This is a genomic window from Methanothermobacter sp. (genome assembly GCF_030055425.1).
GTDB lineage: Archaea > Methanobacteriota > Methanobacteria > Methanobacteriales > Methanothermobacteraceae > Methanothermobacter.
The window spans coordinates 33591-138951 of sequence record NZ_JASFYE010000004.1 but is presented as its reverse complement, the minus strand read 5'-3'; the positions used below and the strand labels follow the sequence as shown (position 1 = coordinate 138951).

Here is a 105361-nt window from a genome sequence, read left to right as displayed (position 1 = left end):
TTCTCGTTTCTCTTTTAATCAAAACTTATAGATTAAATACACGCTGGTGAGATGGGGATGTCCACATGGCCCCCACTTTTAATCAAGACTTATAGGTTAAATACACACTATATAAATAAGAGTATTGGATCGTCATAAAACAGGGTGTTATCATGGAGGTTCCACTAATCAGGGAGATAGTCATCATATTCAGCCTCGCGCTGATTGTCCTCATTGTGCTGAACCGGGCTAAACTTCCAACCATACTTGGCTTCTTTGTAACAGGGGTCATAGCCGGCCCTTCGGTCCTTGGCCTCATATCCTCTGGCAGCATAGAGAGCCTCGCAGAACTCGGTGTCATACTCCTCCTATTCACCATCGGACTCGAAATGTCCCCTGAGAGGTTCGGTGAATTCAGGAAGACCGCCCTCATTGGGGGTACACTCCAGATAGGACTCACAGTGCTGATGGTGGCATTCCTCACACTGATACTTGGATTGAACCCTGGAAAGGCCGTCTTCATGGGTTTTCTCATCGCCCTGAGCAGTACAGCAGTTGTACTGAAGGTCCTCCAGGACCTCCATGAGACAGAGACACCCCACGGCCAGGCCTCCCTGGCCATCCTAATATTCCAGGACGTGGCGGCGGTGCCCATGATACTCACCATACCCTTCCTTGCAGGGGCCGGTGGTTCGACACCCCTTCACACCCTGCTTACAGGTGGCGCTGTGCTCCTTGGAACCCTCCTCTCTGCCAGGTGGATCGTCCCAAGGCTCTTTGATGTTGTTGCAGCCACAAGGAGCAGGGAGATATTCCTCCTCACCGTGATACTCGTATGTGCATCTGTAACCTGGCTCACCGGAAGTGCGGGACTATCACCGGCACTGGGCGCCTTCCTCGCAGGCCTCATCGTTGCAAATACAGATTACGCCCACAGGGCGCAGGGGACCATACTGCCATTCCAGGAGGTCTTTCTGAGTTTCTTCTTCGTATCCCTGGGGATGCTCCTTGATGTCGGGTTCTTTATCGGGCACCTGCCCCTCATCATCCTTGCACTCATTGGTGTTATGATGATAAAGCTCGCCCTCAACAGCTTCGTGAGCTTCATCATGGGGTTCTCAGCAAGGGTAGTGGTGCTAACAGGGGTTGTCCTGGCACAGATAGGTGAGTTCTCATTCATACTCTCTGAGTCAGGTCTCAGGTACGGGCTGATGGACCGCTTCACATTCCAGGCCTTCCTGTCGGTTTCACTCATAACCATGGCCCTAACACCCTTCCTCATATCCCTCTCACCCAGGATCTCAGAGAGGATCATCCAGGCGGATATCCACCCCCGGATAAAGAACGGGAGGAGGTACCGTAAACCTGAGGTCAACCTCGAGGACCACCTGATCATCATTGGCATGGGCATAACCGGGAGGAGGCTTGCAGAAACCTGTGAGGACCACGGCATACCCTACATAGGCATAGACGTTAACCCTGAAACTGTCAGGAGGGCCCGGGATGAGGGCCTCAACGTATACTATGGGGACGGGACCCACGTGGGTGTCCTCAGGCACTTCAATGTCCCGGAAGCCGCGGTTATGGTGGTGGCCATTGCAGACTACCGTTCAACTGTCCACGCGATCCATGAGGCCAGGGCACTGAATGATAGGATGAAGATAATCGCCCGTATAAGGGGATTTGAGAATACAGAGAATTTATACACTGCAGGGGCAGATGTTGTCATCTCAGAGAAACGTGAAGCAACAGAGAGGATATCCGGGGAGATATTCAGCTGCTACAGTGGTGTCTGTGAACTTGAGGATTGAGCATCCATTTGAAGGTACCCGGATCAATCCATGCACCCGCTGGAGGCTCCACAGCGGCTTCCTGTGGAATTTACGGACAGTTCCATGGGGATCATGGGTTCATGAACCTGAAAACACGCCCTATTTAGGGCTCTAAAGCTGAATAGGGGCCTTCATATCTGTCCTTCAGTTAATTATGTCGTGCTCAGACCACAACAGTGGATGGTCAAGAAAAAAAGACCTCATAATGTTTATTTTGATTTAAAAGGCTCTAATATTGTCTTTTTCCTGATTTTAAACCACAATATTTATATACAATGCACCTTTTAAGAGTGTATGTGGGGTTTTCGAAACCCCCATGGAGGCGGTAAAATTTCGGGAAAACTGAATCTACTAATAGCCCTAGTTATGGTGCTATTTCTGGGCTCAAATGTGGCAGGTGCCGTTGAGATATCCGATAATGGAACACTCAATGGGACAGAAATCAGCGGTAACCAGACATTAACGGAAGGTGACAACCAGACATCAAATGATACATGTAACCAGACATCCACCCAGACAGAGGAAACAGACACACCCCATGGGGCCATCTGGGTTAAGGCCTACGATATGGGGAAAGTGAACCTCACAGAACTCAAAAAGATGGGTATAAAGGATGTCTTCCTTGAGCAGCTGGCCTTCAATGACGCCAGGTTCAGCAGGAACCTCACCTCGTTCCTCGGCAATGCATCAGAGCAGGGGATAAGGGTGAGCGTGTGGGTGATCTGCCTCAAGGATTCCAGCGGAAATTGGGTTGACCCAACCGGAAGATACGCCTACAACGTTACAAAGACACAGAAGGTCACAGTAAAGGAGCCATACAGGTACTACTACACCGTAACAGTGAAGAAGGCCTACACCAGGTACGTGAAACAGAAGTACAAGGCGTGGTACAGGTATAATGGTAAACTGAAATACACCTGGAAGTACCGCTACGTTAAAAAGACATACTACAGGTACGTTAAGGAGACAAGGTACACCATAAAGTACCGTACAGTTACAAAAACCATCAAGACCACCGAAACAGTGTACAGCTACAACCGTACCTACGCAGAGAACTTCATAGATAACCTGACAAAGCGCGCCCTCTCCTACATTACCGTACCTGGCGTTGGCGGGGTGCACCTGGACTACATCAGATATCCGGGAAACGCCTACCAGGTCCCCAACTCCACAGAGACCATAACAGGAATAGTTAAGAGGATAAGTGAAGCCATAAAATCAGTGAACCCCAACCTGCTCCTATCAGCGGCGGTGATGCCAGAGAAGGCCTCAAACGCCTACTACTATGGACAGGACTATACAAAGCTTGCAGAGTACCTGGATGTACTGGTGCCCATGGCCTACAGGGGTAACTACAATACAGGAACATCATGGATAAGGAATGTGACGGCCTACATCAAGAGCAAAAGCCTCAGCGCCCAGGTCTGGACCGGAATTCAGACCTACAGGTCAGACAATGATGTGACACCACTGCCTGCAGATGAACTCAGGGCCGACATAAACGCGGTTCTGAGTGGAGGTGCAGACGGATATGCCCTCTTCAGGTACGGCCTGATAGACAGGGAGTTTCTGGGTGTAACACCATCCGCAATCGCAATACCATCTGCCGCCAATTCAGTAACTGCAGAGATGTTAAGGGATGCCGCCAGCAGGTTCAAGAGTTTTGTGGAGTCAAACTACAGGCTCCCCACCTATGTGAGTATAAATGGAGTTCAGGTCAAAAACTCAGAGTTCCTCTACCTGCTGGCAGGGTTTCTCACAGGCGCCGACCTGGAAATCAGGTCATTCAGTGAGGGATCAAACACAACCCTGGTGGCAGCAGGGACAATTCAGAGGGACGGCTACCTTAGAATTGCATCGGACGTCTGGAACTACATGTTAGCAAATGGCAGGGCTCCCTCAAGCATATCATCCAGTGCCGGGAGTCTGAGCTTCAATACACTGGTTTATCTGCTATCGAAGGTCGTTGCATTTGAGGGTGCAAACGGAAGGCTACCAGACCATGTGACCATCGACAGTTCAATTTTCATGGGAAAGTACCTTGCATCATCAGCCAACTGTCCCGTTTACAACCCGGAGATAAGGTCACTTGCAGCGAGCATAACAGAGGGTCTTTCATCGACACTGCAGAAGGCAACAGCCATATTCAACTGGGTGCGTGACCATATAGACTACAGCTTCTACTACAATACAAGGTACGGTGCCACCGGCACGCTGAAAACCAGGACCGGAAACTGTGTGGACATAACACACCTCCTTGTGGCCCTCTCAAGGGCTGCGGGTATACAGGCAAGGTATGTTCATGCAAAATGCACATTCCTCTCAGGTAACACCTATGGACATGTATGGGCCCAGTTATACGTGAACGGAAACTGGGTAAACGCCGACGCATCAAGCAACATGAACTCCCTTGGAGTCATAAAGAACTGGAAGACTGCAACCATAAAGGGCTACTATGCAGAACTGCCATTCTAAGGAAATCAACTTTTTTCTTTTTTTTATTTATCAGTTACATTATCTCTACCAACAACTATACCTCAAAGCTAGATTCTCCGAACATACTCAAGTTCCCTGAACCTCAGGGATACAGCTGTGCCGCCATCAGAGATTATCTCAAATTCGCCCTCAAGCTGATCAGCAAGGGCCCTCATGAGGGATAAACCCACTGTACCCTCAGGGACCTCACCCATACCCCTACCATCATCCTCAACAGTGAGGTGCATCACATCACCTGGATCAATACTTACACGTATCATGCCCCTACCATCAGGGAACGCATGCCTTATGGAGTTGGTGACGGCCTCATTGATGAACAGGCCCAGGGGTATTGCGGTCTCCAGGTTCAGCCTCACATCGGCATCCACCTCAAAGTCCACCCCGTAGACCGAATGGGCGCTTATCAGCCTCTCAATCAGCCTGGTTATGAATGATGACATGAGAACACCTGAGAAGTCGCCACTGTCATAGAGGGTCTCATGGATGATTGCCATCGCCCTCACCCGGCTCTGGGCGTCCATCAGGACCTGGCGGGTATCCTCATCTGCATTCATGGCCTGGATGTTCAGGAGGCTTATTATGATCTGGAGGTTGTTCTTGACCCGGTGGTGCACCTCACTGAGGAGGGCGTCCCTCTCCATGAGTGCATCCTCAAGGGACCTCTTGGCCACTATGAGGTCTGTTATATCTGTGAGTGAGACTATAAACCCTGCATATTCGCCGCCCTGAAACCTGGGGACCATCCAGCCTGTGTAGTGCCTCCCGTTGATGTCCATTCTATCAATGATTACCGGCCTCCTTTCGCCGCTGTACTCAGGAAACTCCACCAAACCAAGCCTCTTCATTGCCGTGTTCTGGTATATGGTGTTCCCATCAGCGTCGACCACTGCAACTGCCTCTGCCAGGTTCGCAAGAACGTCCCTGAAGAATCTCTGGGTCCTCCTGAGGTCCCTCCTGTAGGCCTCCCTCCTCATATCGATCCGGTTAAGTTCCACAGCGACGATTATGACGGAGATTATTATGAGGGATGATGTCATGCCCATGAGGAAGACCTCACCGAACCCCGGGAACACGTAATCCCTTATCTTAAGCGTTACAAGGCCCAGTACGGTTATGCTGGCTATCATCATTGGCAGTATGAGCCTCACTATGTGGCCGCCAACAAATGATGCGTGAAGTGGCGCCATAACCCCCCTTTCAGGGTAGAGTGAAAGTATGGAGATTGCTATGAGTATGTGAAGCACCGCAGTGTAGAGTGCCATGAGAAAGTACTCCCCATAGACACCTAGGCCCGCCGCGTAACCCACAAGGACGCAGTAGGAGATCACACCAGCAGGGAAGGTGATGATCTGGGCAGCGCTGAACCTTGATGTGGAGAAGAGGAAGAGGACAGCGGCGTATATAAGGAAGAGAGCCACTGTTATGATCCTTGAGTTATAACCGTATTCGGCACCCTGAATGTAACCGGAAAGTGTCAGGATGTAGAAGACCAGGAGGAAGGTCCCTGTAAGTATCGCGGGAAGCCTGAAGCCCCTTGATAGGGCTATGAGGGAAGCTGCGATGGGTATGAAGAGGGCTGCTGTTACCGGCTGGGTGGGTGGGGATCCCAGGATATTGCCCATGAGATGCTGGTTACCGGTTGCCCAGCCCGCAAGTATGAGGGTAGATATCACTATTACTGTTGCTGAAGCAGAAACTGAGAGCCTCCTTGCAAAAAGAACAGAATCAGACCACTCCATATTCAACCCAAGGAATATTATCTCCCCATTATTAATAAAATCTTCGTAGCGGATTATTAAAAGTTATACTTATGGGTGGCTTACCAGGTGAGGTAAGCATTTATTAACATTCAGTGAAAAAGTTATATTTAATAAGTTTTCCAATACTCTTATGTGGCTGGGGGTTGACATATGAAGCGTTTCCTCTGCCCTCTATGCAGGGCCAATGTGTCATCCGGGCTTCATGGAAGCCACCGGGAACGGTTTTACTATCTTGTATGCCCATCATGCGGTGCAAGGGTTTGCCTGAACGATGAAAGGATCCTCTGAGGTCTGATAAACCCAACTGAAAATTTGTATGATCAGATTCTGCTTGAGGTCCAGTGCACGAAAAGTTGTCCTGGGTAAGAGAACAAGACCCTGTGGAGGAACTCATGCTATTTAATCAATGAGCAACATAAGATCAACTGGTGAAATCCATGAAAATATGGGCAGTTATCCTCCTCCTTGCGGTCCTCACGGTCCCCCCAAGTACAGCCCTCAACAACCCTGTCCTTGATGAACCGGGATACGGAATGATAACCGAGAGCCACGGTGAGGGAAGCCAGAGGTACTGGATCTTCAAACCATCAAAACCCGGGAGTTACCCTGTGGTGGTATTCATCCATGGCTGGGCCGCCACAGAGCCCCTCTTCTACATGGCCTGGATAAGGCACCTTGTGAGGGAGGGGAACATCGTAATCTACCCCCGCTACCAGAACCTTCTCGATACAACATCAGATGCCTTCACCGATAACGCCGCATCTGCAGTTAATGACGCCCTCAGGAGGGTCAGGGGAGACTGGAACGGTGAACTCTTCCTTGCAGGGCACTCAGCCGGGGGTATAATAGCCCTCAACCTGGCATCCCGCCAGGATATACCTGACCCTGATGGTATCCTGGCGGTGCAGACAGGGGACTCGGAGGGGGGCAGGAAATTCGAGAACCTCAGGGGTATACCCCAGGACACCCTCCTTGTGGTTATGGCCGGCGACAGGGATAATATAACAGGGACTGGGGACTCCTACAGGATAATGAGGTCCACGCCCCAGATACCCGGGGACAGAAAGCTGTTCCTCCTTGTGCGCTCAGACCGCAACCTGGTGGCTGATCATCTGTCACCCCTTGCGGTTTCAGATGAATTCAGGGTGCTGGTGGACAACCTGGACTACAGTGGCTACTGGAAGGTCCTGGATATGATGATGGAACTTGCACGTGAAAATAAAACCCTCGCGGATGCCGATACCGGCAGACTCCTTGGTATGGGCAGCTGGGGTGATGGAAGACCAGTCAGGAGGATGGAGATTGTTGAATACTGATGGAGGTTTCCCATGGATAGGAGGATTCTGATAGTTGCAGGTGTTATAGCTGGACTCATAATCGTCACGGTACTCGCGGTTGAGGTCTTCGATGAGGCCATATTCGCACAGATACCCTACACTTACACCTCATACACATCAATCCCGGCTAATAAGCCGGGTGAGGGTTCCCTTGGGGGCTACTACTCAATAAATGGTAGGGGGAGGGACTTCAGGTTCCAGATAGTGCTCCCAGGTGCAGAGAACCTTGACACCCATGAGGTTAACGGTACAAGGATATGCTACAATGAGAGCGGTCTTAGTGGGGTGGGCCACATAGACCACATCGACGTCACCTGGGATACCCTGATATCACTCCTGAGGGGCGACCTGAAGTCTGCCATGTTCAGAACACCCCTAAGCGGCCACTACAATATGACCTGCGCCGCATGGGATGGCGGCGGTAAGTTCATGAACAACGGGACAGACTTCAGGGGTGACTTCAGGATAAACGGTGTTGAGACCTTCTTCGGCGGTAACTTCACCCTGAAACCTGATGCCGGGCGCATCGTGCTCAGCGCAGACTACATATACTACCCCCAGGGAAAGCCAGAGGAGGCCAGGATGGTTAAGAAGGACTTCTACATGTAATTTGACTGGGGATGGTTCACCTGATTGTTAAAAACCCTGATGACCGCGAATATAGGAGGGTCCTGGATGGTACCCTGCTCTCTGAGATCATCCACCCCAGGAATGACCCTGTGGGGATGAACTTCAGCCTCGCCCATGCCATACTCAGGGAAGGTGAGGCCTCACTTCCCCACCGCCTGGGGGAGTCCGTGGAGGTCTACTATATCCTCAAGGGTGAAGGGGTCATGCACATAGGGGATGAGGTGAGGGAAGTAAGTGCGGGCGACGCAGTCTATATTCCCCCTGGCTGTGTGCAGTACATTGAGAACAGTGGTGAGGGGGACCTCTCATTCCTGTGCATCGTATCCCCACCCTGGAGGGGTGAAGACGAGGAACTTGTCATGGATTGACAGCACACCAAAACCCTCATTTTTTAAGCAAAGAATCCCCATAAATTCAATTTTTATTCAATTAAAAAAAATTTTAGATTACCACGTACTGTGGTAACCTTCCGCTTGCACCGTAGAATCCGAGTATCCTGCTGTACATGAAGACCAGCCTGGAGTAGGGGACCCTTCCACGGGATGTCACAGCATAGTTGGGGGCCCTTCTATTCCTGGTTATGAAGTCCCTTATGTTTACAGCGTACCTCAGGTATGCGCTCATGTAAAGTTTACCTGGCATGTAGATACCCTTGGGTGCGGTGGGGTAGCCCACGGCTCTGGGTGTTACAGGTCTCTTACTGCCGGCAGCAAGGTTGATGGCTGTCCTCACAAGGATGTCAAGGACCTCCGGTGGGGAGTAGTTCCTACCTGCTATCCTGACTGTACCTGGCAGCCTCCTGTATTTGCCGTAGTACCATGTGATGTATCTTGCGGCTGAGATAACCTGCTCAGCAGTTATGCCGCTGGACGTTACCGTTACGGTGATGGGTGGGAGGGTGTCAACTGTGACCCTGTAGGTGCCTGCGCTGAGTGTCCTGGTATATGTTAATGTGGTTGATTCCCCGCCATTGAGGTTAACTATCCTTGAGTCGACCTTCACGCCGTTTATCATGAGATCAGCTGGGTATGAACCTGCCAGGTCCCCTGTATTCGTGACCCTGACCGTCACGGTGATACCGAGTGGTGAGGGTCCTGATACCGGTGAAACCCTCAGGTTACTTAGCTGGAAGGTTGCCGGTTTGAGGACGGTGACAGCCACCGGAGCAAGACCATCGACCGTGACATTGTAGGTTCCCCTTGAAAGGACCCTGGTGAATGTAACCCTGACGGTCTCACCGGCATTGACTGTCAGTGTCCTTTGAGAGACCACTGCACCATTGACCATGAGGCTGGCGGTGTAGTCACCTGCAACATCCCCGGTATTTGTGACATCCACGGCGACGTTAACATTCAGGGGCTCAAGACCCGTCACAGGATCAACCTCGAGGTTATCCAGTACAAAAGTCGCAGGTTTGAGGACGGTGACAGCCACCGGAGCAAGACCATCAACACCCACCGTGTACACGCCGGGATCTGTGAGGTCCCTGAGGAAGCTCACCTCAGCTGATGATGCAGGGTTAAGTGTGATATCCCTGAAGGCCACCACCACCCCATTGACAGTGAGGTTAACCCTGCATACACCTGCAACCTCCCCGGTATTTGTGACATTCACCGTGACGTTTACCCTGAGGGGTGCCACACCGGTATCAGGTGTCACCTTGAGGTTATCAAGGTTGAATGTGGCCGGTTTAAGTACCTTGAGTGTGGATGTGTCCTCTGATGGGAGGTGGGTGTCATCACCCGGGAATTCTGCCCTGGTGGCGTATGTGCCAGGTGCCCCTGCAGTGGTGGTGAACCTGGCTTTTCCTGTGTTATCTGTGAGGGCTGATCCCAGGAGTACGCCCTCAAGGTAGAATCTGATCTCCCTTCCCTCAACTGGTCCTACCGGTGATGTGAGTGTCGCCACGAGTTCGGCTATCTCCCCGGCCACTGCCTGCGCCCCCTGGAGGGTTGTGGTGGTGGGGTACTTCTCTGTGAGGGGCGCGAAGGTGCTGAAGGTGTTGATGTTGTCTGCGTAGACGTACCTCTCGGTGGTGTTCACACCTGTCTCTGGAAGCTGGTTCCAGGTTCCTGAGTGGCGGAAGACCCGGAGGCCTGTCTCATTTTTACCTGCAACGTCACCTGGTGTGTAGTGGAACCTGAGGTAATCAAGGATTGTTGCTCCTGCTGATGATATGTCCACATATTTTGTGATGTTAACCCATCCTGCAGGGTCTGCTGGTGGTGATTCAACTTCCCTCAGTATGATCCCTGCGGTGTACCTGAAGCTCAGGAGTGTGGGGTAGAGTAGGCCCACCCTGAGGCGTGTGAAGGTGTTTGATGTGTCTGGGTCAGCCTGGAGATCAGGACCCGTGGTGCTGGTGATGGTGTTGTCGATGAATTCAGAGCCGGTTACGCCCTGGAGGTACATGCCTCTGCTGTTGGAGGTTAGTGTGTTGTTCTGGATTGTTAATTCAGGGCTATCAACCCCACGTAACCATAAACCCCAGTCCGTACTGCTGGATACAGTGTTATCCCGTAGGGTCACAGCTTCACGAACATCCACCAGGTAGAGCCCAACACCATTACTATCGGATATCGTCGTGTTTTTCACTGTCAGGTTACCGCTATCAGCAGCGGACATTGTCACATAGACACCATGACCCCTGGAACCAGTAACAGTCAGGTTATCAAGCACCACATTCCTCAGGGTGTTATAACCCTCCAGGAAGACACCATAACCCCTGCTGTTAACCACATGGGAGTTGCGGATGGTTATACCATCAAGGAAACCACCCCAGCTCCAGCTAACCCTCCGGATACCATCACTACAATTCACAAACCAGGAATCATCCACAGTCACATTCCTCAAAGTGGAACCCTCAACCAGATAGAGACCCTGCTGACCACTACCAGTAACATTAACACCCACAAGAGTCACATTAGACGCCGTGCCACCAACACGCACACCCTGCAAGGTAGAGTTACCGATACTAAGACCCCTCAGGACGAGATCATCACAGTCAACAGCCACAACCCCATAATTAAACTGCCTCACACCATTACCAAACACCAGACCCTCAACAGTCACACCATCAGCATTCTGAAGCTCCAAACAATTACCACCATTATCCTTTATAACACTCTCAGAACCATTGATGGTAATATTATTGATGTTTCGCAGGTAGATACCGCCAGCAGAGTTATTGTAGGCATTGTTTCTCTGGAAGGTTAATTTGGGATTATTCTGGCCTGTTAACCATATTCCCCAGTTAGTATTGTTACTGAATGTGCTGTTTTCAAGGGTGTTGTTTCCTCTGAGCTCTGCGTATAATCCGCTTCCCCGATTGTTGGTTGAAGTGAGATTGATTATTGTGGCATTTTCACTGTTTGTCTCCATGGTTATCCTTAAACCATCCTGTGAGCAGTCCCGGATTGTGGTGTTATTCACAACCACATTACGCACAAAATAACCATAATAATTGTAAGCCCGCAGGAAAACCCCATGACCAGTCGCATTGACCACAGTAACATTCTCAAGCCTCAAAACATCCACACTTGAACTGTAATCCTTCTCAATACCACTGGCACCGGTGGAGTCAAAAACAGAATCACGCACAACCAGACCGGAAACACTGGCACCAGCATCAACCATCAGACCCTGCTGGGAAGTCCTGTTCACAGTGACACCGGAAACAGTCACATTAGATGATGCCCCGCGAATAAGCACACCACGCTGAATACCAAACCCTGTAGCAACCCGGGCAGCCGCATCATCAAAGACCGCATCACGAACAGTCACAAAAGCAACACCCTCAAAAACCACAGGATAACCCGCATTATCAGTCAACTGAGAACCGCTCAGAATCACAGGAGCAGACTCACCACCAACACGCCTCAGGTAAACACCATTACGATTACCCACAAAACGGTTACCCCCAGAAAGGACAAACCCAGCAACATTATCACCAACAACCCTCAAACCATAATAACCATCAACACCCCCACCAAAACCATTACCAGAAAACACATTATCATCCAATAAAAGTAGACCCCTACTCTCAAAATACGCACCATGCTGCCTGTTACCACTAAAAGTACTGTTACCCACCGTAACATTCTCACTATTAGGCTCCATAACCACCCTCAAACCATCCTGTGAGCAGTCCCTGATTGTGGTATTATTCACAACCACATTACGCACAAAATAACCATAATAATTGTAAGCCCGCAGGAAAACCCCATGACCAGTCGCATTGACCACAGTAACATTCTCAAGCCTCAAAACATCCAGAGTGGAAGCGTAATATTTCTCAATAGCACTGGCCCCGGTGGAGTCAAAGACAGAATCACGCACAACCAGACCAGAAACACTGGAAGAAGAATAGAGCAGCAATCCCTGATTGTATGTCCTGTTCACAGTGACACCGGAAAGAGTCACATTGGAGGAAACACCATTAATAACAACACCAAGGCTGGGACCGGTTATGTTAAGGTCCCTGAGGGTAACATTCCCTGCCCCATCCACGGATACACCCGCAGCGGCTGTTGCGCCGACGAGTCTGAATCCCTGGATGGTGGCTCCTGAACCCGTGGATTGAACCCTGAAGACCGGGCTTGAGGGATTAAGTGATCCGTTAACGGTTACAAGACCCGCACTCCTTAGGTGAGGTTGGTCTTGTTTACAGTGACGCTCTCATGGTATGTGTAGGGGTTCCCTCCATCGTCGTGGACGGTTATTGTATCTCCACTGACGGTGGACCCATTATCAATTGCAGCCTGAATCGATGTGAAGTTGTAGCCTCCGCCTGGACCTACAGTCCATTCAGCGGCAGATGAAGATGAAATGGAAACTAAAACAACGAATAACACCAGCAAAAATACCTTAATTGACGGAAACGAGTTTGAAATCACCTAAGATCTCCCCCAATGTGCTTGAAAAGGAAGTCGATCACAGAACTAGCGACAAACCCCCCGCAAAAGGAAGTCGATCACAGAACTAGCGACAAACCCCCTCTACTCATTTTATGTACTTTAACAATATATAAAATTTTCGCGGGTAAATGAAAATAGACCGTATAATCCCCAATTTATTTAAAATGATTTAAAATAGTGATTGATAATGTAAAAATTGGTCATATTGTCCAAATCTCGCCCGGTGATCATTAAACACGATGAAATCACAGTTCAGGAGAATAAAGAGAACCAATGAGTATTATGGATAAAAAAATCCAGTAACCATATAATTTCGCCACCACAATCTTAAAAAAATAAAAAAATGAATGGTTATATTCTGTTTCTTCCACCTCCCATGAAGTAACCCACGCCAGCAAGGGCGACCAGTGCGATAACACCGATTATGGCGTAGATCGGCATTCCGGTACTGGAACCCTGAGAAGAAGAAGCCCTGCTCACCTCATAGGCCTTCCCTGCCCCGGCAGCAGGTGACTCCTGGGCGCTCTTAACCTCGGAAACTGAAGTTCCAGCATCATTGGAGATCCCGGCGCCCCTTCCTGGTGATGGAGTTCGCCCGGCTGAGGGTGAACCTCCACCAGAATCTCCCTGGTTTGGAGTTGATGGTATATCAGGTGTGGATCCTCCTGCTGGGGCGAATGCTGAGCTCCCTGTGGCCGCATACAGTTTCTCCTTAACCCTTGCAAGGAGGTCAGGGTTGAGGTACTGCATGGCCCACTCCATCATTGCGATATTGCCGCAGCTGCAGTCACAGCAGGCAACACCATTCTCTGCCATCGCCTGTGCCCATGTGGATGCAAGGAGCCTTAGTGTTGCCTCATCAGCCTTCCAGTGCCCCTCATGTGCTGCCTGGAGCATGGTCCCTGTGATGGATATCAGTGCATAGGAGTTCTTACCTGAGAGCCACTCCCTGACACCCAGGCCATTAACGTCCCTTATGTAGGTATCTGCAAGTTCATCCCATGCCCATGAAGGCACACCTGAGGGTGATGTGACCTGCCAGAGCCATAGGGACCTTACCGCCGATGAGAGCCTGTTGGCACCGGCGTACCCCTCAGACATGAGACCCCTCACATAGTCGGGGTTGAGGTAGCGTGTCCTCATGTCAATGGCAATTGTCTGCTGGAGTGAGAGGATCTCAGGTGTACCTGTGGCCACTGTTATTATGTTAACTGCAGGTGTGCTGCCTGTGAGTTTCCTTATCGCCAGTGAAAGGCCGCCCAGGTAGTCTGCCATGTCATCGTTCTCTGTGACACCCACAAGGTAGGTGCTTCTTCCCTGGTAGACCGCTGATACGCCCCTGAGGAGGTCTGCTAGGAGGTCAACGTTCTTAACACCCCAGCCGGTCTCTGAGTAGGATGTTCCCATGCGGCTCATGAAGAGGTCTGCGAGTTCATCTGTGCTGTTGTAGGTCCAGGACATCTCACCCGCCTCCTTGACTCCTGTGCCGTAGGATCCCAGGGGTGGTGCGAATATCCTGTAGATGGCCATGTTACCAGCATCTGAGGCGTTCATACCGGCCCCAAGGTACTTCTGGACCAGTTCAAGCCAGTGCACTGCCACCCTGTTCATCTCAAGGGGGTCACTTCCTGCTGTGAAGAGTTTAAGTGTCCTGAGGGGTTTAACGGCCGCCTCAAGGGCCTCTGAAACCTGTGGGTACCCTTCAAGTATGGTGGTGTATGATGCTGCGAGGGCCAGCCTGAATGCCCTGTCCATTGTAACAGCGACCTGGCCGTAGACGTCCCTGAAGAGTCCGCTTACCGTGACCACCGCGTCTATACGTGGCCTTCCAAGTTCACTGAGTGGTATGAGTTTCACCCCTGTAACTGTACCTGAGCTGCTCCATACTGGCTTCACACCCAGGAGGTTCAGGACAAAGGATACCATGGCACCGTCGTCCCTGGCTGTGTCCACGCCCCAGATTACCACTGCAAGTTTCTCTGGTGGTTCTGTGTAGGTGGCAAGGACCCTCCTCACTATCTCAGCCCCCACACTGTAGGCTGCCTGTGTTGGGACGGTGCTGGGGTCTATGGTGTAGAAGTTCCTTCCTGTGGGGAGGCCTGATGGGTTCATGAGGGGCTCCCTTCCGGGTCCTGGTTCAACGTAGCCGCCCCTGAGTGCGTTCAGGAGGGATGACATCTCCCCCGCTGTGCTCCTCCTGATTAATGCTATGTACTCTGTTGCTGCCTGGAGTTTGCTGAGTATGTCAGGTGAATCTGTGAGGTTCTCTGGTCCTGAGCCGTCTACAAGTGCCCTTACCATGGTAAGCGTCCTGTTTTCGATAACTGCACGCTGGTCCAGTGTGAGTTCCTCGTAGATCCAGCCGTATTCTGCTGCCAGGAGCCTGTATATGGAGCTGTCTCCTGTTGAGATCATTGAGGATACCATGTATGCTATTGCATCGCTGCTCCACTCCCTCCCGAAGGTGTGGAGTCCCACCGGTATCAGTGTGGACTCGATCCTCATTAGGTACCCTGATATGGTGGTTATGAGTTCATCTGGAGTTGAATTCTGGATGCTGATGCCGAGTTCATCACCGAGGTTCAGTTTAATGGCTGTGTTCCGTATCTCTGCCAGGTACTGGTTTTTGAGCTGTTCATCAGCCTTCTTGTAGTTTGATATTAACTCCTTGAGTGTGAGGAGTTCGCCGTAGAGTCCTGTTGATTTCATTGCCGGTGTCAGGTGGTCGATGATGACTGCGAGTCCACGCCTCTTGGCTGCCAGTCCATCCGCTGCATTATCCACGCGGTAGATGTAGATTGATGGTGTCTCATCCACCACTATATCAGGGAAGTCGAAATCTGAGAGCATGACCTCCTTTCCCGGGAGCCACTCGTAGCTTCCCATGGTACCCATGTGTATCATTGCGCTGGCATTGAATACCGTGTTTATCCATGCATAGTAGGCCAGGTACTGGTGGTGTGGTGGGAGTACACCCACGTTGTAGAGCATCTCGGGGTTGGCCTCCCATCCCCTCTGGGGCTGGGGTCCGATGAAGACGTTCCCCTCCAGTATACCAGGTATAACAATGTATTTCCTGCCGTTCCTTGTTACGGTCATCACATTCCCGGGGGCTTCTCCCCAGCCACAGAGACCGGGTATTGCAAGGAGCATGAAGGAGTTCCTTGCAGCCTGGAATGTGTTCCAGAGGCTGGAGTTGCCGCCTATAATTCCACTGAGTGCCGTGTACATGACTTCAAGTAATTGCAGCCCCTCTGAGGCTTTGTCTGATGACTTTATGTTGTCCTTCATCTCAGCGTACCATGAGTTCAGGGCCTTCATGAGGGTCTCCGCCTTAACATTCCTCTGGAGGCCCATTTTCAGGAGTTCCTCCATGTATGCTGTGGGGCCCTCTGTGACGTATCTTCTTGCTATGGGGTTGAGGCCCTGGAACCATCTGAGGTATTCCTCTGCATCCCATAGTATGACGCCTGTGGTGTTTGCGAGTCTCTCGAGTTCACCGGGTGCCCAGTTTGCAATGTTTATCCCCCTCTCAACCATGAGGGTTACGAGTTCAGCTGCTCCTGTGATGTTTCCGACCCTGTATCCCTCCTTCTTCAGGTTGAGGAGTATCTCATGGATGCTCTCCGGTACGTTGAGGTAGCTTGCCCCGATCTCTGATTTGCCTGGCGGGTAGTTGTAGTATATGATGGCTATCCTCTTCTCCCCTGCCGGTGTTAAACTGAGGTTTACCCAGTTTGTGAGTCTCGCTGCCAGTTTCTCCACCCTCTCGGGTATGGGTGAGTAGGAGTAGGTGTAGGCACCTGTTACTCTGTCGCTCTGAAACTCTGCCGCGGCTATGATTATGGGCTCTATGAGTCCCTGGGTCTCGGGGAACCCTGCCTGTCCCATGATGTCATCCTGGCTCCAGGGCGTGACACCGTCACTGGAGAGTAACCAGTCATCCACTGTCCTTGTGTTCACTATAACACCCCTGAGGACCGGGACGTTGAGGAACTTCAGGAGTGTGTTCACCTTCTCTGAGGCTGAGCCCCCGAGGAGGTAGGTGCTGAATGAGACCAGCGCCTGGATCCTTGGAGTGTAAAGCGTGGTGTTGGCCTCAAATGATGCCAGGTCTGGTGCTGTTGTGAAGAACCTCACCATGGCAGAGTAGGTGTTTTCACCGTACCTTGCAACCGCTGATATTATGTTGTACCGGTTTCTGAGCTTCTCTATGAGGCTGTCTATATGGGCTGTTCCGCCACCGAGCATGTTGCTCTCGGATTCTATGAACCCTATTGTGGGCTTTGCAGGGTCCAGTGGATAGTCCCTGAGGTAGTCTGTGAGGTTCTCATAGAGCTTCCCGTCACGGTACAGGAGTTCCCTTGAAACCGCCCTTGGCGGGTCGTAGGTTACGTTGAGGGTGATGTTCCTGCCCCTTGCCCATATATCCGCGGCCCAGAGTATCTGGTTCCTGTAGCTGGGGACGTTCCTGTAGCAGTAGTATCCCTCCCCCTGGGCCCAGAGGGCTATCTGGGGGTACTGGTTAACGTAGGCCTCCAGGAGTGGGAGGGGCTGGAGCACTCTGAGGGCCCTGCTCACTGTGCTCACCACAGTGTCCGGGACGCCGTTGAAGACCAGTTCATCGTTTATCCGGCTCATCTTAACGAGTTCAAGTCCACTTGCACCATCGAAGACTGCGAAGAATTTTCCGTTGAGGATTTCGGGTTTTGCTGTTATGACCCTGAGCATCCTCGTGTAGTCCTCTGTCCCCAGGTAGTTGCAGATTATGACGTCCGAGGAGTTTATGAGTGCCTCCACCTCCTCGGGTGTGGAGTTGACTATCTGGGGTGAGCTCCTGACCCTGATTGTGATGTTCCTATCAGGGTACTCCTGGAGGACCCTGTGGGCCGCCTCATTCACAACCCTGGTCCCCTCGATGGAGTGTATGACGAGGACATCCACGGTGCTGTTGTCTGCTGCATCGGCTGTACCCTGAAAGATGAATACGAGTAACACTGCAATCACTATTACCCTTGAATCCATTATCTTATCACCTCCATGTTTTAACTGCAGAATAAGTATTATTGATGTGTTAATTTAAAATTAGTTATTACTAACTTTTGGTATAAATGAAAAATAGTAATATTAATCGTCCATGAAATCAACATGGATGCTCTCAGAACCGTTCTGATTGACCATTGTAACGTTAACGTCCCTGTCAGCCTCCACGTGTACACTGACAGTGATCCCGCTGTCATTCACGGTAGAGTTTCCATCATCAGTTTCATAGAATCCATCCAGGGCACCCACAGATACAAGGGATAGTGCCAGGGCAAGGATCAGGAGGAATGAGAGGATGGCCCACTCGCCGGCTGTCCCTGTCTTTATCCTTCTGTTCCTGCGGAGGCAGTGGTAGGGTGTGTCATTGAGGGGGTATAGCAGGGGGCATCCGCGGACCGTGAAGAGGTCCAGGGCCAGGTGGGATGATACCCCGACAAGGAGGGGCACCCCGATCCCTGGACTCCCCAGTGATAGGAGCAGAAGGGGTGGTAGAATTAGAAGTGTGTGTCCGATGCCCCTGTGCCTCCCGGCGAGGAAGTCGAGGATGTCAGGGAGCACTGATGCAGCACCGGCGAGGAGGGCCCCGTTGATGAGGGAATTTACAGGGTGTATGAGGTTTACCATGAGGAAGAGTGCCACTGCAGCTGTTATGTGGGTCCTGAACCTCAAAGGTTATCACCTCAGGATGTAGTTCATTGTCCTGAATGATATGAGGGCAAACCAGAGCGCCCCTGTTATGAGGATCCCGTATTCCAGGCCCACCTTGAAGTATCCCAGTGCCATGAGTATGGACATGAGTACCATGAATGCCCAGGTGACGTCAATGGCGTCGTCGTCCAGGCACTCATGGGGGTTGAGCCTCTGGAAGGTTGAGTAGAATGGCCTCACCTCACCCCTCATGGTGCCGTTGAGGGCGGCCATGTAGTTCACGTTGCCGTTCTCATGGAGCCAGAGGTACTTCATTGCGGCCTTCTCTGTGAGGTCCTCGAAGTGGTCCATGAAGACCCAGGTGTCGCCCCTGGTTGATGCTATCTCATTCATTATCTCTGTTATGGTGAGTTTATCACTGGCCCCTGGTTTGTGGGCCCTGAGTATCTGGAGGAGCCCCGCCTTGAGGGGCATGGGTGTTACCAGGTATACCAGTGTGGCCCCAGTGATGATTTCACCCGCCTTAATGGCCTCCAGTATTCCCTGGTAGGCCTCGAGGGCGTTTCCGCCACACTCAATAACGTTGCCATCCTCAAGGCAGGAGACAATGTTTATGAGTTTCATACAATAAAGTATTAATTAATATTATTTAAATTTTTCGTATGAGATGGTTTTATACTGTGGGTTTACAGAGAGAATATGAAATAATGGATTTGATGATGAATGGATGATCCAGTGGATTAGGTATAAATAGCAAAATTCTGTCATGTTCTTCTCTCAATAGATAAGATATTATTATAATGATCAAAGTAAACTAAGATAATCAGTATCTATATTTACCGAGTACAAAAAGGTGATTTTTATTAGGGTCGTTATTCTTGCTGCGGGTGTTGGGAGTAGACTGGGTCATGGAATACCAAAGGCACTCGTTGAACTGGCCAATGGTAAGACAATAATCGACCAGCAAATAGAAAACATCACACAGATAACCAAACCTGAAAACATCAGAGTAGTCCTCGGATACAAGGGCCATCTCCTGGAGGAACGATATCCCGACCTCGAATTCATCTACAACCACCGCTACGCAGAAACAAACACATCCAAGAGCCTCCTCATCGGAATGAACGGCATAGACGACGACGTAATCTGGATGAACGGAGACGTGGTCTTCGACCCACAGATACTGCAGATGATCATGGAAACCCCATATAAAAACCTCATATGCGTTGACAACAAAAAAGTCGGAGAAGAAGAGGTCAAATACAGCCTCAACACTGACGGATTCATAAAAGAACTCTCCAAAACCGTCAGCAAACCCCTGGGAGAAGCCGTGGGAATCAACAGAATTGCCCGGAACACCGTGCCAAAATTCATCCAGGCCCTAAAGGAATGCGATGACCAGGACTACTTCGAAAGGGGCGTTGAAATACTCATAGAAAGGGGTGAAAAATTCAAACCCCTCAACATCGGAGAAAAGTTCTGCGTAGAAGTTGACTTCCTAGAGGATCTCAGAGAGGCAAAAAGATACTTCAGGGAGACCCACAGATGAAGGTCACAGTTATCGGAGCAGGAAGCTTTGGAACAGCCATATCACAGGTTCTAGCTATGAACACCGATAAGGTCCATTTAATGGCACGCAGACCCCAGATCGCTGACACCATAAACAAAAAACATGAAAACACAGCATACCATCCCGGAGTAAAACTCAGGGAGAACATAGAAGCAGTCCTCATGGACAGGACTGAAATTATAGACGAATCCGAATACATATTCCTGGCGGTGCCCTCAGGCAACCTCCGAAAAATACTGAGATCCCTCGAATCCAATCTGGAGGATAAAAAGATCGTATCCTGCATAAAAGGAATAGAACATCCCAGCCTGAAACCCATGTCCTCCGTCATCCGCGAAGAGACCGGATCCTCAAGAGTTTTCAGCATATCCGGACCCAACTTCGCAGATGAACTCATAAGAGGCATAACCTCAGGTATAACCATTGGCGCCGATGCCAGCTACCTAGACGAGATTTCAGGGCTTCTCAGGGCCCCAGGTATTATCCTCGATCACTCAGAAAACATTGAGGGGGTTGAGTTCTGCGGGATACTCAAGAATGTGTACGCCGTTGCCATGGGTATACTGGATGGACAGATAACAGGCGAGAATCACAGGTACTCTCTTTTAACACTATGTTTCAGGGAGATGACCCGTATACTCAATGAGATGGGTTACGGCGAACTTCATGACAGGTTCTGTGGATTCGGAGATTTCTTGCTAACAGCATCAACCGATAAGAGCCGTAACAGGACCCTTGGCCTGATGCTGGGCAAGAAGATGAGACTCAGTGAGGATTCAACCATAACCATCGAAAGTCTACGTTCAATAAGGGCCATAAGGGAACTTACAGATGATATTGACCTTCCAGTGCTCGAAATGGTCCACAGGACAATGGAGAAACCTGAAAAAGTCAACACCTACATAAGGGACTTTCAGGATAAAATCTTTAGAGGCATGGAGTTCTAAAAAGGATCCGGTATATCAAAACGGAGGATGTGGGTGTGCAGGAATATGAGATTCAGGGATCTTATCAGTGTTCTTAAATCAGAGGAATACAGGGTCCTGGCTGAGAACTTTCTCTCACTTTCAACCCTTCAGGTCCTTGTGTACATACTGCCCTTCATCACACTTCCCTACCTCACAAGGGTCCTGGGTGTCTATAATTATGGTCTTGTTAACTTCGCCATTGCATTCAACACCTACTTCCTGATACTAACCGATTACGGCTTTAACCTCTCTGCTGTCCGTGAAATATCCATGAACAGGGACGACCCCGAACGCATATCTGAGATATTCAGCTCAGTCATGATAATCAAGGGCATCCTTGCAGTTATCAGTTTCTCCATACTCCTTGCCCTTGTATTCATGGTCCCCCGCTTCACCGCCACATGGCCCATATACATCTTCGCATTCGGACTTGTCGTGGGGAACGTTATATCACCCACCTGGTTCTATCAGGGCATGGAAAGGATGAAGTACATAACCCTCCTCAATGTCCTCACCAACGTTATATTTGTCGCTGCCATCTTCCTTTTCATAAAGAAGCCCTCTGATTATCTCTATGTGCCCCTGTTTCAGGCCCTCGGCACAATCACCGCGGGGGTGATTTCCCAGTGGATCATAAGGACAAGGTTCAATGTCAAATTCCATTTACCCCCATGGAGGACTGTGTATGAGGCCTTCAGGGACAGCACCCAGTTCTTCCTATCAAGGGTATCTGTTTCTGTTTACACTAGCAGCAATTCGTTCTTTCTTGGACTTTTTGCAGGTAACATGGCTGTGGGTTATTATTCTGCAGCTGAGAAACTGTACGTTGCAGCCCAGGGCCTTTACAGTCCCCTTATGCAGGTGACATACCCCTACATGGCCAAGACACGCAACAAGATATTCCACCGCAGGGTGCTCAGGTATTCCCTTATCCTGAATACCATACTATGCGCGGGTATAATTATCTTCGCCCCAACCATAATAGGAATACTCTTCGGAGCCCAGTACACACCAAGCGTCAATGTCCTCAGGCTCCTTGCCGTGGCCCTCATGGTGGTGATACCATCAATTCTCCTGGGTTACCCATTCCTCGCGGTACTGGGGCAGCAGAGGTATGCCAACGGCAGCGTCATGATAGGATCAGTAGCACACCTCCTGATGCTCCTTGCAATATCACCCTTCATAAACATCTACCTGGTCGCAGGTCTCGTTATAATAACAGAAACCATAGTCCTCAGCATCAGAATCTATGGAATCAAAAAACACAACCTCTGGTAATACCAGAGAACTGCAAGAAAAAATATATGTTATAGTAATGATCAATCCTCGCCCCATACCAGTTTGTAGACCCTTTCTGATGAGCGGTCATCCTGGTACTGGTTCACCAGTTCATTTATCATTCTGCGCTCATCACGGTAATAATCCTCATCATTGATGCACTTTTCAAGTTCAGCCAGGAATTCACTGAAAGTCCTGACCTTTGGACCGGGGGTCCAGAACTCAAAGGGCTCAAGCACAAAACCCCTTTTCTCTCTGTAGTCATCTATATCAGATACCACAAAGATGATGGGCCTATCAAGGAGAAGAAAATCAAAGTAAACCGAAGAATAATCAGTCACCAGAACATCAACACCACCCAGAATATCATAGAGATCTAAATCTTCCTTTAACATTTGTTCTGTGGAGATGAATACCGTATTCTCTATTTCTTTAATGTGAGATTTGACTATCTCTTCTTCAAGTGAATGAAATTTCACAAGACAAATAATATTATTCTTACGAAGAAATTGACCAAAAAGTTTTCTATCAAAATCAAAAAGATTAAAATTATGGCTACCAACTTCACCATCTTCTTTTTCGAAGATAGATTTTTTATAGGTAGGTAAGAAAAAAATGATTTTATCATACTTATCTACATCAATACCCAACATTTTTCCAAAAATTGCGCGCGAATTATTGAATAACTTGTCATTTCTTGGCTGACCTGAAACGAATACTCGACGGGGGTCTTGATTAAAACAAGATGCAATTACATTTCTCATGAAAATTGAAGTGCTAATAAGATAATAATTCTCATCATTGAAATTAGGGGGTAAATGTTCAGGATTTTTTTCTGAATAAAAAAGGGCTTTTAAAGGCATCCCATGCCAAAGATTAAGGTAAACTTGGTTTTTTTGTCTTATATAAGGATAAGAGAAAGTTGACGATACAATATATCTTGACCTAAAAAACTGCCAATATTCATCTATTGTATTCCTTTTAACTTGTAGAGCATCAAAATCTTTTTTTATTTTATCAACAATCCAAACAAGACTATAATCCTCATTGAGTGACTTTATATAATTATAAATCGCCCTTGAATTATCAGCAAAATCAGGTCTGCTCTCAAAAATTATTTGGTTATCCCTTTTTGGTACTAAATAATTTATTAATTTTATTAAAAATATAGCGAGGTGAAATGTAATTTCAGACTTTTCTAAAATTTTAACTATCCTTCTTAACACAATTACACCTTCTCCACTGATCTATTCGTTTGTTATGCGTTATTGTATGCACAATTTTAGAATTTTTCTCAAAGTTGACTTTACTTATTCTCAACGATTGCAACTCAAAATCTAAAAGCTATAATCCAATAAAAATGTTTGAACCTCCATTATCATAAACTTTGTTTGTAGATTTGATTTTACTAGAAATTGTACTTAATGGAATAACAGGTTTAGGATACAACTTCTCGTCTGTTACTAATTCTTTATTAATTAAATTTCTCTTATGTAGATATACATAATCATTCTTTACTATATTTTGTTTTTTTACTTTACTTATAATAATAAATTTTTTTAATTTCCACATTTTATGATTAAAAAGCGCTATTTTGTGTGTATTTTTTGCTCCTCCGCAAATTAATCGCGTATCCCCCATAAAATCAGTGAAGATAATATTTTCTGAATTTCCATGGTCAATCAGCCAAAAAGATCCAGCTATATCACAATCATAAATATACCCCAAGTGGTAGCAACTCTCTTCACTAATAGCAACGTAACTTAAATTCGGTGTATTAAAGTATATCAAGGAAGTTGCACAAATAAATTGCAGTATAAGTATTATCAATACAAATTTTTTCTTTGAAAAATTAACATCTTTTAGCATTAAGTTGAAAACGTGACCTCCTTTCAAAAAAAAAGGAGCTAACAGTACAAGCGCAATTTGATATAATCTTATTGCTGAAAACCCAATAGAAATGTAGGGCAACAATAACTGAAATAAAAGTAAAATAAGCCCTACAGAAGACATCGCAAGATATTCAATCTGAAATTCGCTCTTTCTGTAATTTACTAAAGAGAAGATAGTACCTACAGTGACCATTACAAAGGTTATATCATGAACTATAACACTTATCCACTTGTTTAGGCCACTTACACCAGCCCCAAGAACCTTGAGTTCTGTTTCACCCCGCAGATCTAATACGAAAAAATTAAAGAGGTTTTCAAATGTTTTATTGATAAATTCTACTCCAGCAGAAAACGGAACTGCAGTCACTTGTCCATACCATAAAAAAAGAAATGAAAAGAAAAGAAATGCTGTTAAAGAAGTCAATAAAACATTTTTTTTAGATAAATCACTATCAAAATATTTTCTTGTTTGAATAACTAATAGTGCACCCACCAGCATGAAAAAAAAGACATAAGCAGTTGAATAGTGAGAAAGTATAATACAAAAAATGAAAGGAACAAAAAGCAATTTTCTTTTTATTCCTTCTAATTCCTGATTTTTGACAAAAAGAATAAACAATGAAAGCGCTACAAACATGATAGCCAGTTCTGTCCGGGTATGCGTATACATACTTTCAATAAAGGGTATCTGTGCCATGAAAAAGAAGGCTGCGATGAATGCTTCTTTTTTTGAGAGGTAGTTTTGAAAGAGAAGATATACAACAAGAGGCGTGATTGAAAATATGAACTGATGAACAAATTTGAATATAAAATGCAAATTCAAACCTGTAAGTATGCTCAGGAGAGCAGGTAATATCGTTATGCTCAGACAGGCATTGTAAGGATTTTGGAATAAACTAATGCTCCATTCCTGGTTCTCAAAGGTAAGGCGGGCTACGTAATACTCTAAAGTCAAATCATTGAAACCACCTATATAATTTGAAACGAGGCTATTCATTAAAAGAAGACTTAATCCCATCATCCAGATAGAAAAAGGAAATAAAAGGGGAGGAACATCTTCTAAGGAAACTATGAACAATACGAAAACTATCATGGCTATTAACATTGATACAATTATAAAATTAAATGAACCCCCATAAACATTCATATAATAAGCCCCTATGACAGATAGAAAGGGAAATATGAAGGGCAAAATTATTAAATACCATTTTTCATTTTTTAGAGTATTTGGAGCCGTTATCAACTGGCTGTCAACCTTAGCAAAAAAGAGTCCAAGTAAAACCAAAATAAAAAAATTTAAAGAAAGTAAGCTAATTCTTAACCCTAGAGGTCGTGCTAAAGGCAAGTAATTAATTATTAATCCAGCAAACATCAAAAAGGAAACGCTTAGACCTATCGAAAAGACTATAAACTCAGGGAGTTTCAGTCTCAGTTTTAGTATGCCTATCATCAAAATTCCAGGTACAAAAAGAAAAAAAAGTATAGAGAATAAAGATCTGAATGGTAAGTTCATGATAATTGAAAGATCAGTTATTAAAAGTGAAAGCAGTATTAAAACAAAATATTTTTTATTAATATTCAATTAAAAGCCCCCAATTTTTTAATCGTTAAATTGGTGTTACACGACATGTAAATTTTCATTAACCTTTTTATGATACAACTTATTTCATAATCTTTACAAGACCTATATGCCCCAATCTCACATTTCTCTAAAATAGATGGATTATCAACGCTTCTTTTTATTAAACTTGAAAGTTCACTAACATCTTTCGCTTCAAATAAAAATCCATTATAACCATCATTCACAAGTTCAGGTATTCCTCCAATGTTACTTGCAATCACAGGTGTTGAATTTGCAAAACTTTCATAGATAACCATCGGAGAATTATCATACCATATAGATGGTACCACAGTCACATTAGCAATTCTGTAGAGATTTTGCAGTTCATCACCTGTAATAAACCCGTGGAACTTTATCCTATCATCACCCTCACTAAGTTTTTTGAGTTCACCCTCCATTGGACCTCTACCAGCGATGTGAAGCCTTAAGTTTTCACTATCAACCTTTTTGAAACTTTTTATAAGGATATCGGGTCCTTTGTGTTTTGAAAGTGACCCTACAAATAGTATGTCTATTGTATCATAGGTCTTATTGTACCGTTTAGGAGTATATTCTATGGGATTTGGTACCACTATTTTCTTTGCATTCCTGAATAAACCCTCTGCTTCAAGTTTATCAAGAACAAATTTTGAGGGTGCCGTAACAACATCTACTTTGTCTCCCATGATTGTACTTTGTATTGCATTATAAAGCTTACAAGCAGGATCTTTTCTGTAACATATTTCCCCATTTCCATTAAGAAGGTTGCTTCTCACACATATAGGAGAATAGTCATGCACGGTGAATACAAACGGAATCTCAAGGTTATTTACAGCCCTAAAAACCAGTGAAGATAGACCTTTATAGTTATGTAAATGTACAAGGTCAGGATTTTCTTTCTTAAGGATTTCATTGACCTCGCCGTATGCCTTAACATTTATTAAGTCCAACAGATGCCACAACATCCTCTTGAAGATATGGTGTTTATGAAATTCCTTTATTGAGTAAAGGTTAAGAGGTAGGCGGTAGACCCTTACATCGTGGATGGTCTCACATAAAGATTCTTTTTTATTATTTGTTGTTATAACGAAAACTTCATAGCCTTTTTTTATAAGTTCCTCAGCTATTTTTTTAACAACTATTTCTGCTCCACCCATCACTTGCGGAGGGTATAAACTTGAAATGATACCTATTTTCATATCTTCAACCTAAAGCTTAATTTTCAATTTTCAGTTAAATCTTCATAAATTTTTTCAGTCCTTCTAGCAACTTCGCGCCAAGTATATTTTTCTTCAACCAGTTTTCTTCCATTCCGACCCATTTTTAACCTTCCTTCAGGATCATTTATTAATTTTATAATTGACTTTGAAAGATCCTCAACATCGCGAGGTTTTACAACAATACCTGCCTTATAATCAGCTAAATCACGTGAAACACCAACTATATCTGTGACTATAACCGGAGTACCACATGCTAAAGATTCAAGTGCTACCATTCCAAAACCTTCCTCATTAGAAACAGAAGGTAATACAAATATATCTGCATAACTGTAATAACTTGCTAATTTTTCATTGGATATGAAACCATGGAATTCAACATTTTCCTCAATTCCAAGTTTTTTAGCTAGCTTTTTGTACTCCCCAATTAAGCTCCCTTTACCTCCCACAATCAATTTAAAATCAGACATTGTTCTTTTAACTATTTTTAGAGCATTCAGTAAATAAAAAAGCCCCTTGTATCTATGATATTCATCAAGATTGCTTAAAAAAAAGATTGTTGGACAATCTTTGCCATTAGAACCTCGGGTGATTGTTGGTTTGAATTTATTCGTATCAACACCCGCGGGGATTATCTCAATTTTATCTATATACTGTTTTAAAAAGGGAGAACGCTCAATATAAGCCTCTTGTGTCACAATTATCTTTTCAACTAACCTTAAAAGTATTTTCAAAAATGTTGAGTTATAAATTTTCGAAACGTAACCATTGATACCATCTCCAGTAATATCATTGTGATAAGTTAAAACAGTGGGTCTCATCTTTATTTTAGCAACAGTAGCACTAAAATCTGAAAACCAAGGAGTAGGGAAATGAGTATGCATTACATCAAATTTTTCACGAGTCAAAACAAAGGGTAAGTTAAGTGGAATGTTTGTATTTGATATTTTGCCAACATAATCAAGTCTTCTGAATCTAATATTTTCTACAATTTCTTCATGAGGACTTCGTGGCTCATTTGAACAGATCAAAGTAACTTCATGATTCCTAGCGAGTTCCTTTGATAAATAATAAACATAATTCTCCCCTCCACCAATATAGGGGTATGATCTTACGACTGTCTGTAATATCCTCATCAAATCACCGAGAAACTATTAACTTGTAATTTATTAGAAAAACCATGTTAGCAAATCTTTTAATAAATTTATCAAGAGTTGAGTAGGTTAGCTGGTCATCTGGAATTTGAAAATCCAGATTTTCGAGTAGATTTCTAATATTGCATTCTACTGGATCAACTTCATTTTTGAGTGAATCTAGAAAAGCTCTAAACTTAAATTTAACGCCTGATGATCCCTTAAGAATAGCATAGCCCCATGTTAAAATTTCTGCAATAATCAGGGAAGGTATTATGATAAAAATCTGCTTCAATGAGAAATACTTTCTCAGTATGAGATATCTGGCCTTTTCAAGGTGATAAATTTTCTCAGGAGGAACAGTAAGTGTATAATCATGATAAAATCTGGATTCAGGAACATACAGTATCCTAAAGTCATTTACCTTAAGTCTCCATGAGAATTCCCCGTCCTCGTTATAGGCCAGAAGATTCTCATCAAACTTTAATTTAAGATAATCATCTCTTCTCATTGCAAAACATTCGCCAGCAATTCCGTTAACAAATTCTTTTTTTGAAAATTCATCTTTATCAGCATTGAGTCCTCGCAAAAAGGACAAACCAGTAAAGTGAACGATTAGGCCGGCGCCGTTAATCTTTGAGCCGTCAAATAGAAGAAATTTAGGTGTTGTAACTAACTTTTCATGGGATTCCAAGGGCTTTAAGAGCTCTTCAAGCCAGTTCTCTTCCACAAGGGTATCTGGATTCAAGATAACAACATATTCTCCCCTTGCCACCGTGACACCAATATTGTTACCCGCACCATACCCCACATTTCCATGACCACTGACCACCCTGACTTCACTCATGGTTTCCAAAATTTCAAGAGTTCCATCTGTTGATCCATTATCAACCACAATAATCTCCAGTGGGTTATTTGATAGGACAGATTTAACACAGTTTTCTATATATTCACTGTGGTTATAGGTAACAATTATTACACTGGCCTTTTTGGTTAAATCCAAGTCATCACCCTTTTAATCTGCCCATCAGAAGCGTCCTGAAGATTTTGAAGCCATCAGTCAGTGATGAGAGTTTGGGTTCATCGGACCTCCTCCTGTAGGAGATGGGGACCTCAACTATCCTGAGGTCTGACCTTGCAAGTTTTGAGAACATCTCGGCCTCCAGTTCAAATCCAGGATACCTCAGCCCCACATCTATGAGGTAATCTATCGCCCTCCTCCTGAAGGCCCAGTGCCCTGTGCAGACATCACTCACGGGACGGTAAAGGATTGTGGCGGTGAGGCTCAGTATACGGTTCCCGATCCTGTTGAGGCGGGATATTGCACCATCCTCCACGTCACCATTCAGCCTTGAGCCGAGGACCACATCAGCCCCCCTCCCTTTGAGCACATCTATCAGGTGCGCCGAGTCCTCGGGTGGGTAGGTGCAGTCGGCGTCCATCATGATGGCATACTCCGTCCTCACATTCCTGAAGGCTACGAGCATGGCATTAGTTTTTCCCTGCCTCCCCTCAAAGATGACCCTGACACCACGTGATGCTGCAATCTCAGCGGTCCTATCAGATGAGTTATTATCAACCACGATGATCTCAGCGTCAGGGTAGAGCAACTTTATCCTGTCAAGAAGTGCCCCTATGGACCCCTCCTCATTGTAGGCCGGTATCATGAAGGTTACATCATCCAGTTAGGACACCCCACATGGTGGTAATACTGATATCAACATGACAACACCATTATTACAAGTGTGAATAATTTTTCTATAATATGGCCATTTCCATTATAAAAAGTTTTCTGGAAGCCTCCTTCTTTTATATGGAGTGCCATCCAAAATAATAATGGGGGGATTTCATGAAAAAACTTTTTATCCTGATTCTTGGCCTAATTTTCATCCTTGCATGCAGCCCGTCCCATGCGGTGGATAACACCACAGGCTGCAACGGGACACCTGACCACCTGAACCGCTCATACTACCTGGACAATTACCAGGAACTCCTCAAGGGGGCGGTTAAAAATAACACGAGGATAAGGAACCACCTCTATACACGCTACACCTCAACAGGTGATAGGAGGTACTACCAGGCATACGTAGATGCAGGTTACGCCGTTAAAGTCTTCTCAGGCATCAAGAGTAAGCGGGCCCTGAGGAGCGATGAGAAGATCATCGAGATCAAGACCATACAGGCCAATAATGCCTACTACTCCAGGAAACTTTCACCATCAGATACGATAGTGATTGTATTCAGCAGCAGGGCCTGCCAGTTCAGGAACATGCCTGTACCAGAGTTCAAAAGCAACCTGCCCTTCGTCTACTACAGGAACAGGGGATGGCACATTTACCCCGTAACCACATCCAACCTTGCAGGTGGCTGCAGGAACACCACAGACTTCATTGAAGTGCTGGATGAACAGAAACTCACGGTAAGCTTCAGGACATACAGGGGTATGCGCTACGCGGTATTCCCCATGTACTTTGACTACCATGGCTCAGGTACCGGCTGGCTTGACAGCTTCGCCCAGGGAAACCTTGCAGGCCACTACGCCAGGGCATACAACCTCACAGGTAAAAGGGAGTACCTTGACATCTCAAATTCCCTCATAAACAGTTTTCATGCCCCAACAAACCTTGTGAAAACCACGAAATACGGTAACTTCTACCTCCACTACAACTTCCTGAGGGAACACTACATCCTCAACGCCCACCTAATCTGCACATTGGGAATCAACAACGTCCACAGGTACACAGGGAACTCAAGAGCGCTTAACCTATTCAGAAATGGCGTTTCAACCTTCAGGAGGATGAACTGGAGGTTCGACAGTGGGCGATGGACATATTATGCTGTGAGCGGCAGGTACTACAGGCCCGCCTGGCTAGCCAGTGAGAGCTACCACAGACTCCACGTACAGCTTGCAAACAGGGTCTGGAAGGCAACAGGGGACAGCTACTACCGCAGCATTGCCTTAAGGTGGAACAGTTACCTCAAAAGGAAGGGACTCACACCCGAGAGGATCTGAAGTGATCCAGAAGAAAAACCACCTATAACCTCATGAGGAACTCCTTCAGCCTCCTCTGGAGTCCCAGAGGCAGGTATGGTGTGGAGAACCCCAGGGAGGTCCAAACCACCGGGACCCTGTGTTTTTTCATTATGGCCCCCATTGTGGTGTAGTATTCAGGGGACATTGAGTAACCCGGTGACCTGTGGTAGGCCTCCACAGGGACCGCGTAGATACTGTAACCCCTCTTTTTAAGGGCGAGGCACCGTTCAACCGCATAGAGGTGCCAGTGGCTGCAGGTCTCCTCATCAAAGGGATGCCTCCTCCAGACCCCTGATGGTAGGGCGAAGAGGCACTCGTCAACGGTCTTAACCCTCACCGGAGCCTCGATTCTCCTCCCAACATCCACCGGTGGGTCACCCTGTTTCATGCTGGAGAACAACCTGAAGGGACCGGCCACTCCAGCAGCACCCACCACACCTGCATCCTCCAGTGAAGATGTATATGAGGCCATCCGTCTGATGGCTTCGGGTTTTACGTGCACATCCTGGTGGGCGAATATGAGGGTGTCGCCTGTGGCCATCTCCGCACCATGGTTGAGGGTCCCTGCAGCGGAACTGAATCTATGGGTGGTGTTATCAAGGAGTATGAGTTCATAATCGTCCCCTTCACGGAGGTCCCTGAGGAGGAACCTCCTGAGGGTTTCTCTATCATTGTAGACACATATTAATGATATCATCCACTACAAATATGGTTTCCCAAAAAATAAATGTTTTTTCAGGCCGGGAACCTGTCCCGTGTTGCGTTGGCTATCCTCACAAGTGTGAGCATAACCGGGACCTCCACCAGGACCCCAACCACGGTGGCGAGGGCCGCCCCTGACTGGAGGCCGAAGAGTGATATTGCCACAGCAACTGCAAGTTCAAAGAAGTTGCTTGCACCTATGAGGGCCGCCGGTGCAGCCACCGCATGCCTCAGACTCCAGATGCGGGCCCAGAGGTAGGCCACCGTGAAGATCAGGAAGGTCTGCAGTATGAGGGGCACCGCAATCAGGCCGATGTGGAGGGGGTTCTCGATTATGACTCCCCCCTGGAATGAGAATATTATGATGAGGGTGAGGAGGAGTCCTATGATTGTTATCTTCTCGAATTTCCCCAGGAACCTCTGGAAGTACTCCGGGCCCCTTGAGGTGATGAGCCTCCTCCTTGTGAGGTAGCCTGCAAGGAGTGGTACCACCACGAAGAGGACCACCGAGAGTATGAGGGTGTCGTAGGGTACCTGGATGTTACCTATCCCCAGGAGGAAGGCCACTATGGGGGCGTAGGCGAAGAGGAGTATTATGTCGTTCACCGCCACCTGCACCAGTGTGTAGGCAGCGTCACCCCGTGTGAGGCTGCTCCAGACGAACACCATTGCCGTGCATGGAGCTGCCCCCAGGAGCACCGCCCCTGCAAGGTACTCCCTCCCGAGTTCAGGTGGTATCAGATTTGAGAAAACTCCGAGGAGGAAGAATGATGCCACGATGTACATGGTGAATGGCTTTATGAGCCAGTTGGTCCCGCAGGTAACAGTGAGCCCCCTGAGTTCCCTGGTGGCCCGTATTATGCTTGAGAAGTCTATCCTGAGCATCATGGGGTATATCATTAGCCATATGAGCACCGCCACAGGAAGGGATACCTGGGCGTACTGTAACCTGTTGAGGAGGGCCGGGAAGGCTGGTATGAAATGTCCCAGTCCCACCCCTGTGATTATGCATAGTATTACCCAGACCGTGAGGTACCTTTCGAATATTCCCATCTCTTCACTTTCCATGATATCACCGCTTACATATCAGTAAATTCAGATATGTTGATTTATTATTAGTAGTTTTCCCTGAAGCGGAAAGGTTTTTATGAATTAAAAACATGAATGTAATTATTAAGTATTTATGGTGGTAAATTTGAGACTCAATGTTAATAGAAATGGTGAACCACTATTGAAGTGGCTGAACAGTAAGCTGAATGTTTTAAGCTCCGTACTCGGGATACTTGTGGGTGCGCTTGCCGGGACACTCACCGCTGTAATCCTCGGCGGTGCCCTCATGGGCGGATCCATGGAACCCATATTCTTCGTATTCATTGTAGCCTTTGTCTTCCTCTTTGTTGAATCCTTCGTTGCGGGTCTGGGGGCTGAAACCTACAGTGAATCCCTGGTGAACTCAGGGTTCCTGGTACTCATCTACCTCACCATCGGTGCGGTGGGGCTCATGGCAACAACCACTGGTGGCATGATGGCACTCATGGCAATATCACAGATATTCCCTGACACCGGAGGGGACATGACAGGTACAGCAGAGCCCATGGGACTGGCATCTGAACCCACATACGCACCAGCCGACTACCTCCAGCTCATATCAGGTATACTCATGGTCATTTCACTGATACTTGCAGCATTCGTGGGGGGCCTCCTGGCGGTTTACATAAGGAAGAAGATGAAAGGCCCATCCATCAATAGATAGGGTCCCCATCCTGAACATTTATTTTTTAACCCCCGACATAACATGTGAGAAGGAAATCTTAAATATTGATTTAAAAATAATAAAGATAGATAGGGGGTATTCCATGGGGGGACCCAGAGTATTCAGAATCAAACTTCAGGCACCCTATAAAATATGGACGGGGGACCATAAAAGATCAAATGTCCTGAGAGAGAGTGGACTTATAGGGAGCATCAGATGGTGGTATGAGGCCCTTATAAGGGCCCTTGGAGGGACTGCGTGCGGACCCATAGATAACTCCAAGTGTAATGGGAGGATTCACTGCGATGCCTGCGAATTATTCGGTTGCAGAGGCTGGTCCCGGAAATTCATACTGAGATGTTCCAACGGGAAGACCATAAAAATCAGTATCACTGAACTTAGAAAAATGAAAGATGTGGAACTAGGCCTCCTGAATACCACATTCAGGATAATAGAAAATTACGGCGCCATGGGGGGTAAACTGGCACATGAGGAATATGGGATCATAAGGATAATGGAAAGTGACCTTGAAGAATTCCAACCCGAAAAATCCCAACTAAAGGGTTACCTCAGGAAAAAGGGTTCCCACTGTAAGAATCCCAATTTAAAACGATTCATTTTCATTGAAAACCCTGATCGCAGACTTGTGATGAAACTCAAAGATGAATGCGACTTTCTGAAGGGATCAAATAATAGAGGTAAGCGATACTTTTATAAAACCTCAGGCAAAAGGCTCTTCGCATATGCGCTGAATGAGGACGAATACAGCCGCATCATCCAGTGCGCACCAGGGGATAGAGTTACAACATGGGATGAGTTCCTGGAGGAATTGCTTTGAAATCCAGAACACAGGATGAACTGGTCCACGACCACTATCTCAATAAGAGAAATGAAGAGATTGAAACCAAAACCAAGATGCTTGGAAAGGTTTCAAAGGACCATGAGAATGATTTCAAAATATTCTATCCATCACCTGAGGGCCTCAAGGATCTCCCGGGAGGTTCAGTTCTCATCTGCATAGAATTCACCCTCAAGAAGCCATACACAGGCAGGGGGGAAGATGAATTCTATGAAAAAAGGAACCCCATAATAAGGGACAAATTCACGTGCCTCCCGATTGTAAGACCATCCAGCTGGAAGGGTAACCTGAGATTCTCAGCCACACAAATAGATGATCCCAGATTCAGTAACAAGGACATCATCATAGGGCGTTTATTTGGCTCAGGGTCCAGGAAGAGAGATGGTAGACGAGGTAGACTCCACTTCTTCCCCACATTCTTTGAGAAATGGGAAAAGGACGTCATCACCCCCATCAGCAGAAAAACAAGAAAACCGAAGCGGGGCGCCCTGGAAGTGGAGGTTATAAAGGAGGGAAGGAATGGAGAATTCCACATCCTCTACACCCCTTACCCCCGTGGAAAAGGGTTTACAATGGATGAGGTGGTGGAGGACCTTGAATTCCTTGCAGAGGCCCTGAAACTGATGTTTTACACCTACGGTTTCTCAGCCAGAAAAACCTCAGGTTTTGGTGTAATCAGAGATGAAGTAGAAGGAAATTTATATGTCTCAGACCGGTCACACGGATTCAGAGATCTCCATAAACTGAGGGATCTTGTAAGGGGGGTCCTGGGTGAGTGAACGTCCAAACAAAGATAAGGATGATGCCCTTTACACCATAATGGAGAGGAAGGATAAAATCCTCACAGCCGAGATCGGGGCACTGCTGCACGACATCGGAAAGTTTCACCCTGCTTTTATTGTTAGCAAATCCATCAAGGGTGAAAGGTATTCACATACCCACATTGAGAGTATTCTTAGTGAAGAACTTATTGATCTTCTCAGAGACGAGAAATTCAGGGTAGGTGAAACAGACATCTACACCCTCATCAGAGAGCATCACACTAAAAGTGAAAGCTCCAGGTATCTGCAGCTTCTCAAAATATGCGATGGGCTCGATTCAGCCGATGATAAGGGCATAGTCACTAAAAAGCAGCCAGCTGAGAATACAGTTATCAGCACACCATTCGGTTACCCCAAGGAGACCATAGATCTCAAGCGCCTCATGAAACGCTTCGAGGACCTTGAGAGGACCATTCATGGTCTTCTAAGGCAGTATGTTGATGGTGTTATGGGCCTCTCCTCCCTGAGGAATTCCCTTATATCCATTCTTGGAAACACCTTCACCCATGCCCTAGGTGAGACGAGAATCCCCGCCAATGATGTCACCCTATGGGATCACTCCCGCTCCACAGCATCACTATTCAAGTCCCTGGTGTGCCATGAAATCCTGGATGATGGTGAAAGTAGTCCTGCAGAAGTGAACCCAGAATGGAGGATCCTTGGTTTCTGCTGGGACGGGGAGGGATTCATAAACAGGGGAAAGAGGATCGCTGACATACTGACGAGAGAGAGGCTCATGGAGGAAATCAAGGTTGCACTTAAAAGAAAATTCGAAGAGGAGATCCCTGTTGGAAACATGATTTACGAGGATATCAACGGCATCTACATCACATTTCCGGGGATTGACAGAGAAAAAAACTGGAAATTCATAAAAGATTGTGCCATGGAGGGCTATCAGATCATCAGGGATATGAGCGATGACGAGATATGGCCCTTCGTTCTGCTGAGTGAAAGGTCCCGTTCACTTACCATCATGAAATCATGCCTGGAATTTGCAGAAAGGAAAAGGAGGATACCGAAAAGGAGTCCAGTAATATTCTGTGAAGGGGATGAAAATTACCTGGAGTATGAATCAGCACCCGCTGCAGCTGATAAAGGAGACATCTGCCCTGTCTGCAGGTTGCGGAGTAAGGACATTGATATGGAGGCCTGTGAAGTCTGTGATGAGAGGAGGAGGGGCAGGCTTGATATGTGGCTCAATGGTGGGGAAGACACAGTATGGATTGATGAGGTTGCAGATGAGAATAACCGCATCGCACTTATCACGCTGAGGTTCGGTCTTTCCAGATGGCTTGATGGTACGATGCTGAGGACGCTATACAGCTGGACACCCACTAACTGGCTGGAATCATTTACTGCAAACAGGGACAAAATCATCGAAGAACTGGAAAAGAGATTATCTAGATTAGAAAAAGCTCTTGAAGGTATGGGAAAAGCAAGGGATCCCTCCAGAGTTAAAAAAAATAAGAAAATCAAAAAAGAGGAGAAAAGAGTCATAGAAAAGAAACTGGAAGTGGTGAATTCAGCGACTGATAAACCCAGCTCTATAATTGAAATTATCAGAGTGGGATGTAATGAGGATAATCATCTAAAAGGCGAGATAATCAAAACATTCACCGGAAAAATCCCGCCTGAGAGAATCAAAGAGATCTACGAGGATAAACCGGAAAATATTGCAACGAGATTCTTCACCCAGAATCCATCTCCTGCCCGTTTATACAGGATATGGAACGAAACCGGTGAATTCCTGGATTCGCTAATGGATGGTATCACGGATAGGGTATATAATTCAAAATGGAAACGCCTCAGATTCCAGTTTGATCCCGAAGAACTGGGGGTTATAAAGGATAATGAACATGAAAGACAGGGATTCATAATAAAAATCGATGGTCTCAAGCCGGAACATCTCCTGGTGTTCCATAATTCCAATGGGGAATTCTACACCATTGAATCTCTCCTAAAGTACACGTTCCATGGGGAGAATGGTAAAGATGCTGTCAGGGAGGCCCTTAAAAGAGGCATAACCTGGCTTTCACCCGAGGATGACCCTGAAATGAACCTTTTAAATGGAGACCACACCCTGACCATCAACATTCTGGAAGAAGATGAATATACCCCCATGATAAAAATAAAGGGAGCTCCTACTCTGCTGCAGATAATGGTCCCTGCATCTGACTCCATGAAGATCATCGAACTCATAATGTGCCTTTATAGTGAAAGGTTCAGGAAGGTTAAAGGTAAATTACCCCTCAATCTGGGCCTCCTTGTTTCAGGAAGAAAATTTCCCCTCTACATGCTCCTAGATGCGGGTGAACGTTTACTGAACGGCGATGAGTTCCTGAAACCAGAGATGATGGATCCATGGTGGGAACTACAATGCATGAGATCAGACCCATACTATGGCTTCTACCCCACATACAGCAGGGATGAATACACCCTCCTGGACCTTGAAGGGTTAACATCTGGAAGGATCCACTACCTCCAGCCAGGATACTTTGACTTTGAAATGCTCTCAGCAACAGATGACAGGTACCTGATAACCTATGATAACCGGCAAAGAAACACACCTGAACACAGATTATATTCCGCAAGGCCACTTCACCTCCACATGATTCCCAATATGATGAGGTTATGGGAGTTGCTGAGGAGTAACCTCTCAAATTCCAAGATGAACAGCCTCGAGGAGAACCTCACATCCAGGCTGAGGGAGCTGAGAGGTGTCAGAGACCCATCCAGAGAGATTGTATTTAAAAGATTCGCTCTCGCATCACTCATGAATGCATTCAATGGAAAATGGGAATCTCTAAGATCCGAAACACAGGATTTTATTTTAAGATCAGCAGTGAATGGGGTTTTACTGGATACGCTTGTGCTCTTCAGACACATGTTGAAGGAGGATGGAAATGAAAACTGAAATCAGAAAGTACTGCTGCCTGGCACTTGACCCCATCCATGTGGGGGCAGGTGGTTACCGGCTTGGAAGGGCCGACAATACCATAGTGAGGGAGCCCGCAACAGGGGTGCCCAAGCTGCCAGGCACATCCATCGCTGGAACAATGAGGGAATACTACAGGATACACCTCAAGGAGAACGGAAAAGACGAACAGGAAGTTATTGATGTCTTCGGAGATGAAAACCGGCGCGGAAGGGTGAGGTTCCATGATGGACAGATACTCTTCTTTCCGGTGCCCTCCCAGGAGGGAACCATCTGGGTGACAACACCTGAACTCCTCGAATACTGGCTTGACATCAAACTGGATTTTGAAGACCAAGTCACAGCAATTTATGGACTTGACTCAGAACATATCAACCTTGGATGGCTTTACTTCAAATCCAGGAAGGATGTCAGGGAACTTCCCCCTATGATCGGTAAATGGGTTAAAAGGGCAGTTTCTGTCCCTGACAGTCTCTTCTCACAGATAGTGAACGACAACCTTGAGGTCAGAACCTCCGTGCGCATTGACCCTGAAACAGGGACTGCGAAAAGTGGTGCTCTGTTCACATACGAGGCAATACCCCGTGGAACCATACTCGCATTCGAGATGGGATTTGAGGAAGAATTTGAAATCGAGGAAATCCTCCCCTACTTCAGGTACATGGGCATAGGAGGTATGGGGACACGTGGATTTGGAAGAATGGAAATCAGGGAGCTGAAAGAAGATGCTGAACCTTGACTATATCTGCATGAAACATGCGCAGCAGATATCACGGAATGAGAAGATCCTGAGGAAGGCACTGGGAGTCCTTGAGGAGGATGGCGTCTATGCGATGTTTCTCTGGCTCGAAAAGAATAAAAAAAATAATTCTTCAGAAGAAAAGATAAGAAGGGAACTCACAGATTTACTCAATGATGGAGAACTCAGAGAAATTCTTGGTGTGGATAAATTCAGAAAAGATTTCGATGAATTCACAGAGGACCTCCTTAAGGTGGCCTCTGACCTTAAAAGGCTGCTCCTCCTTAAGAGGATCCTCCAGAGAACACTGACCTATGCACTTTACCATGCAGGGATTGATTGAAATGTGGCATGAACTCACCGTAACCTTCCAGTTAAGGAGTCCCCTGCACATAGGATACCTCCCTTCCAGAAGCTCCATATTCTCACCCACAAGGTACTATGTTCCAGGGAGGACACTGTGGGGAGCCCTGACACGGAGCATAACGGAATCAATCCACCGGCACCCTGGGGGAGCTGATTACAGATCTATTGGCCATATACTGAGAGAGAATTTCAGGTTCTCCTACTTCTATGTCCATGATGGTAGAACATATTATCTTCCAGAGTACAGGGATCATGGTTTGATTTATGGTGGACTTGATATATATGAATTTGAGGGGCGATTCATCGCAAGTACCGTCTCAACAGCACTGAGGGGTGGTGTGGTCCTTAAGGGGTCACTCCATGAAACCGAATACATAAACAACATATTCCACGACGGCGAAAAGGTGGAAAAAACGAGGATAATGGGTTGTATATGGGTAAAGAACAGCCCCCTCAATCTTGAAATCCGAAAGGATGGGATATTCATCGGTGACATCAACATTCTCCATGAACTGACCCTGGGTGGCGAGTCAAAGTATGGCTTTGGAAAGGTGGTTCTCGAGTCCATCAGGAGTGGCGGGACACCCTTCAGGGTTGACGTTTCTAATGACATCCAAATTTCAGATGAATTTCTCAGGGGTCATATGAGGTACACTCATGGCCTTAAATTCAATGGGGATCTCGAGTTAGTCTCTGGAAGGGCTTACTTTGATCCTGAAAGAAGTAATAGACCTTCTGAAAAACCAGGAGGGGTAATCATAAAACCTGAGTACTATCTGACCCCTGGCACTCAAATTGAGGATTATGAGGAAGCCAGTCTCTGCTGGGATGGTAGTATCAAATTTCCGGGTTTACACTAATGTTTCATCTCTGCACCCAAAACCCAGTTCCACAGGATTCTGTATTATAATAATCTTATTTTATAATAAAAGCGTATTAATCATCCGGGACGGAAACTATATATAATCCATTTTTTAAAATTTACTTGAAATATTTTAAAATAAACCTGAAAAGGTGAGTCTGTGAAGAAACATACTGTATACGCTGCACTTTTGATACTTCTCTTTGCAGCAACTGGAACATCATTCGCAGAGAACAGTACCCTGGACAGTGGAAATCAGACCATACCTGAGATACTCATAGTGAGTTCAAGTCCAAATGAAATCGCCCTTATAAAGAGGGTAGCAAATGACACCGACATCAGAAACATCATAAGGGTAAGAGCGGAGAGCGGTAGAACCGAGAGCAACCTGACATACAACATAACAGGGGATGTCATAATATTCGGTACAAGAAGCGGCCTTGCATCACCTGTATGGGAGTCACTCAGCGGTAAACTGAGAGATGCGAAGAACAGGGGCTCAACCATCATGATCTGCGTGGAACCATCTGGAAGAAGCAGCTACGGACCAATACTGGATCTTCAGACCGTGAACACCTCGGATCCCCGCTTCAACGAGACCCTCAGATACCTCAACTATACCAGTGAGAGGAACCTCAAGAACCTCATCCTCTACCTCGCAGCGTCATTCTGCAAACTCAGCGTAACTGCAGGGGCACCGGAAAAGAGGCCGCTCTGGGGTATATACCACCCGGAAGCACCTAAGATATTCGGCAACCTCACAGAGTATATGGAATGGTACAGCCAGAGTGGAAGGTACCATTCCGGCTCCCCAACAGTGGGAATACTGAGTACAGAGTACACAGACATGGCAAGGGACGGGCCCCTCATGGATGCCCTTGTAAGGGCATTCGAGGCCAGGAACGTCAATGTCATAGTATCAACCTACACCTATAGGGACCCCAATTCACTGAACTACATCATGAAGGACGGGAGAGCGATCATAGACGCAGCCATAGTCCTCTCAAGGGGCGCGACACTCAACTCCCAGAACTGGACAGCAGGAGGATTGTGATTACATACTACAGTGAAGGAGGAGGCAAGGCCAATGTTGGGGCTGACATCGATTACTATCTCAACGCCCAGGCAAGCATAGCAGGGATACTCAGGGAAATGGGGAACCGTGGCTACAACCTTGGTAACAGTACTTTACCCTCTGAAACGGAACTTGCACGGTTAATGGCAGAACTTGGAAGCAACATCGGCACATGGGCGCTTGGTGAACTTGAAAGGCGAGTGAAATCAGGTCAGGTCACGCTGATACCCGAGGCCGAGTACCTGAAATGGTTCAGTGAACTTCCCCCAAGCATGCAGAGGGAGGTCACAGAGGCCTGGGGCCCGGCACCAGGTAACATGATGGTCTACAGGAACAGCACAGGGAAATACATCGTCATACCCACCCTGCAGTTCGGGAACATCCTTCTTGCCCCTGAACCTGTCTGGGGCTGGCTGCAGGATAACAACACGCTCTACAGCACAGGGAAACTCCCACCCACCCATAACCTCCTTGCATTCTACTGGTGGATTAGGAGGGTCTACAGTGCAGACGCCATACTTTCAGTGTTCAGTCTTGTCCCTCTCATGCCAGGAAAACAGGAGGGACTCTCAAGCAGAGACTGGGGCGCTGTCCTCCTCCAGGATATGCCCATAATCCATGTGCTACCCATGGACGCCCCGGCAATCTTTGACAGGAGAAGGGCCAGCATGCTGATCATAAACTTCATGACCCCTGTACTTATACCCTCCGGACTCTACGGAAACCTCTCAGAACTCTATGAAAACATAAAACTCTACAGGGAAACCGTTGACGGAACGCTCAGAGCAGGCTACATGGACACAATAATAAATCAGAGCAGAGCAATCGGTTTCAACTATACCGGGGGAAGCTTTGAGGAATTCCTCTCAAAGGTCACAGCATACCTGGATAACATCAGAAAGAGCTACATACCCTATGGCCCCCATGTCCTTGGAAGGGCCCCTGAAGGCAGTGAACTCATACAGCTCCTCATTGCAATGCTACCTGGCATGGATGATTCCCTGACTGAGAAACTCCTGAGGGAGGTTGTCCTGAATAACCGCACCCCCGAGGAGGCCCAGATTAGGGTGACAGGCAGTGTGAATGCAACTATAACCGGGTACCTCAACCTTGCAGTGGACTACGCCCAGAGGATCCGCGGATGCACAGCTGAGGTAACATCCATACTCAACGCCCTTGAAGGTGGATACATAACACCAGGACCCCGGGGTGACCCCATAAGGAACCCCGATGCACTCCCCACTGGAAGAAACCCGTATCCATTCGACTCAAGAATCATACCCACAAGGACCGCATGGGAGACCGCAGTGAAACTCGTGGACAGCTTCCTCTCGAATTACCTCAGGGAGCACGGAGCCTACCCATCAAAGGTCGCCCATGTCCTCTGGGCCTCTGAAACCATGAGACACCAGGGCGTCATGGAGGCAGAGATACTCTACCTCATGGGTGTTAAACCGATATGGGACTCAAGGGGAAGGGTCAAGGATGTTGAGCTCATGAGAAACCTCACAAGGCCACGCATCGATGTCATGATGGTTACATCCGGACTCTACAGGGACCTCCATATGGACATAATATCACTGCTTGACAGAGCCGTTAAACTCGCAGCAGAGGCCAGTGACACCCCCAATTACGTAAGGGATAACTCCGAGGCTATCTACAGGAAACTTCGGCTGGATGGTTACAGCCAAGATGATGCTAGGAAACTTTCACTTCTCAGGATATTCTCTGAGGAACCCGGTGCATATTCACCTGGCCTACAGGAGGCGATACCCGCTAGTGACACGTGGAGCAACAGAACCCAGCTTGCCGACTTCTACCTTGAGAGAGTCTCAGCTGCATACGGCGCCAACATCACAGGGGTCAGGGTGCCATCAGTGTTCAGGGAGAACCTCAGGGATGTCTGCGTGGCAATGTTCAGCAGGAGCTCAAACCTCTACGGGGCACTGGAACACCCCATGGTGGCTGCCTACTTTGGTGGTCTCAGCATGGCAGTTGAAAGGGTTTCAGGCGTAAAACCGGCGATGTACATAAATAATCTCAGGGCCGATGCCAGGATAGAGCCAATGGAACAGTTCCTTTCAAGGGACCTCACAACCAGGTACTTCAACCCCAGATGGCTTGAGGGAATGATGAAGGCCGGTTACGACGGTGCAAGGTACATGGACGCATTCGTGGAGAACCTCTGGATGTGGCAGATCACAAACCCAGAACTTGTATCACAGTCTGACTGGGACAGGGTGTACAGCATCTACATGAGGGACAGCTATGGCCTGGGCCTCAGGGAATTCTTTGGCACATCAAACCCCTACGCAAGGGCTTCCATCGCTGCCAGGCTCCTTGAAACAGTGCGTAAGGGTTACTGGTCACCATCAGCTGACGTTAAGGCCTACCTTGCCAATGAATACATCACCATGGTGAACCAGTATGGGGTGGTCTGCTGCCATCACACCTGCGCCAACATAGTGCTTAACCGGTGGATAGTGAGTCTTTCAACACTCAACAGTGCCGCCATTGAGAAGTTCAGGCATACAATGGCCGCCACCTGGAGTGAGAGCATACCATCCGACGGAGTACCCTCCACCGGTGCTGGGGGACATTCCACGCAGGAAGGTTCATCTCCAGGTGTTTTCGGAAGTAAGACCTCAGATACGTCCTCAGGAAACCCATACTCAAGGGGAGATTCAACATCCTCCACGACAATCTCAACAGAGGCCGGTAAAAGTAACGCAAGGGCCTATGAGGTTTCTGCATCATCGCAGGGAAATTCTGAAACATCCCAGATGCCACTATACGCACTTACAGGTGTAGTTGCAATAGTGGCACTCCTTGCTGCAGGTTACTTCCTCAGTGGACGAAGGATCAACTGATCCCACAGTCAGGGCGATCGGAGAGTTCACAGATGATGCTAGGGCGTGGAGGGGTAAACTACCCCCAATTTATTTTTTTAGAATAGCAGCAGAATACGCATATCCGGAAAGTTTCGCCTCTGAAATTCTTCTTTAAGTCTCCTTGCAACCAGAAAACCCAGCTTTGTAGTTGCAAAATTGTCTGGTTTTCTGTAATACCTTATAAGACCCTTTCTCCTCAGTGAATCAATTGCCCTATCGGCCTCAGGAAGTGTATCATCCCTCAGCTTCTTCCTGATTGTCTGTCTTGTGAAGTTCTTGTTGGCGGATCCACCTATACGGCCCACAACGGTCATGACCTCCCTTTCAGCAGGATCCATTAATCTATAATCAGCTCAACCTCATCCATGAGGACTGCTATCATAATTCAATATGTATATATATTATCGTATGCATTTGTGAATCTTAATTTCAGTGAATTAGATAAATTTATACGTAAATCCTGTGATATATGTGTAGTGAATGATAAATTGAAAATAAATTACTGAAGGTGATTTTCAGTGACCTGTGTGCTCAGGGAAATATTCGGGGATACAAACAGAGTATCCATACTTGAGGAGCTCCTGGAAAACTGGGGCCACTACCTGAAGGTCCCGGAGATCGCAAGGATGATTGACGCGACCGAAAAGACCGTCTACAACCATGTGAATGAACTCATGGAGATTGGATTACTTGAAAAAAGGGAGGGAAAGGCTGCAGCCTACAGACTGAAGATGGACGATAGAAGGGTCGTATGCCTTGCAATCCTTGAAAGTGAGGAGTATATCAGGAAAATCGATGAGATTACAGGGAAAATGAATGAAGAACCCATGGGGACAACTGCCGGAAGAATGTCCCCTGCACATTACAGCCTTAATGAGTCAGGAAAACACACACTGACCATCTCATCAACCGGCTAGGGTGGGAAATGTGGTTGAAGTCCCCATTGTGATATCCTCAGAACTCAATACCATCTACATAACAGGTGCCCTTGGGGGGTTTTCATCAAATGAATTCCGCGTCCTTCTCTTCTCTGAGGAGCTATTCCCCAGGGACGAGGAAACAGAAATATCGAAGATCAGTGCCTGCCGTGTCGTGGAGAATGAGGTGAGGATGTCACCGGAAACAGCGAAGGAACTTGCAGTGTGGCTCATGGAGCAGGTTAAGGAATACGAGAGGACCTTCGGGAAAATCAGGTCCCCCAACTCCAAGGGGCAGCAGCCCTAGAAGATGCTTGATGCCAGACCCATGACCACATAGCATGATGTGTTCATAAAGGGAAGATCAGTCCCCGTACCTCCTGAGCCTCCCTATGAATAGCCTTGCCCAGAGGTAGGCTATGAGGCTTCCCCCGATGTCACCTGCAACCACACCCCACCAGACACCAACCTCACCGAATCCCAGGATCACACCGAGGAGGTAGGCGAATACCGCCACCAGGAGGACCTGCCTTATAGCCGAGAGTGCGAGGGATGTGAGCCCCCTCCCGGCCCCCTGGAAGATGGAACCTGACATTATACCCGGTGGTAGGAAGAGGTAGAAGAGGCAGATAACCCTCAGGAACAGGGTTATCCTTGGTGCCAGGTCCGCAGAGGCCTGGGAGTACGAGAATACCCATGAGATCCAGGGGGCAAGTACGAATGTGAGGAGTGCCGTGGCAGCGGCTATCACAAGCCCCAGCCTTATGGAGTAACCGTGGACCACCTCAAGGTTTCTGAAGTTCCTTGAACCATAGGCAACCCCTGAGACACTCACAAGGGCCGTTGCAACTGATATCACAGGTACGATGGCCAGCATGACTATCCTCCACCCCGCCGAGTACACCGCAACTGCACTGGTACCCCCGACGGCTGTGAGTATCCCGTTGAGTACCGCTGTTACGAGGGACATGACAAAGAACTCTGCACTGGCAGGTAATGTCACAGAGAGTATTGAGAGGGCAACCCCACGGTCGGGTCTGAAGTGCTTCATCCCGATGGAGGTGTAGGTCCCCCCACCCAGGAACCAGTAGAGTACAACGACTGAAATCGCAAACTGGGATATCACCGTGGCCCAGGCCGCACCTGCTATACCCCACCCCGCCGTGTATATGAGGAGGGGGTCGAGGACCATGTTGAGGACCGCTGAGAGGCCCATGGCATACATTGGCCTCTTCGCATCACCCTCGGATCTGAGTATCCCGTAGGCGGCCCCTGTGAAGAGTGTGAATATGGTACCCGCGAATACCACGCTACCGTACTGGAACGCGGGTTCGAGTGCCTCCCCTGCCCCCAGGGAGAGGAGTATGTCGCCGAGGAGGAGTTCAAGGACCACTGTGATCACAACTGAAGCAGCTGCTGTTATTATGACCGTGTGGGTTGCGCTGTTGTTGACGCCCTCGGTGTCACCTGCACCAAGGTACCTTGAGACCGATGATGCCGCCCCGGCCCCGAGGCCATTGGATAGCCCCACGAGTACCATGTAGAGGGGTGTCACGAAACCTATGGCTGCCAGTGCCTCTCCACCGAGGCCAGCCACCCATACCGCGTCCACCAGGTTGTAGATGGATGTGAGGAGCATCGCGATTATCATCGGCCCTGAGAGTTTCAGGAGGGCCCTCCTCGGGTCCCCCCTCATTATCTTAACGCCCTCTGTCATCTTCCACGCCCCTTATCTTCATTGCATCCTCTGCGAGTCTCCTGCACAATTCCATTAGGGTATCCCTCTCCTCATCTGTGAGGTTCTCAAATAGGAGGTCAGTCCACCTGTCCTCAACCTCCCTTATGAGGGGTATCAGTTCCTCCCCCTGAGCTGTGAGGCTCAGCATGTACCTCCTCCTGTTTCGGGGGTCCTGTTTTCTCATGATGAGTCCCCGCTCCTCCAGGCGCCTTGTGATCCTGGCTATGGTGCCCTTGTCCACCTGGAAGAACCAGGAGAGTTCATCCTGTGTAACACCCGGTTGCCTGTGGATCCTGAAGAGGCAGGCCACCTGGGCGTCTGTGAGTTTCAGGCTGGATAACTCCCTTGCCACAAATACGCGGTGGCTTCTGAGTATTATGGATAGGAGCCCCCTGAAGGGTATGTCGCTGTCGATCATCACTTCATCCCCAGTGTTCTGATACTGAAGTTATCTGGATGGCACCATATAAATGTTGTCATGGCAACTGTTGCAGCTGCAACATAAATGTATATTAAGCCATCAAGTCATATCAAATAATGCAGAAATAGTTATCTGTGAACTGCAGGTGAGATCTGATGACCTCAGTTAAACTTGAGCTTCCAGTAAAGATTGAAAAAGAGGGAAACCTGTTCGTGGCGATATGTGAGCCCTTCAACATAGCCAGTCAGGGCAGCAGCAAAGAAATTGCTCTTGAGAACATTCGGGAGGCGCTTGAACTCTTCCTTAGCGACGAGGATGTTCTTGAAATGTATCAGGACCTTATAAGCAGTTACACTGTACCTGAAAAAGAGGAACATGTGAGCGTTAAGATAGATGGCTGGCAAAAAAGGAAAACTGTCAGGAGTGAAGCTCTGTAAGATCCTCCAGAAAGAGGGATTTACGTATTCTGGAGGAAAGGGTAGTCATGTGAAACTCAAAAAGATAGATGAAAATGGGAAGAAACTCATTGTGATCATACCTCTTCATGATGAAATCGCCCCCGGAACCCTGAAATCAATTCTTAAACAGGCTGAGCTCACATATCCAGAATTCATGAAGCTCATGAATTCCAGAAAAAGAACATGAATGTCTATTTCTCAGAACCATGAAAAACCTGAATCCTGAAACCCTCCACCTCAACAGGTCTGCTGGCCTCAAGCAGCCCCATGAGCTCATCCGGCCTGTAGAGGAGGCTGTACTTAATATGGGCCGCCACATCCTCAGGGAGGTGCTCTATGAACTTGTTCTTAACCATCCTGTCAAGCCTGTCATGGAGCCTGAGGGGGAAGTCCTCCTCAGAGATGATGGATGGGATCTCCTTCAGAGTGGAAGCCACATCATCATAGTCGACCTTTGCCCTGAAGCGCGCTGCGAAGGCATCATCCCTGACCATGTATGCATCATGCTCCATTCTGAATATATCTGAGATGAGGCCGTTAACCCTCTCCCCTCCAAAGGTGTGGATCTCCACATCAGAACCGACACTCACAGGGATAACATCCCTGGTTAAACCTGCGGCAGAGGCCCTTGCCATCGCAGATAGGACCCTCTCCCTTGATGCGTCATCCAGCCACCTGAGGAGGTCCCGGTTGAAGTTTCCAAGGAGGATGTCATAGGCGTGCCTTGCAACCTCAAAGCTCACCGGGGCACCGCCACCACTCCAGTCAGGTATACTGGCATTCCTTGAGCAGGGCTTAACCTTAACTATGAATTTTTCATGGTCTATCTCCCTCACAATCCAGTTTTCACCACCAAGCACAAATCCCCTGCCCTCCTCAAGGTATTTTACAGCGAAGAATGCGTCAAGGGTTCCTATGGTCTTTGTTCCGTGCTTAACAGTGAACTCATAGGTGGGGTAGAACACAGAGTAGAACTCAAGGAAGTTCATCTTACCGAAGACCTTCTCAAAGTTGAAGCCATGGTAGAGGTAGCTTCCATGTTTCCTTATAAAGTCACTCTCACCCATGAAGTCAAGTAGGTGCCTGAAGTCCCCTTGACTTATATCAGAGAACACATGGGCCCTCCCAAGGCCCCTGTATATCTCTGCGGGCCCCGGTTTTTCAATCTCAAACACCGAGCTCAGGATCTGGTGGAAGTATATGTCAAGGGGCCTTCCGGGTATCCTGAGCATCTCAAGTTTACCTGAAAGTGCCAGTGAGACAACCGAGAGGGCGAGGAGTACCTCACCCTCATGGAATATGATGGTCCTCTGGTTGCCGCTCCTCCTGCCGCTCCGCCCGGTCCTCTGGAGGAACTGGTTCACGGTTGTTGGGCTCCGCAGGTGCACCACCACGTCGATGTCACCCACATCTATACCAAGCTCCAGTGTACTGGTGCTCACCATGAAGGCCGCTGAGATGGATTTGAATTTCTCCTCTGCCTCCTCCCTTGACTCCCTGTTCAGGGAGGAGTGGTGTATGAAGACGTCCACATCCAGACACCTTCTTATGATGTTGTAGTACTTCTCAGCCTCCCTCCGTGATGGGACGAAGATGAGGACCTTCCTGCCGGTTAACCTCCTTAAAACATCAATGACCCCCGCCTCTCCACCAGAGAATATCCTGTACTGGAGTCTCCTATCAGAGTTCTCCTTTACAACAACCCCCGAGGGGCTCATCCACTCAAGGACATCTTCGGGGTTTCCAACCGTTGCAGAGAGCCCTATCCTCTGGGGCCTCACATCGGTGTACCTCTCAAGCCTTGCCAGGAGGGAGTTCAGCTGGACACCCCTGTCTGACTCTATGAAGTAGTGGATCTCATCCACTATGATGTAGCGGAGGTTCCTGAAGATCCTCTCCCTCTCATCCCGGCTCCTGTTCACCATGATGACCTCAAGGGACTCTGGTGTTATGAGGAGGATGTCCGCGGGGTTCCTGATGAACCTCCGCTTGGTGTCCGGCGGGACATCCCCGTGCCACTTCATGACCTCAAGGTTGAAGTGGTTGCCCCAGTACTCCAGTCTGCTGTGCATGTCATTTATGAGTGCCTTGAGGGGTGAGACATAGAGCAGGCTGACCGGTGGGAGGCCCTCTGTGAGTATGGAGTTGAAGACGGGTATCATGGCGGCCTCGGTCTTACCAGAGGCTGTGGGTGCAACTATGAGGGTGTCCTCCCCCCTACCTATGGCTTCAAGGGCGGATTTCTGCACGTCCCTCAGCCTCCTCCAGCCGAGCCTGTTGGCGAGGAAGTGCCTGAGGCGGGGGTTGAGTGATTCGGAGGACATCAGAGTACACCCTGACTAAACCCAGTCCTCGTCCTCGAACTCCTCAAACTCCATCTCCTTCTCCTCAAAGAGGTCAAGGATCTCCTCCTCGCTTCGGAGTTCAGGGTTCTGCTGGACAACATCAAGGACACTTATGAATGATTTAACAAAGTTTCTCGGTGAAATGTAACCTGTGAGTTCCGCGTTGGCCTCATGCCTTGCTATTATACCCTCAAGGGACTCCCTGACAGGTTTAGCCTCCCACTCGTAGACCTCCTCGTGCATACTTATGAGGCGATCTGACAGCTCCATGAGGTTGTCCTTCTTGAAGCCGTCAAGCCTTATTATGGGTTTTCTGAGGTCCTTGAATTCCGTGTTGAGGACGTCCTCTATCCTCTCATTCAGTGCGGTGTAGGATGGCACACCCATCTTGGGGTCCTCAAAGAACTCGGGGGTCCCTGCGAATATGAAGAGGGTGTTGTGGAATCTGCCGAGGCTGCACTCATCGTATATGAACCTCATGTAGTCGTAGGCTGTGTCCCTCAGCTTCTTTGTGTGTAGGGTCATTATGTGCTCTGCCTCGTCTATGAGTATTATGAGCCCTGAGTAGTTGAGTGCCCTGAGGAATGAGGAGAGGGCCTCAAGGTACTTGAAGGCGTTTTCCCGGTCAATGTCACCCTTGACACCGAACTGCCTCTTTATGGTGTAGGGTATGTTCTTCTCACCGCTGAGCCAGGCCATTGCATACTTTGCTGTCTCCTGGTCACCCCGTGCAGAGAGCTTGTAGTAGTTCTCTATTGCAGCAGCGAAGGTTGTGGCGTGTTTACGGACCTCCTTGAGGTCATTGTTTATGTTGTCTATCACTATCCTCTCCTGCTGGTAGGGGTCCGTGGTTTCCCTTAGGGCCATCATGCGGAGCTGTGTGGTCCACTTTTCAATTATGTGCTCGAGGGATGTGCCTGTCTTGCAGCGGAGCGAGGCGACGATGCTCCTGTAGACGACCTCGAACTTGTTGAAGGGGACGTCCCTGCTGAGTGTTACCTTGGCGACGACGAAGTTGTCTGCAAGGGCCCTCTCCTCAAGAAGTTTCAGGAAAAAGGACTTCCCCGACCCGAATTCACCGTTGAGGAACCTTGTTACCGCGGCCCCATCCTTAACCTTACCGAATATCTTGTCGAACTCCTCCAGTTCCCTTTCACGCCCGACACATATCTCGCCCACCCCCTCCGGGGGGACGTTGCCATTTTTAAGGGCATTTATGATACTCTCTGCATTCATATTAAGCCTCCTATTCCAGGGATATCAATCCAAAGTCTCTTCCAGCCCCTCTGCTGTTGTAGAGTGTTACTATCCTCTCAGGATCCCGTGAAGGGTAGTGTTTTATACCGGTCCTCCAGGCGTTGATTGAGTAGAATTCCTCGAGTTCATCATATGATTTGTTAATCCCGTAGGACTGGATGAATTCATCAAGGAGCTTTATGAAGGATTTTATCTCCATCTGCTTCCGGCCATCGGCCTTTCTGAGCATGCTGTGGAGGCCCATGATGGAGTTCAGAATGAATTCATCCATGCTGAAGGATACCTCCTCAAGGTAGGCGGGGAATTTCTCTATGAACTTTGCCCTGGACCTTATGGTCCTGAAATCAGCCTCATCTATCTTTCTGTACTCAGATTTCGTTGCTGATGACCATTTTTTAGAATCAAAGGAAACAAGTTTATCCTTGAATTTAACTAATGGTATGGGGGGGTTGAAGAACTTTATACCCTTGAGCTTCAGCTTCCGGGGGGATTCATAGTAATCATAGAGGGTTTCCGGGTCACTGTACACACTTTCAACCATGGTGTATGCAACAAATGAGAGTGTCCTCCGACCATTGAGGGGGATCGGCTTGAAGAGGAATATCCTGTCACCTGATCGGATTTCATTTATAAGTTTACCCCTCTTCCTCACGGAGCCAATCACGAGGTTCTTGGATATATCTTCAAGGACATCATCATCTATTCTGTGAAGCCAGTATCTGGACTTACCCCTGGGGACCAGCCTTTTCTGTTTTATTATGTAAAAACCCCCTTTTATGGCATTAAAGTCATTTAAATGTTTCTAAAAATTGATAGATAAATTTTTTTATAACCCTGTAAATGTTAATGATTTAAGTAGCTGTAAAAACATTAAATTATACTGTATTGAGGGGAGTATGCCATATGAATAACTGCGTCCTCTGCTGTAGAGAATCAGATAAACTTTTATGCCTGTCCTGCGGCAGTGAATCATCTTCTTCATCCTGTGAAAACTGCAGCCCTGAGAACCTGGGCGTCTGCAGGGAATGCTACGATAAATATCGAATTTTAAAGGCCATTGAAACACTTCAGGCAAGGGAACCCTTCAACTTCGATGACTTTAAGGATGAGGAGGAACTCGGCTCCTTGCTATTCTGGATTCTCCTAAGGGAGGGATTCATAAAGAAGCATGTCAGCAGTGAAGGGAACGGGTTCATAAAGAATCAGGGATTCAACGGCTTCAGAACCCTTTACGTGTTATCTGAAAAATGCGATGACTTCATGGAACTCAACCTGGGCTTCAAATCTGCAGCCGAATCACTTCTCAGGACCACAGTGAGATCTGAAGAATCCATGAACGAATCTCATGATTCAGCCAGGGATGAACCTCATCCTGAAAACCTGAATGATGACCTCCGGACCCATGAAGCCGGATCTGATGGTAACCCCGAAGCCCTGAAAACGGGGATACTGGAGAATGAACCCGTGCCCCCCACCAGAACGGAGGAAACGGATCAGCCAATAGATGAAGAAGCTCCAGCGGTAGAATCCCATCAGCGAAAAGATTTATTACCTGAAGTACCCGTCAGTAGCCTTGAACTCTGTTCTGGATGCAGGAAAGAACTTGAAACCGAAACTGAGAGGTCCCAGGGTATCTGCAGGGAATGCTCAAGGAGACTCTATGCCCTTGAATCCCTTGAAAGGATCCTCACAATTTTTGAAGCCGGTGATGAGATTAACGTTGCCGTTTACACAGCCGGGATGGATGACGTGGACAGGACACAATTCACAGCCATGATCTGGATACTCGAAGAGTTCAACCTCCTTGAGCAGGACGGGGACTCAGGTAACTACAGGTTAAAACCCGAAGAGGAGGTCCAGGAGTTCATCATAGAGAACGTGGAGCTTAAAAGGCTCAGATCAGTACAGGATGAGCCAGCCCAGACCGAAAGCACTGCGGCCCCTGAGGAGGGTGAACTGGAGTGCTCAGTGTGCGGGGAGGTGAAGCCCGCCACAGAATTCAATTCATCCGATGGAACCTCCCCCATGTGCAGGGAATGCTCAAGGAGGCGCTGCGCTGCAGATGCCCTCGCTGAGATAAGAAAGCTTGTTGAACCAGGCGTTGAATTTGCTGTTGACGACATCATAGAAAATGAGGATGAGAGGGTTATGATCACTGGCCATATCTGGCTGCTGCAGGATTTTGACCTCATCGAGAGCAACCCGGCCTTCGAAACCTACACACTTAAACCGGACGAGGAACTCAGAGCCTTCCACGAGGCCTATGGCGAAGGGGAACTTGTTACAGAATCAGATATGATCAGAACCTGCCCAATATGCGGCAGAAAACTCAAGAAATCCAGCTTCTACAGTACAATCGACGGAAAACGGGATGAGTGCCGGGAATGCTATGACCGGATACTGGCATGGGACATATTCAGGGACATGAGGGAGGTCGTGGGTGAAGGGCCCTTCAGAAGGGAGGACCTGGCTGAACACTTTGATGAGCCCGGGACCCTGGATGCCGGGATCTGGACCCTTCAGGAGCATGACCTCATTGAGGAGGGCCCCGAGGGATTCATTCTTAAACACAAACCTGAAATTGAGGAGCTCTACCTCCGGTACCATGGATCAGGTGCTGAAGAAACCCTGGACACACTGACTGTGAAGCAAGAAGAAACCCCGGTTACAGGAATAGAACAAGAAATAACAGCAGAACCTGTCACCTCAGAGGACACTACCCACAGAAAGGAGATAATCTACATAAACCCCACCGGTGAAAGCCTCAACCTCATGATGAACGGACTTGTGAGTGGTAATGGTCTCATGGATACCATGAATGAACTGGGGGACCTCCTACCATCAATGAAGAAGTGCATGATACTGAGGAATGATGAGTGTTTTGAACTACTCATTGAACTGACTGTAGAGAAGGAATCACTTGATGACATCCTTGGGGTCCTTGAGGCCATGAACTGGGAGAACAGAGTCCGGGAAAACAGCTGATCAGATCAAACCCACATATTCCAGCACATCGGTTGTCTTCTCCCTGAGGACCTCCTTTGACCTCTCATAGCAGAGTTCAACAACCTCCTCAAGGTCTTCCTCTCCCTCCCAGTACTCTGAGAGGAACTCGTAGCCATAGACGTCCGCCAGGATCCTTATGACGTAGGCTGTTATGAAGATATCGTCAATGTACCCGTAGGCACCGTAGACCGTCTCGGGGATTACATCCATGGGTACAACATAGTAGGCTATTGCCGCGCTTATTTTGAGTTTGAGCTGGCTCTTGAGGTGCTCATAGCCCAGAAAGTCCGCGAGGAGCTTGAAGAGTTTCGGGCCATGGTCTATGAAGGATGCGTATTCCCCGTTGAAGGACTCAAGGTTCTCAACCAGCACATCATAGAAATCCTTAAAATCTGCCTCTGTCATGGAAACCACTGTAATTCTCTTGGCCCTGATGATACTTATCCTTTACCCTTCATCTCACGCCAGATGGACTCCACGTCCGGGTCTCCACCAGACAGCTTGCCTGTGAATTCACCTATCTTCACCATAGCATGTACCGGTGCCATGAGTCCAGCCACGACAGCCTCACCGATATTCAGGACGGTAGATTTGAGTTCCCACTTTGCCTCACTGGCCCTCTGAACATGGATCTGATCATTTCAGCAGCATTATTAATCTGGCTGTGAAAGTACATGACCAGCAATTTAAGATATATGAGGATCATAGTAACCATATGGATGAATCTATCAGAACCCGCATTGATGAGTTCCTCCGTGTGATCATGGGTTTCGAGGACGCTGAGAGGGTCAGGTTCATAATACTCTATGGCTCAGCCCTCAGGGGGGAGGGTTGGTCTGATATAGACCTTGCAGTGTACTATGATGGAACCCCTGATGAGGCAGCGGATTTCAGGCTGAGGGTCCTCTGTGAGGTGGATGAAATATTCGATGTCCAGATATTCCAGCAGCTCCCACTCTATGTGAGGATCCAGGTACTAAGGGGTGAGGTCGTATACTGTGACAGTGAGGGGTTCCTCCATGACATTGCATGGGAGACCATTAAGGAGTTCGATGACTTCAAACACCGCTTCTATGATTACATCGGCCTGGCCCCCATGAGGTGAATATCATGATAAGAAAGGCCATCATACTCACGAAGATAAGTGAGATTGAGGAAAGCGTGAATCTCATAGAAGATAACCTTCCTGAAACATTTGAGGAGTTCCAGGGCCTTGGACTTGTAAGGGATGGAATGTACAGGAGGCTTGAGTTTGCTGTTGAAAATGTCTTTGACATATGTTCCATCCTCAACTCCGACCTGAAACTCGGTGTCCCCGGATCAGATGGTGATGTGCTTGAGAACCTCCTTGGAGCCGGGACAATAGACGAGGAAACCTTCAGGAAGGTAAAGGCAATGAGGGGATTCAGAAACATCGTGGTCCACAGGTATGGTAAGATAGACGACCGTATAACATTCAGGATCCTCAGGGAACACCTCCGGGATTTCCATGAATTCACCGAAAAGATCAGGAAAATCCTTGAGACCCTAGAATAAATGAATTAAGACAGAAAATAAATAAAAGAGTTTTAAATTGTTATATCCCCCGGTAGCCTGCCGTTTGCACCGTAGAACGCAATTACCCTGCTGTATATGTATACAAGGCCAACGAAGCTCACCTGCCCATAGGATGTTGAGGCGTACCTGGGTGCCCTTCCCTGGCTGTTTATGAAGTTCCTGATACTTACTGCCACTGACACGTAGGCTGGCCTTGAGAGCTTACCTGACCTCCAGTTGCCTGTGCTACCAAGGTATCCAACGGCCCGTGGTTTCAGTGGATTCTGGTTTCCTGAGTTGAGCTGTACCGTGGCGCGTGCAAGTAAATCCAGGAACTGGGCCATTGAGTACCTCTTTGATGCAATTGTGACAGATGCTGGTAGTTTACGGTAGCGTGCATAGTGGTTCCTCACACTCAGGGCGGCGGCTGCAATCTGTTTAACAGTTAAACCCTGGGATTTAACCGTAACCGTCCTTGCAGGAAGGCCCCCCACTGTCACCATGTACACACCATCCCTGGTTATGGTGTAGTTGAACCTCACATCCCCTGATTCACCAGCAGCAAGTGAGATTACCGTTGACGCAACCGGAACCGAATTTACAAGTAACTCGGCACGGTAATCACCCGGGGCCTCACCTGTATTCCTGACCCTGGCAGAGACGCTGATCCTGAGGGGAACAGTACCGGAGAGTGGGCCCACAGTGAGGTTTGAGAGTTCAAATGCCGCCTTCCTGAGGACCCTGAGGTCTGCCCTGGATGAACTGTTACTGAGGAGTTCATCACCCTGAAACTCTGCAGTCACATTGTAGAGACCCGGCGGGAATATGCCTGGAAGGTTGAGGGTTGCCCATCCCTCGGAATCGGTGGTTGAACTTCCCATGTGAACCCCATCTATCCTGAAAATGATGACCTTACCTGGGATTGGGTTCTGTGCAATTAAAAGCGCCCTTAAATTGAATGCATCACCCTCAACAGTTTCAGAGTCCTGCACTGTGATGGATGATGGAACCTTGAGGACATCCACATCCACTGGGGCGCTTTCAGAGTCAAGGGTTGCTGTCACCGTCACTTTACCCGGTGCTGCCAGACCTGTTAGTGTTGAGCTTGCAGTTCCATGGGACATCACAGCATCCTCGATGCTCCTGCGGTGGCCGAAAAGTCCACATTACCTGTGTAGGGGACGAAGAACGTGTCATGGTATCCGCCGTCAGTGTCATGCCTCAGGTCGGCTGTTATGAGTGAGGTGCCCCCTGCAGCAACAGCCGCTGGATCTGCAACCAGTGTAAGGACGATCCATGGCGTTGCAGTAACGTCACCCGCTGTGAGTTCCGTGAAGTCCGGTGTGCTGGACCCCCACCAGTTGAACCTGGCATCCACCCCAGGGCCGTCCTCACAGAACACATCGGCGCCAGGGTTGTTCAGGATGCGGCAGAAGCTGATCCTTGTAATGGTGAAGTAGCTGAGGACCGCTGATCCCTGCCCCCATGTCTCTGCAAGGTTACCTGTGAACGTGGACTCTGTGATATCTGCCAGGACTGCCATGACATTGCTTATACCTCCACCGGCAAAGCCTGCACTGTTATCTGTGAATGTGCTCCTGCTAACTGTCAGATTCCCATAATTGTTCCTGATTGCCCCGCCATGTTCCCCTGCGATGTTCCCCTCAAAGGTGCACCCTGATACCCTGGCGTTAACGTTTTCAGCAAGGATACCTGCACCGTAATCTGCAAGGTTTGACCTGAAAGGTGAGTCTGAGACCTCTAAATTCAGGGATGAATCGTCAGTGGTTCTTAGTGCCGAAATACCCCCACCATAGCGTGCGGTGTTGTACATGAACATGGAGCCGGTCACGGTAACCGTGATCTCCGTGCCGTCAGCTACCCACACATATAACCCGCCGCCATTGCTGTCTGCGGTGTTCATTGCAATGGTGGAGTCGCATATGACTGTATCTCCCCCGGTGTAAATCGCGCCGCCCGCTTCTGCATGGCCAAGGGCAAATGATGAGTCCCTGATGTTAAGGGATGAGTATGGGGCGCTGTATATGGACCCCCCACACCCCAAGGCCTCATTCTCATTGAAGGTTGATTCTGTAACCTCAAGGACCCCCTTACTGTATACTGCACCACCATCCTCTGCGCTGTTCTCCATGAGGTGGCTTTCAGCCAGTTTCACTGTACCGTCACTGTAGATGGCGCCGCCCCCAGCGGCGGTGTTGCTCATTAGTAGGCAGTTTTCCACCTGGAGCTCGCCATGGTTCATCACCGCCCCGCCCTCAAATGCACTGCCATTCCTCACTGTGAGGTTCCTGAGGACCAGGACCGCGCCGGAGGACACATTGAAGGCCCTGCCCATTGCCTCGCAGTCTATCACCGTGCCGGTGGTTGACTGGCCGGTGATGGTGAGGTTCCTGTCTATCACTACGTTCCTGTTACCATCACCCCTGTATTCACCATCTGCGAGCCAGATCCTGTCACCTGAGGCCGCGGAGAGGGTCGCGTTTCCAATGGTTGCCTTGGCAGCCGCCCATGAGAGCCCATCATTATCATCGGACCCCCCGGTGGCGTTGACATAGATGTCAGCTGCAGAGGCGGTTCCTGATAAAATGAGGAGCACTGCAATGGCAGCTATTACATACAGATGTTTTATCATTTACCTATCTCCTGCTATCTGCACATTGAATGTGCATATATATACTATGGTTTGATCTGGTTAAAGGTTTTTTCAAAAAAGCAAGCTGAAAATTTTAAATGATGGAAATAGATAATATGATATGGCTAAATAATTTTGAAGAGAAGGTTAACTGATCCTCCAGATAACAAATAAGGGTATGCTTAATCAGACAGTTCCTCCAGATACCTGGCAACAAATACAGCAAACTTCTCTATATCCTCCAGGTCCCGTTGAAGGTAGAGATAAACCCTCTCAACATCTATTTCCGCATACATATGAACCAGTATGTTCCTGAAACCAGCTGCTGGTGCAAATTTATCTGCAAAATCCCCTGGAAGAACCCCTATTTCTCCAAGTATCTCTATGACCTCCCTGTATGTCTCAGGTTTTCTCGCCCTCTCCCATGATATGATCATCTCACCGATATCCAGACAGCACTCTATGGAAACCTCAAGGTACCTTTCAACTGCCCCCCTGAGGGTGACGTCCTTTTTAAGGTCCTCAAGTGAATGTGATCTGTAATTCCTGAGTATCCCCAGGTACTCCCGGAGTTTCTCGAGTTTCGATAGTACCTCATCCTTCACTTCAAACCCTCACTTGCCATCATCCTGAGCGCCAGTCTGGTGTGCCTGTCGTTATGGTACCTTCTATCAAGGTACTCTGACATGATACGTCCCTCGAACCTCACCCTCTCCTCCTCACTGTCCTTCAGGACTATTCCATCCCTGATTATGCTGTAATTCAGGGAAAGTGGCGCCCGGTTCATTATGACAAGGTCCACCCTGTCTGTTCGGAGTGCTGATACAAGTTCATCTATGAGTTCCAGCTGAAAATTGAGGTCATCGTATCCCTTCAGGGGTTCCTTCAGGAGAACACCGATGTCAAAGTCCCCGAGGGGTCCCTTATCCCCCCTTGCAGTGGAGCCAAAGAGGTATGCAATGCTGACCTCATCCCTTTTTTCCAGAACTTCCACAAGTTTTTCCATTTTCTGGTCGTCAATACCCATCATGGTTCCACTTGATAATTCTGAATCACATCAAAGTTTTTCCATTTTCTGGTCGTCAATACCCATCATGGTTCCACTTGATAATTCTGAATCACATCATATATAAGGTACCGGCCAGGGGATTAACTTCGTAATAGAGAACTATTACGCAGGTCAGCTCTCCAGGGACCATAACCGTCCTCCAATCACAGATTTTTATTTGCCATGTTAAGTTTTAATGATGAAATAAAAATATAAAAATTTAAATTATATGATTCAATACTATTACTGTTCAGTTATAAGGTGGTTAAATGTCGATGGATTCCAATGGTAGTGATAGGAAAACTGGAAAGTTTGCCGGCTGGTGGAACCGCAGGGGACCACTCACAAGGGCCTCCATCATCGTCCTTGGGGTGATCATCTGGTCCGCCGCCTTATATTCCTATGGTTACGATAAGGGTCTTGCTGGAGCCATAGAATACGAAAAGGACTCCTTCCAGGTGAACATTGTGAACTACACAATCCAGAAGGGCCAGGATGGGTTATATGAGATCCAGGGGGAAATCCAGAACAACTATGATAAACCCATACTGCTCAACCCAAGCCTGGAAGTGAAGGGATTTAACTCCAGTGGTGAAATGGTACTGTACGCCCCCCTATTCATAACCGGTTCAGGGGAAATAAGGCCGGGGGAGAAGGTGAAGTTCAGGGGAGATTGCCCCATCTTTGAGGGTTACAGCCCCGATGATATCCTCATTGGGATTAAAACAGAATGTTCCGGCTATGCATGGGCATAGAAAGGTGATCTGAATGGCTGAGGATTTCCGTGAAGAAAATAATGGAAACTTTTTCATGCGCTGGTGGAGGAGGAGGGGGACCTTCACAAAGGCAGGTATAGTGGTATCCCTCATCATAATATGGGGGTTCTTGATGTTCATGATGGGTCACAGCGATGGGTCATCCTATTTCTACAACCTCCACATGGGGGATGTCCAGGCAGAGGTGCTCAACTACACAGTACTGGTTGATCCCAGCGGAGGCTACGTGGTGGAGGGGGTGGTCCAGAACAGGTACAGGGCCACACTCCTACTGGACTATGTATGGGTCAAGGGCTATAACTCAGATGGAGAGGTCATCGCCCTTGGAATGGCTCCGCTCTTCACCAATTCATCCACGGTAAAGACTCTGAGACCAGGAGAAACCGCCTACTTTAAAACAACAGATTGGGCATTTGAGGATGGATACTACCCTGAGGATATAGCCTCCTTTGGTTTAACAGCCAGGGGTAACCTATTAACACCATCAGGGACTTTATGTGGGATGAAGATAGAGTGATCTGACGTGCTCCTTTCCATCATGTGAGGAGCAGGGTGAGAAAGAGGGATATCGCCAGGCACATGAGAAACAAAATTCCAACTGTACAGCAGCATGCAGAGATATCCTTTGCCTCCTCAGGAACCGTCATTCATCACCACCACATCAATTTTATAGACCTAAGAGTTCCTTGAGCCTTTCTTTAATCGTCCGCTCCCTCTCCAGAATAAAGTTATCATAATCATCATCTAGAAGGTATTGCATTGCCCTCTCTGAAATGAAGTGTGTATTCATGACCTCTCTCAACTGACTTTCATCGAGATCTATTTTTCTGAGGTATTCCGATGGTCTTCTGTGATTTATTTTTTCATTTGTCTCATCCAGAATGAGGGTCTTGTTGAGTATGCAATCACGCGTGGATTTAAAGAGGGATGATTCTGGCAGGTTTTTGATGTTCTTTGGAAATATGTGGTGGTCATGTACCTTCTCAGCCCTGTAGGTCCCGGTATCAATTGTTCTTCCTGTAAAGAAATCCCTGACGCCATTCAGCGCAAGTAAACACATGATGCCTTTATAAAGCGCTGACCCCATCTTTATGTTTCTGAAATCCAGTTTGTCTATCCGTTCAGGACTTATATTTCTTATCCTTCTGATAACCGATTCGTCTTTTTTATCAAACCATTTCTTAAAGTCCCTGTAATCCTCTGACATTATACTGTCTGATGATCCGCTGTAGCTTTCAAGGATAACCGCAGACCAGAACCATCTGGAAAGGGTCTCATTGAATTTCCTCTCACTTATCTTATTAGTACCCAGTTCATCATACGTCCAGAGAATGGCTGCCATCACAGGGATCATTGTTGTGTTTGGTATAAATATATCTTTTATCGCGCCAAAATCATTTTTACCTGTATTTTTTATCCTTTCAACAGCTTTAGCTGTATATCTGTATGATTTATTCCATAATTCCATGAATTCTTCCTTATCTTTTACTATTGCGACTTTTTTCTGTTCATCCCTCTTTTTTATCTGATGTCCTGGGACAAGATAGTAAATATATTTCGAGGAACAGTAGTCCTGTTTGTAGAGTGAAACTGTTTTAAGGAGATATTCTCCCATTTTTGGGTGTATCCGTTTAATTTCCAGCCTATCATTCTGTTCCCAGATTTCTCTCAGATGAATGCCACGTGGAAACAGAAAGGCATTCATGAGGTCAAATGTTGATAGCCTCATTCCCTTCTGATTTATCCTGGCGAATATCTCACATATATCTGGCAGTTCTCTTTCCTTACCAAGTGTATGGGTTATAAAACCGTAATCAAGGATGTTTCTTATTTTAGCTATTTTATCGCGTGTTTCAAGAAAGCTTTAATTTCCTCAGGATCCACAAAATTTTTTGTGTATGAAGTTAACCATTCATTGAATTCTGAATTCAGAAACTTCCTATCCTGTAAGAGCGAAAGCGGGAATCTGTTGTTTTCTATCCATGTTTCCTTCCTCTCCTTTATCTCCTGCAATGACATGTATCGCCTGGAATACTCATAGTAGACTGCTTCTTCGTAGTCACCCTCAAGATACCTCGCTATATCAATGAAAAAACGGTAATAGGTATTCCTATTTGGGAACTTCTTTTCTGGACTGTAAATGGCATAATATAGGGATGATAATCTCTGCTGACCATCAAGAACCATTATAGATGGCTTCTCAGGTTTTCTGGCCCCCCATATAGGATCCCACTCCCCCATTGAAAACTCATCGGGCAGTTCCCAGAAAAGAAGAAGGCCCGTGTAGTAATCCTGTAATATAGAAACTATAAGTTCAGATACCATTTGAGGTTGCCACTCAAACTTCCTCTGGAAGAGCGGGATTGCATATTCTCCATTTTCAATTCCCCTTAGAAGATCATCCACACTCTTGACGTAACTTGGATCAACTGACACTCCCAACATCCCCTTAATTAAAAGTTCAATTATTTAGTTATATGTATAATTTCTGCATTTTGATTCTAGTTATGTTTTTGGATTTGAAATGGCTGAGACTTAGTAAAAACCGTTAAGTTCATAGGACCTGTGGAACATTGAATCATAGGGTCTAAAACACAATAAACATACTCTTAACCTCCTAGCACTCATATCCGCTGATACACATGAATACTGCATTTCTATTCAGTAACGACGAGTAAATCTATAATTATACTTCATCTACAATCATCCGGTTTCTATGTTTCACCAGTTACCTCTCATATTCCACCTCCTCTTCAGCTGAGACACTGGTGAGTCTCACGTGTTCAACTCCCCGTAGACCCATCATCCTCTCTGTGAGTTCACGTATCTCTGCAACATCACCCCTCACCACGAGGACCTCAAGGCGATGTTTTTCTGTGAGATGAACCCTCATGACAGCGTCTATGTACTCCCTGTAGTGGTGCTGTATGTCGGCTATTTCCTCCATTGCCCCTGTGTGGTGGTTGTAGATCACCGAGACTATCCCTGTCCTCTCACCCTCCATCTCATTCATCCACCTGTACCTGACAATGTAGTCCTTTATGGCATCCCTTATACCCTTGGACCTTGACTGGTATCCACGGTTCCTCAGTATCTCATCAAACTCCTCAAGAAGTTTACTTGGAAGAGACATGCTTATCCTGGTCATTGTGGTCATGGTATCACCCCTGATCTGTGACACCCTTTAATCTGTGTATGAGGTATAAATAATTAAATATTATTTAATGTCAGAATAGCATGAGATGTGTATTACTATACTTACGTCTGATCTTATAACTCCATCCATAGATGTGTCTGGGGGGTCTAATTCCTGGTTTGAAAGATCGGATAATCACGGTCAGATTACCCCATTAAAATGAAATACTTTCCTTAGAGGTTCCTCCCTGGACTGCGGGCCCTCATAAGGTTTATCTCCCTCCTGGAGTCATCCCCTGGCACCATACCCCCAGGGATCTCCATGGTGACACTCCCAACACCAACCCCGAGCAGCCTGTCGCCTAACATGACACTGCGCATGCTCTCTGCAATGCCTGTACCCTCAAGGTGTTCCTCTGTGTGACCTGCAGAGCAGAGCACCACAGCCTTTTCAATGTCGATCCTAGTACCCCGCTCTCCATCCTCATAGAAGTAGGCGTACCCGTAGGTCCAGCCCCGGTCAAACCATCCCTTGAGTTTCGCGGGGCAGTCACTCCACCAGAGGGGATAGATGAACGCAAGGACATCGGCCCTCCCGATCTTCTCATGCTCCTCCATAACATCCCCTGGTAAGGGTGACCCCGCGTCCTGGCTGATCTCCCTGAGGTACTCCTCCTGACTCAGCTCCGGCCTGAAGTTCATCCTGTAGAGGTCCCCGATCTCATATGTGTGCCCGGCTTCACTGAGGCCCTCTGTAAATGCCTCAAGGACTCCCCTGAAAAGGACTTCCTGGATGGATGTGTAAAGAGAATATAGACGTGCATATGAATCCCCTGCCATGTTATGTTGCAGGACACATTTATAATCCTCAGGAGGTAAATGGGCTCCATGTTACAGAGCACACCTATTAAAGTCTCCTCCTGTAGTGAAGCTCCCTGAAGGGTACCGTGACCTCTGTACCCCCTCCATCCTCCCTGAGGAGTATCCTCAGGTCTCCCTCTATCTGCCTGGCGAGGTTCAGTGCAAGTTGGAGGCCCATCCTCTTTTCACCTGAAAACCCCACACCATCATCCACTACCCTCAGACAGTACTCTGAGTTCATTCTGCTGATTTCAACCTTCACGGTGCCTCTACCTTCAGGAAATGCATGCTGAATGGAGTTGGATACCAGTTCATTTACTATGAGGGCCAGTGGCATTGCTGTCTCAACGTTGAAGACATGCCGGGCGTCTATGTGGAATTCAACATCCACTGCATCAAATACTGATCTGAGGTTCTCTGCTATCCTCCCTATGCACTCATGCATCTTCACCTCTGCCAGGCTCCCCAGCCCATAAACGGATTCATGGATGGCTGCCAGGGTCTGGACTCTGGTTGATGTCCGGACGAGAGCCTTCCTTGCATCTCCACTTGCGGATCTCATCTGCATGTTTATGAGGCTAAGGATGATCTGGAGGTTATTCTTCACCCTGTGATGGAGTTCCCGGAGCAGCGCATCCTTCTCCATGATGTTCCGCTGGAGTTCCTCCTGTGTCCTCATGAGGTCTGTTATGTCTGTGAGGGAGATTATTGCCCCTTCATCCAGGGGAATGTACCAGCCGGTGAAGTTTCTATCCCCCGCTTTAAGGCTCCTGATGTATGAGGGCGCCCTGGCATCCATGAACCTATCATGAATGGACCTGAAGTCAATTCCAAGTTTCTTCATTGCCCTGTTGAGGTGCAGTGGATTGCCGTCTTCATCGATGACTGCAACGGCCTCCTCAAGGTTCTCAACCACATCCCTGAAGAATCTGCGTGCCCTCCTGAGCCCCCTTTCATTCATGATGCGTTCATGGTCAACTGTGTTGAGCCTGTAGGCTGTGAAGGTTATGGTAACTATGATGAGCGCAACTGTCAGTGAAAGGAGGAATATCTCTGCAGGGAATGGCAGCTGGTCCCGGCCCCTCAGGATCAGGATTCCTGTGACCGTTATGGCTGTGAGCATGGTTGCAAGGAGCACCCGTGCCGTGTATCCCCCCATCATCCCTGAGAAGAGTGGTTCAGTGACTCCCCTCTGGGGATAGAGGCCCAGTAACCCCACAGCGGCCATGAGGAGCTCAGCTGAAATGATGGGGTCCACCCTGAGTGCCTCAACAACCTCCACCACACCTGTGAGGTGGGTCATCACCAGGGCATAGGCTATGATCCCTGTGATGTATGCCAGTGTCTGCCCGGCATGGTAGTGTCTGCGGATAAGGAGAATCAGGCTGAGCGAATAGGCCACCAGCAATGATACAGGTAAAACTGTATGCAGACCCTGAAATCCCGCAAATTGAATGAACTGGAGTGGGATTATCATGATGGATAGGGAAAGTGCTGTTCTTCTGTGGGAGAAGCCGGCGAGAATTATCGATGCACCAAGCAGCACAAGAGACATGTGGAGGGTGGGGAGGTCCTCGGGAGACCATCCACCTCCAGCCATCATGAGGAGTGCCACGGATGAGAAGAGAATCAGAAAGAACCCCATCAGATGGGGCACAGTATTTTTCATTTTCATATCCTTTTTGGAGGGAACAAACTCCATCTGAACACCTCATACCTATCTGAGGAGGTTAAACATAAAAATTTTTTGAAAAAACAATAAAAATGTGGTTATTAAATCCCTGAAACCGCATTCATCATGGCAATGAACAAAAAGAGTCATTTTATCTGTTACAGGTGTCCGGTTATCCCTGACCCCTGATCCGATTCACCTGTGTAAGGTGAGGACACAAAGATTATATACTGTTTACCACACAGTAATGTGCACAACACATAACTGTGTAATATGAGGGTCATGAGATGGGTGGCATATGTGAAAGATTCGAAAAGGAAATCAGGCGCGGGGCCATACAGCTCGCAGTGGTCTGCCTCCTTGAAAGGGAACTTTACGGCTATGAAATCGTGAAAAAACTCAAAGAATCAGGGTTCAGGGTCGAGGAGGGAACCATCTACCCACTTCTGAGGAGACTCGAGGGGGAGGGAATCCTCAAAAGCACGTGGATGACAGGTGAGGCAAGGCCCAGAAAATATTACAGAATCACCGATTACGGTAAGAAGGTCAGAAAAAAATGGCTTGAATTTTTCAGGGCAGTGAACCAGGCCCTCAATGAAATTGAAACCACAATGGAGGAATATCAATGAATAAACTTGATGAATTCATAGAAAGGGCGACCCTTAGACTACCCCCAGAGGAAAGGGAGGAGGTTGCCCGTGAACTCAAAACCCACATACTTGACAGTGCAGAGGCAATAGCCGCATCAAGAAAAACCGATGTCACCAAGGAGGTGATAGCCGAGGCCCTGGAGAGGATGGGCCCAGCAGAGAAAATAGCAGAGATGTACCCCTCAGAGAGGAAATGGAAACCTGGAAAGATCGTGGAGTCAGGAATCTGCGCAAGGTGCGGTACCTGTGCCGTTATATGCCCCAACAACATCATATCCTTCGACGGACGCCCAGAGCTCCGGGAGGAGTGCCTCAGAAACGGCCACGGTATGTGCTTCGAGGTATGCCCCAGGGTCTCCTCAGACGGTTACCAGATCAGCATAAGGGAGAAGTTCCAGGAGAAAGTCTACCATGGAAGGGGACCCGTCAGGGGCCAGGACGGTGGCGTGGTGACATCATTCCTCAGGCACCTCCTTGAGAAGGGTGAAATCGACGGCGCCATAGTCGTGGGTGACGAACACTGGAAACCTGTATCACTCCTTGTACAGACCGCAGAGGACCTTGAGGAAACAAGCGGGTCAAAGTACAGCATATCCACCCTTGAAGCACTGAGAACAGCCGGAGACCTTGAAATTGAAAGGGTGGCAGTTGTTGGGCTTCCCTGCCAGATAAACGGCCTCAGGAAACTCCAGTACTTCCCCTACCTTGCAAAGCATGACCTGGAACTTGGAAGAAAGGGTAAACCCGTGAAACTCCCCGAGATACGTTACCTTATAGGCCTCTTCTGCACCGAGAAATTCGAGTATGGCGACCTCAGAAAGGTGCTGAGGGAAAATGGTATCAGAATGGAGGACGTTGAAAAATTCAGCATCCGGAGGGGTAAACTTGAGGTTGACCTTGGTGATAGGAGGGAAACCCTGAACCTCAGGGACATCAGGATCTCAGAGGGCTGCAGATCCTGCAGGGACTTTGACGCTCGCCTTGCAGACGTCTCTGTGGGCTCCGCTGGAAGCCCAGAGGGCTACTCAACCATCATAGTGAGAACCAGGAGGGGCGCTGAAATAGCCGGTGCAGTTGAACTCAGGGAGGGTGCAGACACCGCAAAAATAGAGAAGATGAGGGACCTGAAACTCAGAAGATTCCAGAGGGAACTTGAGAGAAGGAGAAAGAGTGGTGAATACATCTCCTTCTACTGGACCTCAGATTACCCTGGCGTATCCAGGAGGGCCGATGGTACCTACTTCATAAGGGTCAGGGCCCGGCCATCAGGCTGGTACAGCCCTTCAGAGGTGAAGGAACTTGTGAGGATCGCCGAAAAATACGGTGCACGAATCAAGGTCACCAACAGGGGATCCTATGAGCTCCACGATGTGAGTGGCTTTGACGTTGAGGACGCCGTTGCTGAACTCAACTCCGCAGGGCTCCTCACAGGCTCAGAGGGTCCCCTTGTAAGGGCCACACTTGCCTGTCCAGGTAAGGAGAACTGTGGCAGCGGGATCATAGACACCACAGCAATCTGCAGTGCCATAGAGGATAGGTTCAGGGAGATGCCAGCACCCTACAAGTTCAAGATAGCGGTGAGTGGCTGTCCAAACAGGTGCATGAGGCCCCAGATCCACGATGTGGGTGTCGCGGGTGTTGAGTTCCCTGAGACGGTTGAGGAAATCTGTAACGGCTGCGGCAGGTGCTTCGAGGTCTGCAAGGTGGAGGCCATCAGCGTGCGTGGTGAGACATCCTACACCAACCATGACCTCTGTGTGGGCTGCGGTAAATGCATAAGGGAGTGCCCACACACTGCAAGGAGTGCCCGTGAAGAGGGTTACATAATCTACATAGGCGGTAAGGCTGGTAGAGAACTGGTTGAGGGTATAAAGACCCGTGTTGACACTGTTGATGAGATACTGGAATACATAGACGCTGTTATCAGGGTCTACACCAGGTATGCCAGTAAGCCGCAGAGGGAGAGGCTCGCGTCAACCATGAAACGTGTCGGTGAAGAAAAGTTCATGGGTGAGGTGAGGGGGCTCCTAAAGGAGAGATCACATAACCAGTGAGAAGGAATAAAAAAAGGAGGAATCCCAGCGGGGATCACTCTAACTTCACAGTCTCAAGTATGGAGTCAAATGTTGCGTCATTCTTTGGTCCGCTGTACATGAATGCATAGCCGCTTGTCCTGTTGAGTTTCAGGTACACAAAAACCGTCTGAGTCGTTGAATCGGTGGCCTTCACCATTGCTGCGTTACGCCCGGCGACCTTTATTATGCTGGATGATACAACACCCTCATTGCTGGCCATCTCCTTCCTGACGGTTTCAGGATCCTTCAGGTAGTAACCTGCGCCTGCACTTACCTCTGCAACTGCAAGCTCTGAGGTGCTGTTACCAAGGTAAACTATGACATCCTTGGAGATTCCCACCTCCTTCTTGAAGGCCCCCTGGGCCCCTGCAGGGTCAAGGGTCTCCCATGATGCGGGATATGTGAAGTTCAGTTTTCCGTCAGAGAAGCTCTTATACTGGGGCTCCTCACTCACACAACCAGATACAAGGACCGTTGCGGCCACAAGAAACAGAAATAAAATTTTCTTCATATTCAACCTCCCTTAATAATTGTTGTCATGGATATGATTTATAATTTATCCCGGAGCCCATCAACATATATAGGTGGCCGTTGAAAGATCAGGAACTATGCGTGGTGGCCATGTGGCGGCCAGGTCAGGGTTTTTGGGAACTATATATATACTTCCTCCCCGTGAATGGTTCCCTTTCACTGTAGGGGTTTACTGGTTTTTGGGAACTATATATATACTTCCTCCCCAAAGTATAAACACCCGCATGATTAAAGATTCATGATCTGTAGAATTGATTTTAGGTTGATAACCATGAAGGTGAAGGAATGGTGTATGTTCTGTGGGGAATGTGCAGGTGTGTGCCCACGGAACCTCATAGAGGTCAGGGAGAATTCCCTGAAATTTTCAGAGGATCAGTGTAGGGAATGCAACATATGCATACAGGTGTGCCCTGTTAGGGCCCTTGAGAGGTGATTGACATGGTGACTGAAGTTGATGTCCTTGTGATTGGCGCTGGACCAGCCGGTTCAACAGCAGCAAAACACGCCGCCATGGGCGGTGCAAGTGTACTCCTCATTGACAAGAAATCAGAGATAGGGGCCCCAAAGAGGTGCGCCGAGGGGGTCTCTGTTGGGGGCCTCGAGTCCCTGGGGATAGAGCCAGACCCCCGCTGGATCACAAAGAAACTTGATGGTGTGCGTCTGGTCTCCCCCAATGGCACAGATGTATGGCTGACCTCAGATAAGGTGGAGCTGCCAGAGGCAGGATACATACTTGAGAGGAAGGTCTTTGACAAGCACATGGCAATGGACGCCGCGAGGGCAGGTTCACGGATCATGGTGAAGACCCTTGCAACCGGTATGGAGAAGACCGAAGATGGATACCTTGTCAGCGCAGAGTGCATGGGCAGGGAGTTTGAGATAAAGGCCAGGATAGTTATTGCAGCCGACGGCCCCGAGTCAAGGGTTGCAAGGTGGGCCGGCCTAAACACAGCCACAAGGCCCAAGGACATGGAGTCAGCGGCCCAGTTCGAGATGGTCGGAGTGGAGATGGAGGACAATAACTGCATCGAATTCTACTTTGGAAGCGTGGCCCCCGGTGGATACGCCTGGATCTTCCCAAAGGGTGATGACATCGCCAACGTGGGCCTGGGTGTTCTCTCAACAGAGACCGATAAGAGCGCCTATGAGCACCTGCTTGAATTCGTTGAGTCATGCCCGGCAACAAGGAACGCCCAGCCTGTTGAACTCAACATAGGTGGGGATCCGGTTGGTGGAATGCCAAAGGAACTTGTGGCAGACAGCCTCATGGTTGTGGGGGACGCTGCAGGTCAGGTGAACCCCCTCACAGGTGGTGGTATAATAAGCGGTATGACCGGTGGTATGCTGGCAGGAAGGGTTGCTGCTGCAGCGGTCAGTGAGGGTGATGTCAGCAAAAAGAGGCTCAGTGAATACGAGAGGCTCTGCCGTGAGGAGATCGGGAAGGAGATAGACAGGTACCTCAAGGTCAAGGACTACATGCTTACACTCAGTGACAGTGAACTCGATTCAATCGCAGAGGCATTCCAGGATGTTGAGTTTGAGAAGGTGAGCACCACAGAACTTGTTAAGAAGCTCATAAAGGTCTCGCCAAAGGCCCTCATTAAACTGGGCAAACTCTTCTAATTTTATATTTTGAGTCAGTGAAGAACCCATCAACTGAAACCTATCCTTTTAATCTATTTCTAGAAAATTTAGTTAAACTTATCTGATCTGATTTTTTAGAATTCTCCACTCTAAAAAGAAAATCTGAAGAGCATCCTAACCCACAAGAAGCACCGCTATGCATACCAGGTAGAATGCCACAAGAACCCTGTGGTAAATCAGATCAGCCACCTCCACCATCCGCTCCCTTTCTGTGAAGTTGGACAGATAAAGTGGTACCGTGGCTATGAATGGCGGGACTATTACAAGGAGGATCTGCAGCATGCTGATGTAACCTCCAGTGTAACTCCAGGCAAGGAGGACACAGAACAGGACAGAAACCAGGGTTGTAGGGGCCTTTCTCTCCTTGTACATGAGGTATGTGCCCATACCTGCAAGGTACATTAAAACATAGACCGGGACCGGGACAGTGAGAATACCCCCCAGGAGGACAGAGGCGGATGCCAGCCTCAGAACAGTGTTTGTAGCGGTACTTGCAAGTGGTGCAAGCGGTGTGTCCTTCAGTCTGAGGGGTGGGAGTGTATAGATGAACTGGTTGAGGACCATGAGAAGGAGTAGGAGGCAGAATACCGGCTGGATGATATATGCCACCACGGTGGACACTACGAGAAGGACGCCTATAAAAAGCATGACCTCTCTGGGCTCAACATGGTTCTCTATGAAGGGTCTTCCCCTTTTCATGCGGTCGTTCCTGTCAGTTTCAATGTCAGTGAAGTCGTTAAGTGAATAGAGAGCCCCCCAGAGGAGCGTCACGGTGAAGAGTCCTGAAATGAATCTGATGGGGTCTGCATCTGAGGCATAGGTGAGTGCCAGAAGGTACATGTGGATGTTCTTGGCACACCAGCTCATTCTCGTTGAACGCAGGAGTGTACTCAGCATGATCTCATCTTCTCCAGAAGGGTTCTTGGTCTGCACCCATATAATTCTATGTAACGCCTTATCTCTTCCTCATCAGCACCTGAATGGGCCTTTATTATATTTAAGGTTTCAGTTACGGTGTAATCTATCCTCACAGCCGTGAAGAGGATCCTGAGGGAGTGGAAGAGCACTGATGAGAGGATGGGTATGTCGGTGAAGATGTCCAGCTTTTTACCCCTGAAGTAGAACCTCCAGGCTGTCTGGAAGATTATGTTCATGTTCCCAAATGCCCCCCTGTTTCTTATGTACTCATGGATGCATCTGAGGTAGAACTTCAGTGTTTCAGATCCCGCCGTGGCTGTCCACTGACTGAAACCCGTGAACTCTGAGAAATCGTGGCTGTCATGGAACCTGTCAGCAAAGACCACAGCATCAAATTCACCAAGTTTCCTGTAAAGATCCCCCCTGTTATCTGCACCGAGCTCCGCCTTCATCTCATCCAAGAGGTGCCTGAACACATAATCTGCGTCCACATCCGCTGACTCAAGGTTACACGGCACCTCATATACATCAAGCCCCACCTCCTGGATACCCCTGTAGAGGTTGGCTGATTTACCTGTCCCTGGGGCGCCCACAACATGGAGTATGTTCCCGCGGCAATCCCTGAGGACCTCAAGGGCTTCAAGGAGCCTTCTGTAGGACTCAGTCTCAACGAAGACACTGTTATCAGATGCCGAGTTCACCTTGTAGTCCATAATAATAATTAATGACAGGAAACATATAATCTGTTAGGTGATACCATGAACCTCAAGACCCGTGCATTCAATGATGGCGGAAGAATACCCTCAAGGTACACGTGTGATGGTGAAAACATATCGCCACCCCTGGAATGGGATGGCGTCCCTCCAGAGGCCCGGTCCCTTGCCCTCATATGCGATGACCCCGATGCCCCAACAAAGGTCTGGACCCACTGGGTGATATTCAACATACCCCCAGACTCCAGGGGCCTTGACGAGAATGTTCCAGACATGGAAAGGCTACCTGATGGCTCAGTCCAGGGCTACAACGACTCTGGAACCATAGGCTACAGGGGCCCCTGCCCCCCATCCGGTGTGCACAGGTACTTCTTCAGGCTCTACGCCCTTGACACCATGCTGGACCTTGAACCAGGCACAGGCAAGGAGGACGTCCTCGAGGCAATGGAGGGCCATGTACTGGCTGAGGCAAGGATAGTGGGGCTCTACAGAAGAGAATAGCTCATTCAATCAGTAAAGGTCACTGCAGACTGGAAAATCTAACTAATACAGAAAAATCAACTAAATATTGTTGGGAACCCTAAGCTTGGCAGGAAGCGCCTTTATACGGGCGGGTGCACCGATTGCCAGTGACCATGGGGGCACGTTCCTTGTTACAACCGCACCTGCCGCCACCATTGCACCCTCACCCACCTCGATCCTGGAGAGGAAGGTGGAGTTTGCACCTATGGATGCCCCCTGCCTTATTATGGGGCCCCTCAGTTTGTACTTGACCCTTATGGGGTAACGGTCGTTGGTGAAACAGGCACAGGGCCCTATGAAGACGTTATCCTCTATGTAACTGTTCTTTGGCAGATACACATTTGACTGGATGCTTACATTGCTCCCTATCTTTGAGTGGCCCTCAATGACAGTGTTTGTACCGATAAGTACATCATCACCTATGGTCGTCTTCTCCCTTATGAGGACGTTGTGGCCGGTTCTGAGGTTATCACCTATGGTAACATCATTGTATATCACGGTGTTTGAGCGCAGGAGAGGGTTTTTACCTATAACAGGGGGTTTACTGAACTTCTTGTAACCATAACCAACTATTATATTCTCACTTTCCCTTTTATAACCCCATTCTTTTTCCTGATCACCGAAAAGAAGGCTTTTGATGTTTGGCATTTGCCTATGCATCCCCCAACACGGTTTTATTAAAGTTCAGGTACTGCCTGAAGATGAAATCCATATTCACTCTTTATATTAAATATTGGCCGTATCTATAATATACTTTACTTCATGCAGACCATCTATCATTTCATCAGACCATAAAAAAGGTACTTCATTTCAGGTGAATAATTCAGGGGAGGATTCTATGGATACAGATGAACTTGCTGTTCTCATAAGGGAGGTCAGATTCGAGATAGGCCATGAGGATACAGAGGTACGGATAGCCGAGGCCATATTCAATGGGGAAAGGGATGAACTCCTCATAGTCGCACCTGACCGTTCTGATAAGTCCATCATAATAGGGAAGGGTGGATGGGTTGTGGGCAGGCTACGGGAGAGACTTGGTATCAGCAGGATCCATGTTGAATCAGAGATCGACCTCATCATGAGGAGGGAACGGGTTAAATTTGCACTTGAGCGACTGGCTGAACTCAGGGGATCCTTCAGGGTGCTCTCCCTCCTGGAGGAACCGCTGAGGAAACGGCTTGAATACCCTGCGGGACTTGACTTTCTCACAGAAAGTGACAGTGCACCCCAGCACAGCATCAGAGAGCCCGACACTGCTGTGGCACTATCAGGGGGTACTGACAGTTCATTCTCACTCATAGCGGCCGTTAAACTTGGTTTAAAACCTGCCGCATTCACCGCTGACCCCGGCACCATAATACTTCCAGGGCACGTCAGGAGGGCTGTGGATGAACTCACCACTTCCCTTGGAGTGAGGCACCAGTACATCAAGATGGACCTCAGTGAACTTCAGAGGGATGCCCTCGAGGGGAGGTTCCACCCCTGCGGCAGGTGCTCATCCATGATTGAGGAAGTCATCATGGAGAAAATAAAGAATGAGGGAATTGATACTGTGATATTCGGTGATCTCCTCTCAACAGGATACGGTTCCCTCCAGGTGCGCGATGATATCCTCCGTGTTAATCTACCGGCACTCTTTGCAGCCTCAAAGCAGGAGCTGAGGTCCGCTGTATCCCCTTATGGCCTCAGAGCCTCTTCAGGGTTTGGCTGTCCACTCCTGGGGGAGGTTCACCGCAGGTATCCACATATGATGCGCTACTCAATCCAGAGGGTCCTCAGGGAGACCCGTGCCGGTGTTCTTGAACCCGGTGAGGCCCTGGAACTCGTATGGAGTATCTGCGGCTCCCGGTGAACTAACTGAATATCTTTAGAAGACCGTAGGCTATGAGGAACACACCAACCAGATACCCCACAAGCTGCGGGTATATTATCATCAGTATACCGATGAGTACCGCCAGAAGTCCAACAACCCTTGTTTCAGTTTCAGATTTCATGTAATAATTATATGTCAAAAATGATATATAAAATTTCTGCCCAGTAGAAAAAAATAACCCTTAAAAGCCCATCTCAGACTCCGATATATGAAATTTCTGACCGGTGAGAAAAAATAACCATTAATCTGTCCTTTCGGACTCCACAAAGGCTCTGATTTCATCAATGGCCGCCCTGACCATCTCAGGTGCCGGTCCGCCTGGAACCATCCTCATCCTGACATTCTCAAGTGGATCAAGGGCCCTTCTCACAAGTTCCTGGTCAAGTTCAAGTCTCCTCCCGGTGACCTCGAGGCTGACCTCATCAAGGTACTCTGAATCTATGTCAGAGGGCCCGAGTCCATCGGCAATGGCCCTTGTGACCAGCCTTCCAACTATCCTGTGGGCCACCCTGAAGGGTACGCCGCGCTCCCTGACAAGGATATCTGCAAGGTCCGTTGCTGTTGCAAAGTTGGCCCCTGCAAGTTCAAGTGCCCGCTCCCGGTTAACCCTGATGCCCAGGAGCATTCCCCTCACGACACGGATCATTGACAGTGCCGTGTCCGTGGCCCTCCAGAGGTGGGGTGTGATCTCCTGGAGGTCCCTGTTGTAGGTGTAGGGGAGGGCCTTCATGATTCCAAGTACAGAGAATAGTGCCCCATGGACCGTGGAGGTCTTTGCCCGGGCTATCTCGGCCACGTCAGGGTTCTTCTTCTGGGGCATTATCGATGATGTTGATGAGAATTCATCAGGGATCTCTATCATGCCAAACTCGTAGGTGCTCCAGAGTATCATCTCCTCTGAGATCCTGCTGAGGTTCACCGCCAGCACTGAGAGGTCAAAGACTGCCTCCGCTATGAAGTCCCTTGCACTCACCGCGTCCATGGAGTTCCTCATGTAATCAGAGAACCCCAGAAGCTCCGTTGTGAGTTCCCTGTTTATCGGGAAGGTTGTGGTTGTCATGGCTGCAGAACCCAGCGGGTTGATGTCAACCCTCTTCAGGGTGTCCTGGAGCCTCTCATAGTCCCTCTTGAGGGAGTGGGCATAGGCCATGAGGTGGTGGGCAAGGGTTGTTGGCTGGGCATGCTGGAGGTGGGTGTAACCAACCATGACAGTCCCTGTGTGCTCAAGTGCCATTTCAGCTATCCTATCAATAAAATCAAGGAGTTCGTGGCTGATTACTTTTATCTTCTCCCTCAGGGCCAGGCGGAGGTCAGTTGCAACCTGATCGTTCCTGGATTTACCTGTGTGCATGAACCCTGCTTCCTCGCCTATCCTGGCTGTCACGTAGTTCTCAACAGCCATGTGGATATCCTCCACCGAAGGGTCCATGTCAAGGGCCTCGAACCCCTCCTCCCTCAGGGTTTCAAGGGCTTCTATGATCTTATCCGCCACTTCCTCAGGTATTATACCCTCATGGGCCAGCATGGTTGTGTGTGCAATGTTACATTCAACATCCGCCTCGAATATGTGGTGGTCGAATGTTAGGGATGAGGTGAACTCCGCTGCCTCATCCTCCATACCCCTCTTTAATCTGCCAGCCCTCAGGTTCAAGTTTCCACCTATTCCCTGTTTTTCCATTCGGTGTATCCGCACTTACCGCAGGCGTACCTGTCCCCATGGTCAGCCATGAAGACACCGTTTGAGCATCTCACACAGAAGGGGTTCTTCCTTACGAGTTTATCCCCCTTTACCTCGTAGAGTTCGAACTTCTTCATCTATTCCTCCTCCTCTTCCTCTTGTGCCTCTTTGTTCTTCTTTATGACGTGTTCAGGTTCTATCTCGGTGAGTTTATCCATTGAATCATATACCTTGGCGTACCCTGAGGCCCTTGGCTCGCCGAATCCCTGGTCGATCTTATCGACCACAAGGAGGTCCTTATCGGCGTCGAGCATTGCGACTAGTTTGTTCTTAACATCAAGGACCTTCGGTGTTGATTCACCCTCATATAAGCATTCGAACCTTATCTCCTTTCTGTTTAAGAGTGGGTTTTCCTTTTCCTCGATTATTCTGATCTCCATTCTATGCCTCCTCAAAGTTTTTTATGAGTTCTTCAGCTCTTTTCCGTGTTTCGATGGCCCTCACCAGCACAACACCCTCATTTGGCTGTCCATAAAGGATGACAGTGTCTGCCGGGGCCATTAAGATTGATGGTAAAACAGCCAGGTCCTCCTCTCCATCAACTACTATCATGAAGCGTTCACCTGCTCTGGCCCCATCTATGGCCTTTTTGATGGAGTTCCAGAGGTCCTCTGTTATGGTGCCTGGCGGGTTTGCAGATCTGATGATGGTTGCTGTGTCATTGAATTCATGGTCAGAATCCCTTCTCTGGATCCTGTTATCTATTATGCTGATGTCCGGTTTCAGGCCATGCTCCAGTGCATTGCGTGTTGTGACATCACCAACCGTTATGAGAAACGAATCCCCCACGTCAATGTTTCTGAAGGATTCGTGGAGCTCTCCAAGGGGTTTCTTGAGCTCTGCCCTGAGTTTTTCCGGTAGAATGTACACTATCTGACCCTCAGTGCGTATTCACCAGGAAGTTTTATATCCAGTTCCCTGGCTATATCTGATTTCTCTGGATCTATGATTATGAGCAGTCCGCTCCAGTTGGTGGATGCTGGAACATTGCAGACCGGGCAGCGTTCGTCGCTGGTGATTCTCTTACACCTTGTGCATGCCTTCTCAGTCATTTTTTACTCTTCCTCTTCTCTTCTTCAATCCATTCGAATTTACCAAGACCGGGCTGCCTCATGGTGAGCCCAACCTTCACGCCCTCTCTCCGGCCCTTGAGGCTCAGGGCGACTATCCTTGCCCTTACAAGGTCGCCCTCATCCAGGCGTTTACCTGTCTCCTTACCTGTGAGGGAGCCCTTCTTGGCATCATAGGTTATGTAATCGTCTGTAACCTGTGAAACGTGCACAAGACCATCCACCGGCCCAATGCGCACGAATGCCCCGAACTCTGCAATCTCTATTACCTCGCCCTCAACGATCTCATGGAGTTCTGGTTTGAAGAAGAGGGCTGTGAATGTCACCTCATGGTAGGCAGCGCCGTCACCCATTATGACCTTTCCGATTCCTATGTCCTCTATTTCCTTTACGGTTATCATCTGGCCGAGGTTCCTGTCCATCCTTCCAACGTAGGTTTCGTTGAGAACCTCTATGGCAACCTCCTCCAGTGGCTCCTCAAAGCGGTCTGGAGGTATTCTGACTGTATCAACAATTTTTGTTATATAATACAATGGGATCCCCCATTAAAGAATTACTCCATACATTTCTCTCTGTAGAGTTCTATGGAGTGGTTTACGGCTTCAAGTGCCTTTTCGGCGCCCTCCCATCCGATTATCTCTGTCTCCTTACCTTCAAGGTTCTTGTAGACCTGGAAGAAGTGTGCTATCTCCTTCAGGATGTGCTCGGGTATGTCTGATATATCATTAACATCGCTGTAGTGGGGGTCCTCCACGGGCACCGCCAGGATCTTGTCGTCCTGGTCCCCACCATCTATCATCCTGAGAAGGCCTATGGGCCTTGACTCTATGATGCATCCAGGAAATGTTGGCTCATCCATGAGTACCATGATGTCCATGGGATCGCCGTCATCGTAGAGGGTCCGGGGTATTATACCGTACTCTGCAGGATAGAATACCGGTGAGTAAAGCACCCTGTCAAGTGCGAATGCCTCGAGGTCCTTGTGGTATTCATACTTGTTCCTTGAACCCCTGGGTATTTCAACAACTGCATACACTACCTCTGGTACTGATGGTCCAGGTTCAATATCCTTCCACAGATTCATGAAAAACCTCCTATTTATATATGCCCATCAACTGCAAGATATTTTTTCTGCCTCAGGTACACCACGGGTATGCCCTGTGACCTCGCCCTTTCCCTGAGCTCCCGGTCAGCAGTACAGAGCACGTCTGAGATCCTGAGAAGCGCGTCGTCAACAGATTCGCCCTCATGGAGTTTCTCATCAACCACCCTGAATGGTGGCCTTCGTGCAAGGGCAAGGCCAATGGAGGCGGCTATCCTTGCATCACCACCTGAATGCCTCCTTATACCCTCAAGTTCCCCTATCACAAAGGATGGGACAAGGAGCTCATGGGTCGGGAAGAGTCTCCGGAGCTCAGAGACTATGTCGACCCTGAACTGGTGGGGTATCATAAAAAATTGGTGTCTATAACCACCCTATTTGATGATACCATATCCTATCAGCCTCCATCTTGCTCCAACCCTTCTTGATAGGGCTATCCTCTGACCCTCCTCTGCGCAGGCGGGTAGTTTCAGGACGACATCGGCGTCATCAGCCCTCGCTGATTTAACAACACCCACGGTGGTTGTGGTACCCACGTTTATCATCAGGGGCTCCCCTGTCTTTATGGGCTCCACCTTGGTCTCCTCCTTGGTACCCACGACCCTCTCAAGGAGGTGGGTCTCCATTGTGAAGGAGTGCCTCACAGGTGGCAGGGTGCCGGGTTCACCGGCCACTGAACCTGAAAGTGAGTCTGCCTTGGTCAGTGAGGGGTCAAGGAGGGTTCCGACACCCACAAGGCCCCCGGGACCAACCTCATCCATCTCCTCTCCCCCTGCCACAAGGCCTGTGATGGTGGAGTGGAGGCTCATCCAGGACTGTTTACCGTCCTTTTTAACCTGTATGCCGGGTTTTATCTCTATCTCATCCCCGACCCTGAATTTACCCTGGACAAGTGAGCCTCCTATAACTCCACCTGCAAGGTGTTCAGGGTCAACCCCTGGCTTGTTTATATCAAAGGACCTGGCCACGTACATCCTGGCAGGCTTATCAACATCCCTTTCGGGTGTTTTGATTTTCTCCTCAATTGTCTCAATGAGAATGTCAATGTTGGCGCCCTGCTGTGCAGATACAGGTATTATAGGTGCATCCTCGGCACATGTGCCCTTCACGAATTCCTTGATCTCCCTGTAACTCTCAAGGGCCCTTTCCCTGGAGACTATATCTATCTTGTTCTGGACAACGATAACATCCTTAACCCCTATCACATCCAGAGCCATGAGGTGCTCCTTTGTCTGGGGCTGGGGGCATGGTTCATTGGCGGCTATTACCAGTATGGCGCCGTCCATGAGGGCGGCTCCAGAGAGCATGGTTGCCATGAGTGTTTCATGTCCCGGTGCATCCACAAAGGATACCTTTCTCAGAAGCTCGGTCTCTGTGCCGCACCTCTCACAGATCTCTGCGGTTGTGTAGCACATGGGGGCTTCACACTGGGAGCACTTCCTGAAGGTTATGTCAGCGTAGCCAAGACGGATTGATATGCCCCTCTTGGTTTCCTCACTGTGGGTGTCTGTCCAGACACCTGAAAGGGCCTTTGTAAGGGTTGTTTTACCATGGTCCACGTGCCCCACAAGACCAATGTTTATTTCAGATTGATTTTTCACGGATTACACCTATAAAATCTTTTATTATTCCTCATCGGCGCCAAGGAGCTCTTCAAGTGGCTTCTCACCCTTTTGGATGACCACGGTGTTTATCTGTACTATGTCCTCTGATACAGTGTTTCCCCTGAATGTTTTCCTTCTCCTTTCACCCTTACGTGCAGGCTTGTACCCCACACCACCTGATACAAGGCTTCTAACTCTCCTTGCACCTGGTACTGTCTTCTTCATTGGGAAACCGTTCTTATCGCTTCCACCTGTGATTTTCAGTCTGTATCCCTTGAGGCCTATCACTGAACCATCGAATTCGTCCCCTATTGTGAGGCCAATGAGGGCCTTTGATTCTGATGGTTCTACCTCCATCTGGACACTCTTCTCCTTATCTGAAATCACAACCTTAAATGCCAATATATCTCCTCCTTTCTTCAATTAAAATGGTGCCTTCATTCCCCAGTCAGGATTCTTCTTCCTCTTGATCTCAGCTATCCTCTCCAGAAGATCAAGTTCTTCCTCTGTGAGATCCCCTGAAAGTTCATCCACGAGTATTCTGTAGTGGTTCTCGGGTATGTCAACGTAGAGCGTGTCGCCCTCATTGATTGTCTTCCCGTAAACGGCGTCCTTGATTGCCATTGCAACCTTCTGGCCGCGTGATGCTGATTTGAGGTTTTTACCCTTATCCTGCATGCTCTCAACGGTACCAACAGTTTCTCCTTCCTCGTTCATGAGGGGGTACTCCTGCTTTATGACACCTGCAAGGACCTCAACACCCCCAATTGCCGGCTTGCTCTGCCTGAAGACAAGTTTCGGGATGAGCCTTATGCTTGCAGGTTTTATAATCGCATCCATCCACTTTTTCTTCTTCTCTTCCTCAATGGCCCTGACCCATTCCTCATATTCCTCCATGAGCCTGTAGATGACGTTCCCCTGGAAGAGTTTGATGTCTGAGTTCTTGAGTTCCTGGGCCGCTGATGGGATCACCTTCACGTTGAAGGCTATTATGGCCCCGTAGACCCTGTCCTCCTGGAGGGATATTCCTGCATTCACAACGTCCCTCCTTGAAACGTCCCCGATGTCAGCCACCTTGATGGGGACATCCATGTCCCTCAGTATCTTCACCACCGCTTCAAGGGACCCCAGGGTATCGGCCTTTACAACCACACCCGCCTCGTCGGTGTCTATCTTGATGTCCTCTATTTCACTGAGTATCTCCTCTCTGACCTTCTCTGGATCCGTCACCACACGGAGGGGTGAGCCCGCCATTACATCGTCGATGTCAGGTGCCACGATCTTTATACCTGCAGCAGCCACCACCTCGTCCACCTTCTGGAACCTCTTTCTGGACTCCCTCATCTCCTCGAGGGGTCTGGGTTTGAGAAGGGACCTTATCCTGGTGGATATGACATCCGTTGATGTCATCATGGCGATGGTGTCGTTCTTACGGAGTATGCCGTCATAGATAACAGCGTCAATGGTCATCCCGAGACCTGTCTCCTCCTTAACCTCAAGGATGGTCCCCCTGGCAGGGGAATCCTCCTCAATCTTCAGCTGTTCCCGGAGGTACTGCTGCGCAAGTCCCATGAGCATGGTGAGGAGTTCGGGTATTCCCTCCCCGGTAACAGCACTTATGGGTATTATGCTGACCTGTGAGGCGAAGTTGGTTACCCTGTCGAACCTCTCTGATTCAAAGCCCTCCTCGTGGAGTTTGCCCACAAGTTCATAGACCTTTGTGTCCAGTTTCTGCTGGACCTGAATGTCCTGTTTGCTGAAGGTCTCCATGAAGGGTCGGCCCTCATGGGCCCTCCAGCCGTGGATCTTGTCTATCTTGTTTGCAGCCACCACAAAGGGTGTCCTGTACATCTTCAGGATGTTGAGGGCCTCCTGTGTCTGGGGCTTGAATCCCTCATTTATATCAACGATGAGTATTGCAAGGTCTGCAAGGGCCCCTCCACGTTTACGGAGGGTTGTGAACGCTTCATGTCCAGGGGTATCTATGAAGAAGAGTCCTGGCAGCGTCTCCCTGATTGAGAATTTTTTAAGGAAATCTCCGCATATGTTTTCAATGACATCCATGGGTATCTCTGTGGCCCCTATGTGCTGGGTTATACCACCCGCCTCCCTTGCGGCAACTGCACTGCCCCTTATATGGTCAAGCAGGGTGGTTTTCCCGTGATCCACATGTCCGAGTACTGAAACTATGGGTGATCTGATCTTCATTGAAATCTCCGCGTTCATTCCTCGTATACCATTTCCCTATCAGGCATCTCATAGCTGCAAATTTCTGATTCCTTAAAGAAAAGTTTAATCTCCCTCTCAGCTGACTCTGGAGAATCTGAGGCATGTATTATGTTTCTACCTGTTTCAAGGGCGAAATCTCCCCTGATTGTTCCAAGTTCTGCCTCTGCGGGGTTTGTTGCTCCCACCATCTTCCTTATGATGGAGATGCAGTCCTTACCCTCTATGACCATTGCAAGGACTGGTGCTGATGTTATGTAGTCCACAAGGTCCCCGAAGAATGGTTTCTCCCTGTGTTCCTGGTAGTGTTCCATTGCAAGGTCTTCCGGGATCTGGAGCATCCTGGCGGCGACTATCTTGAGTCCCTTATCCTCGAAGCGGGATATTATCCTTCCTGCGAGGCGCCTCTTTACTGCGTCAGGTTTTAGCATTACAAAGCTTTTTTCCATCATTTTTTAACCCATTTAACTTTTCTTGGAACCCTTCCCAGTTTGATCATGTTTTTCTCGCATTTGCTGCTGCAGAAGAAATAGATTGTGCCGTCCTTCTTAACGTACATCTTTCCTGTACCTGGCTCTATTTCTTCATGGCAGAATGAACAGACTCTCATTTACAAACACCTGCCTGATCAGGGGGTCCTGATTTCCTTTGCCTCTCTGATTGTGTCAAGGAGCATTAGGATATCGCCTTCCCTTATTGGACCCATGACGTTCCTTGTGAGTATCCTTCCCTTATCTCTTCCATCAAGGATTCTGCACTTGACCTGCATTACCTCTCCAGTCATCCCGGTTCTCTTCAGAACCTCAATAACCTCTGCTGGAGTTGCTTCCTCCATTAAACCACCTTTATATTAAATTGAAGGTGAAAGGCTTTTTCTGCCTTTCATCTATTTTTTAAGTTCTTCAACCTTTTCTATTATTTCGTTTATGAGGTCCTCGGCGTCGCCGGCTTCAACTATGGCTGCTGATGCTGTGCCGACGTTGAGACCTGCGGCTGCACCCAGTTCATCCTTGGTTGGAAGGTATATGTATGGTATTTCCTTTTCCTCTGCAAGGAGTGGGAGGTGAGCCACGATTTCAGCTGGTTCAACGTCCTCAGCTATAAGTACGAGCTGTGCGACTCCCCTTTCAACTGCCTTGGTAACCTCGTTTGTACCCTTTGATATCTTACCTGTTTCCCTGGCTATTTCAAGTGCCTCTGCGGCCTTGTCAGCCAGTTCCTTTGGTACATCAAATTTCACATATATTGCCTTTGCCATGTTATTTACCTCCTTTTTCATCTGGTTTTTCTACCATCCATCGGTAATTACACCAATCTGGACAACTAATCCAAATTATGGATTAACATGAGGTGGGTAGTACCCTTTATATGTTCTCTGTATATAAAACTTGCTGGATACAGATTTTCATCAGAAATCGTACTTAGATTAATCCCGGATAATCCCGTTAGACACCCAGGAAAACAAGGATTAAATAAAATTGTGGGCTCATCACATATAAAGTTTTGCCGCAGGCAAAAAGGGAATGAATGATGGATGTATGTGAGAATTACATCCTCTTAGCTGCCAGTTCAATGTCAGAAGCCTTAACAGTTTTTCTTCCAGCATGTTTTGCAAGTTTAACTGCATTCAGGGCGATCTCTTCACCTTTGGCTTCAAGGACTTTTGCAAGGGCTTCCCTTGCATCATCACTTACCCTCTCTGCACCGGCATTCTTTATTATTCTTCCAATTGGAGCTATTGGCAATTCCATAATTAACCACCTCATTTTATGTAATATAATCTATTCATATTATCCTATATAAATATATCGTTAATCTGAAGGTCTCTCTGGCTCATTGATTGGTTCATGTGGCACCTAAACAGAATCAGTATATTCACAAGTGGCTGTAGGGTGAGAGATTAACCTCAGAGTGTCCTAATGAAAAATAGAAAAACTTAAAACAGAAAAAAAATTTAAATGTCTATTATGCCCTCTTTCTCCTTATAACTGACCTTAGCTGGTTTATATCGGGTTCAACCTCGACTGGTTCTGTTGAAGCCCTTATGGCGGTGTCAGGATCCTTAAGTACGTGACCTGTTACAACGCAGACCACGCGCTCGCCCCTGTCAATTACACCCCCATCCACCAGTTTCAGGAGGCCTGCTATGGATGCTGCAGACGCCGGTTCAACACCTATACCCTCCCTCCTTGCAAGGAGTTTCTGGGCAGATAGTATCTCCTCATCGGTCACTGTCTCGGCATATCCATCTGACTCATAGATGGCCCTCAGGGCCTTGAGGTAACTCACAGGTGCCCCGATCCTTATGGCGGTCGCAACCGTCTCAGGGTTCTTAACAGGGTCAATCTCCATCTTACCCTTCCTGAAAGCCTCAACCACAGGTGCAGCACCCTCTGCCTGTATACCCGTCATCATTGGCCTCTCCTCAATGAACCCTGCCCTGTGGAACTCTGAGATACCCTTCCATATGGCCGAAATGTTCCCTGCGTTACCAACAGGGAGTATGATACGGTCAGGGGACTCCCAGCTAAGGTCATCCACTATCTCAAAGCCTATGGTCTTCTGCCCCTCAAGCCTGAAGGGGTTAACCGAGTTGAGGAGGTAGAGCTCCCCCATGAGGGCAAGTTCCGTTACCGCCTCAAGGGCCTCATCGAAGTTTCCCCTGACAGACAGGATCTGGGCACCATGGAACATTGCCTGTGCAAGTTTGCCAAGGGCAACCTTACCTGAAGGGAGGAGCACCACGCAACCGAGACCAGCCCTTGCTGCGTAGGCTGCAAGGGAAGCGGAGGTATTGCCGGTTGAGGCACAGCCCACCGTATCAACACCCAGTTCAACTGCCTTTGTGATACCGACACTCATACCCCTGTCCTTGAAGCTACCTGTGGGGTTGGAGCCCTCCACCTTCACGTATAGTTCAATGCCGAGTTCCCTGCCAATGTTATCGCACCTCACAAAGGGTGTTCCACCCTCATCAAGGCTCACTATCCTTGAGGGGTCCACAGGCATGAACTCCCTGTACTTCCACATGTTCTGCCTTCTGCAGCTGAATGTGTCCCTTGAAACCTCGACTTCACATTCAACCTCCAGCACTGACCCGCATTCACTGCAGGTGTATATGATCTCGTTTAGTTCATACTCCTTACCGCATGATATGCACCTTATCACATAGTCACCATCCATAATATTATCAGAATAAATTTTGGGGGTGTCCCTTCCCTGGACACCACCTATATTGATGCCTTTATGTAGCTGTAGATTCCCAGTGTCAGGTTCGCCTCAACGAATGCAGCCACCACAAGGAACAGAACCCCTATACCAAGGAGCATGAGGGACTCCTGAAGTTCATCCTGGTTCCTCTCAAAGAAATGAGCCAGTCTTTCCATGAAGGAGCCGTACCATGTCTCGGTGAATAGATCGCTGAAGAAGTGGTAGGTGAAACTTGCAAGCCTGAAACCAGCCGCACCTGCAATTATGAGCCCTGGAATCTCAAATATTCCATGGGGGGCCGTCAGGATTATGAAGTCCCCCAGTGGGGCCTGTGAAGCAAAGAACCCTATGAAAAGGCCATTTATTATAAGGAAAAGTGCCGTGAAAACCCCCAGAAGCAGGCCTCCCCCATAGATGAGCAGGGCGGCCTGGAGGTTGTGAAGGAATATAGAAACTGTTGAGAGCTTCAGTTCACCCTCCGCAATGCTCCTTCTGAATTCGTCCATCATTGGCTTCAGTAGCGGCTCGATGGCCCCTGAGAAAGCGTATCCTGCAAAAAGGGATATGAGGAACAGGAAGGTTGAGGCCAGAAGGAAGGTCTCATTGCTCCTCATAAGGTAAGCCAGTGTCCCCTCATACTTTTCCTTCTTCATTTTACCCCTCAAGCACCCTCCCCGCAGTGGAAAGGGCCTTCTTTCTTTTCCTGGAAAGTTCCTCAAAGAACTTCCTTATGAACTCTGCAGTATTATTTTTGCACTCACCACACATAAGTGTACCGTTTCTGCAGGATTCATAGATCTCCTCAAGTTCATGGTCAGAGTCAGACATGTGGTAGAGTAGGGTCTCATAGATTATGCAGTCCTCGGGGACGCCTCCAAGTTCCCTCTGCTCCTTCAGGGTCTCCCTTCCACCTGTCTTGGCATTCCTTATCTTCTCCTCAGCCTCCTCCGGGGTATCACTCAGGAATATGGCAGATTTTGGCCTGCTGCTTGACATTTTACCCCCGGTGAGGCCACCCATAAACCTGTGATAGGTTGATGATGGTAGAATGAAGCCATACTTCTCCCTGAACCTCCCGGCTATGTCCCTTGTGAGCCTTATGTGGGGGTCCTGGTCCGGCCCAACGGGGACAACAGTGGGTTTTGGGCCGCCCAGCTCCTCAAGCTGGGGGTGGAGTATATCTGCCACCTGTATTATGGGTGCGTACATGTGGGCCATACTTGTTGATCCTGTGAAGCCATATATGGCCCTCAATTCATTGAAGTTGACCTTCCCTGCAAGTACATAGGCAAGGTCCTCCACCATGAGGTTCTCTGACTGGAGGTAGACGTGTATGTTGTCCTTTGTGAGGTCAAGTCCCAGTGCAATGTAGCCTGCAATGTACTCCTCAATGGCTATCCTCCTTGAGGTCTCAAAGTCGATACTCCTTGCCGAGTAGGCCTCCATGTCGGCTATGGGTATGAATATCTCGGCACCCAGTTTATCGTACCACCTGAGCTGATCCACGATCATCTTGTGGCCTATGTGCATTCTACCGCTTGGCATCATCCCTGTTACCACTGCAAAGTCGCTGCCACTCCTTATGGCCTCAAGTATCCTGTCGTAGTCCCTGTGACCGAAGACTATACCCCTCCTCATGAGCCAGCTGGGTTCAGGTACATCCTCAAGGACTTCACTGAATGGCCTTACACCGAATTTTTCAATAAGATCCATGTATTCAAGGTTTGCTGATCCCCACGGGTCTATCAATCATATCACCTGCTATGGTCTTATCCAGTCAACAAGGTAGTAGGTTACATCCTCCTCATCGTCCAGGAAGGCCAGGAGGAGCTTCTTGTTCACCCCATGGGCCACCCTGACGTAGCTTGAAAAGTCCAGGGCATGGATGGTGTCATTCTCTGATATAACCCTCACAAGGTACGCTGAGTGTGTCCTGCCCGGGGCCCCTCCCCTCTCATACAGTCTGAACTCTGCACCGTACTTGAAGCCTGTCTTGACGATGTAACCCCTGTTCCTCAGGTCCCTGTAGACCAGGTACTTGCTGTAGAGGCCCTTCTCAGCCAGGAGTGATATGAACTCCTCCATTGAGACCTCATCGTCATCCCTCTTAAGTGTGAGTTTACCCCTCTCCATGAGGTGCGCTGCCTCAATCAGTGAAATCTGCAGCCTGTCCTCATAGAGTTTACCGTAGTGGCTCTTGCCGTGCAGCCTCCTTGCATCCGAGTCCGGTTTTATGGTTACAATCTCGTCTCCCAGCTGTCCCTCCATCTATAAACCCCTCTAGTTTATGGCATAAATTAATTAGACACAGAATATTCCGTTTTACATATCGCATGACTGGCAGCAAATGGAATAAGGCAATGATAACCTTAACCTTAAGATTTCTCCAGGAGAAGAATCCTACTCAATAATGGCATGCCTCTCCTTAAGGTCCCTCTCCTTCTTTCCAAGGATCGCCATGAACTCTGCTATGAGCCCATCCAAGAAGAGGTGTGTGCTGTCCTCAAATAGTGTGCCCATGGGTGTGAGGTCATCATAGTCGCCCCTTAAAACACCGGAGGTGTAGTACTTCCAGGCCTCCTTTGTCTTGCTTGGTATGCATATTACAACGTCGCTGTGCTCTGTCAGTGTTGACTGGGGAGTTGCGGTTACCGCTATGACCGTTGCCCCAACAGACTTTGATGTGGTGGCTGCAAGTGTGACTGTCTTTGTTTCACCTGACCCTGAAATGGCAATCAGGCAGTCCTCATCACTTATTGCGGGTGTTGTAACGTCTCCCACAACGTAAACCGTGAACCCGAGGTGCATGAGCCTCATTGCAAAGGCCTTTCCAACAAGCTCTGACCTCCCAGTGCCCACAATGAAAACGGCCCGGGCATCCATTATCCTGGTTATCATCTCCTCAAGTTCAGACTCGTCAACCTTTTCAATGGCGTTTATGGCATGTTCAGTTATCTTATGGACAGTGTTTTTGAGTATCTCCATTGCAATCAACTTATATATTTATATCAGATTTATATCATTCAGGCAGGTTCGTAATCCTTATACCCGCATTCCTAATCCTGTTTTTAACCTTCTATCCTTCTGGCAGGTTCGTAATCCTTATACCCGCATTCCTAATCCTGTTTTTGATGTTGAGGTTTATGAGCAGCGGTGTTATCTTCTCAATGACCCTTGCATTCTCAAGGCCACCGCAGTCAATGGCCCTCACACCATCTATTTTCTCTGCGAGTTCAGATGCAATATCAAGGGCATCAGTGTGGTCTGAGGCAATGAGGCAGTCACAGTCCACAGGTCCTGTTATGTCAAGGAGGGCTGATGCGCTTATATTGTTGAATGCCGCCACGACCCTTGTGCCCTGATCCTCAAGGAACCTTGCAGCCCTCTCGGCAGCTGAGCCATCCCAGAGGTCAATGTACCTAACAGCTGAGCCCCCGAGGCAGCTGTCAATGGGTACAGTGGCATCTATGAGCACCTTGCCCTTAATTGCCTCCTTAACTGAGCCCAGTGTGGCCATCTGTGCCTGCAATGGCACTGTCAGGATTGCCACCTCAGCCTCCTCAGCGGCCTCAGCATTTGTGGCACCTTTAACCTTGAGGTCATCTCTTCCAGCGATTTCAAGGACCTTTTGAGCTGCACTTACAGCCTTTTCAGCGTCCCTTGAACCTATGATTATTTCTTCTCCTGCTAATGCAAGTCTCAGGGCAAGTCCAAGGCCCTGGTCACCTGTTCCACCAAGAACTGCGATCTTCATAATATCACCATGTTACCCTTCTCAGACATTATTACCAATCAATAATCTTCCTGAGGAATTCAATACTCCTCTCAACCTCACCAGGTGTTTTAACCTCAACCGTGAGAATACCCCTGTAACCGATCCCCCTTAAACCTTCAATAATGGCCCTGAAATCCAGTGAGCCATCGCCGAGGGCATCGTGGCTGTCAATTTCGCCGTTGTTGTCGGAGAGGTGGACATGTCCCACCCTCGGGGACACCATCTCCCCTTCACTGTAACCCATGGTTGCTGCGTGGGCAGCGTCCAGTGTCACCTGGATTTCAAGTTCCTCTGCAACCCGCCAGAGATCCTCAAGTTCCCTTAGAAGGGGACCCTCAAGGCGGGGCATGTTCTCAGGGTAGATCCCGGCACCTCTATCCTCTGCATATTCAGATATCACTGAAAGCGATTCAAGGTTCCGCTGAACTATGAGGTCACTGTGGGGTCTTCCAAGGAAGGGGATAGTGCCCGGGTGCACGACAACCACCTCGGAGTCCAGTTCAACTGCAAGGTCAACCGCGGATTTAACCTCAGATATGGACGCCTCCCTGATCCCCCTGTTGAGGGATGCTATGTTTATGTCCGAGATGGGTGCATGCACCGTGAAATCAAGGCTGAAGGAGTCAGCCACCTCCACGTCATCCAGGGGGTACTCGTAGATTATCTCACAGCAATCTGCCCCTGCATCCTCAATCCAGGTGAGCATCTCCTCCAGTGAAAGCGGGGAGAGTGCAAGTGTTGAGACACCTATCCTCATCCAGATCACCTAGGCCTCGGGCCGCACCCTTGCCCTCACAGGTATGTTGTTCTTCACTGCCTCCATGATTATATCTGCAAGTTCTATGTCCCTTCTGAGCTTTATGGTGCCCTTCTTACCCACCGTTGCTGTGAAGAGGTACTCGTCCTCAACCATTATGTCGAATGACACGCCCACGGCATCCCTGCCGAAGTTGAGGACCACGTAGTTCCCTGCAAGTTCCACCGGAACCTCAACGGTCTCCTCAAGTTCCCTCTCCTCAAGTGGTTCAACACCGATGCTTATGCCGATGTTCTTCTCGATCTCCTCGATGGTCTTTCCCTTCTTGCCTATTACCTGGGGGATGTACTTCTCCTCTATCCAGACCTTTGCCCTTTCATCGGATTCAAGTTCAACCCTGACCCTTGCGCCGGGTAGTCTCCTGCGGAACTCCCTCTCGATTTCCCTCTCAGCTATCCTGTGGGCAGATGGTTTCCGTCCCCCCGGGGCTGCCTTTGAGACATCCATGACTATCGTCTGCTCACCGTAGGTGTAGATCTCATGCATGAGCTCCCCTGACTCAAGGTCCCTTATCTCTATGACCGGCCTTGCAAGGTCTGCCTCCTGCATACCCGTCGGGACCTTAACGGTGAGGGATACATCGTAGACAGCCTTCACCTCTCCGTCCTCAATGAATATGGTTGTGTCAACCACTGAGGGTATCACGCCAAGCTCCACCCTGCCCAGGATCCTCTGTATGGCATCTATGGGCCTTGTGGCATGGACAACCCCAACCATGCCCACACCCGCAAGCCTCATGTCAGCGAAGATCCTGAAGTCACGGGTCTTCCTGAGTTCATCATAGATGGTGTAGTCGGGCCTTACAAGGAGCAGTATGTCGGCGGTCTTCTGCATATCCCGTTCGATGGGTGCGTACTGGGTTATCTCGTCACCCACCTGGAGGTCCCTGGGGGACTCCATGGTCTTCACAACAGCCCTCATCTCCCTGCTGTAGAACTCTGCCACAGCCTGGGCAAAGGTACTCTTACCTGCCCCGGGCGCCCCTGCTATGAGGACGCCCTTGGCAGTGTCCCTCAGCCTATCAATCAGCCTCTCTGAGAGCCTGTAGTCCTCCAGGGATACCCTGGCAACCGGCCTCACAGCGGTTATCTCGAAGGCCTCTGAGAAGGGCGGCCTCGCTATTGATATCCTGTACTCCCTGAACTGGACAACAGTGGCACCCTCCATCTCTATCTCAATGAAGCTTTTGAAGTCGCTCTTGGCCCTTTCAACTATCTCACGGGCCATCCTGTTTATATCTGAATGTTTTAGTGGCTTGCTGTCTATTTCAACCAGCCTTATTTCCCCTGGCCGCCCCTTCTTGGCCATTGGCACGACGTTCTCCTTGAGGTGCACCGACATGGTGTAATCATCAAAGTACTTGCTTATCTCAAGTTCCTCATATTCCAGGACCTCGGGTTTAATGTAGAACACGTCAAGCCCCTGGGCCTTCCCGACCTCTGCCTGCACCCTGTCGCTGGTTATGAGGAGCGCATCGTACTCCCTTGCAGTTGCCCTTATCATGGCGTCTATCTCACCGCCCCTTGAGAGTGAAATCTCATCCACTGTGGGGCGGCGCCCTACAAAGATCATTGATATTATGTTCTCCTTGTGGAGCTTCTGGAGGTTCTTGAGCTCCTCAAGGCCATTGAACCCGGTTTCCCTTCCACGGTTGGCCTGGTATTCAAGTTCAGATACAACTGCCTCGGGCACTATCACCTCGCTGCCCCTGAACTCCTCCTCCTGCACTATGCCGGTGATCCGCCCATCAACTATAACACTTGTATCTGGAACGATCTTCATCTAACCATCTCCATATATTTCATCAGGATCAAAGACCCTTACGGCGTCCTCCCTGACCCTGAGTTCATCCCCATCAATGCTGCGGTAGAAGCAGGACCGGTAACCTGTATGGCAGGCACCTCCCTCCTGTTCCACCTTCAGCACAACTGCGTCGGCGTCACAGTCCACAAGGACGTCCTTAACACGCTGGAGGTGTCCAGAACTCTCACCCTTGAGCCAGAGTTTCCCACGGGACGTGCTCCAGTAGTGGGCCAGCCCTGTCTCCAGTGTCCTTTCGAGGGCCTCACGGTTCATGTAGGCCACCATGAGGACCTCTCCTGTCCTGTGGTCCTGTGCCACTGCAATTATGAGGTCCTCGCCATTGATATTATGTCTGAAATTTAAAATGTTAACATCTCCCTTGATTTATTCTTCTATTTATTATTCAACCAACCCTAAACTGAGACTTATTCACAGCAGGATCTCCTTCAACCTATCCACAACCTCAGTCCTATCCACAGCCTCCTGTGAAGCGTCCTCCATGTTTCTCAATGTGACCTTACCCTCCTGGAGGTCCCTTTCACCTGTTAGGACCACTAACCTTGCACCAAGGTGATCGGCATAGGAAAGTGCCTTTCGGAGTTTTCTCCCTGCCAGGTCCATGTCAGCCGCTATACCCTCACTTCTGATCTCCTGTGTGATCCTGACCGCCTCAGGGAGTGTTGATTCATGTATGGGTATCACAAAGACGTCAGCCATCCTCATGTCTTCCTCGTCCATTTCAAGGGCGTTCATGAGGCGGTCAAAGCCAAATGCGAAGCCCGTTGATTCAACCCTTTCGCCCCCAAAGGTTTCAACAAGGTTGTATGTGCCGCCCCCACAGATCTGTCTCTGGGCGCCGAGTCTGGGGACATAGATCTCAAATACTGCGCCGGTGTAGTAGTCAAGTCCCCTTGCGATTCCAAGGTTCACATGGTACTCCCCAAGACCGAAGTGTTCGAGGGTATCCACAAGTCCAGCGAACTCATCAAGGGCCCTGAGGGACTCCGGGTAACCCTCAAGGAGCCCCCTGACATCATCAAGTACCCCGGGACCCCCCTGTGTGCCTATGAGGTTCATGAGGAGATCCCTGCTCTCGGGGGATATTTCAACCCCGTCAAGGCAGGATTCAAGTTCATCAACGTCACCCTTATCTATTATGCCCATTATCCTGTCCTGGAGTTCATCCTCTATTTTCTCCCTGCCAAGGATGCCCCTGAGGATTCCAAGGTGCCCGACGTGGACCTCGAAACCCTCGAGTCCAAGCCTCCTGAGGGACTCGGCTGCAAGGGTTATGACCTCTGCCTCTGCCAGCGGTGACGTTCCACCTATGAGTTCACAGCCGAACTGCCAGAACTGCCTGAATCGGCCCGCCTGGGGCCTCTCATATCTGAAGCAGCTCCCGAAGTAGTACATCTTTATCGGTTTGGGTTCACGCTGCATCTCATTCATGTAGAGCCTGGCCACCGGTGCTGTGAGTTCCGGCCTCAGTGCAAGTTCCCGGCCACCCTTATCTGTGAAGTGGTAGATCTGGTTCACCACCTCCTCACCGGATTTCACTGTGAAGAGTTTGAGGTCCTCAAATATGGGTGTTTTGATCTCATGGTAGCCGTAGGTCTCAAATGTCCTTCTGAGTACGTTTTCAACTTCTTTTCTGTTTCTCATCTCAGCGAAAAGAAAATCTCTGGTTCCTCGCGGTCTTGATATATCCATGGCAGTAATTCCTCCAGTAAAAATGATAAAGGGGATGATAGGAGATTCATCATTCATAATATTTAAGGTATTCCTTGAGCATCTTGGGGAAGGATGTGGCATTCAGGAACCTCAGTCCCAGGCGCTCTGCCCAGACCCTTATACCGTCATCAGCAGCCACAACACCTGCCCCGAGCTCCTTGGCAAGAAGGAGGACGTCAAGGTCAGGGGCACTGTCAAGGGTTCCCTTCCTGAGGGCTGAACGGTACTTCTTCCTGAGGTCCTTTATGGCCTTCCCGAGCACCTCACCCTCGATTTCAATCTTATTAACGCCACGGGATGCCATGATTATGGACTGTATCCCGGCCTCCCAGAGGAGGGTCTCTGAAATCCGGAGGCCCTTGTTCATCCTCTCCCTTATATCATGGACGTATTCATAAAATATCTGGGAGGGTATCTGGGTGTCGTAGCGGTTGGGTGTCTTCTTGACTATCCATGTCTCGGCCTTCACCAGGGTCTCCTCGGGGCATTCATACCTTGTCATGTAGTCGGTGAATTCCTTGTAGGTTATGGGGGGCATGTGACAGCTTATGTTGAGCTTTATCCTGCTCCTTGCAATGATATCCAGCATCGCATCCACTGACCTGTTGAGGTCACCGTCACCCAGCATCTCCCGGAGCTGGTTATCTGTAAATGCCGTTGTATCAAGGACAAATCTCTGCTTGGCAAGCATGTCACACCCTCCCCTTCAATATGGGTAACTGATGGAAACAATATTTATCGCTGATGATAAATAAATATTGCAGAGGAAAAGGTGTTAAACTGAGAGATGGGAATAATTCTGAAATGAAGCCTGAAACAGGCCATTAACTGGATGGTGGTTGTGATAAACTGATAACCGGCAATACACAGCTCACAGGAATAATAGGTTACCCCCTCACCCACAGCCTCTCACCACAGATGCACAACGCGGCGTTCAAAGCCCTTGGAATGGACTGGGCCTATGTACCCTTCCCTGTGAAACCATCAGGGCTTGAAGAAGCTGTTCGGGGCCTCGGAGCCCTCAACGTGAGGGGTGTGAACGTCACAATACCCCACAAGGAGTCTGTGCTTGAACTCATCCACAAGGTTGATGAGACAGCCTCCCTCATCGGGGCCGTGAACACCCTGAAGTTTGATGAGGAAACCATAAGGGGATACAATACAGACGCCTCTGGCTGTCTGAGGGCCCTTAATGAGGTCACATCAGTTAATGGGTCCTCTGTCATCATACTCGGGGCCGGTGGGGCTGCGAGGGCCTGCGCATTCCAGCTCGTCCTGGAAGGGGCAGATGTGACCATACTCAACAGGACCCCTGAAAGGGCCAGGGCCCTTGCAGAGGATATTAAGGGGGCCCTTGATATCATGGTAAAACATGGTGGCTATGAACTAATACCAAGCTCTTTGGATGGGGCCGATATCCTCATAGACACAACACCCGTCGGGATGTACCCCCACATGGACGATGAACCCCTCGTAAAAGCTGAGCTCATGCATGAGAGCCTCGTTGTATATGACCTTGTCTACAATCCCCCGGAGACATGCCTCCTGAGGGAGGCCAGGGCAGCAGGCGCTGTTCCGGTTTCAGGTCTCAGGATGCTCCTCTATCAGGGTGCTGAGGCCTTCAGGATATGGACCGGGAGGGAGCCTCCCCTGGATGTTATGGAAAAGGCCCTTCTTGATGCCCTCCATGGGGTGTAACTCCCTCATGGATGTTTCAGCCGGGGGATGGGTAACCATTAACCTCCTCAGAAAGATGGATATACCACATTATCCAGAAATGTTAACCCCCATCCTGATCCTATGAAAGATAATTCTTAACCATTACCGGTGATCTTATGAATGGACCTTGGGTAGAGAAGTACAGACCACAGAAACTTGATGATATAGTTGGCCAGGAACACATAATACCACGCCTCAAACGCTACGTTGAAGAGAAGAGCATGCCGAACCTCATGTTCACAGGCCCTGCAGGTGTTGGTAAAACAACAACGGCCCTTGCCCTTGCAAGGGAGATCCTCGGGGAGTACTGGAGGCAGAACTTCCTGGAGCTGAACGCCTCAGACGCCAGGGGCATAGATACCGTGAGGACCAGCATAAAGAACTTCTGCCGTCTGAAACCTGTGGGGGCGCCCTTCAGGATAATATTCCTTGACGAGGTTGACAACATGACAAAGGACGCCCAGCACGCCCTCAGGAGGGAGATGGAGATGTACACCAAGACCTCCTCATTCATACTCTCCTGTAACTACTCCTCAAAGATCATAGACCCGATACAGTCAAGGTGCGCCATCTTCAGGTTCCTCCCCCTCAAGGGCCGCCACATAATAAGCCGCCTGGAGTACATCGCAGAGCAGGAGGGCCTGGAATACGAGCCACAGGCCCTTGACACGGTGGTCTACTTTGCAGAGGGTGACCTCAGGAAGGCCATAAACATCCTCCAGTCAGCGGCCTCACTGGGTGAGAGGATAACAGAATCCAGCATCTACGAGGTGGTCTCAAGGGCCAGGCCAAAGGATGTGAGGAAGATGATAATGACCATCCTGGATGGGAAGTTCATGGAGGCCAGGGACATGCTCAGGGAGATCATGGTCCTCCAGGGTATAAGCGGCGAGGACATGGTCACCCAGATCTACCAGGAACTCTCAAGGCTCGCAATGGAGGGATCCATTGAGGGGGAGAGGTACATAAAACTCATAGAGGCTGTTGGAGAGTACGACTTCAGGATAAGGGAGGGCGCCAACCCAAGGATACAGCTTGAAGCCCTCCTGGCAAGGTTCCTGGAACATTGAGAGGGTAGATCAATGTCATGGACAGAGAAGTACCGGCCCAGAACCTTTGATGAGGTGGCCGGGAACCAGAAGGCCATAGCCGAGATAAAGGAGTGGATCAAGGGGTGGAAGGCAGGCGAACCCCAGCCCCCCCTCCTCCTTGTGGGCCCGCCAGGTACCGGGAAGACAACCATAGCACACATAATAGGTAGGGAGTTCTCAGACACCCTTGAACTCAATGCCAGTGACAAGCGCTCACAGGATGCCATAATGAGGACTGCCGGTGAGGCGTCAGCCACCCACTCCCTCTTCAACCATGACCTCAAACTGATCATCCTCGACGAGGTGGATGGTATACACGGCAACGAGGACCGGGGCGGTGTCCAGGCCATAAACAGGATACTCAGGGAGAGCAAACATCCGATTGTGTTAACCGCCAATGACCCCTACAGCAAGAGACTTCAGAGCATCAAACCAAAGTGTAAGGTCATAAACATCAGGAAGGTTCACACATCATCCATAGCCGCGGCCCTGAAACGGATATGCCGGGCAGAGGGTATCGAATGCCCCGATGATGTCCTCAAGGAACTTGCAAAGAGGTCCCATGGGGATCTGCGTTCTGCCATCAATGACCTTGAGGCGGTGGCCGGTGGTGAGGAGCGGGTTGGTGAGGAACTCCTCAGCATGGGTGAGAAGGATTCCACGTCCAATCTCTTCGACGCCGTGAGGGCAGTTCTGAAAAGCCGCGACTTCTCAAAGATCAGGGAGGCCATGAGGGTGGATGATGACCCGACACTTGTACTTGAATTCATTGCAGAGAATGTTCCAAGGGAATATGAAAAGCCCCATGAGATCAGCAGGGCCTATGACATGCTATCACATGCAGATATGTTCTTTGGCCGTGCTGTGAGGAGCAGGAACTACACCTACTGGCGCTACGCCTCTGATCTCATGGGTCCCGGTGTCGCCCTCGCCAAGGAGAAGACCTACAGGAAATTCGTCAGGTACACAGGTTCATCCTCCTTCAGGCTACTCGGGAGAACACGCAAGCAGAGGAGCCTCCGTGACAGTGTTGCAGGTAAGATGGCTGAGAGGATGCACATATCACCCAAGGTTGCAATTTCAATGTTCCCCTACCTGGAGATAATATTCGAGAACGATGAAATGGCCTATGAGATGAAGGAATTCCTTGAACTCACAGACGAAGAGGTTAAACTGTTCAGGAAAAGAAAGATAAAGGCTCCCAAAGCGAAGAAGACACGTAAAAAGTCTGATAAAACCGGCCCACTTTACATCCAGAAGAAGAAGTCCCGGAGCACAGATAAGGACAGAAAGTCATCTAAAGGTAAAATCAGTGAATCCAGTGATGATAAATCCTCAGGATCCGATTCAGACTATGATAAACCTCGTGAGAAGCAGACTTCACTTTTCCAGTTCTCAGGGTGATTATTGAATTAATTCACCCCCTTATTTTTCCCTGTAAATCCCCCCAATAAACCTCTTTTCAGGCATGAACGCAACTGCAAGATATTAAAATCAACCATTTCCCCCTATGAACTCAAGGGACTTCCGCATCTTATCCCTGAACTGGGGTACATTATCATTGAAGAACTCCATGAACTCCGCCACGGTTGGGTTGTTGGTGATGGTGATTTCAGTGCCGAGCCACGACTCAATCCACCCTGCAGGTACAGTTGAGAGGGGGTATATGACCGTGGGTGTTGACCTGTGATGGTACCCTATACGCTCACCCCTCACCATGTCCTCAAGTGCCGCTGCAATGGAATGGTCCAGCGTGGCTGGAAGTGCTGTGACATCCCCTTCACCGATTTTTATGCCGTACTTTCTTGTGTAGGGCTCGAGGATCACATGGAGGGCATGGGCCATCTCACCTTTGGCCTGGATCCTCACACCCACCCTGGGTCGCAGGGTTGATGCAAGGACCCTGGATGCCCTTGAGCATATCCTCTGGAAGACCCCTGACCTTACAACCCTGATCTCAGGGTACCTTGAGCTGAACTCCTCCTCCCTCCTCCTTGAGAACCTTGAGAACCGCAGGTTGTTTATGAGGACCTCACTCTCTGTTACACTTACAAACCTTGTATCCACTCCCAGCTCGGATAGGGCTCTGAGTATCTCCATTTTACCGGGCAAGTTACCATCCTCTTGATTGATAGAACATAGGAAACTTAATCATGGGCAAGTTACCATCCTCTTGATTGATAGAACATAGGAAACTTAATCATGGGCAAGTTACCATCCTCTTGATTGATAGAACATAGGAAACTTAATTGTATTGGTATATAAATCTGTGGTTGGAGTAATAAATATGTGGAGGTGCTCTCATGTTCGGACTCTTTGGAAGGAGGAGGGATGAAAGGGAAGTTATTGAACTTGAACCCGATGGGCCGGTGGACTGCATCGCAGATTTCACCTACAACTTCCACTGGCAGCACAGGGGTGAGAAGCTTGACCCTGAGGACAGGATCCCGGGTACATCCTGCACCTTCAGGGATGTTGTTGAACACCTCAAGGGTGGAGGTGAGGTGGTTGTGAGGGGGGATGCCGGCCACAGGCTCGCTTCAAGCATGGGGGCGGACCTTGCATACTTCGGGGGGACCGGTGGCGCCCTGGATACAGGTGTCCTGACCGTTGAGGGGGACGTGGACACCCGTATGGGTATCAGCATGGTCTCAGGCACAATTTATGTAAAGGGGAAGGTTAAGGACCCTGTGGGGAACGTGGTTGAGGTTAAATCCGATAGGAGGGGATATAAGAAGTTCCTATCAGTAACTGACATCCTTAAATCGGGCCTCAGGGGCGAAAAACCCGTTAATTTTACATTCACCCCCGGCAGGATGCTCATAGATGATGGTCATATCAGGGACACCCTCTGCGCCAGGCTTGATGTTGACGCCGAGGTGATCCACAACGGGGACGTGGACCTATCAACCGGGATACTCATGAGGCGCGGGACGGTCCTGGTGAATGGTAACGCCGGTAAAAATACAGGTGCACTCCTCAGTGGTGGCACGGTTATCATAGATGGTGACTGTGATGACTTCTCTGGCATAGATATGAGGGACGGTTACCTCATAGTGAACGGAAATGCAGGTAAATTCATGGGGGCCCAGCGGAAGGGTGGAGTGATACTTGCAAGGGACGGAAAACCTGTCCCCCCAACTTCAGAGCACAAATTAAAGGATGAGGACAAGGAAATCCTGCTGGGACTGGGTTTCAGGCCACAGTTATTCCATAGGTTTTCATAGAATAACCACATCCCCCAAAAATTATATAATCAATGATAGAAAGGGTCAGCATGCTTGATATAACCATGACCCTTACAGACTCTGTGATCAGATTCATAGAGGAAACCGGGTATCCCGGTATAGTCTTTCTCATGGCCCTTGAAAGTGCCTGTATTCCAGTTCCAAGTGAGGTTATAATCCCCTTCAGCGGATACATACCATGGCAGTAGAATCTGACCCTCACTGGCGTTGTAATTGCGGGTGCGCTGGGTAACCTTCTGGGTTCTCTTCTGGCCTATATTGCGGGTCTCAGGGGAGGGCGTCCCTTACTGGAGAGGTATGGCCCCTACATCATGATAACAGATAGTAAACTCAGGATGGCCGATGAATGGTTTGAAAGGTACGGACACGAGGCCGTCCTCATCTCAAGGATGCTGCCGGTTATCAGAACCTTCATATCCCTCCCCGCAGGTATAGCCAGGATGGATCTGAAGAAATTCGTTATCTACACATTCGCCGGTTCCCTGCCATGGTGCCTCGTCCTTGCATACTCAGGTTATCTCCCTGGTCCTGAATGGACCTCACTGAGGCCAGTTTTCCATGCGCTGGATTACGCCATACTCATCGCCATCCCCCTGATTCTCCTCTACATTTACAGGAAGATAAGATGAAGTCTAGGGAACCTGATGTAAGTAAATGGAGAATTCATGTTAAATATAAATTCTGGAAGCCCTGGATCCATGGAAAGGTATTAGGACTATTGAAAAATCTTTGGAATTATGAAAAAGCCATTAGCAGAGTTAAACAGGATAAAAACCCATTATCGTCACACGTTAAAAAAATAAAAGGGAATGAAATTATTTTCTGAGGGGTCCGAAGTAGTAGCCAACTCCGAGAAGGCAGAAGATTCCAAGTATGCCAAGAACAGCGTAGATCTGTGTGCTGCCTGATTTCTCCTCTGCCTGTGGGGTTGAGATCTCATAGGCACTTCCAGGTTTCTGTTCTGATGCCCCTGCAACCCCCGGGGATGATGAACCTGACTCTGAGGCAGAGGACTGTGCCGGAACACCTGCATGGGTGCCTGGAGATCTTCCTCCTCTTCCTGTGGTTCCATGAGATCCTGCGGTGGTTCCATGATCCGAACCCTGATTGTTTCCCTGGTCTGTGTCTGTGGAGGTACCCCCACCCGTTTCTGTGGAAGTCCCCTCACCCAGCATCTCGGATATTGCTGCAACTTCGGCCCCTGAGAGGGATACAAGTCCCCTTGTATGGGCCTGCCTCACATAGCGTGCTATCATCTGGAGGGCTGATGCATCAATCTGTGACCTCACAGAACTGCCAAAGAGGAATGTATCGGCAATCCTCCTCCAGACATCGGCTGATGCCACGTCCACGAGGGCATCACTCATGAAGAGGTCCCTCACCTGCAGTGCTATTGATGCGCTGCCAGATGGACCCTCACGCAGTTTGCCCTGGATCCATGCGGGGTTGAGGAGTGTCACTGCAAGGTCATCGTAGGCTGACTCCTGGAGGGTCCTTATGATGGGTGTTCCGTAGGCTGTTTTTGCAATGTAGCTGTTTATGTTTCTCCCTGTGAGGTAGTTAACCATGAAGTTCACGGTGACCGAGACCCTGTAGAGGCAGGTTCCCTCGCCGGGTGCCCTGTAGGGCATTATCACCATGCTGGCGTCAACTGTACGAAGGAGTGACTCCAGGAGTTTCGGGCTCTGGAGGCCGTTGAGGTCCCTTCCATAGGCATACGAGTAGTAGCTGAGGTAGGTCTCTGCAAGCTCTTCGGCTGTCCAGTCATCCCGTGACCAGAGTATCCTGTCGACACCTGCACCATGGGGGTCTGCACCAGGTGGCAATCCAAAGATCCTGGTCCTTGCAAGCCTGTCAGCCATTGCATCGGCCGCTGAACTGTTCATTCCTGAGGCCACCAGTTCACTGTAGATGCCTGATCTGAGGGCAAGGTAGTGTTTTCGCACATAGTTCATCTCAGATGACTCGTTGAGGTTCGCTATCCTCTTAATTGTATTGTCTATGACGTCCATTGCCCCTGGGATTGCCCCTCGGAAGTTGTGGAAGTCGCTTATCACAACGTCGATCCTTGGCCTTCCAAGTTCACTGAGTGGGATGATCTCTGTCCCGATGAGTGCTCCGCTCTCATAGACCGGTTTAACACCCAGGAAATAGAATATGGCTGCGATGCTCTGTCCACCGGTTGATATAATGTCACCTATATCCACGGCAACGGTTTCAGGGTACCTTCCACCGTTTGCCTCCCTGTGGCGTTTAAGCATCTCCTCTGCAGCCCTTGATCCCATTACCACCGCTGCGGGGTCAGGGATGGATGATGGGTCAAAGGTGTACATGTTCCGGCCTGTTGGAAGCGCCGCAAGGTTGATTATGGGACTTCTCGCCGGAGCTGGCTGTATGAATTCCCCGTTGAGGGCCCTCAGGAGTGATGCCATCTCGTTGCTGGCGCTCATGATGAGCAGGTTTCTTATCTCATCCCTCCTTGCCGTCCTGTTTGCAGGGTCAAAGGATATGATTGCATCCAGGAACCTCTCAAGGGTTTCACTGTCAGGGAGCTCCCCGAAGGTGTGGAGTCCGTAGGGCATGAGGATCTCTGTGAGCTCATGGAGGTACTCCTCAAGTCTCAGTCTGAGGACACTGAAGGGGGTTGAGTTACTCACGTTGAGCCTCACCTCGAGGCCAGCCCTCTTCACACCATCCCTTATGAGGGATTCCAGGACGTTCATCCTGTCCCTATCCCCTGATGCCTCTGCAGTGCTGTAGGATCCCAGGAGGTCTGCAAGTTCCTGGTATACGCCGTAGAGTTCAGTCCTCATGACCGGTGGTATGAGGTATGAGATGGTAACGGCGTATGCCCTCCTCTTGGCAGGGTTTATAACGGCCTCAAGGGGGTCCTCCATCTTGAGGAGGTGTATGTTGGGGATGGATCCTATGAGGGTGTTTGGCCAGTCATCCTCTGTCATGGCATTCACATGGCCTGGTAGCAGCTCCAGTGTCCCGTGCTGCCCCACGTGTACCACTGCGTCTGCCCTGAATCCATTCTGAAGCCAGAGGTAGAAGGCTATGAACTGGTGTGTCGGTGGTAGTGTGCCGTTGTTGAGTGTACCGTTCCACCTCCAGACCGGCTGCGGACCCATAAAAATGTTGCCGAGCATGAAGCCGGGGATCACAATGCTGCCGTTATAGACCATGATGTTACCTGGAGCCGGACCCCACATTGCCTCAACCTGGCGCCTGAGGGTTACCGGGAGCTTTGAATACCACCTGAGGTACTCTGAAACCGGCACCGTGATGCATCCAGCCTCAACCAGTTTCCGGAGTTCTGACTGTGTCATGTTCCTGGGGTTTCTTCCAGCCCTGTTTATGAGTTCATAGATGTACTCGGGGGTCAGATTTCCGTTTCCAGTGGTGTAACCTGCTGCCCTCATTGCAAGGAGTATGTTGCTCAGACTGCCGTAGAGGTTGAGGCCATTGGTTGCCGGCATCCCCTCATCATGGGTGCTGTCAAAGTAGACGATGGCCACCCTCTTGTCACTGTTCACCTTCTTCCGGAGATTCACCCAGGCAAGTGTTCGCTCAACCAGCTGGTTTACCCCCGGCTCATAGGCCACGTATTCCTTGAGTGTGACCCCGGTTAGCGGGTCAGGGTCAGAGACCCTGTTACCACCTATAAGGATCGGCTCTATCCTCCCCTGCATCTCAAACATGGCAAGCCAGTAGTACTCCAGGCCCCTGAGGCCCTGCTGTCTGCTGCTGTTTATGTAATCATCCAGTGATGTCTGCAGGAACACCGGGAGCGGGCCCTGAACAGGTACGTTGAGGTCAGTGAAGAAGGTTATGGTCTGGTTGTCTGGCCAGTAACCGAACTGTACACAGGCAACAAGGGCGTCAATCACCGAACTGTTGTTGACCATGAAGAAGCGCCTCGAGGCCCCTATGGGGTCTGAACAGTAGAAGTAGGGTATCACGTTGAGTCCCTTTGCCTCGAGTTTCTGTATGAGGGTCTCATAGACGTCCATGTTACCCGAGAGGTAGTATCGGTTCAGTATGGCAACCCCCACCCATGGGGCCCCTGACTTATAGAGAGTGGTGTTCATGTACCATTCTGTGTAGGATTCTCTGTCTGTGTAAACACGTGGTGCCAGTGGATGGTAGAGGAAGTCCTGCATTCCAGGTACCAGTTTTGTGTCGTTTGCAGTGAGGTTAACGGCCCCGCTGAGCCTCAGGACCTCCAGGAGCGTCCTCTTTATGTTCTCCCGTGAGAGTGCAGGTGCTGCCACCGGACCATAGGCTGGAAGGTTGGTTACATTAACACCTGTCACGTTGGGTTTTACAGGGCCCAGGACGAATATTCGCGCCCCAGGTTTCATGCTGGCTGCGAGGGCCTGGAAGTCGACTGCTGCATCGAATTCCGTCCCATAGCTCATCCCTGTCACCGGGTAACCAGGTCTTGTGAAGAGGAAGAATATATCTGCGTTCTTCACGTCATTTTTGAACTGGCTGGATGCCGTTGAGTTGAGGTTGAAGGTGTCCATGGTGTATATTTTCAGACTGAAGTTGTATCCAGCGGGGAGGAGGTCGTTGTGGTATGCGTCGTTCATTATGGGGTCGACGGTTCCCACCACGCAACCTGTGAGGAGCACCACCATGTTTGTATCCTTCAGCATCTTTGACTCTGTTGTGTTGGTGTCGTTGTCTGCTGCTGAGACTGATGGAACTGAAACAATGAGCAGAATAAGTGCTATCAGCAGAAACTTCTTCATTTTTTCACCTCCTTTAAATTTTTAATAATTTACTGATTTAATATCGTAAAGAAATTTGATGGGATTCTATTTAAATCTTAATTAAAATATTCTAAGTAAGAACAATTTAAAAAAGAGATGGATCAAAAGTAATACCTGATTCATGTTTTAAATGAAATGATTTCTCATATGGTAAGCCAAAAAAAGATTCAATCAAGGACTATCTTCTCAAAATACTCATCATATGCCAGATGAAAATGCGGGAGCTTCATGCGGAGTTCATCCTCAAGTTCAAGTATCCTCTTAAACTCCTCCATGTCTGCAAAGGCTATGAGATTCCTCTCCCATGCCTCCCTGCATCTGAGGCTACAGGGTATGAAACCTGATGGTAGCACAAGGGCGC

104 protein-coding genes and 1 pseudogene are annotated in these 105361 nt (G+C 48.8%); 40 read left to right on the top strand and 65 right to left on the bottom strand.

All coding sequences use genetic code 11. From position 1 onward, the window contains the following. Positions 1-152: 152 nt before the first annotated feature. Entirely contained in the window at positions 153-1790 is a 1638-nt protein-coding gene (locus QFX39_RS05790; RefSeq protein WP_300478167.1) for a cation:proton antiporter, read from the top strand. A 387-nt stretch (positions 1791-2177) separates the two neighbouring features. Continuing rightward, positions 2178-4286 carry a pseudomurein-binding repeat-containing protein gene (locus QFX39_RS05785; RefSeq protein WP_300478165.1) on the top strand — a complete coding sequence of 703 codons (2109 nt, stop codon included), beginning with the start codon at positions 2178-2180 and terminating at the stop codon, positions 4284-4286. Positions 4287-4354: 68 nt separating this feature from the next. Here QFX39_RS05785 and QFX39_RS05780 read toward each other — a convergent pair whose 3' ends face one another. Beyond that, positions 4355-6046, bottom strand: coding sequence for a histidine kinase dimerization/phosphoacceptor domain -containing protein (locus QFX39_RS05780; RefSeq protein ID WP_300478207.1), 1692 nt, complete (start codon positions 6044-6046; stop codon positions 4355-4357). A 171-nt stretch (positions 6047-6217) separates the two neighbouring features. Between QFX39_RS05780 and QFX39_RS05775 the strand changes: the two genes are divergently transcribed. The 4 genes from QFX39_RS05775 to QFX39_RS05760 all read left to right on the top strand — a co-directional run bounded on the left by QFX39_RS05775 (position 6218) and on the right by QFX39_RS05760 (position 8402). Continuing rightward, positions 6218-6355 (top strand): hypothetical protein, encoded by a 138-nt coding sequence (locus tag QFX39_RS05775; RefSeq protein ID WP_300478163.1) that lies wholly within the window; start codon positions 6218-6220, stop codon positions 6353-6355. Positions 6356-6504: 149 nt separating this feature from the next. Continuing rightward, complete coding sequence (locus tag QFX39_RS05770) at positions 6505-7383, top strand: alpha/beta fold hydrolase (RefSeq protein ID WP_300478161.1); 879 nt, start codon at positions 6505-6507, stop codon at positions 7381-7383. A gap of 12 nt (positions 7384-7395) precedes the next feature. After that, positions 7396-8013 (top strand): hypothetical protein, encoded by a 618-nt coding sequence (locus QFX39_RS05765; RefSeq protein WP_300478159.1) that lies wholly within the window; start codon positions 7396-7398, stop codon positions 8011-8013. An 11-nt stretch (positions 8014-8024) separates the two neighbouring features. After that, the gene (locus tag QFX39_RS05760) at positions 8025-8402 is read left to right on the top strand and encodes a cupin domain-containing protein (protein WP_300478157.1); all 378 of its coding nucleotides are present in this window, start codon (positions 8025-8027) and stop codon (positions 8400-8402) included. 73 nt (positions 8403-8475) lie between these two features. On the opposite strand, the gene QFX39_RS05755 is transcribed toward QFX39_RS05760, so the two are convergent. The 5 genes from QFX39_RS05755 to QFX39_RS05735 all read right to left on the bottom strand — a co-directional run bounded on the left by QFX39_RS05755 (position 8476) and on the right by QFX39_RS05735 (position 19265). After that, a complete protein-coding gene (locus QFX39_RS05755; protein WP_300478206.1) occupies positions 8476-12591 on the bottom strand; it encodes a right-handed parallel beta-helix repeat-containing protein in 4116 nt (1371 codons plus the stop codon). An 86-nt stretch (positions 12592-12677) separates the two neighbouring features. Beyond that, positions 12678-12893, bottom strand: a complete 216-nt coding sequence (locus QFX39_RS05750) for a hypothetical protein (protein ID WP_300478155.1) — start codon at positions 12891-12893, stop codon at positions 12678-12680. A 408-nt stretch (positions 12894-13301) separates the two neighbouring features. After that, positions 13302-17975, bottom strand: a complete 4674-nt coding sequence (locus QFX39_RS05745; protein WP_300478154.1) for a cobaltochelatase subunit CobN — start codon at positions 17973-17975, stop codon at positions 13302-13304. A 102-nt stretch (positions 17976-18077) separates the two neighbouring features. Beyond that, positions 18078-18662, bottom strand: a complete 585-nt coding sequence (locus tag QFX39_RS05740; RefSeq protein ID WP_300478153.1) for a metal-dependent hydrolase — start codon at positions 18660-18662, stop codon at positions 18078-18080. Positions 18663-18668: 6 nt separating this feature from the next. Next, entirely contained in the window at positions 18669-19265 is a 597-nt protein-coding gene (locus tag QFX39_RS05735) for a hypothetical protein (RefSeq protein ID WP_300478152.1), read from the bottom strand. A gap of 229 nt (positions 19266-19494) precedes the next feature. Between QFX39_RS05735 and QFX39_RS05730 the strand changes: the two genes are divergently transcribed. Genes QFX39_RS05730 through QFX39_RS05720 form a run of 3 tightly spaced genes read left to right on the top strand, consistent with a single transcriptional unit; the run spans position 19495 to position 22457 of the window. Beyond that, positions 19495-20190, top strand: coding sequence for an NTP transferase domain-containing protein (locus QFX39_RS05730; protein ID WP_300478151.1), 696 nt, complete (start codon positions 19495-19497; stop codon positions 20188-20190). Next, positions 20187-21158: an NAD(P)H-dependent glycerol-3-phosphate dehydrogenase gene (locus QFX39_RS05725; protein ID WP_300478150.1), complete on the top strand. Its 972-nt coding sequence runs from the start codon at positions 20187-20189 to the stop codon at positions 21156-21158. Before QFX39_RS05730 ends, QFX39_RS05725 begins: the two co-directional genes overlap by 4 nt. A 45-nt stretch (positions 21159-21203) precedes the next feature. Next, positions 21204-22457, top strand: a complete 1254-nt coding sequence (locus QFX39_RS05720) for an oligosaccharide flippase family protein (RefSeq protein WP_300478148.1) — start codon at positions 21204-21206, stop codon at positions 22455-22457. 41 nt (positions 22458-22498) lie between these two features. Here the strand turns inward: QFX39_RS05720 and QFX39_RS05715 are convergent, their stop codons facing one another. From QFX39_RS05715 to QFX39_RS05690, 6 genes are all read right to left on the bottom strand, one after another. Beyond that, positions 22499-23683 (bottom strand): CDP-glycerol glycerophosphotransferase family protein, encoded by a 1185-nt coding sequence (locus QFX39_RS05715; RefSeq protein ID WP_300478146.1) that lies wholly within the window; start codon positions 23681-23683, stop codon positions 22499-22501. 118 nt (positions 23684-23801) lie between these two features. Beyond that, the gene (locus QFX39_RS05710) at positions 23802-25799 is read right to left on the bottom strand and encodes a DUF2206 domain-containing protein (protein WP_300478144.1); all 1998 of its coding nucleotides are present in this window, start codon (positions 25797-25799) and stop codon (positions 23802-23804) included. Positions 25800-25927: 128 nt separating this feature from the next. After that, positions 25928-27148 carry a glycosyltransferase family 4 protein gene (locus tag QFX39_RS05705; RefSeq protein ID WP_300478142.1) on the bottom strand — a complete coding sequence of 407 codons (1221 nt, stop codon included), beginning with the start codon at positions 27146-27148 and terminating at the stop codon, positions 25928-25930. 23 nt (positions 27149-27171) lie between these two features. After that, positions 27172-28302 carry a glycosyltransferase family 4 protein gene (locus tag QFX39_RS05700; protein WP_300478141.1) on the bottom strand — a complete coding sequence of 377 codons (1131 nt, stop codon included), beginning with the start codon at positions 28300-28302 and terminating at the stop codon, positions 27172-27174. A 4-nt stretch (positions 28303-28306) separates the two neighbouring features. Further along, entirely contained in the window at positions 28307-29302 is a 996-nt protein-coding gene (locus QFX39_RS05695) for a glycosyltransferase family 2 protein (protein ID WP_300478140.1), read from the bottom strand. A 4-nt stretch (positions 29303-29306) separates the two neighbouring features. Beyond that, on the bottom strand, positions 29307-29966 hold the full coding sequence (locus QFX39_RS05690) for a glycosyltransferase family 2 protein (RefSeq protein ID WP_300478138.1): 660 nt from the start codon (positions 29964-29966) through the stop codon (positions 29307-29309). Positions 29967-30148: 182 nt separating this feature from the next. Between QFX39_RS05690 and QFX39_RS05685 the strand changes: the two genes are divergently transcribed. Continuing rightward, complete coding sequence (locus QFX39_RS05685) at positions 30149-31312, top strand: D-glucuronyl C5-epimerase family protein (RefSeq protein ID WP_300478136.1); 1164 nt, start codon at positions 30149-30151, stop codon at positions 31310-31312. Between the two features lie 22 nt (positions 31313-31334). On the opposite strand, the gene QFX39_RS05680 is transcribed toward QFX39_RS05685, so the two are convergent. Next, entirely contained in the window at positions 31335-32030 is a 696-nt protein-coding gene (locus QFX39_RS05680) for a glycosyltransferase (RefSeq protein WP_300478134.1), read from the bottom strand. A gap of 38 nt (positions 32031-32068) precedes the next feature. After that, complete coding sequence (gene arsB / locus QFX39_RS05675; protein ID WP_300478132.1) at positions 32069-33103, bottom strand: ACR3 family arsenite efflux transporter; 1035 nt, start codon at positions 33101-33103, stop codon at positions 32069-32071. 163 nt (positions 33104-33266) lie between these two features. On the opposite strand from arsB, the gene QFX39_RS05670 reads away from it, so the two are divergent. From QFX39_RS05670 to QFX39_RS05630, 9 genes are all read left to right on the top strand, one after another. After that, a complete protein-coding gene (locus tag QFX39_RS05670) occupies positions 33267-33788 on the top strand; it encodes a hypothetical protein (protein WP_300478130.1) in 522 nt (173 codons plus the stop codon). A 103-nt stretch (positions 33789-33891) separates the two neighbouring features. Further along, positions 33892-34626 carry a type III-B CRISPR module RAMP protein Cmr1 gene (gene cmr1, locus QFX39_RS05665; RefSeq protein ID WP_300478129.1) on the top strand — a complete coding sequence of 245 codons (735 nt, stop codon included), beginning with the start codon at positions 33892-33894 and terminating at the stop codon, positions 34624-34626. Further along, complete coding sequence (locus tag QFX39_RS05660) at positions 34623-35426, top strand: RAMP superfamily CRISPR-associated protein (protein ID WP_300478128.1); 804 nt, start codon at positions 34623-34625, stop codon at positions 35424-35426. The genes cmr1 and QFX39_RS05660 overlap by 4 nt, the downstream gene beginning before the upstream one ends. Further along, positions 35419-38382 (top strand): CRISPR-associated protein Csx11, encoded by a 2964-nt coding sequence (locus tag QFX39_RS05655; protein WP_300478127.1) that lies wholly within the window; start codon positions 35419-35421, stop codon positions 38380-38382. Before QFX39_RS05660 ends, QFX39_RS05655 begins: the two co-directional genes overlap by 8 nt. Beyond that, positions 38372-39142: an RAMP superfamily CRISPR-associated protein gene (locus QFX39_RS05650; protein WP_300478126.1), complete on the top strand. Its 771-nt coding sequence runs from the start codon at positions 38372-38374 to the stop codon at positions 39140-39142. The genes QFX39_RS05655 and QFX39_RS05650 overlap by 11 nt, the downstream gene beginning before the upstream one ends. Further along, positions 39129-39485 carry a hypothetical protein gene (locus QFX39_RS05645; protein WP_300478124.1) on the top strand — a complete coding sequence of 119 codons (357 nt, stop codon included), beginning with the start codon at positions 39129-39131 and terminating at the stop codon, positions 39483-39485. The genes QFX39_RS05650 and QFX39_RS05645 overlap by 14 nt, the downstream gene beginning before the upstream one ends. Position 39486: 1 nt before the next feature. Next, a complete protein-coding gene (locus QFX39_RS05640) occupies positions 39487-40368 on the top strand; it encodes a hypothetical protein (RefSeq protein ID WP_300478205.1) in 882 nt (293 codons plus the stop codon). Between the two features lie 162 nt (positions 40369-40530). Further along, positions 40531-41424: a cobaltochelatase subunit CobN gene (locus tag QFX39_RS05635; RefSeq protein ID WP_300478122.1), complete on the top strand. Its 894-nt coding sequence runs from the start codon at positions 40531-40533 to the stop codon at positions 41422-41424. Then, positions 41421-44315 carry a cobaltochelatase subunit CobN gene (locus tag QFX39_RS05630; RefSeq protein ID WP_300478120.1) on the top strand — a complete coding sequence of 965 codons (2895 nt, stop codon included), beginning with the start codon at positions 41421-41423 and terminating at the stop codon, positions 44313-44315. Before QFX39_RS05635 ends, QFX39_RS05630 begins: the two co-directional genes overlap by 4 nt. A gap of 77 nt (positions 44316-44392) precedes the next feature. Here the strand turns inward: QFX39_RS05630 and QFX39_RS05625 are convergent, their stop codons facing one another. Continuing rightward, positions 44393-44674: a hypothetical protein gene (locus tag QFX39_RS05625; RefSeq protein ID WP_300478119.1), complete on the bottom strand. Its 282-nt coding sequence runs from the start codon at positions 44672-44674 to the stop codon at positions 44393-44395. Positions 44675-44854: 180 nt separating this feature from the next. Here QFX39_RS05625 and QFX39_RS05620 point away from each other — a divergent pair, with 180 nt between their 5' ends. Both QFX39_RS05620 and QFX39_RS05615 read left to right on the top strand, forming a co-directional pair. Next, positions 44855-45253, top strand: coding sequence for a winged helix-turn-helix domain-containing protein (locus tag QFX39_RS05620; protein WP_300478118.1), 399 nt, complete (start codon positions 44855-44857; stop codon positions 45251-45253). A 10-nt stretch (positions 45254-45263) separates the two neighbouring features. After that, positions 45264-45560 (top strand): DUF3467 domain-containing protein, encoded by a 297-nt coding sequence (locus QFX39_RS05615; protein WP_300478116.1) that lies wholly within the window; start codon positions 45264-45266, stop codon positions 45558-45560. Between the two features lie 57 nt (positions 45561-45617). On the opposite strand, the gene QFX39_RS05610 is transcribed toward QFX39_RS05615, so the two are convergent. Both QFX39_RS05610 and QFX39_RS05605 read right to left on the bottom strand, forming a co-directional pair. Beyond that, a complete protein-coding gene (locus QFX39_RS05610) occupies positions 45618-46970 on the bottom strand; it encodes an MATE family efflux transporter (protein WP_300478115.1) in 1353 nt (450 codons plus the stop codon). Then, on the bottom strand, positions 46954-47409 hold the full coding sequence (locus tag QFX39_RS05605) for a MarR family transcriptional regulator (protein ID WP_300478203.1): 456 nt from the start codon (positions 47407-47409) through the stop codon (positions 46954-46956). Before QFX39_RS05605 ends, QFX39_RS05610 begins: the two co-directional genes overlap by 17 nt. A gap of 158 nt (positions 47410-47567) precedes the next feature. Between QFX39_RS05605 and QFX39_RS05600 the strand changes: the two genes are divergently transcribed. Further along, a complete protein-coding gene (locus QFX39_RS05600; RefSeq protein ID WP_300478114.1) occupies positions 47568-47849 on the top strand; it encodes a type II toxin-antitoxin system HicB family antitoxin in 282 nt (93 codons plus the stop codon). Between the two features lie 49 nt (positions 47850-47898). Continuing rightward, entirely contained in the window at positions 47899-48057 is a 159-nt protein-coding gene (locus tag QFX39_RS05595) for a type II toxin-antitoxin system HicA family toxin (protein ID WP_300478112.1), read from the top strand. A gap of 4 nt (positions 48058-48061) precedes the next feature. Here the strand turns inward: QFX39_RS05595 and QFX39_RS05590 are convergent, their stop codons facing one another. From QFX39_RS05590 to QFX39_RS05580, 3 genes are read right to left on the bottom strand one after another with little or no spacing between them, the layout of a single operon-like run. Then, a complete protein-coding gene (locus QFX39_RS05590; protein WP_300478111.1) occupies positions 48062-50194 on the bottom strand; it encodes a DEAD/DEAH box helicase in 2133 nt (710 codons plus the stop codon). A 15-nt stretch (positions 50195-50209) separates the two neighbouring features. Further along, positions 50210-51451, bottom strand: coding sequence for a BREX system ATP-binding domain-containing protein (locus QFX39_RS05585; protein ID WP_300478109.1), 1242 nt, complete (start codon positions 51449-51451; stop codon positions 50210-50212). A 10-nt stretch (positions 51452-51461) separates the two neighbouring features. Then, complete coding sequence (locus QFX39_RS05580; protein ID WP_013295568.1) at positions 51462-52124, bottom strand: hypothetical protein; 663 nt, start codon at positions 52122-52124, stop codon at positions 51462-51464. 251 nt (positions 52125-52375) lie between these two features. Between QFX39_RS05580 and QFX39_RS05575 the strand changes: the two genes are divergently transcribed. Next, complete coding sequence (locus QFX39_RS05575) at positions 52376-54457, top strand: hypothetical protein (protein ID WP_300478108.1); 2082 nt, start codon at positions 52376-52378, stop codon at positions 54455-54457. On the opposite strand, the gene QFX39_RS05570 is transcribed toward QFX39_RS05575, so the two are convergent. After that, a complete protein-coding gene (locus QFX39_RS05570; protein ID WP_013295566.1) occupies positions 54458-54883 on the bottom strand; it encodes a YkvA family protein in 426 nt (141 codons plus the stop codon). A gap of 310 nt (positions 54884-55193) precedes the next feature. On the opposite strand from QFX39_RS05570, the gene QFX39_RS05565 reads away from it, so the two are divergent. Continuing rightward, positions 55194-55583 carry a nucleotidyltransferase domain-containing protein gene (locus QFX39_RS05565; protein WP_300478105.1) on the top strand — a complete coding sequence of 130 codons (390 nt, stop codon included), beginning with the start codon at positions 55194-55196 and terminating at the stop codon, positions 55581-55583. A 5-nt stretch (positions 55584-55588) separates the two neighbouring features. After that, positions 55589-56014, top strand: a complete 426-nt coding sequence (locus tag QFX39_RS05560) for a DUF86 domain-containing protein (protein WP_300478104.1) — start codon at positions 55589-55591, stop codon at positions 56012-56014. Positions 56015-56046: 32 nt separating this feature from the next. Here the strand turns inward: QFX39_RS05560 and QFX39_RS05555 are convergent, their stop codons facing one another. The 4 genes from QFX39_RS05555 to QFX39_RS05540 form a co-directional block, all read right to left on the bottom strand. Continuing rightward, on the bottom strand, positions 56047-57138 hold the full coding sequence (locus tag QFX39_RS05555; protein WP_300478103.1) for a pseudomurein-binding repeat-containing protein: 1092 nt from the start codon (positions 57136-57138) through the stop codon (positions 56047-56049). Beyond that, positions 57138-58667 carry a hypothetical protein gene (locus tag QFX39_RS05550; RefSeq protein ID WP_300478102.1) on the bottom strand — a complete coding sequence of 510 codons (1530 nt, stop codon included), beginning with the start codon at positions 58665-58667 and terminating at the stop codon, positions 57138-57140. The genes QFX39_RS05555 and QFX39_RS05550 overlap by 1 nt, the downstream gene beginning before the upstream one ends. A 182-nt stretch (positions 58668-58849) precedes the next feature. Beyond that, a complete protein-coding gene (locus tag QFX39_RS05545) occupies positions 58850-59272 on the bottom strand; it encodes a DUF86 domain-containing protein (RefSeq protein WP_300478101.1) in 423 nt (140 codons plus the stop codon). Beyond that, complete coding sequence (locus QFX39_RS05540; RefSeq protein WP_300478099.1) at positions 59269-59697, bottom strand: nucleotidyltransferase domain-containing protein; 429 nt, start codon at positions 59695-59697, stop codon at positions 59269-59271. The genes QFX39_RS05545 and QFX39_RS05540 overlap by 4 nt, the downstream gene beginning before the upstream one ends. Before the next feature lie 287 nt (positions 59698-59984). Between QFX39_RS05540 and QFX39_RS05535 the strand changes: the two genes are divergently transcribed. Both QFX39_RS05535 and QFX39_RS05530 read left to right on the top strand, forming a co-directional pair. After that, positions 59985-60470, top strand: coding sequence for a hypothetical protein (locus QFX39_RS05535; protein ID WP_300478097.1), 486 nt, complete (start codon positions 59985-59987; stop codon positions 60468-60470). 13 nt (positions 60471-60483) lie between these two features. Next, positions 60484-61008 carry a hypothetical protein gene (locus tag QFX39_RS05530; RefSeq protein WP_300478095.1) on the top strand — a complete coding sequence of 175 codons (525 nt, stop codon included), beginning with the start codon at positions 60484-60486 and terminating at the stop codon, positions 61006-61008. A gap of 150 nt (positions 61009-61158) precedes the next feature. On the opposite strand, the gene QFX39_RS05525 is transcribed toward QFX39_RS05530, so the two are convergent. The 5 genes from QFX39_RS05525 to QFX39_RS05505 all read right to left on the bottom strand — a co-directional run bounded on the left by QFX39_RS05525 (position 61159) and on the right by QFX39_RS05505 (position 66189). After that, positions 61159-62220 carry a hypothetical protein gene (locus QFX39_RS05525; protein ID WP_300478093.1) on the bottom strand — a complete coding sequence of 354 codons (1062 nt, stop codon included), beginning with the start codon at positions 62218-62220 and terminating at the stop codon, positions 61159-61161. Between the two features lie 107 nt (positions 62221-62327). Then, complete coding sequence (locus QFX39_RS05520) at positions 62328-62927, bottom strand: DUF262 domain-containing protein (RefSeq protein ID WP_300478091.1); 600 nt, start codon at positions 62925-62927, stop codon at positions 62328-62330. 292 nt (positions 62928-63219) lie between these two features. Further along, positions 63220-63639: a nickel-responsive transcriptional regulator NikR gene (nikR, locus tag QFX39_RS05515; protein WP_300478200.1), complete on the bottom strand. Its 420-nt coding sequence runs from the start codon at positions 63637-63639 to the stop codon at positions 63220-63222. A 221-nt stretch (positions 63640-63860) separates the two neighbouring features. Next, positions 63861-64466, bottom strand: coding sequence for an NAD(P)H-dependent oxidoreductase (locus tag QFX39_RS05510; RefSeq protein ID WP_300478090.1), 606 nt, complete (start codon positions 64464-64466; stop codon positions 63861-63863). 67 nt (positions 64467-64533) lie between these two features. Further along, complete coding sequence (locus QFX39_RS05505) at positions 64534-66189, bottom strand: histidine kinase dimerization/phosphoacceptor domain -containing protein (protein ID WP_300478088.1); 1656 nt, start codon at positions 66187-66189, stop codon at positions 64534-64536. A gap of 257 nt (positions 66190-66446) precedes the next feature. On the opposite strand from QFX39_RS05505, the gene QFX39_RS05500 reads away from it, so the two are divergent. Both QFX39_RS05500 and QFX39_RS05495 read left to right on the top strand, forming a co-directional pair. Next, a complete protein-coding gene (locus QFX39_RS05500) occupies positions 66447-66788 on the top strand; it encodes a PadR family transcriptional regulator (RefSeq protein ID WP_300478087.1) in 342 nt (113 codons plus the stop codon). Beyond that, positions 66785-68863 (top strand): Coenzyme F420 hydrogenase/dehydrogenase, beta subunit C-terminal domain, encoded by a 2079-nt coding sequence (locus tag QFX39_RS05495; RefSeq protein ID WP_300478086.1) that lies wholly within the window; start codon positions 66785-66787, stop codon positions 68861-68863. Before QFX39_RS05500 ends, QFX39_RS05495 begins: the two co-directional genes overlap by 4 nt. Before the next feature lie 34 nt (positions 68864-68897). Here the strand turns inward: QFX39_RS05495 and QFX39_RS05490 are convergent, their stop codons facing one another. Next, positions 68898-69395, bottom strand: a complete 498-nt coding sequence (locus tag QFX39_RS05490) for a hypothetical protein (RefSeq protein ID WP_242451170.1) — start codon at positions 69393-69395, stop codon at positions 68898-68900. Between the two features lie 291 nt (positions 69396-69686). Here QFX39_RS05490 and QFX39_RS05485 point away from each other — a divergent pair, with 291 nt between their 5' ends. Together QFX39_RS05485 and QFX39_RS05480 are read left to right on the top strand one after the other, a co-directional pair. Next, positions 69687-69848, top strand: a complete 162-nt coding sequence (locus QFX39_RS05485; protein WP_013295546.1) for a 4Fe-4S binding protein — start codon at positions 69687-69689, stop codon at positions 69846-69848. A gap of 8 nt (positions 69849-69856) precedes the next feature. Beyond that, positions 69857-71038, top strand: coding sequence for an NAD(P)/FAD-dependent oxidoreductase (locus QFX39_RS05480; protein WP_300478198.1), 1182 nt, complete (start codon positions 69857-69859; stop codon positions 71036-71038). 135 nt (positions 71039-71173) lie between these two features. Here the strand turns inward: QFX39_RS05480 and QFX39_RS05475 are convergent, their stop codons facing one another. Together QFX39_RS05475 and QFX39_RS05470 are read right to left on the bottom strand one after the other, a co-directional pair. Next, positions 71174-71956: a UbiA family prenyltransferase gene (locus QFX39_RS05475; RefSeq protein WP_300478083.1), complete on the bottom strand. Its 783-nt coding sequence runs from the start codon at positions 71954-71956 to the stop codon at positions 71174-71176. Beyond that, complete coding sequence (locus QFX39_RS05470; RefSeq protein WP_300478082.1) at positions 71950-72690, bottom strand: ATP-binding protein; 741 nt, start codon at positions 72688-72690, stop codon at positions 71950-71952. The genes QFX39_RS05475 and QFX39_RS05470 overlap by 7 nt, the downstream gene beginning before the upstream one ends. Before the next feature lie 45 nt (positions 72691-72735). Between QFX39_RS05470 and QFX39_RS05465 the strand changes: the two genes are divergently transcribed. Continuing rightward, on the top strand, positions 72736-73191 hold the full coding sequence (locus tag QFX39_RS05465; protein ID WP_300478080.1) for a YbhB/YbcL family Raf kinase inhibitor-like protein: 456 nt from the start codon (positions 72736-72738) through the stop codon (positions 73189-73191). Between the two features lie 60 nt (positions 73192-73251). On the opposite strand, the gene QFX39_RS05460 is transcribed toward QFX39_RS05465, so the two are convergent. Then, positions 73252-73872, bottom strand: coding sequence for an acyltransferase (locus tag QFX39_RS05460; protein ID WP_300478079.1), 621 nt, complete (start codon positions 73870-73872; stop codon positions 73252-73254). Between the two features lie 178 nt (positions 73873-74050). On the opposite strand from QFX39_RS05460, the gene QFX39_RS05455 reads away from it, so the two are divergent. Continuing rightward, complete coding sequence (locus QFX39_RS05455; RefSeq protein ID WP_300478077.1) at positions 74051-75064, top strand: ATPase; 1014 nt, start codon at positions 74051-74053, stop codon at positions 75062-75064. Position 75065: 1 nt separating this feature from the next. On the opposite strand, the gene QFX39_RS05450 is transcribed toward QFX39_RS05455, so the two are convergent. The 28 genes from QFX39_RS05450 to QFX39_RS05315 all read right to left on the bottom strand — a co-directional run bounded on the left by QFX39_RS05450 (position 75066) and on the right by QFX39_RS05315 (position 94852). Continuing rightward, the gene (locus QFX39_RS05450; RefSeq protein WP_171770393.1) at positions 75066-75206 is read right to left on the bottom strand and encodes a DUF3096 domain-containing protein; all 141 of its coding nucleotides are present in this window, start codon (positions 75204-75206) and stop codon (positions 75066-75068) included. 120 nt (positions 75207-75326) lie between these two features. Beyond that, positions 75327-76736 carry an argininosuccinate lyase gene (gene argH / locus QFX39_RS05445; RefSeq protein ID WP_300478075.1) on the bottom strand — a complete coding sequence of 470 codons (1410 nt, stop codon included), beginning with the start codon at positions 76734-76736 and terminating at the stop codon, positions 75327-75329. Positions 76737-76744: 8 nt separating this feature from the next. Then, positions 76745-76900, bottom strand: coding sequence for a 30S ribosomal protein S27ae (locus QFX39_RS05440; RefSeq protein ID WP_013295537.1), 156 nt, complete (start codon positions 76898-76900; stop codon positions 76745-76747). Next, positions 76901-77203 carry a 30S ribosomal protein S24e gene (locus QFX39_RS05435; RefSeq protein ID WP_300478074.1) on the bottom strand — a complete coding sequence of 101 codons (303 nt, stop codon included), beginning with the start codon at positions 77201-77203 and terminating at the stop codon, positions 76901-76903. It lies immediately after the preceding gene. A gap of 1 nt (position 77204) precedes the next feature. Further along, positions 77205-77693, bottom strand: a complete 489-nt coding sequence (locus tag QFX39_RS05430) for a GTP-dependent dephospho-CoA kinase family protein (protein ID WP_300478072.1) — start codon at positions 77691-77693, stop codon at positions 77205-77207. Next, positions 77693-77875 carry a transcription elongation factor subunit Spt4 gene (spt4, locus tag QFX39_RS05425; RefSeq protein ID WP_013295534.1) on the bottom strand — a complete coding sequence of 61 codons (183 nt, stop codon included), beginning with the start codon at positions 77873-77875 and terminating at the stop codon, positions 77693-77695. The genes QFX39_RS05430 and spt4 overlap by 1 nt, the downstream gene beginning before the upstream one ends. After that, positions 77872-78417, bottom strand: a complete 546-nt coding sequence (gene rpoE / locus QFX39_RS05420; protein WP_171770409.1) for a DNA-directed RNA polymerase — start codon at positions 78415-78417, stop codon at positions 77872-77874. The genes spt4 and rpoE overlap by 4 nt, the downstream gene beginning before the upstream one ends. Positions 78418-78446: 29 nt before the next feature. Next, positions 78447-78977, bottom strand: a complete 531-nt coding sequence (locus QFX39_RS05415) for an inorganic diphosphatase (protein WP_300478070.1) — start codon at positions 78975-78977, stop codon at positions 78447-78449. A gap of 14 nt (positions 78978-78991) precedes the next feature. Beyond that, positions 78992-79345, bottom strand: coding sequence for a twitching motility protein PilT (locus tag QFX39_RS05410; protein ID WP_300478069.1), 354 nt, complete (start codon positions 79343-79345; stop codon positions 78992-78994). 24 nt (positions 79346-79369) lie between these two features. Beyond that, entirely contained in the window at positions 79370-80596 is a 1227-nt protein-coding gene (gene eif2g / locus QFX39_RS05405; protein WP_300478067.1) for a translation initiation factor IF-2 subunit gamma, read from the bottom strand. A 24-nt stretch (positions 80597-80620) separates the two neighbouring features. Continuing rightward, positions 80621-81001: a 30S ribosomal protein S6e gene (locus QFX39_RS05400; protein ID WP_048175184.1), complete on the bottom strand. Its 381-nt coding sequence runs from the start codon at positions 80999-81001 to the stop codon at positions 80621-80623. Between the two features lie 21 nt (positions 81002-81022). After that, entirely contained in the window at positions 81023-82807 is a 1785-nt protein-coding gene (gene infB, locus QFX39_RS05395) for a translation initiation factor IF-2 (protein WP_300478064.1), read from the bottom strand. 14 nt (positions 82808-82821) lie between these two features. Continuing rightward, positions 82822-83277 carry a nucleoside-diphosphate kinase gene (gene ndk / locus QFX39_RS05390; RefSeq protein WP_300478063.1) on the bottom strand — a complete coding sequence of 152 codons (456 nt, stop codon included), beginning with the start codon at positions 83275-83277 and terminating at the stop codon, positions 82822-82824. Next, positions 83274-83435, bottom strand: coding sequence for a 50S ribosomal protein L24e (locus QFX39_RS05385; RefSeq protein WP_013295526.1), 162 nt, complete (start codon positions 83433-83435; stop codon positions 83274-83276). Before QFX39_RS05385 ends, ndk begins: the two co-directional genes overlap by 4 nt. Positions 83436-83453: 18 nt before the next feature. Further along, positions 83454-83660: a 30S ribosomal protein S28e gene (locus QFX39_RS05380; protein ID WP_013295525.1), complete on the bottom strand. Its 207-nt coding sequence runs from the start codon at positions 83658-83660 to the stop codon at positions 83454-83456. A 51-nt stretch (positions 83661-83711) separates the two neighbouring features. Continuing rightward, positions 83712-84083, bottom strand: a complete 372-nt coding sequence (gene rpl7ae, locus QFX39_RS05375) for a 50S ribosomal protein L7Ae (RefSeq protein WP_048176479.1) — start codon at positions 84081-84083, stop codon at positions 83712-83714. Positions 84084-84372: 289 nt separating this feature from the next. Continuing rightward, positions 84373-84576: a histone HmtB gene (gene hmtB / locus QFX39_RS05370; protein ID WP_013295523.1), complete on the bottom strand. Its 204-nt coding sequence runs from the start codon at positions 84574-84576 to the stop codon at positions 84373-84375. Between the two features lie 214 nt (positions 84577-84790). Then, positions 84791-85993, bottom strand: a complete 1203-nt coding sequence (gene thrC / locus QFX39_RS05365; RefSeq protein WP_300478195.1) for a threonine synthase — start codon at positions 85991-85993, stop codon at positions 84791-84793. A 62-nt stretch (positions 85994-86055) separates the two neighbouring features. Then, complete coding sequence (locus QFX39_RS05360; RefSeq protein WP_300478058.1) at positions 86056-86688, bottom strand: stage II sporulation protein M; 633 nt, start codon at positions 86686-86688, stop codon at positions 86056-86058. 1 nt (position 86689) lies between these two features. Beyond that, a complete protein-coding gene (locus QFX39_RS05355) occupies positions 86690-87784 on the bottom strand; it encodes a tryptophan--tRNA ligase (protein WP_300478057.1) in 1095 nt (364 codons plus the stop codon). A 12-nt stretch (positions 87785-87796) separates the two neighbouring features. Beyond that, positions 87797-88303 carry a tRNA-intron lyase gene (endA, locus tag QFX39_RS05350; protein WP_300478056.1) on the bottom strand — a complete coding sequence of 169 codons (507 nt, stop codon included), beginning with the start codon at positions 88301-88303 and terminating at the stop codon, positions 87797-87799. A 132-nt stretch (positions 88304-88435) separates the two neighbouring features. Next, on the bottom strand, positions 88436-89020 hold the full coding sequence (gene hxlB, locus QFX39_RS05345; protein ID WP_300478055.1) for a 6-phospho-3-hexuloisomerase: 585 nt from the start codon (positions 89018-89020) through the stop codon (positions 88436-88438). A gap of 91 nt (positions 89021-89111) precedes the next feature. Then, positions 89112-89789 carry an NADPH-dependent F420 reductase gene (npdG, locus tag QFX39_RS05340; protein WP_300478053.1) on the bottom strand — a complete coding sequence of 226 codons (678 nt, stop codon included), beginning with the start codon at positions 89787-89789 and terminating at the stop codon, positions 89112-89114. A 31-nt stretch (positions 89790-89820) separates the two neighbouring features. Then, positions 89821-90567 carry a sugar phosphate isomerase/epimerase gene (locus QFX39_RS05335; RefSeq protein WP_300478051.1) on the bottom strand — a complete coding sequence of 249 codons (747 nt, stop codon included), beginning with the start codon at positions 90565-90567 and terminating at the stop codon, positions 89821-89823. Between the two features lie 9 nt (positions 90568-90576). Then, the gene (locus tag QFX39_RS05330; protein ID WP_300478049.1) at positions 90577-92409 is read right to left on the bottom strand and encodes a PINc/VapC family ATPase; all 1833 of its coding nucleotides are present in this window, start codon (positions 92407-92409) and stop codon (positions 90577-90579) included. Further along, entirely contained in the window at positions 92410-92814 is a 405-nt protein-coding gene (gene hisI / locus QFX39_RS05325; RefSeq protein ID WP_048175174.1) for a phosphoribosyl-AMP cyclohydrolase, read from the bottom strand. Positions 92815-92859: 45 nt separating this feature from the next. After that, complete coding sequence (gene hisS, locus QFX39_RS05320) at positions 92860-94140, bottom strand: histidine--tRNA ligase (protein WP_300478047.1); 1281 nt, start codon at positions 94138-94140, stop codon at positions 92860-92862. Between the two features lie 49 nt (positions 94141-94189). Next, entirely contained in the window at positions 94190-94852 is a 663-nt protein-coding gene (locus QFX39_RS05315; protein ID WP_300478045.1) for an RNA ligase partner protein, read from the bottom strand. A gap of 158 nt (positions 94853-95010) precedes the next feature. Here QFX39_RS05315 and QFX39_RS05310 point away from each other — a divergent pair, with 158 nt between their 5' ends. The 3 genes from QFX39_RS05310 to QFX39_RS05300 all read left to right on the top strand — a co-directional run bounded on the left by QFX39_RS05310 (position 95011) and on the right by QFX39_RS05300 (position 98375). Further along, positions 95011-95859, top strand: a complete 849-nt coding sequence (locus QFX39_RS05310; RefSeq protein ID WP_300478194.1) for a shikimate dehydrogenase — start codon at positions 95011-95013, stop codon at positions 95857-95859. 137 nt (positions 95860-95996) lie between these two features. Further along, positions 95997-96950 carry a replication factor C small subunit gene (locus tag QFX39_RS05305; RefSeq protein ID WP_300478044.1) on the top strand — a complete coding sequence of 318 codons (954 nt, stop codon included), beginning with the start codon at positions 95997-95999 and terminating at the stop codon, positions 96948-96950. Between the two features lie 12 nt (positions 96951-96962). Further along, positions 96963-98375 carry a replication factor C large subunit gene (locus QFX39_RS05300; protein WP_300478043.1) on the top strand — a complete coding sequence of 471 codons (1413 nt, stop codon included), beginning with the start codon at positions 96963-96965 and terminating at the stop codon, positions 98373-98375. 90 nt (positions 98376-98465) lie between these two features. Here QFX39_RS05300 and QFX39_RS05295 read toward each other — a convergent pair whose 3' ends face one another. Next, entirely contained in the window at positions 98466-99071 is a 606-nt protein-coding gene (locus QFX39_RS05295) for a hypothetical protein (protein WP_300478042.1), read from the bottom strand. A 203-nt stretch (positions 99072-99274) separates the two neighbouring features. Here QFX39_RS05295 and QFX39_RS05290 point away from each other — a divergent pair, with 203 nt between their 5' ends. The 3 genes and pseudogenes from QFX39_RS05290 (at position 99275) to QFX39_RS05280 (ending at position 101045) form a co-directional block, all read left to right on the top strand. Beyond that, positions 99275-100198 (top strand): hypothetical protein, encoded by a 924-nt coding sequence (locus QFX39_RS05290; protein ID WP_300478041.1) that lies wholly within the window; start codon positions 99275-99277, stop codon positions 100196-100198. 50 nt (positions 100199-100248) lie between these two features. Further along, positions 100249-100848 (top strand): annotated as a pseudogene (locus QFX39_RS05285) (DedA family protein). Then, a complete protein-coding gene (locus QFX39_RS05280; RefSeq protein ID WP_300478040.1) occupies positions 100845-101045 on the top strand; it encodes a hypothetical protein in 201 nt (66 codons plus the stop codon). Before QFX39_RS05285 ends, QFX39_RS05280 begins: the two are co-directional and overlap by 4 nt. On the opposite strand, the gene QFX39_RS05275 is transcribed toward QFX39_RS05280, so the two are convergent. Together QFX39_RS05275 and QFX39_RS05270 are read right to left on the bottom strand one after the other, a co-directional pair. Continuing rightward, on the bottom strand, positions 101035-104979 hold the full coding sequence (locus QFX39_RS05275; protein WP_300478039.1) for a cobaltochelatase subunit CobN: 3945 nt from the start codon (positions 104977-104979) through the stop codon (positions 101035-101037). The two genes, QFX39_RS05280 and QFX39_RS05275, sit on opposite strands and share 11 nt — an antisense overlap. 188 nt (positions 104980-105167) lie before the next feature. After that, on the bottom strand, positions 105168-105361 hold a 194-nt coding region (locus tag QFX39_RS05270), incomplete at its 5' end, for a DUF483 domain-containing protein (protein ID WP_300478037.1).

Excerpts from the sequence above, each read along its gene's own strand:
- QFX39_RS05610 (WP_300478115.1), bottom strand. The coding sequence starts at position 46,970 with ATGACAGAGGGCGTTAAGATAATGAGGGGGGACCCGAGGAGGGCCCTC.
- QFX39_RS05380 (WP_013295525.1), bottom strand. The coding sequence starts at position 83,660 with ATGGAGGAAGCAACTCCAGCAGAGGTTATTGAGGTTCTGAAGAGAACC.
- QFX39_RS05275 (WP_300478039.1), bottom strand. The coding sequence starts at position 104,979 with ATGAAGAAGTTTCTGCTGATAGCACTTATTCTGCTCATTGTTTCAGTT.
- QFX39_RS05680 (WP_300478134.1), bottom strand. The coding sequence starts at position 32,030 with ATGATATCATTAATATGTGTCTACAATGATAGAGAAACCCTCAGGAGG.
- npdG (WP_300478053.1), bottom strand. The coding sequence starts at position 89,789 with ATGAAGATCGCAGTTCTTGGTGGAACAGGTGACCAGGGCCTTGGACTT.
- cmr1 (WP_300478129.1), top strand. The coding sequence starts at position 33,892 with ATGGGGGGACCCAGAGTATTCAGAATCAAACTTCAGGCACCCTATAAA.
- arsB (WP_300478132.1), bottom strand. The coding sequence starts at position 33,103 with ATGGAAAGTGAAGAGATGGGAATATTCGAAAGGTACCTCACGGTCTGG.
- QFX39_RS05710 (WP_300478144.1), bottom strand. The coding sequence starts at position 25,799 with ATGATAGGCATACTAAAACTGAGACTGAAACTCCCTGAGTTTATAGTC.
- ndk (WP_300478063.1), bottom strand. The coding sequence starts at position 83,277 with ATGATGGAAAAAAGCTTTGTAATGCTAAAACCTGACGCAGTAAAGAGG.
- QFX39_RS05470 (WP_300478082.1), bottom strand. The coding sequence starts at position 72,690 with ATGGACTACAAGGTGAACTCGGCATCTGATAACAGTGTCTTCGTTGAG.
- infB (WP_300478064.1), bottom strand. The coding sequence starts at position 82,807 with ATGAAGATCAGATCACCCATAGTTTCAGTACTCGGACATGTGGATCAC.
- QFX39_RS05330 (WP_300478049.1), bottom strand. The coding sequence starts at position 92,409 with ATGAAGATCGTTCCAGATACAAGTGTTATAGTTGATGGGCGGATCACC.
- QFX39_RS05435 (WP_300478074.1), bottom strand. The coding sequence starts at position 77,203 with ATGGAGATCAGAATAATCGAGGAAAAGGAAAACCCACTCTTAAACAGA.
- QFX39_RS05720 (WP_300478148.1), top strand. The coding sequence starts at position 21,204 with ATGAGATTCAGGGATCTTATCAGTGTTCTTAAATCAGAGGAATACAGG.
- QFX39_RS05540 (WP_300478099.1), bottom strand. The coding sequence starts at position 59,697 with ATGATGGGTATTGACGACCAGAAAATGGAAAAACTTGTGGAAGTTCTG.
- QFX39_RS05725 (WP_300478150.1), top strand. The coding sequence starts at position 20,187 with ATGAAGGTCACAGTTATCGGAGCAGGAAGCTTTGGAACAGCCATATCA.
- QFX39_RS05560 (WP_300478104.1), top strand. The coding sequence starts at position 55,589 with ATGATAAGAAAGGCCATCATACTCACGAAGATAAGTGAGATTGAGGAA.
- QFX39_RS05455 (WP_300478077.1), top strand. The coding sequence starts at position 74,051 with ATGGATACAGATGAACTTGCTGTTCTCATAAGGGAGGTCAGATTCGAG.
- QFX39_RS05640 (WP_300478205.1), top strand. The coding sequence starts at position 39,487 with ATGTGGCATGAACTCACCGTAACCTTCCAGTTAAGGAGTCCCCTGCAC.
- QFX39_RS05485 (WP_013295546.1), top strand. The coding sequence starts at position 69,687 with ATGAAGGTGAAGGAATGGTGTATGTTCTGTGGGGAATGTGCAGGTGTG.
- QFX39_RS05490 (WP_242451170.1), bottom strand. The coding sequence starts at position 69,395 with ATGAAGAAAATTTTATTTCTGTTTCTTGTGGCCGCAACGGTCCTTGTA.
- QFX39_RS05360 (WP_300478058.1), bottom strand. The coding sequence starts at position 86,688 with ATGAAGAAGGAAAAGTATGAGGGGACACTGGCTTACCTTATGAGGAGC.
- QFX39_RS05590 (WP_300478111.1), bottom strand. The coding sequence starts at position 50,194 with ATGTCCTCCGAATCACTCAACCCCCGCCTCAGGCACTTCCTCGCCAAC.
- QFX39_RS05605 (WP_300478203.1), bottom strand. The coding sequence starts at position 47,409 with ATGATCGACAGCGACATACCCTTCAGGGGGCTCCTATCCATAATACTC.
- QFX39_RS05775 (WP_300478163.1), top strand. The coding sequence starts at position 6,218 with ATGAAGCGTTTCCTCTGCCCTCTATGCAGGGCCAATGTGTCATCCGGG.
- QFX39_RS05495 (WP_300478086.1), top strand. The coding sequence starts at position 66,785 with ATGAATAAACTTGATGAATTCATAGAAAGGGCGACCCTTAGACTACCC.
- QFX39_RS05765 (WP_300478159.1), top strand. The coding sequence starts at position 7,396 with ATGGATAGGAGGATTCTGATAGTTGCAGGTGTTATAGCTGGACTCATA.
- QFX39_RS05790 (WP_300478167.1), top strand. The coding sequence starts at position 153 with ATGGAGGTTCCACTAATCAGGGAGATAGTCATCATATTCAGCCTCGCG.
- QFX39_RS05685 (WP_300478136.1), top strand. The coding sequence starts at position 30,149 with ATGAAAAAACTTTTTATCCTGATTCTTGGCCTAATTTTCATCCTTGCA.
- QFX39_RS05450 (WP_171770393.1), bottom strand. The coding sequence starts at position 75,206 with ATGAAATCTGAAACTGAAACAAGGGTTGTTGGACTTCTGGCGGTACTC.
- QFX39_RS05585 (WP_300478109.1), bottom strand. The coding sequence starts at position 51,451 with ATGAATGCAGAGAGTATCATAAATGCCCTTAAAAATGGCAACGTCCCC.
- QFX39_RS05465 (WP_300478080.1), top strand. The coding sequence starts at position 72,736 with ATGAACCTCAAGACCCGTGCATTCAATGATGGCGGAAGAATACCCTCA.
- QFX39_RS05575 (WP_300478108.1), top strand. The coding sequence starts at position 52,376 with ATGAATAACTGCGTCCTCTGCTGTAGAGAATCAGATAAACTTTTATGC.
- QFX39_RS05705 (WP_300478142.1), bottom strand. The coding sequence starts at position 27,148 with ATGAAAATAGGTATCATTTCAAGTTTATACCCTCCGCAAGTGATGGGT.
- QFX39_RS05530 (WP_300478095.1), top strand. The coding sequence starts at position 60,484 with ATGGCTGAGGATTTCCGTGAAGAAAATAATGGAAACTTTTTCATGCGC.
- QFX39_RS05505 (WP_300478088.1), bottom strand. The coding sequence starts at position 66,189 with ATGGAGTTTGTTCCCTCCAAAAAGGATATGAAAATGAAAAATACTGTG.
- hxlB (WP_300478055.1), bottom strand. The coding sequence starts at position 89,020 with ATGGAGATACTCAAAAACACTGTCCATAAGATAACTGAACATGCCATA.
- QFX39_RS05315 (WP_300478045.1), bottom strand. The coding sequence starts at position 94,852 with ATGCTTGCCAAGCAGAGATTTGTCCTTGATACAACGGCATTTACAGAT.
- QFX39_RS05440 (WP_013295537.1), bottom strand. The coding sequence starts at position 76,900 with ATGAAGAAGTTCGAACTCTACGAGGTAAAGGGGGATAAACTCGTAAGG.
- QFX39_RS05600 (WP_300478114.1), top strand. The coding sequence starts at position 47,568 with ATGACCTCAGTTAAACTTGAGCTTCCAGTAAAGATTGAAAAAGAGGGA.
- QFX39_RS05690 (WP_300478138.1), bottom strand. The coding sequence starts at position 29,966 with ATGATACCGGCCTACAATGAGGAGGGGTCCATAGGGGCACTTCTTGAC.
- rpl7ae (WP_048176479.1), bottom strand. The coding sequence starts at position 84,083 with ATGGCAAAGGCAATATATGTGAAATTTGATGTACCAAAGGAACTGGCT.
- QFX39_RS05625 (WP_300478119.1), bottom strand. The coding sequence starts at position 44,674 with ATGGATCCTGCTGAAAGGGAGGTCATGACCGTTGTGGGCCGTATAGGT.
- spt4 (WP_013295534.1), bottom strand. The coding sequence starts at position 77,875 with ATGACTGAGAAGGCATGCACAAGGTGTAAGAGAATCACCAGCGACGAA.
- QFX39_RS05305 (WP_300478044.1), top strand. The coding sequence starts at position 95,997 with ATGAATGGACCTTGGGTAGAGAAGTACAGACCACAGAAACTTGATGAT.
- QFX39_RS05735 (WP_300478152.1), bottom strand. The coding sequence starts at position 19,265 with ATGAAACTCATAAACATTGTCTCCTGCCTTGAGGATGGCAACGTTATT.
- QFX39_RS05770 (WP_300478161.1), top strand. The coding sequence starts at position 6,505 with ATGAAAATATGGGCAGTTATCCTCCTCCTTGCGGTCCTCACGGTCCCC.
- QFX39_RS05760 (WP_300478157.1), top strand. The coding sequence starts at position 8,025 with ATGGTTCACCTGATTGTTAAAAACCCTGATGACCGCGAATATAGGAGG.
- QFX39_RS05555 (WP_300478103.1), bottom strand. The coding sequence starts at position 57,138 with ATGTCCCATGGAACTGCAAGCTCAACACTAACAGGTCTGGCAGCACCG.
- QFX39_RS05475 (WP_300478083.1), bottom strand. The coding sequence starts at position 71,956 with ATGCTGAGTACACTCCTGCGTTCAACGAGAATGAGCTGGTGTGCCAAG.
- QFX39_RS05645 (WP_300478124.1), top strand. The coding sequence starts at position 39,129 with ATGCTGAACCTTGACTATATCTGCATGAAACATGCGCAGCAGATATCA.
- QFX39_RS05500 (WP_300478087.1), top strand. The coding sequence starts at position 66,447 with ATGGGTGGCATATGTGAAAGATTCGAAAAGGAAATCAGGCGCGGGGCC.
- QFX39_RS05410 (WP_300478069.1), bottom strand. The coding sequence starts at position 79,345 with ATGATACCCCACCAGTTCAGGGTCGACATAGTCTCTGAGCTCCGGAGA.
- hmtB (WP_013295523.1), bottom strand. The coding sequence starts at position 84,576 with ATGGAATTGCCAATAGCTCCAATTGGAAGAATAATAAAGAATGCCGGT.
- QFX39_RS05535 (WP_300478097.1), top strand. The coding sequence starts at position 59,985 with ATGTCGATGGATTCCAATGGTAGTGATAGGAAAACTGGAAAGTTTGCC.
- QFX39_RS05415 (WP_300478070.1), bottom strand. The coding sequence starts at position 78,977 with ATGAATCTGTGGAAGGATATTGAACCTGGACCATCAGTACCAGAGGTA.
- QFX39_RS05335 (WP_300478051.1), bottom strand. The coding sequence starts at position 90,567 with ATGAGGATAGGTGTCTCAACACTTGCACTCTCCCCGCTTTCACTGGAG.
- QFX39_RS05780 (WP_300478207.1), bottom strand. The coding sequence starts at position 6,046 with ATGGAGTGGTCTGATTCTGTTCTTTTTGCAAGGAGGCTCTCAGTTTCT.
- QFX39_RS05300 (WP_300478043.1), top strand. The coding sequence starts at position 96,963 with ATGTCATGGACAGAGAAGTACCGGCCCAGAACCTTTGATGAGGTGGCC.
- QFX39_RS05290 (WP_300478041.1), top strand. The coding sequence starts at position 99,275 with ATGTTCGGACTCTTTGGAAGGAGGAGGGATGAAAGGGAAGTTATTGAA.
- QFX39_RS05385 (WP_013295526.1), bottom strand. The coding sequence starts at position 83,435 with ATGAGAGTCTGTTCATTCTGCCATGAAGAAATAGAGCCAGGTACAGGA.
- QFX39_RS05785 (WP_300478165.1), top strand. The coding sequence starts at position 2,178 with ATGGTGCTATTTCTGGGCTCAAATGTGGCAGGTGCCGTTGAGATATCC.
- QFX39_RS05525 (WP_300478093.1), bottom strand. The coding sequence starts at position 62,220 with ATGAGGCTATCAACATTTGACCTCATGAATGCCTTTCTGTTTCCACGT.
- QFX39_RS05280 (WP_300478040.1), top strand. The coding sequence starts at position 100,845 with ATGAAGTCTAGGGAACCTGATGTAAGTAAATGGAGAATTCATGTTAAA.
- QFX39_RS05550 (WP_300478102.1), bottom strand. The coding sequence starts at position 58,667 with ATGATAAAACATCTGTATGTAATAGCTGCCATTGCAGTGCTCCTCATT.
- QFX39_RS05460 (WP_300478079.1), bottom strand. The coding sequence starts at position 73,872 with ATGCATAGGCAAATGCCAAACATCAAAAGCCTTCTTTTCGGTGATCAG.
- endA (WP_300478056.1), bottom strand. The coding sequence starts at position 88,303 with ATGGAGGGACAGCTGGGAGACGAGATTGTAACCATAAAACCGGACTCG.
- QFX39_RS05295 (WP_300478042.1), bottom strand. The coding sequence starts at position 99,071 with ATGGAGATACTCAGAGCCCTATCCGAGCTGGGAGTGGATACAAGGTTT.
- nikR (WP_300478200.1), bottom strand. The coding sequence starts at position 63,639 with ATGACCAGGATAAGCATGTCTCTTCCAAGTAAACTTCTTGAGGAGTTT.
- QFX39_RS05700 (WP_300478141.1), bottom strand. The coding sequence starts at position 28,302 with ATGAGGATATTACAGACAGTCGTAAGATCATACCCCTATATTGGTGGA.
- QFX39_RS05570 (WP_013295566.1), bottom strand. The coding sequence starts at position 54,883 with ATGACAGAGGCAGATTTTAAGGATTTCTATGATGTGCTGGTTGAGAAC.
- QFX39_RS05745 (WP_300478154.1), bottom strand. The coding sequence starts at position 17,975 with ATGGATTCAAGGGTAATAGTGATTGCAGTGTTACTCGTATTCATCTTT.
- QFX39_RS05510 (WP_300478090.1), bottom strand. The coding sequence starts at position 64,466 with ATGGCAGGGGATTCATATGCACGTCTATATTCTCTTTACACATCCATC.
- QFX39_RS05565 (WP_300478105.1), top strand. The coding sequence starts at position 55,194 with ATGGATGAATCTATCAGAACCCGCATTGATGAGTTCCTCCGTGTGATC.
- hisS (WP_300478047.1), bottom strand. The coding sequence starts at position 94,140 with ATGGATATATCAAGACCGCGAGGAACCAGAGATTTTCTTTTCGCTGAG.
- QFX39_RS05650 (WP_300478126.1), top strand. The coding sequence starts at position 38,372 with ATGAAAACTGAAATCAGAAAGTACTGCTGCCTGGCACTTGACCCCATC.